General features: G+C 72.1%; 106 protein-coding genes and 6 tRNA genes (2 of these 112 only partly in view). 38 read left to right on the top strand and 74 right to left on the bottom strand.

Annotated elements, in window-relative coordinates; all coding sequences use genetic code 11:
* The 10 genes from K313_RS24125 to K313_RS0103955 all read right to left on the bottom strand — a co-directional run.
* A protein-coding gene (locus K313_RS24125) for an alpha/beta fold hydrolase (protein WP_205621804.1) crosses the window boundary here: on the bottom strand, positions 1–51 show its 5' portion. The gene continues 300 nt to the left of window position 1, outside the view; 51 of the gene's 351 nt are visible here — the first part of the coding sequence; the start codon lies at positions 49–51; its stop codon lies off the left edge, out of view.
* Positions 48–548 (bottom strand): alpha/beta fold hydrolase, encoded by a 501-nt coding sequence (locus tag K313_RS24120; RefSeq protein ID WP_205621803.1) that lies wholly within the window; start codon positions 546–548, stop codon positions 48–50. Before K313_RS24120 ends, K313_RS24125 begins: the two co-directional genes overlap by 4 nt.
* Before the next feature lie 189 nt (positions 549–737).
* Positions 738–812: transfer RNA gene (locus tag K313_RS0103990), tRNA-Val, on the bottom strand.
* A 37-nt stretch (positions 813–849) separates the two neighbouring features.
* Positions 850–922, bottom strand: a tRNA-Gly gene (locus tag K313_RS0103985).
* A 64-nt stretch (positions 923–986) separates the two neighbouring features.
* Positions 987–3,263, bottom strand: a complete 2,277-nt coding sequence (locus K313_RS0103980; protein ID WP_029210529.1) for a transglycosylase domain-containing protein — start codon at positions 3,261–3,263, stop codon at positions 987–989.
* 2 nt (positions 3,264–3,265) lie between these two features.
* Positions 3,266–4,921, bottom strand: a complete 1,656-nt coding sequence (locus K313_RS0103975; protein ID WP_029210528.1) for a hypothetical protein — start codon at positions 4,919–4,921, stop codon at positions 3,266–3,268.
* Positions 4,922–4,978: 57 nt separating this feature from the next.
* Positions 4,979–5,053: transfer RNA gene (locus tag K313_RS0103970), tRNA-Val, on the bottom strand.
* Between the two features lies 1 nt (position 5,054).
* A tRNA-Cys gene (locus tag K313_RS0103965) sits at positions 5,055–5,125 on the bottom strand.
* 58 nt (positions 5,126–5,183) lie between these two features.
* A tRNA-Gly gene (locus K313_RS0103960) sits at positions 5,184–5,256 on the bottom strand.
* A 50-nt stretch (positions 5,257–5,306) separates the two neighbouring features.
* Entirely contained in the window at positions 5,307–6,371 is a 1,065-nt protein-coding gene (locus K313_RS0103955) for a YihY/virulence factor BrkB family protein (protein WP_029210527.1), read from the bottom strand.
* Between the two features lie 181 nt (positions 6,372–6,552).
* On the opposite strand from K313_RS0103955, the gene glgX reads away from it, so the two are divergent.
* Positions 6,553–8,898 (top strand): glycogen debranching protein GlgX, encoded by a 2,346-nt coding sequence (gene glgX / locus K313_RS0103950; RefSeq protein WP_029210526.1) that lies wholly within the window; start codon positions 6,553–6,555, stop codon positions 8,896–8,898.
* A 100-nt stretch (positions 8,899–8,998) separates the two neighbouring features.
* Here glgX and K313_RS19950 read toward each other — a convergent pair whose 3' ends face one another.
* Together K313_RS19950 and K313_RS0103940 are read right to left on the bottom strand one after the other, a co-directional pair.
* Entirely contained in the window at positions 8,999–10,258 is a 1,260-nt protein-coding gene (locus K313_RS19950; RefSeq protein ID WP_029210525.1) for a PPK2 family polyphosphate kinase, read from the bottom strand.
* Positions 10,259–10,263: 5 nt separating this feature from the next.
* Positions 10,264–11,499, bottom strand: coding sequence for an alpha/beta hydrolase family protein (locus K313_RS0103940; protein ID WP_240483927.1), 1,236 nt, complete (start codon positions 11,497–11,499; stop codon positions 10,264–10,266).
* 94 nt (positions 11,500–11,593) lie between these two features.
* Between K313_RS0103940 and K313_RS0103935 the strand changes: the two genes are divergently transcribed.
* Together K313_RS0103935 and K313_RS0103930 are read left to right on the top strand one after the other, a co-directional pair.
* A complete protein-coding gene (locus tag K313_RS0103935; protein ID WP_029210523.1) occupies positions 11,594–12,655 on the top strand; it encodes an ATP-dependent DNA ligase in 1,062 nt (353 codons plus the stop codon).
* A 124-nt stretch (positions 12,656–12,779) separates the two neighbouring features.
* Positions 12,780–13,058 (top strand): hypothetical protein, encoded by a 279-nt coding sequence (locus K313_RS0103930; protein WP_029210522.1) that lies wholly within the window; start codon positions 12,780–12,782, stop codon positions 13,056–13,058.
* A gap of 36 nt (positions 13,059–13,094) precedes the next feature.
* Here the strand turns inward: K313_RS0103930 and ligD are convergent, their stop codons facing one another.
* The gene (gene ligD / locus K313_RS0103925; protein WP_029210521.1) at positions 13,095–14,129 is read right to left on the bottom strand and encodes a non-homologous end-joining DNA ligase; all 1,035 of its coding nucleotides are present in this window, start codon (positions 14,127–14,129) and stop codon (positions 13,095–13,097) included.
* Positions 14,130–14,191: 62 nt separating this feature from the next.
* On the opposite strand from ligD, the gene msrB reads away from it, so the two are divergent.
* Positions 14,192–14,602, top strand: coding sequence for a peptide-methionine (R)-S-oxide reductase MsrB (msrB, locus tag K313_RS0103920; RefSeq protein ID WP_029210520.1), 411 nt, complete (start codon positions 14,192–14,194; stop codon positions 14,600–14,602).
* A 130-nt stretch (positions 14,603–14,732) separates the two neighbouring features.
* On the opposite strand, the gene K313_RS0103915 is transcribed toward msrB, so the two are convergent.
* The 3 genes from K313_RS0103915 to hemQ all read right to left on the bottom strand — a co-directional run bounded on the left by K313_RS0103915 (position 14,733) and on the right by hemQ (position 16,717).
* Positions 14,733–15,104 carry a VOC family protein gene (locus tag K313_RS0103915; protein WP_029210519.1) on the bottom strand — a complete coding sequence of 124 codons (372 nt, stop codon included), beginning with the start codon at positions 15,102–15,104 and terminating at the stop codon, positions 14,733–14,735.
* A 46-nt stretch (positions 15,105–15,150) separates the two neighbouring features.
* A complete protein-coding gene (locus tag K313_RS22055; protein ID WP_029210518.1) occupies positions 15,151–15,834 on the bottom strand; it encodes a GOLPH3/VPS74 family protein in 684 nt (227 codons plus the stop codon).
* 154 nt (positions 15,835–15,988) lie between these two features.
* Complete coding sequence (hemQ, locus tag K313_RS0103905; protein WP_029210517.1) at positions 15,989–16,717, bottom strand: hydrogen peroxide-dependent heme synthase; 729 nt, start codon at positions 16,715–16,717, stop codon at positions 15,989–15,991.
* Between the two features lie 106 nt (positions 16,718–16,823).
* Here hemQ and K313_RS19940 point away from each other — a divergent pair, with 106 nt between their 5' ends.
* Positions 16,824–17,735: a DUF4349 domain-containing protein gene (locus K313_RS19940; RefSeq protein ID WP_169516815.1), complete on the top strand. Its 912-nt coding sequence runs from the start codon at positions 16,824–16,826 to the stop codon at positions 17,733–17,735.
* 20 nt (positions 17,736–17,755) lie between these two features.
* On the opposite strand, the gene K313_RS22050 is transcribed toward K313_RS19940, so the two are convergent.
* Positions 17,756–18,199, bottom strand: coding sequence for a hypothetical protein (locus K313_RS22050; RefSeq protein WP_156911126.1), 444 nt, complete (start codon positions 18,197–18,199; stop codon positions 17,756–17,758).
* Positions 18,200–18,263: 64 nt separating this feature from the next.
* Between K313_RS22050 and K313_RS0103890 the strand changes: the two genes are divergently transcribed.
* From K313_RS0103890 to K313_RS0103860, 7 genes are all read left to right on the top strand, one after another.
* The gene (locus K313_RS0103890; protein ID WP_029210514.1) at positions 18,264–18,827 is read left to right on the top strand and encodes a hypothetical protein; all 564 of its coding nucleotides are present in this window, start codon (positions 18,264–18,266) and stop codon (positions 18,825–18,827) included.
* Positions 18,827–19,114 carry a transcriptional regulator gene (locus K313_RS0103885; RefSeq protein ID WP_029210513.1) on the top strand — a complete coding sequence of 96 codons (288 nt, stop codon included), beginning with the start codon at positions 18,827–18,829 and terminating at the stop codon, positions 19,112–19,114. The genes K313_RS0103890 and K313_RS0103885 overlap by 1 nt, the downstream gene beginning before the upstream one ends.
* Positions 19,115–19,202: 88 nt before the next feature.
* Complete coding sequence (locus K313_RS0103880) at positions 19,203–20,126, top strand: SCO6745 family protein (RefSeq protein ID WP_029210512.1); 924 nt, start codon at positions 19,203–19,205, stop codon at positions 20,124–20,126.
* Positions 20,123–21,661, top strand: coding sequence for an AfsR/SARP family transcriptional regulator (locus tag K313_RS22045; protein WP_029210511.1), 1,539 nt, complete (start codon positions 20,123–20,125; stop codon positions 21,659–21,661). The genes K313_RS0103880 and K313_RS22045 overlap by 4 nt, the downstream gene beginning before the upstream one ends.
* Positions 21,565–22,293, top strand: coding sequence for a tetratricopeptide repeat protein (locus tag K313_RS0103870; RefSeq protein WP_029210510.1), 729 nt, complete (start codon positions 21,565–21,567; stop codon positions 22,291–22,293). The genes K313_RS22045 and K313_RS0103870 overlap by 97 nt, the downstream gene beginning before the upstream one ends.
* 8 nt (positions 22,294–22,301) lie before the next feature.
* Positions 22,302–23,177 carry an NAD(P)-dependent oxidoreductase gene (locus K313_RS0103865; RefSeq protein ID WP_029210509.1) on the top strand — a complete coding sequence of 292 codons (876 nt, stop codon included), beginning with the start codon at positions 22,302–22,304 and terminating at the stop codon, positions 23,175–23,177.
* A gap of 7 nt (positions 23,178–23,184) precedes the next feature.
* A complete protein-coding gene (locus K313_RS0103860) occupies positions 23,185–23,811 on the top strand; it encodes a maleylpyruvate isomerase N-terminal domain-containing protein (RefSeq protein WP_029210508.1) in 627 nt (208 codons plus the stop codon).
* Positions 23,812–23,907: 96 nt separating this feature from the next.
* On the opposite strand, the gene tpiA is transcribed toward K313_RS0103860, so the two are convergent.
* The 7 genes from tpiA to uvrC all read right to left on the bottom strand — a co-directional run bounded on the left by tpiA (position 23,908) and on the right by uvrC (position 32,537).
* Positions 23,908–24,696, bottom strand: a complete 789-nt coding sequence (tpiA, locus tag K313_RS0103855) for a triose-phosphate isomerase (RefSeq protein ID WP_029210507.1) — start codon at positions 24,694–24,696, stop codon at positions 23,908–23,910.
* A 102-nt stretch (positions 24,697–24,798) separates the two neighbouring features.
* On the bottom strand, positions 24,799–25,995 hold the full coding sequence (locus K313_RS0103850; RefSeq protein WP_019286029.1) for a phosphoglycerate kinase: 1,197 nt from the start codon (positions 25,993–25,995) through the stop codon (positions 24,799–24,801).
* Between the two features lie 13 nt (positions 25,996–26,008).
* Positions 26,009–27,010, bottom strand: coding sequence for a type I glyceraldehyde-3-phosphate dehydrogenase (gene gap / locus K313_RS0103845; RefSeq protein WP_029210506.1), 1,002 nt, complete (start codon positions 27,008–27,010; stop codon positions 26,009–26,011).
* 109 nt (positions 27,011–27,119) lie between these two features.
* Positions 27,120–28,100: a DNA-binding protein WhiA gene (whiA, locus tag K313_RS0103840; protein ID WP_029210505.1), complete on the bottom strand. Its 981-nt coding sequence runs from the start codon at positions 28,098–28,100 to the stop codon at positions 27,120–27,122.
* A gap of 79 nt (positions 28,101–28,179) precedes the next feature.
* Complete coding sequence (locus K313_RS0103835; protein ID WP_029210504.1) at positions 28,180–29,118, bottom strand: gluconeogenesis factor YvcK family protein; 939 nt, start codon at positions 29,116–29,118, stop codon at positions 28,180–28,182.
* A complete protein-coding gene (rapZ, locus tag K313_RS0103830; RefSeq protein WP_034251598.1) occupies positions 29,115–29,990 on the bottom strand; it encodes an RNase adapter RapZ in 876 nt (291 codons plus the stop codon). Before rapZ ends, K313_RS0103835 begins: the two co-directional genes overlap by 4 nt.
* A 486-nt stretch (positions 29,991–30,476) precedes the next feature.
* Complete coding sequence (gene uvrC, locus K313_RS0103825; RefSeq protein WP_029210503.1) at positions 30,477–32,537, bottom strand: excinuclease ABC subunit UvrC; 2,061 nt, start codon at positions 32,535–32,537, stop codon at positions 30,477–30,479.
* Between the two features lie 397 nt (positions 32,538–32,934).
* Here uvrC and K313_RS0103820 point away from each other — a divergent pair, with 397 nt between their 5' ends.
* The 5 genes from K313_RS0103820 to K313_RS0103800 all read left to right on the top strand — a co-directional run bounded on the left by K313_RS0103820 (position 32,935) and on the right by K313_RS0103800 (position 38,539).
* Entirely contained in the window at positions 32,935–34,164 is a 1,230-nt protein-coding gene (locus K313_RS0103820) for a branched-chain amino acid ABC transporter substrate-binding protein (RefSeq protein WP_029210502.1), read from the top strand.
* A 91-nt stretch (positions 34,165–34,255) separates the two neighbouring features.
* On the top strand, positions 34,256–35,203 hold the full coding sequence (locus K313_RS0103815; RefSeq protein WP_029210501.1) for a branched-chain amino acid ABC transporter permease: 948 nt from the start codon (positions 34,256–34,258) through the stop codon (positions 35,201–35,203).
* Positions 35,200–36,936 (top strand): branched-chain amino acid ABC transporter permease, encoded by a 1,737-nt coding sequence (locus K313_RS0103810; RefSeq protein WP_029210500.1) that lies wholly within the window; start codon positions 35,200–35,202, stop codon positions 36,934–36,936. Before K313_RS0103815 ends, K313_RS0103810 begins: the two co-directional genes overlap by 4 nt.
* Positions 36,933–37,826, top strand: a complete 894-nt coding sequence (locus K313_RS0103805) for an ABC transporter ATP-binding protein (RefSeq protein ID WP_029210499.1) — start codon at positions 36,933–36,935, stop codon at positions 37,824–37,826. Before K313_RS0103810 ends, K313_RS0103805 begins: the two co-directional genes overlap by 4 nt.
* Before the next feature lie 2 nt (positions 37,827–37,828).
* Positions 37,829–38,539 carry an ABC transporter ATP-binding protein gene (locus tag K313_RS0103800; RefSeq protein ID WP_240483928.1) on the top strand — a complete coding sequence of 237 codons (711 nt, stop codon included), beginning with the start codon at positions 37,829–37,831 and terminating at the stop codon, positions 38,537–38,539.
* An 82-nt stretch (positions 38,540–38,621) separates the two neighbouring features.
* Here K313_RS0103800 and K313_RS0103795 read toward each other — a convergent pair whose 3' ends face one another.
* A complete protein-coding gene (locus K313_RS0103795) occupies positions 38,622–39,095 on the bottom strand; it encodes a VOC family protein (RefSeq protein WP_029210497.1) in 474 nt (157 codons plus the stop codon).
* Positions 39,096–39,251: 156 nt separating this feature from the next.
* Between K313_RS0103795 and K313_RS0103790 the strand changes: the two genes are divergently transcribed.
* The 3 genes from K313_RS0103790 to K313_RS0103780 are packed head-to-tail and all read left to right on the top strand — an operon-like array spanning position 39,252 to position 40,699.
* A complete protein-coding gene (locus K313_RS0103790; protein ID WP_029210496.1) occupies positions 39,252–39,818 on the top strand; it encodes a dihydrofolate reductase family protein in 567 nt (188 codons plus the stop codon).
* Between the two features lie 3 nt (positions 39,819–39,821).
* Positions 39,822–40,217, top strand: coding sequence for an ArsR/SmtB family transcription factor (locus K313_RS0103785; RefSeq protein ID WP_029210495.1), 396 nt, complete (start codon positions 39,822–39,824; stop codon positions 40,215–40,217).
* A complete protein-coding gene (locus K313_RS0103780; RefSeq protein ID WP_029210494.1) occupies positions 40,214–40,699 on the top strand; it encodes an SRPBCC family protein in 486 nt (161 codons plus the stop codon). Before K313_RS0103785 ends, K313_RS0103780 begins: the two co-directional genes overlap by 4 nt.
* Before the next feature lie 6 nt (positions 40,700–40,705).
* On the opposite strand, the gene K313_RS19925 is transcribed toward K313_RS0103780, so the two are convergent.
* Both K313_RS19925 and uvrA read right to left on the bottom strand, forming a co-directional pair.
* Positions 40,706–43,024 (bottom strand): SCO7613 C-terminal domain-containing membrane protein, encoded by a 2,319-nt coding sequence (locus K313_RS19925; RefSeq protein WP_034251493.1) that lies wholly within the window; start codon positions 43,022–43,024, stop codon positions 40,706–40,708.
* Between the two features lie 88 nt (positions 43,025–43,112).
* Positions 43,113–46,265: an excinuclease ABC subunit UvrA gene (uvrA, locus tag K313_RS0103765; protein ID WP_051273985.1), complete on the bottom strand. Its 3,153-nt coding sequence runs from the start codon at positions 46,263–46,265 to the stop codon at positions 43,113–43,115.
* Between the two features lie 86 nt (positions 46,266–46,351).
* Between uvrA and K313_RS0103760 the strand changes: the two genes are divergently transcribed.
* The 4 genes from K313_RS0103760 to K313_RS0103745 all read left to right on the top strand — a co-directional run bounded on the left by K313_RS0103760 (position 46,352) and on the right by K313_RS0103745 (position 50,208).
* Complete coding sequence (locus K313_RS0103760; RefSeq protein WP_029210490.1) at positions 46,352–47,089, top strand: maleylpyruvate isomerase family mycothiol-dependent enzyme; 738 nt, start codon at positions 46,352–46,354, stop codon at positions 47,087–47,089.
* Positions 47,086–47,748, top strand: a complete 663-nt coding sequence (locus K313_RS0103755) for an MBL fold metallo-hydrolase (protein WP_029210489.1) — start codon at positions 47,086–47,088, stop codon at positions 47,746–47,748. Before K313_RS0103760 ends, K313_RS0103755 begins: the two co-directional genes overlap by 4 nt.
* 102 nt (positions 47,749–47,850) lie before the next feature.
* A complete protein-coding gene (gene tdh / locus K313_RS0103750; RefSeq protein ID WP_029210488.1) occupies positions 47,851–48,909 on the top strand; it encodes an L-threonine 3-dehydrogenase in 1,059 nt (352 codons plus the stop codon).
* 81 nt (positions 48,910–48,990) lie between these two features.
* Positions 48,991–50,208 (top strand): glycine C-acetyltransferase, encoded by a 1,218-nt coding sequence (locus K313_RS0103745; protein ID WP_029210487.1) that lies wholly within the window; start codon positions 48,991–48,993, stop codon positions 50,206–50,208.
* On the opposite strand, the gene K313_RS19920 is transcribed toward K313_RS0103745, so the two are convergent.
* Complete coding sequence (locus tag K313_RS19920) at positions 50,183–51,010, bottom strand: serine hydrolase (protein WP_019286054.1); 828 nt, start codon at positions 51,008–51,010, stop codon at positions 50,183–50,185. The genes K313_RS0103745 and K313_RS19920 overlap by 26 nt on opposite strands.
* Before the next feature lie 18 nt (positions 51,011–51,028).
* Here K313_RS19920 and K313_RS22040 point away from each other — a divergent pair, with 18 nt between their 5' ends.
* Positions 51,029–51,706: a C40 family peptidase gene (locus K313_RS22040; RefSeq protein WP_205621802.1), complete on the top strand. Its 678-nt coding sequence runs from the start codon at positions 51,029–51,031 to the stop codon at positions 51,704–51,706.
* On the top strand, positions 51,703–52,575 hold the full coding sequence (locus tag K313_RS0103730; protein ID WP_029210485.1) for an EamA family transporter: 873 nt from the start codon (positions 51,703–51,705) through the stop codon (positions 52,573–52,575). The genes K313_RS22040 and K313_RS0103730 overlap by 4 nt, the downstream gene beginning before the upstream one ends.
* 28 nt (positions 52,576–52,603) lie before the next feature.
* On the opposite strand, the gene K313_RS0103725 is transcribed toward K313_RS0103730, so the two are convergent.
* From K313_RS0103725 to uvrB, 3 genes are all read right to left on the bottom strand, one after another.
* On the bottom strand, positions 52,604–53,593 hold the full coding sequence (locus K313_RS0103725) for a TerC family protein (RefSeq protein WP_029210484.1): 990 nt from the start codon (positions 53,591–53,593) through the stop codon (positions 52,604–52,606).
* A 203-nt stretch (positions 53,594–53,796) separates the two neighbouring features.
* The gene (locus K313_RS0103720; RefSeq protein ID WP_276203023.1) at positions 53,797–54,120 is read right to left on the bottom strand and encodes an MmcQ/YjbR family DNA-binding protein; all 324 of its coding nucleotides are present in this window, start codon (positions 54,118–54,120) and stop codon (positions 53,797–53,799) included.
* Positions 54,121–54,217: 97 nt separating this feature from the next.
* Positions 54,218–56,329 carry an excinuclease ABC subunit UvrB gene (gene uvrB / locus K313_RS0103710; protein ID WP_029210482.1) on the bottom strand — a complete coding sequence of 704 codons (2,112 nt, stop codon included), beginning with the start codon at positions 56,327–56,329 and terminating at the stop codon, positions 54,218–54,220.
* Between the two features lie 123 nt (positions 56,330–56,452).
* Here uvrB and K313_RS0103705 point away from each other — a divergent pair, with 123 nt between their 5' ends.
* Together K313_RS0103705 and K313_RS0103700 are read left to right on the top strand one after the other, a co-directional pair.
* Positions 56,453–57,379: a siderophore-interacting protein gene (locus K313_RS0103705; RefSeq protein WP_029210481.1), complete on the top strand. Its 927-nt coding sequence runs from the start codon at positions 56,453–56,455 to the stop codon at positions 57,377–57,379.
* A gap of 148 nt (positions 57,380–57,527) precedes the next feature.
* The gene (locus K313_RS0103700) at positions 57,528–58,613 is read left to right on the top strand and encodes an acyltransferase family protein (protein WP_029210480.1); all 1,086 of its coding nucleotides are present in this window, start codon (positions 57,528–57,530) and stop codon (positions 58,611–58,613) included.
* A 36-nt stretch (positions 58,614–58,649) separates the two neighbouring features.
* On the opposite strand, the gene coaE is transcribed toward K313_RS0103700, so the two are convergent.
* Together coaE and rpsA are read right to left on the bottom strand one after the other, a co-directional pair.
* Positions 58,650–59,840 (bottom strand): dephospho-CoA kinase, encoded by a 1,191-nt coding sequence (gene coaE, locus K313_RS0103695; RefSeq protein WP_019286062.1) that lies wholly within the window; start codon positions 59,838–59,840, stop codon positions 58,650–58,652.
* A 214-nt stretch (positions 59,841–60,054) separates the two neighbouring features.
* The gene (gene rpsA, locus K313_RS0103690) at positions 60,055–61,569 is read right to left on the bottom strand and encodes a 30S ribosomal protein S1 (RefSeq protein ID WP_019286063.1); all 1,515 of its coding nucleotides are present in this window, start codon (positions 61,567–61,569) and stop codon (positions 60,055–60,057) included.
* A gap of 152 nt (positions 61,570–61,721) precedes the next feature.
* Here rpsA and K313_RS0103685 point away from each other — a divergent pair, with 152 nt between their 5' ends.
* Both K313_RS0103685 and K313_RS0103680 read left to right on the top strand, forming a co-directional pair.
* A complete protein-coding gene (locus K313_RS0103685; protein ID WP_029210479.1) occupies positions 61,722–62,624 on the top strand; it encodes a class I SAM-dependent methyltransferase in 903 nt (300 codons plus the stop codon).
* A gap of 61 nt (positions 62,625–62,685) precedes the next feature.
* Positions 62,686–64,386, top strand: a complete 1,701-nt coding sequence (locus K313_RS0103680) for a formate--tetrahydrofolate ligase (protein ID WP_019286065.1) — start codon at positions 62,686–62,688, stop codon at positions 64,384–64,386.
* A 42-nt stretch (positions 64,387–64,428) separates the two neighbouring features.
* Here K313_RS0103680 and mnhG read toward each other — a convergent pair whose 3' ends face one another.
* The 7 genes from mnhG to polA form a co-directional block, all read right to left on the bottom strand.
* Positions 64,429–64,761 carry a monovalent cation/H(+) antiporter subunit G gene (mnhG, locus tag K313_RS0103675; RefSeq protein WP_019286066.1) on the bottom strand — a complete coding sequence of 111 codons (333 nt, stop codon included), beginning with the start codon at positions 64,759–64,761 and terminating at the stop codon, positions 64,429–64,431.
* Entirely contained in the window at positions 64,758–65,126 is a 369-nt protein-coding gene (locus tag K313_RS19910; RefSeq protein WP_029210478.1) for an MrpF/PhaF family protein, read from the bottom strand. The genes mnhG and K313_RS19910 overlap by 4 nt, the downstream gene beginning before the upstream one ends.
* Positions 65,123–65,665: a Na+/H+ antiporter subunit E gene (locus tag K313_RS0103665; RefSeq protein ID WP_029210477.1), complete on the bottom strand. Its 543-nt coding sequence runs from the start codon at positions 65,663–65,665 to the stop codon at positions 65,123–65,125. The genes K313_RS19910 and K313_RS0103665 overlap by 4 nt, the downstream gene beginning before the upstream one ends.
* Positions 65,662–67,248, bottom strand: a complete 1,587-nt coding sequence (locus tag K313_RS0103660; RefSeq protein ID WP_019286069.1) for a Na+/H+ antiporter subunit D — start codon at positions 67,246–67,248, stop codon at positions 65,662–65,664. The genes K313_RS0103665 and K313_RS0103660 overlap by 4 nt, the downstream gene beginning before the upstream one ends.
* Entirely contained in the window at positions 67,245–67,715 is a 471-nt protein-coding gene (locus K313_RS0103655; RefSeq protein WP_019286070.1) for a Na(+)/H(+) antiporter subunit C, read from the bottom strand. Before K313_RS0103655 ends, K313_RS0103660 begins: the two co-directional genes overlap by 4 nt.
* Entirely contained in the window at positions 67,712–70,537 is a 2,826-nt protein-coding gene (locus tag K313_RS0103650; protein ID WP_029210476.1) for a Na+/H+ antiporter subunit A, read from the bottom strand. Before K313_RS0103650 ends, K313_RS0103655 begins: the two co-directional genes overlap by 4 nt.
* Positions 70,538–70,747: 210 nt before the next feature.
* Positions 70,748–73,447 carry a DNA polymerase I gene (gene polA, locus K313_RS0103645; RefSeq protein ID WP_019286073.1) on the bottom strand — a complete coding sequence of 900 codons (2,700 nt, stop codon included), beginning with the start codon at positions 73,445–73,447 and terminating at the stop codon, positions 70,748–70,750.
* 19 nt (positions 73,448–73,466) lie between these two features.
* Between polA and K313_RS0103640 the strand changes: the two genes are divergently transcribed.
* Positions 73,467–73,907, top strand: coding sequence for a hotdog fold thioesterase (locus K313_RS0103640; protein WP_019286074.1), 441 nt, complete (start codon positions 73,467–73,469; stop codon positions 73,905–73,907).
* 48 nt (positions 73,908–73,955) lie between these two features.
* Here K313_RS0103640 and K313_RS22035 read toward each other — a convergent pair whose 3' ends face one another.
* Complete coding sequence (locus K313_RS22035; RefSeq protein ID WP_019286075.1) at positions 73,956–74,552, bottom strand: GNAT family N-acetyltransferase; 597 nt, start codon at positions 74,550–74,552, stop codon at positions 73,956–73,958.
* A gap of 183 nt (positions 74,553–74,735) precedes the next feature.
* Here K313_RS22035 and K313_RS0103630 point away from each other — a divergent pair, with 183 nt between their 5' ends.
* On the top strand, positions 74,736–75,518 hold the full coding sequence (locus K313_RS0103630) for a DUF554 domain-containing protein (protein WP_019286076.1): 783 nt from the start codon (positions 74,736–74,738) through the stop codon (positions 75,516–75,518).
* A gap of 96 nt (positions 75,519–75,614) precedes the next feature.
* Here the strand turns inward: K313_RS0103630 and K313_RS0103625 are convergent, their stop codons facing one another.
* The 12 genes from K313_RS0103625 to K313_RS24115 form a co-directional block, all read right to left on the bottom strand.
* On the bottom strand, positions 75,615–76,208 hold the full coding sequence (locus K313_RS0103625; protein ID WP_019286077.1) for an ANTAR domain-containing response regulator: 594 nt from the start codon (positions 76,206–76,208) through the stop codon (positions 75,615–75,617).
* 76 nt (positions 76,209–76,284) lie between these two features.
* Positions 76,285–76,370, bottom strand: a tRNA-Leu gene (locus K313_RS0103620).
* A 64-nt stretch (positions 76,371–76,434) separates the two neighbouring features.
* Positions 76,435–77,889: a pyruvate kinase gene (gene pyk, locus K313_RS0103615; RefSeq protein WP_029210475.1), complete on the bottom strand. Its 1,455-nt coding sequence runs from the start codon at positions 77,887–77,889 to the stop codon at positions 76,435–76,437.
* A 159-nt stretch (positions 77,890–78,048) separates the two neighbouring features.
* Complete coding sequence (locus K313_RS0103610; RefSeq protein WP_029210474.1) at positions 78,049–79,509, bottom strand: glutamate synthase subunit beta; 1,461 nt, start codon at positions 79,507–79,509, stop codon at positions 78,049–78,051.
* On the bottom strand, positions 79,502–84,091 hold the full coding sequence (gene gltB, locus K313_RS0103605) for a glutamate synthase large subunit (protein ID WP_029210473.1): 4,590 nt from the start codon (positions 84,089–84,091) through the stop codon (positions 79,502–79,504). Before gltB ends, K313_RS0103610 begins: the two co-directional genes overlap by 8 nt.
* Positions 84,092–84,224: 133 nt before the next feature.
* Positions 84,225–85,094 carry a prolipoprotein diacylglyceryl transferase gene (gene lgt / locus K313_RS0103600; protein WP_034251485.1) on the bottom strand — a complete coding sequence of 290 codons (870 nt, stop codon included), beginning with the start codon at positions 85,092–85,094 and terminating at the stop codon, positions 84,225–84,227.
* Positions 85,095–85,096: 2 nt separating this feature from the next.
* Entirely contained in the window at positions 85,097–85,882 is a 786-nt protein-coding gene (locus K313_RS0103595; RefSeq protein ID WP_029210471.1) for a DsbA family protein, read from the bottom strand.
* A 16-nt stretch (positions 85,883–85,898) separates the two neighbouring features.
* Positions 85,899–86,363 carry a MauE/DoxX family redox-associated membrane protein gene (locus tag K313_RS0103590; RefSeq protein WP_029210470.1) on the bottom strand — a complete coding sequence of 155 codons (465 nt, stop codon included), beginning with the start codon at positions 86,361–86,363 and terminating at the stop codon, positions 85,899–85,901.
* 11 nt (positions 86,364–86,374) lie between these two features.
* The gene (trpA, locus tag K313_RS0103585; RefSeq protein WP_029210469.1) at positions 86,375–87,163 is read right to left on the bottom strand and encodes a tryptophan synthase subunit alpha; all 789 of its coding nucleotides are present in this window, start codon (positions 87,161–87,163) and stop codon (positions 86,375–86,377) included.
* A complete protein-coding gene (gene trpB, locus K313_RS0103580) occupies positions 87,160–88,503 on the bottom strand; it encodes a tryptophan synthase subunit beta (RefSeq protein ID WP_029210468.1) in 1,344 nt (447 codons plus the stop codon). Before trpB ends, trpA begins: the two co-directional genes overlap by 4 nt.
* Before the next feature lie 14 nt (positions 88,504–88,517).
* Entirely contained in the window at positions 88,518–89,330 is an 813-nt protein-coding gene (trpC, locus tag K313_RS0103575) for an indole-3-glycerol phosphate synthase TrpC (protein WP_029210467.1), read from the bottom strand.
* Positions 89,331–89,382: 52 nt separating this feature from the next.
* Positions 89,383–89,853, bottom strand: coding sequence for a DUF2752 domain-containing protein (locus tag K313_RS24115; protein WP_029210466.1), 471 nt, complete (start codon positions 89,851–89,853; stop codon positions 89,383–89,385).
* A 124-nt stretch (positions 89,854–89,977) separates the two neighbouring features.
* Here K313_RS24115 and K313_RS19900 point away from each other — a divergent pair, with 124 nt between their 5' ends.
* Complete coding sequence (locus K313_RS19900) at positions 89,978–90,511, top strand: DUF4190 domain-containing protein (protein WP_029210465.1); 534 nt, start codon at positions 89,978–89,980, stop codon at positions 90,509–90,511.
* A gap of 133 nt (positions 90,512–90,644) precedes the next feature.
* On the opposite strand, the gene K313_RS19895 is transcribed toward K313_RS19900, so the two are convergent.
* From K313_RS19895 to K313_RS0103540, 5 genes are read right to left on the bottom strand one after another with little or no spacing between them, the layout of a single operon-like run.
* Positions 90,645–90,920 (bottom strand): HGxxPAAW family protein, encoded by a 276-nt coding sequence (locus K313_RS19895; RefSeq protein ID WP_019286089.1) that lies wholly within the window; start codon positions 90,918–90,920, stop codon positions 90,645–90,647.
* A gap of 59 nt (positions 90,921–90,979) precedes the next feature.
* A complete protein-coding gene (locus K313_RS0103555; protein WP_084412428.1) occupies positions 90,980–91,630 on the bottom strand; it encodes a Trp biosynthesis-associated membrane protein in 651 nt (216 codons plus the stop codon).
* Positions 91,627–93,174 (bottom strand): anthranilate synthase component I, encoded by a 1,548-nt coding sequence (locus tag K313_RS0103550; RefSeq protein WP_029210463.1) that lies wholly within the window; start codon positions 93,172–93,174, stop codon positions 91,627–91,629. Before K313_RS0103550 ends, K313_RS0103555 begins: the two co-directional genes overlap by 4 nt.
* Complete coding sequence (hisI, locus tag K313_RS0103545) at positions 93,171–93,551, bottom strand: phosphoribosyl-AMP cyclohydrolase (RefSeq protein ID WP_029210462.1); 381 nt, start codon at positions 93,549–93,551, stop codon at positions 93,171–93,173. The genes K313_RS0103550 and hisI overlap by 4 nt, the downstream gene beginning before the upstream one ends.
* 18 nt (positions 93,552–93,569) lie before the next feature.
* Positions 93,570–94,025 carry an FBP domain-containing protein gene (locus tag K313_RS0103540; protein WP_029210461.1) on the bottom strand — a complete coding sequence of 152 codons (456 nt, stop codon included), beginning with the start codon at positions 94,023–94,025 and terminating at the stop codon, positions 93,570–93,572.
* 61 nt (positions 94,026–94,086) lie between these two features.
* On the opposite strand from K313_RS0103540, the gene K313_RS0103535 reads away from it, so the two are divergent.
* Positions 94,087–94,725, top strand: a complete 639-nt coding sequence (locus tag K313_RS0103535; protein WP_029210460.1) for a TIGR03085 family metal-binding protein — start codon at positions 94,087–94,089, stop codon at positions 94,723–94,725.
* A gap of 70 nt (positions 94,726–94,795) precedes the next feature.
* On the opposite strand, the gene hisF is transcribed toward K313_RS0103535, so the two are convergent.
* Positions 94,796–95,569 (bottom strand): imidazole glycerol phosphate synthase subunit HisF, encoded by a 774-nt coding sequence (gene hisF, locus K313_RS0103530; RefSeq protein ID WP_029210459.1) that lies wholly within the window; start codon positions 95,567–95,569, stop codon positions 94,796–94,798.
* Between the two features lie 83 nt (positions 95,570–95,652).
* Between hisF and K313_RS0103525 the strand changes: the two genes are divergently transcribed.
* The 3 genes from K313_RS0103525 to K313_RS0103515 are packed head-to-tail and all read left to right on the top strand — an operon-like array spanning position 95,653 to position 98,033.
* Positions 95,653–96,276 (top strand): nucleoside/nucleotide kinase family protein, encoded by a 624-nt coding sequence (locus K313_RS0103525; protein ID WP_029210458.1) that lies wholly within the window; start codon positions 95,653–95,655, stop codon positions 96,274–96,276.
* 4 nt (positions 96,277–96,280) lie between these two features.
* Entirely contained in the window at positions 96,281–96,859 is a 579-nt protein-coding gene (locus K313_RS0103520; protein WP_029210457.1) for a DUF5655 domain-containing protein, read from the top strand.
* A gap of 1 nt (position 96,860) precedes the next feature.
* Positions 96,861–98,033, top strand: a complete 1,173-nt coding sequence (locus tag K313_RS0103515) for an FUSC family protein (RefSeq protein ID WP_029210456.1) — start codon at positions 96,861–96,863, stop codon at positions 98,031–98,033.
* Between the two features lie 4 nt (positions 98,034–98,037).
* Here the strand turns inward: K313_RS0103515 and K313_RS0103510 are convergent, their stop codons facing one another.
* From K313_RS0103510 to K313_RS0103460, 11 genes are all read right to left on the bottom strand, one after another.
* Positions 98,038–99,492 (bottom strand): uracil-xanthine permease family protein, encoded by a 1,455-nt coding sequence (locus K313_RS0103510; RefSeq protein WP_019286099.1) that lies wholly within the window; start codon positions 99,490–99,492, stop codon positions 98,038–98,040.
* Between the two features lie 44 nt (positions 99,493–99,536).
* Positions 99,537–100,751: a mannose-6-phosphate isomerase, class I gene (manA, locus tag K313_RS0103505; protein WP_029210455.1), complete on the bottom strand. Its 1,215-nt coding sequence runs from the start codon at positions 100,749–100,751 to the stop codon at positions 99,537–99,539.
* A 49-nt stretch (positions 100,752–100,800) separates the two neighbouring features.
* Positions 100,801–101,286 carry a PH domain-containing protein gene (locus K313_RS0103500; RefSeq protein WP_029210454.1) on the bottom strand — a complete coding sequence of 162 codons (486 nt, stop codon included), beginning with the start codon at positions 101,284–101,286 and terminating at the stop codon, positions 100,801–100,803.
* Between the two features lie 7 nt (positions 101,287–101,293).
* Entirely contained in the window at positions 101,294–102,157 is an 864-nt protein-coding gene (gene hisG, locus K313_RS0103495; protein WP_019286102.1) for an ATP phosphoribosyltransferase, read from the bottom strand.
* A gap of 11 nt (positions 102,158–102,168) precedes the next feature.
* Positions 102,169–102,432 (bottom strand): phosphoribosyl-ATP diphosphatase, encoded by a 264-nt coding sequence (locus tag K313_RS0103490; protein ID WP_019286103.1) that lies wholly within the window; start codon positions 102,430–102,432, stop codon positions 102,169–102,171.
* A 258-nt stretch (positions 102,433–102,690) separates the two neighbouring features.
* A complete protein-coding gene (gene rpe / locus K313_RS0103485; RefSeq protein WP_029210453.1) occupies positions 102,691–103,347 on the bottom strand; it encodes a ribulose-phosphate 3-epimerase in 657 nt (218 codons plus the stop codon).
* A gap of 34 nt (positions 103,348–103,381) precedes the next feature.
* Positions 103,382–104,881: an RsmB/NOP family class I SAM-dependent RNA methyltransferase gene (locus K313_RS0103480; RefSeq protein ID WP_019286105.1), complete on the bottom strand. Its 1,500-nt coding sequence runs from the start codon at positions 104,879–104,881 to the stop codon at positions 103,382–103,384.
* Complete coding sequence (gene fmt, locus K313_RS0103475; RefSeq protein WP_029210452.1) at positions 104,878–105,804, bottom strand: methionyl-tRNA formyltransferase; 927 nt, start codon at positions 105,802–105,804, stop codon at positions 104,878–104,880. The genes K313_RS0103480 and fmt overlap by 4 nt, the downstream gene beginning before the upstream one ends.
* Positions 105,805–105,813: 9 nt before the next feature.
* Positions 105,814–106,362, bottom strand: a complete 549-nt coding sequence (def, locus tag K313_RS0103470; RefSeq protein WP_029210451.1) for a peptide deformylase — start codon at positions 106,360–106,362, stop codon at positions 105,814–105,816.
* 45 nt (positions 106,363–106,407) lie between these two features.
* Positions 106,408–107,037 (bottom strand): HAD-IA family hydrolase, encoded by a 630-nt coding sequence (locus K313_RS0103465; RefSeq protein ID WP_029210450.1) that lies wholly within the window; start codon positions 107,035–107,037, stop codon positions 106,408–106,410.
* Positions 107,038–107,087: 50 nt separating this feature from the next.
* On the bottom strand, positions 107,088–109,265 hold the full coding sequence (locus tag K313_RS0103460) for a primosomal protein N' (protein WP_205621801.1): 2,178 nt from the start codon (positions 109,263–109,265) through the stop codon (positions 107,088–107,090).
* 66 nt (positions 109,266–109,331) lie between these two features.
* On the opposite strand from K313_RS0103460, the gene K313_RS22030 reads away from it, so the two are divergent.
* A complete protein-coding gene (locus K313_RS22030) occupies positions 109,332–109,955 on the top strand; it encodes a GNAT family N-acetyltransferase (RefSeq protein ID WP_029210448.1) in 624 nt (207 codons plus the stop codon).
* 26 nt (positions 109,956–109,981) lie between these two features.
* Here the strand turns inward: K313_RS22030 and metK are convergent, their stop codons facing one another.
* The 4 genes in view from metK to gmk are tightly spaced (at most 40 nt apart) and all read right to left on the bottom strand, a layout consistent with a single transcriptional unit that may run on beyond the window.
* On the bottom strand, positions 109,982–111,184 hold the full coding sequence (gene metK, locus K313_RS0103450; RefSeq protein WP_019286112.1) for a methionine adenosyltransferase: 1,203 nt from the start codon (positions 111,182–111,184) through the stop codon (positions 109,982–109,984).
* 40 nt (positions 111,185–111,224) lie between these two features.
* Positions 111,225–112,577: a bifunctional phosphopantothenoylcysteine decarboxylase/phosphopantothenate synthase gene (locus K313_RS0103445; RefSeq protein WP_029210447.1), complete on the bottom strand. Its 1,353-nt coding sequence runs from the start codon at positions 112,575–112,577 to the stop codon at positions 111,225–111,227.
* An 8-nt stretch (positions 112,578–112,585) separates the two neighbouring features.
* Positions 112,586–112,849, bottom strand: a complete 264-nt coding sequence (rpoZ, locus tag K313_RS0103440; protein WP_019286114.1) for a DNA-directed RNA polymerase subunit omega — start codon at positions 112,847–112,849, stop codon at positions 112,586–112,588.
* Between the two features lie 2 nt (positions 112,850–112,851).
* Positions 112,852–113,430: the 3' portion of a guanylate kinase gene (gene gmk, locus K313_RS0103435; protein WP_029210446.1), read on the bottom strand. 12 nt of this gene lie beyond the right edge of the window; only the last 579 of its 591 coding nucleotides appear in the window; its start codon lies beyond the right edge, outside the window — the gene reads right to left on this strand; it ends in the stop codon at positions 112,852–112,854.

Raw genomic sequence — 113,430 nt, 5'->3', positions numbered from 1 at the left:
CGGACGGAACCACTCGTCCATGACGGCCGTGGGAACCGGTCGTTTGCTCATCCAGCCCCATCCGCCGGGGGCGCGGCGGAACCACCCGAAGCGCTGGAGCTGCATCGCCAGCCACAGCAGCGCGGGCACGCGGGCGCTGTCGGCGATGGCCTTGCCCGGCCGACCTGGGGGAAGTTGTCAAAGTCCTCGCAGGCCACCAGGGCTGCCGCGGCCACGCGCTCGTTGGGCCCGTCGGCCAGCAGGAACTGCGCCCCGCCCCAGTCGTTGAGGACGAGCGTCACGTCCGTGAGGTCCAGCGCCTCCAGCAGCTCCCCCACCAGAGCCGACACACCGCGGTGCGTCACCAGGTCCGCCCGCGCCATCGGACGGCGATGACTGCCCAGAGGCAGTGTCGGCGTGATGCACCGGACGTCCGGGGGCATCCTCGTGACCACGCCGTCCCAGAGGCTGCCCGACATGGTGACCCCGTGCAGGAGCACCAGGACCGGGCCGTCGCCGCCCGTGTCGGCATACTCGACCTGACCGGCCGACAGGCTCGCTGTGGGCATCGTGTCCTCCACGTACTGATCGACTGGCTCCTGCCGGGCACGGTGGATCAGGCGACCTCGCACCCACGTGGCTCCAGCCTGGCGCACCCAGCGCCGATGTCAACCATGGCCGCCCCCTCCTGCCCATCTCGACCCAGGACGCACGAAACCCCCTCGGCCGCATCGCTGCTGGCCAGAGGGGGTCTGATGTGGTGGGCGATACTGGGTTTGAACCAGTGACCTCTTCCGTGTCAAGGAAGCGCGCTACCGCTGCGCCAATCGCCCTAGGGCGAGGGGCGCGATCTCTCGCGCCCCTCGTCGGAGCGGACAACCGGGCTCGAACCGGCGACCTCAACCTTGGCAAGGTTGCGCTCTACCAACTGAGCTATGTCCGCCTGCACCACGCCGTGGTGCGCGTAGAAACGATAGCCGATGGGTGACGTGCGGCCCAAATCGAGGTTACGGGACGTCGGGCAGTCGAACGGTCAGGTCGGAGCCGGCGCTGAGGGTGATCGTGGCCTTGCCGGACAGACCCACCGCCGTGCCGGGCGCTGGGGTTTGCGCGGCCACGACATCCTTGGGGCGCAACGGATCTGGTCCCGCAGCCGTCGGGGCCAGCGTGACGTCGAAGCCCGAGTCCTGCAGCACGCGCACGGCCTGGTCGCGGCCGAGCCCCCGGACGTCGGGCATCACGGCGTGGGTGCCGGCCAGCTCGGCCGGCCCGACGGGCGCGAAGCCCTGGACGGGGAGCCCCTCGTGCATGGACCGCATGGCGTCCTGCCAGATCGGTCCGGCCGCCGTGGAGCCGAAGACGGAGCCGATCCGGCGGCCGTAGAGCCGCACGCTGTTGATGGGGTACTTCTGGCCTCCACGGGGATCCCCGACCCACACCGCGGTCGCGAGCTGGGGCGTGTAGCCGGCGAACCAGACGGACGCGTTGCCGTCCATGGTCCCGGTCTTGCCGGCGACCGGGCGCCCGATCGAGAGGCGCTTGCCGGTGCGGTAGGGATCGGGCCCGTCGACCGTCTCGGCGAGGCCGGCGGTGACGGCGTCGGCGATGCCGGGCCGGATCTCCTGGTGGCACTGCGGGTCGGGTGCCTTGCGCGGCTTGCCGTCCGCGCCGGTGATCGACACGATCCCGACCGGCTTGCAGACCTTGCCGTGCGCGGCGAAGGACGCATAGACCGAGGCCACCTGGATCGGTGAGGCGTCGTGGGTGCCCAGCGTCGTGGAGCCCTCGTCCGCCCCTATCTTGTCCGCGGGCAGCGTCATGCCGAGCCGGTTGGCCATCTGGACGACCTTGGGGACGCCGACCTTCTCCTCCAGCATGACGAACCACGTGTTGGACGAGCGCGCGAGCGCCTGTCCCGCCGTGAGCCGGCCCGCGTCGGCAGCCATCGAGTTGCGGTATCCCCCAGGCGGATAGCTGAGCTTCTCCGGGCGGTAGCGCGCCGGTGCGTCCTGGACGCCGTTGACGGGGAAGCCGCCCTCGAGCGCCGCGGCATACGTGACGGGCTTGAAGGTCGACCCCGGCTGGAAGGCCGTCAGCGCCGGGTAGATCTGGTTGGTGCGGCCCTGCCCGAGCCCGAACGAGCGGTTCTGGGCGAACGCCACGACGTGCCCGGTGCCCGGCTGCACGACCGCGACGCTGGCGGCGAACTGGTTGTCACGCCCGAGCGCCTCGTCGGCGGATCGCTGGGCCTGGTCCGCGAGCTTCGGCTGCAGGGCGGTCCGGATCGTCAGCCCGGAGTTCATGAACCGGCGGCGCTGCGCGGGGGTGGCGCCGAACGTCGTGTCCCGCTCGAGCGAGTCCCTCACCCACTGGCAGTAGAACGGGTAGCGGCTGGCCGTGCAGCCGTTGGCGGCCTCGGACGGCTTGAGCCCCAACGGTGCTCGCTGCGCCTGGGCCGCCTCCTGCGCCGTGATGACCCCCGTGTCGCGCATGCGCGCCAGCACGACGTTGCGCCGCTTCATCGCCTGGTCGGGGTGCACCATCGGGTTGTAGCCGTAGGGGTTCTGGACCAGCCCGGCGAGGAGCGCGGCCTGGGTGAGGGTCAGCCTGGACGCCGGGACGGAGAAGAAGTGCTGCGCGGCGGTGCCGATGCCGTAGGCCCCGTCGCCGTAGTAGGCGATGTTGAGGTAGCCCTGCAGGATGTCGTCCTTGCTCATGGACCGGTTGAGCGCGGCCGCGAGCTTGGCCTCCTGCGCCTTGCGCGTGATCGTCGTCTCGGTGGCCCGCGCCCGGTCCTGCGCCGTCTCGGCGTTGTTGAGCAGGACGTTCTTGACGTACTGCTGCGTCAGGGTCGACCCGCCCTGCCTCCCCCCGTCGCCGGCGTTGTTGACCAGAGCTCGCAGGGTGCCGCGCAGGTCGACACCACCGTGCTCGTAGAAGCGGTCGTCCTCGACCGCCACGACGGCACGACGGGCGATGGGGGCGATCTGCGCCAGCGGCAGCTCGACGCGGTTCTCGGAGTAGAACGTGGCGATGGTGCTGCCGTCCGCCGCGAGGATCGTGGACCGCTGCGGGACCGGCTCGATCGGCAGGGTGCTCGGCAGCGCGTCCCAGTAGTCCGCGACGCTGTTGGCCGCCGCCCCCGTCATCATCACGGCGGGCGCGACGGTGGCAGCGGTGGCGAGGCCGGAGGCCGTCGCGAGACCCACCAGCCAGGCCGTGAGGGTCCGTCGCCGCGGGGCGGGCTGCCGGCCGCCAGGCCGGTCGTCATACGGGATGGTCATCGTCAGGGCCTCGGGGTGGGACGGGGGTCGGGCGGCGGGGACGGTGACGTGGGCGACGCGGGCGGCGGGAGGTCGAGGACCGGGTCACGGGTCGGAGGGCAGCCGGGTGCCGTCGGCGACGGTTGCGCCGGATCGGTCCACGGAGGGGGCGTGACGGTCGCGCAGGCGGTGACCGCCGACGCGTATGCCGTTGCCAGATCCTGGCGGCGCCTGCTCTCCGCGTCGTAGGCGGCGAGGGCCTGCTGGTAACCCTCGAGCGCGAACCGGTAGGCCTCCTGCTGGGCCCGGATCGCGGCCCACGCACTCTCGACCTGCTGCGCCGCGACGGCGTAGTCGGTGTAGGCCTGCGCCTCGCCCTGGTAGCGCTGCCAGGCCTGCTCGTAGGCCTGCACCGCGGCGGGGTAGGCCGCGACGGCCGCCTGCATGGCGGTCACGGCCGCCTGCCGGCGCTGCTCCTGGGTGGCCGCTGCCGCCCGCTCGTCGTAGGTCGGGGCCGTCGTGCCCGTGAAAGCCCAGCCGCAGCCCGGCCCGCGCTCGTCCGGGGCCGGAGCGAGGTAGGACGTCTGGACCGGATAGGGCGTCGGCGGCTGCGGCTCCGTGGGGCTGACCACCGGGTCGGGAGCCCGCTCGGGCCAGTAGGGAGCCTGCGGCGGGGTCGGGGTGACCGCGGCGGGCAGAGGTGTGCCGGCGTGGGGCGAGACCAGGTCGGGCAGGGGCGAACCCTGCCCCGGCAGGTCCACCCCGCGCGCCACCTGCAGCCCCGTGAACGCGGTCCGCGCGATCAGCGGCGAGCGCGCGAAGTCGGCCGTCGTGGAGTCCTGGTCGACGCAGACCGGCGTCAGCAGCTGGGTCAGCCGCCGGTCCAGGTCGGCGGCCGCGTCCTCCGGCAGGGGCACGCCGGTGCCCGACACGGACACCACGACGTCCCCGCGGCGGAACATCACGGACTGCGTGTCCACCGCCCCCTTGGTCTGAGAAGCCCGCAGCGTCTGCACGCCGAGCCCGGAGGCCGCCGTGACTCGCGCCTCCCCCACGCACTGGCGGCGGGCGACGAGCAAGGCGTCGAGCGCCGGTGCACCGGCTCCAGGGCCGTATGCCGTGGCCGTCACCGTCACGCCGGACCCGAACCCACCCGGGCTGGGCGGACGAGCCCAGGTGCGCGAGCGGGACAGCACCGGCGACACGGGGGTGTCGCAGGTGGGCGAGACGGCCGGCGACACCGTGCCCGTCACCGGCGACGAGTCGACCAGACCCGCCGGCATCCCCGCCGGCACCGACTCGAGGAGCGTACGGAGGACGCCAGCCGCCGGAGCCGCCTCGGCCCGGGCCAGCGCGGCCCGCGTGGACGGGGGCGGTGGCGGCGCGGCGGTCGTGCGCTCGGGACGCTGGTTGGTGAACCGCAGCGAGGGATACATGGCGGTCAGCAGGAGCACCGCGCACACGCAGCCGACCAGCACTCCCAGCAGCGCGCGACCGGCATACACCCGGGCCTGTCGCTCCGGGTCCGCCGGGGACGCGCGCAACCACCGAGGCAGCCGGTCCGCACCGGCCGGCCGCGGGTGCTCGGGGCGCTCCGTGGGGTCCAGGGTGTCTCCGTCGCTCAGGTCGTGGTTCCAGGTCCCGTCACCGTACCAACGCGAGCCTGGACCCGGTCGCATCCCGGCCCGCACACGCCAGCAGGCCCCGGACCGAGTGGTCCGGGGCCTGCTGGAAGGTGGTGGGCGATACTGGGTTTGAACCAGTGACCTCTTCCGTGTCAAGGAAGCGCGCTACCGCTGCGCCAATCGCCCGAGGTGGAGACGGGATTTGAACCCGTGTACACGGCTTTGCAGGCCGTTGCCTCGCCTCTCGGCCACTCCACCGTGCCGATGCATCCGTCATGCTAACAAACGCATCACCGGAAGGTCCGAGGACCCCCAGAGCGGACAACCGGGCTCGAACCGGCGACCTCAACCTTGGCAAGGTTGCGCTCTACCAACTGAGCTATGTCCGCGTGCTGTGCCGTGCGGTCGCTGGATCTTGGTGAATCCGAAGCGTGCAACTTCACCCGCCGTGCGTGCTGACCGACACTAACCGATGCCGGCGCGGGACGTCCAATTCCTGAGCACCCCGCGCGTCGGCCACGAGACCGGCGATGACGGGCCCGAACGGCGAGGTCCGCGGGCGTGGCTCGCGGCGCACCTCGAGCTCGGTCCGCACCGCCTCGACCACCCGCGCGCGGGCGCTGGGACGGTCGGGGACGGGCCACAGGTGGCGGACGGCGGCGTTCATGGCGGCTCCGATCAGGACGGCGATGGCGAGGAAGTAGAGCCAGACGAGCAGGACGATGGGTGCGGACAAGGGGCCGTAGACGGACGTCCCACCGATGGACACGCCCAGCCAGGTCCGCACGACATAGGACACGACCACCCAGAGCACCACCGTGAGGGCGGCCCCCGGCAGGTCGCGGCGCCAGGGCGAGCGCCGTGGCGTGGCGACGTGGTAGAGCGAGGTCACCGCCCACAGGACGGCACCGGTCACGAGCGTCCAGTAGACGAGGCCGTCGAACGGCCCGGGCAGGACGCGCGACAGGACCAGGGGCCCCAGGAGGACCAGCGGCAGCACGACCGCACCGACGAGGACAGCGATCGAGTACATCGTGAAGGACAGGGTGCGGGTGCGGACGATGCCGCGAACCCCGCTCTGGCCGTACATGATCGAGATGGTGTCGATGAAGACGTTGAGCGCCCGCGACCCGGACCACAAGGACAGGACGAAGCCCAGCGACACCAGGTCGATCCGGCCTCCCCGCAGCACCTCGTCGATCGTGGGGACGATGACGGCTCCCACGCTCTCGTCGGTCAGGAACCGCTGCGCGTAGGCCGCGAGGCCGGCCACCACCTGGTCGACGGTGCCCTGCCCGACCCACGCTCCGACATACCCCAGTCCCCCGATCAGGCCGAGGACCAGAGGGGGTAGGGAGAGGAGGGCGAAGAAGCCCGCCTCGGAGGCGAGCCCGGTCACGCGGTAGCGCAGGCAGACCCGGACGGTCTCGCGCACGAGGCGCGCGACCGACATGCCACCGGGCACCTGCTGGAGCAGGTGCCGCAGGGCGGTCCGAGGGGTCATGTCGTGGACGCTACGACGGGTCCGGGGCTGGGACGGGTGGGACACGAGGGGCGCGTGGGGCCTGTTGTCGAGACGTGATGTCATCTCGCCGCAAGGGTCAATCCCCCGGGGGGTCTCCCGGACCGCGTAAAGTGGCGGGTTGATCGATCTCCATCCCCACTCCCACGAGGACGACCCCTTCATGGAAATCTGGCCCGGCAAGCCGTATCCCCTCGGCGCCACGTTCGACGGCAGCGGCGTGAACTTCGCTGTCTTCTCCGAGGTCGCCGAGCACGTCGAGCTCTGCCTCATCGACGACGAGGGCGCCGAGCAGCGCGTCTCGCTCACCGAGGTCGACGGTTACGTCTGGCACTGCTACATCCCGCAGATGCAGCCCGGGCAGCGCTACGGCTACCGCGTGCACGGCCCGTTCGACCCCGCCAAGGGCAACCGGTCCAACCCGGCCAAGCTGCTGCTCGACCCCTACGCCAAGGCGATCGACGGCCAGATCAGCAACGACGAGGCGCTGTTCTCCTACAAGTTCGACGACCCGTCGGCGTTCAACGACACCGACTCGCTCGGGCACACCATGCTGTCCGTCGTCATCAACCCCTACTTCGACTGGGGCCACGACCGTCCCCCGCGCCGGGAGTACCACGAGACGATCATCTACGAGGCCCACGTCAAGGGCCTGACGATGACCCACCCCGAGGTGCCCGAGGACATCCGAGGGACGTATGCCGCGATCGCGCACCCCGCCGTCATCGCGCACCTCAAGCAGCTGGGCATCACCGCGATCGAGCTGCTGCCGGTGCACCAGTTCATCCAGGACACGTCGCTGCAGGAGAAGGGGCTGCGCAACTACTGGGGCTACAACACCATCGGCTTCCTGGCCCCGCACAACGACTACTCCGCGTCGGGCACCCGCGGCCAGCAGGTCACGGAGTTCAAGTCGATGGTCAAGGCGCTGCACGAGGCGGACATCGAGGTCATCCTCGACGTGGTCTACAACCACACCGCCGAGGGCAACCACATGGGCCCCACGCTCGCCTTCCGCGGCCTGGACAACAACGCCTACTACCGCCTGGTCGGCGACGACCTCGCGAGCTACTACGACACGACCGGCACGGGCAACTCCCTGCTGATGCGCAACCCGCACGTGCTGCAGCTCATCATGGACTCGCTGCGCTACTGGGTCACCGAGATGCACGTCGACGGCTTCCGGTTCGACCTGGCGGCGACCCTGGCCCGCCAGTTCCACGAGGTCGACAAGCTGTCCGCGTTCTTCGACCTGATCCAGCAGGACCCGGTGGTGAGCCAGGTCAAGCTGATCGCCGAGCCGTGGGACGTGGGTGACGGCGGCTACCACGTCGGCAACTTCCCTCCCCTGTGGACCGAGTGGAACGGCAAGTACCGCGACACCGTCCGCGACTTCTGGCGCGGCGAGCCGGCCACGATCGGCGAGTTCGCCTCGCGCATCACGGGATCCAGCGACCTCTACGCCCACTCCGCGCGCAAGCCGATCGCGTCGATCAACTTCGTCATCGCCCACGACGGCTTCACGCTGCGCGACCTCGTGTCCTACAACGAGAAGCACAACGACGCCAACGGCGAGGGCAACAACGACGGCGAGAGCCACAACCGGTCCTGGAACTGCGGCGTCGAGGGTCCGACGGACGACCCCGAGGTCAACGCCCTGCGCGCCCAGCAGCAGCGCAACTTCCTCACCACGCTGCTCGTCAGCCAGGGCGTGCCGATGCTCGCGCACGGCGACGAGCTCGGTCGCAGCCAGGGCGGCAACAACAACGGCTACTGCCAGGACAACGAGATCTCCTGGATCGACTGGGACCTCGACGCGGACGACCTGGCGCTGCAGCAGTTCACGGCCCGGCTGACCGCCCTGCGCTCGTCCCACCCCGTGTTCCGTCGCCGCCGGTTCTTCGCCGGCGACGCCGCCCACGGCGGCATGTCCGACCTGGGTGACATCGCCTGGTTCACGGCCCACGGCACCCAGATGTCCGACCAGGACTGGGAGTCGGGCTACGCCAAGACGCTGAGCGTGTTCCTCAACGGACACGCCATCTCGGCCCCCGACCAGCGTGGCCGGATGGTCGTCGACGACGACTTCCTGCTGCTGTTCAACGCCCACCACGACGGCATCGACTTCACGATGCCGCCCGAGGACTACGGCACCGAGTGGACCGTCGTGCTCGACACCGCCGACCCGGAGCTGACCGAGCCCCGCGTCTGGGCGGCCCGCAGCGTCAACCGCGTCCCGGCCCGCTCGGTCGTGGTCCTGCGCTCGGACCAGCCGGCCGAGCAGGCCTCCCCCGGCCTGGCCTCGCCGCTCACGGCAAAGACCGGCGTCGGCATCGTCGGCCAGGTCGCGACCGATCCTGCCGCCCGCCCGGCTCCGACCGAGCCCGCCACCTCGAAGGCGGAGCCGCAGGCGCAGGAGCAGGCGGACGGCGCCACGGGTGACGACACGGACGGCTCGGGGGCCGACTCGTCCACGGGCACCAAGAAGGCCGGCAAGAAGAAGGCCTGACGCAGCTCGCACGAGAGAGCCCGCCTCGTCCTGGACGAGGCGGGCTCCTTCGTATGCCGAAGCGCCCGGCACCTGGCGTGGGCGCCGGGCGCGGCGCGCATCAGGTCTGGGCGAGGCGCTCCTGCTCGGTCGCGACGTCGAAGGTCGCCGCCGGCCACTCGAGGTCGAGACCCCGCAGGTGCTCGAGCAGGATCTGCTGGACCGCGAGGCGGGCGTACCACTTGCGGTCCGCCGGAACCACGTGCCAGGGAGCGCCCTTGGTGCTCGTCTTGGCCAGCACCGCCTGGTAGGCCTCCATGTAGTCGTCCCAGCGCGCGCGCTCGGCGATGTCGCCGGGGTTGTACTTGTAGTACTTGTCCGGCCGGTCGAGCCGCTCCCCCAGCCGCGCCTTCTGCTCGTCGGAGGAGATGTGCAGCATCACCTTGACGACGGTGATGCCGCGCGCCAGGGCGGCCCGCTCGAACGCGTTGATCTGGGCATAGCGCCGCATCCACTCCGAGCGCGGAATGAGCTCGTTGACCCGCACGACCAGCACGTCCTCGTACTGCGAGCGGTCGAACACCCCGAGCTGACCCGGGTCGGGCAGGGCCCGGTCGATGCGCCACAGGAAGTCGTGGGCGCGCTCCTCGGGCGTGGGCGCCTTGAACGCGGTGTACTTGACGCCGCCGGGGTCGGTGGCGCCCACCACGTGGCGCATGATGCCGCCCTTGCCGGAGGTGTCCATGCCCTGCACGAGCAGCAGGACCGACGGCCCGTCGCCGTCCTTGCCGTTGGCCCAGAGGCGCTCCTGCAGGTCGGACAGCTCGGTCTGACCCTCGACGAGGTCCATCGCAGCCGACTTCTTGTCGCCCTCGTAGCCCGGGGTCGCCCGGGTGTCGACGTCGGCCAGCACGAGTCCCCGCTCGGCGCGCAGGGTCTCGCTGAAGGTGAAGTCAGGGTCACCGAAGGCGAGCGACCCGGTGGTCGCCGCCGAGGAGGCACCGTCCAGCGCGGCCTCGCGCTTCGCGCCCTTGTCCTTCTTGTCCCTCGTACCCTTGGCCTTCTTGCCCTTGTCGTCGTCCTTGGACTTCTTCGACGCCTTGTCGTCCTTGGCCTTGTCGTCCTTGGCCTTGCCGTCCTTGGCCTTCTTGCCCTTGTCGTTCTTGGACTTCTTCGCCGTGTCCCTGGCGATCTCCTGCTCGGCCGTGCCCTGGTCCTTGTCCTTGCCCGTGCCCTTGGACGCCGTGCCGGGCTTGGCGTCGTCCGACGCTGCGTCCCCCGCGTCCGAGGTGGCGGCGGCGGTGCCGGTGCCCCGGACGAGGGTCTCGACGGCCTCGTCGGCCCGATCGGCGGCCTTCTTGCTCTTGGAGGTCTTTGCCATGCGGCCTATGGTTGCACCCTTTGCGCAGGTGGGGCGGCATCCTGGGTCACGAAGGCCTCGACGAGTCGCTCCCACCGCTGCTGGTCGACGTTCCACTCCTTGCAGTGCCGGGCGACCTGCCAGGTCTCGAGCTGGACGAGGTCGGGCCGCGCCGCCGCGAGGTCGATCGAGCGCTGGGCGGGCACGAACTCGTCGTCGAGCGAGTGGATCAGCAGGATCGGGTGCCGCAGCTCGTCGGCCCGCCGCACGAAGTCGGTCGCCGCCAGGTCGATCACCGACTCGATCCCCACGAGATGGCGGCCGGGCGGCACGCCGAGCAGCCGCATGCTGAGCGTGGTGAGCTGGCCGGGGACCCGCATCGCGCGCGCGTGGTGGTGCAGGACGTCCGGCCAGTCGACCACGGGCCCGTCCAGGACGACCTGCGAGATGCGGTCCCCGTGGGTGGAGTTGATGAGGGTCTGCAGCACGATCGCCCCGCCCATCGACCACCCCACGAGCACGACGTCGCGGGCGCCGTGCTCCAGGGCGTAGGCGACGGCGGCGTCCACGTCGCGCCACTCGGACAGCCCGAGGCCGTAGAGCCCGTCGTTGGAGGCGGGCGCCACCTGGTCGTTGCGGTAGGACGGGGTCAGGCAGGTAAGACCGGCGCGGTGCAGCGCGGCGACCCCGCGCACGGTCTCCTCGCGCCCCGCCCCACGGCCGTGCACCAGGACGGCCCACCGGGTGCAGTCGACGCGGCCGTCGGGCGGGGGCACCAACCAGGACGGCAGCGGACCGATCTCGCTGGGGACGTCCACGTCGAGGGTTGGCAGACCGAGCGCCTGCTCCGGCCCGAGCGCGTAGTAGTAGGAGTGGAACCGGGCCGGTCCGGTGCGCAGGCGCCCGAGGTCGACGCCGTGCAGCCGCCGGGTGATCGTGCCCTGCCCGGGGTGGTCGGCCAGGATCCGGCCGAACCTCACGTGCGACTGCCCGCCGTCGAGGAACAGGCCGTACTTGCCGGGCATCACCGTCTCGGCCGTGCGGCTCAGCGTGACGCTGCGGTCGTCGAAGGCCACCACCTCGGTGTCGTCGGGCCGTCGGCGCTCCGGCGTCACGACCTTCTTGGCGAGGTAGACCGCGGCGCTCAGCCACCCCGTCGCGGCTCCGGCCGCCACGACGCCGCCCGCCACGGCTGCCGCGACCGCCCGAGGGTGCGCGCGCAGCACCCCGGCGGGCCCCCCGGCCCTGTCGCGCGTGCTCACCCGTCCATCGTGACATCCGCGGGCGTGCGGGTGGGGCAGGTGGCGCGAGCGTGGCGCGGCATACGGCCCTCGGGCGAGGGACACAATGGGCCGTATGACGCTGCCGATCGCCACCCCGGTCTCCCCCATGCTGGCCAAGGCCGTCCCGACGGTCCCGGCCGCGGACTCCGTCCCGGGCGGGCTGTCCTACGAGCCCAAGTGGGACGGCTTCCGCTGCATCGTGATCCGCGACGGCGACGAGATCGAGCTGGCGAGCCGGGGGTCCAAGCCGCTGACGCGGTACTTCCCCGAGGTCGTCGAGCGCGTGCGCGAGCACCTCCCGGTGCGCTGCGTGGTCGACGCCGAGATCGTGGTGCGCGCGGGCGAGGCCGGCGCCGAGCATCTCGACTGGGACCTGCTCTCGCAGCGGATCCACCCGGCCGTCTCCCGCGTCACCAAGCTGTCGCAGGAGACGCCCGCCGAGCTGATCTGCTTCGACCTGCTGGCCGCCGACGACGAGGACCTCATGGGGCGGCCCTTCCGCGAGCGCCGCGCGGCCCTGGAGTCGCTGCTGGAGGACGTCTCACCCGCGTCCGGCATCCACCTGACCCGGGTCACGGACGACCCCGGGCTGGCGCGGACGTGGTTCGAGGACTTCGAGGGGGCGGGGCTGGACGGGGTGGTCGCCAAGCCGCTGGAGGGGACCTACGAGCAGGGGAAGCGCACCATGCTCAAGATCAAGCACAAGCGGACGGCCGAGGCGGTCGTCGTGGGCTACCGGGTGCACAAGAGCGGTCAGGGCGTCGGGTCGCTGCTGCTCGGGCTCGTGGACGAGGGCGGCCGGATCGTCAACGTCGGTGGCATCGCGGCGTTCACGGCCGCGCGACGCCTCGAGCTGGTCGACGAGCTCGAGCCGTACGTCCTGCGCGAGGAGGACGGCTCCGTGGTCGCCGCCGAGACGGACCGGTCGCGGTTCAGCTCGTCCAAGGACGTGTCCTACGTGCCGCTGCGACCGGAGCGCGTCGTGGAGGTGGCCTTCGACCAGCTCGAGAAGTCGCGCTTCCGGCACGCCGTGACCTTCCTGCGCTGGCGCCCCGACCGCGAGCCGATGTCGTGCACGTTGGCGCAGGTCAGCCGGGCGCCGAGCTATGACCTGGGGCGCGTCCTGGTCGAGTGACGCACGACAGCCAGTCAAGTTCTCGCGACCGAACGTCACCGGGTCACTCTGCATCCAGGTGAACCCCGTCCGCGTTCCCCGATAGTGGCCCCGACCTGCGGATATGCCGTGTGACAGTGACGTCATGACCTCGCCTGCCGCCACCTGGGCCAGCCGTGACCTCCCGGTGCTCCGCGCCGTGGAGCAGCTGGACCTGCTCGGCGGCCCCACCCACGAGATCTCCGCGGTCGTGGCTCGCACGGGTCTGCGTGGCGACGAGGTGCTCGCGGCGCTCGAGGCGCTCCAGACCCTGCGCGCCGTCCGGGTGGAGGTCCTCGACGGTCAGCGGACCCGCATCGGCCACGTCACCGCCATCGGCGCCGCGATGCTCGCGATGCAGGCCGACAACGACCTCGCCTGCTGACCCCTGCTGACCCCGTCCGCGTCCCGCGGCTGCTGCTCAGGCGTCGTCGACCTTGCGGGCCCGGGACGGCTGCACGCGGGGCGGCTCCCCCGGCATCTTGGGGTAGTCGGGCGGGAAGTTGAGCTCCCCCAGCCCGTGCTCCTCGACGTCGCGCTGCCACCACTGCAAGGCGGTGTCCACGCGTGCCCGGGCGTCGTCGAAGCCCGCCCACGCGTCGTCCTCGGAGGCCACGATCTCGGGCGTCGTCCGCACGGTGTAGTCGCCGGGGGCGATCTCGCCGAGGACGTCCCAGGCGATCGGCATACTGACGGGCGCACCCGCCAGGGGGCGCGGGCTGTAGGCGCCGGCCAGGGTGCGGTCGCGACAGGCCTGGTTGAAGTCGGCGAAGATCCGCTCGCCCCGCAGCTCCTTCCACCAGGCCGTGGTGACGAGGTCGGGGACCCGTCGCTCGAGCTCGCGGGCGATCGCGATGACCGCGTGCCGCACCTCGAGGAACTCGTGCGTCGGCTCGATCGGTGCGAACACGTGCAGCCCGCGGTTGCCGCTCGTCTTGACGAAGGGCGTCAGGCCCGCCTCGACCATCACCTCACGCAGCACGGTCGCCGCCTCGACGGCCTGAGCGAAGCCGGTGCCGGGCTGCGGGTCGAGGTCGATGCGCAGCTCGTCCGGGTCGTCGGTGTCCGCCGTGGTCACAGGCCAGGGGTGAAAGGTCACGGTGTTCATCTGCACGGCCCACACCGCGGTCGCGACCTCGTCGACGACGAGCTGCGGGTGCTGGCGGCCGGAGGGATAGGTGCACATGACGGTGCGGGCGAAGTCGGGGACGCCGCGGGGAGGGTTCTTGGAGTAGAACTCCTCGCCGGTGACGCCCTCGGGGAAGCGCTGCAGCGTCACCGGACGGTCCGCCAGCCTGGCCACCAGCCGGTCCCCCACGGCCACGACGTAGCGGGCCAGGTCCTCCTTGGTGATCCCATCGTCCGGCCACATCACCCGGTCCGGGCTCGAGACCCGCACCTGCCGCGTCTCGCCGTCCGGCCCCGGGACCTCGATCGAGATGGCCTTGCTCGCCACGACGTGCTCCTGTCGGCCCGGTTGAGCGGAATCTGCGGCGACCCCGCGCGGTTGGACCCAGTATGACCCAGCGCGAGTACCCCGTGACCAAGTCCGACGAGCAGTGGCGGGCCGAGCTGAGCCCGAGCGAGTATGCCGTCCTGCGCCAGGCCGGCACCGAGCGGCCCTTCGTCGGCGAGTACACCGACACGACCACCGAGGGCGTCTACAGCTGCCGCGCGTGCGGCGCCGAGCTGTTCACCCACACCGAGAAGTTCCCCTCGCACTGCGGGTGGCCGTCGTTCTACGCCCCCTCCGAGGCGGACAACGTCGAGCTGCACGAGGACCGCTCGCTCGGGATGACCCGCACCGAGGTGCTGTGCGCGCAGTGCGGCTCGCACCTGGGCCACGTCTTCGAGGGCGAGGGCTACCCCACCCCGACGGACCAGCGCTACTGCATCAACTCCGTGTCGATGCGCCTCGCCCCCCGCTGACCTACCTCAGGTAGTCACATCGACCTGGGTTCGCACGCCAGGTCGATGTGTCGAACCCAGGCGGATCTCGTGGTCGTGCCCGTATGCCGTCCCCGCCCGCCCCCCGACACCGACCGGGGCTCCTGCTCCGTCAGGAGTGGGCGACCTCGTGGCGCGGCTGGTAGATCAGGATCCCGTCCGCGCCGGGGACCTCGACCGTCGCGCCGATCCCCCACCCCATGTCCTGGGTGTCGCCCGTGAAGGTCGCTCCGCGCGCCTCCAGCTCGGCGCGCGTGGCGGCGACGTCGTCGCACATCAGCGCGATCTCGTGATGGGTACCGGTGGTCCAGGCCTGACCGTCCTGGTCCGACACCGTCGGGTGGACGCCCAGCTCCGAGGGTCCGGTCCAATAGATCGGCCACTCGTCGCCGCCGACGCTGGGCAGCTGCAGCACGTCGCGCAGGAACGCCCTGGTCGCGTCGGGGTCGTCGGAGTAGATGAGGGTGTGCACGGCGGTGATCATGCGGCGAGCCTAGCGATCGCCCGCCAGGCCCGTCGCGCCTCCGAGATCAGCTGGAGCCGCTCGTGGAGGAGACGGTCGCCACCGTGATCGCCGTGATCATCGCGGTGTTGGCGGACTGCACCGCCCGGGCGACGCCGTCCGCGCCGGGCCCCGCGGACTCCGCGACGGCCTTGATCCGTCGCTTGAGGTCACTCTTGTCCAGGCCGACCTCGTCAGGATCGAAGACCTTGGTGCCCAGCTCCAGGCCGTGGACCAGCCCGATCAGCGCGTGCCGCTCGACCGTCGGCGAGGCTCCGCGCAGGACCTCGACCAGCCCGCGGCGCAGCTCGGCCTCGCGGCTCGTGTCGACGATCGGGTAGCGCTGCGGCTTGAGGCCCAGCATCCCGCCCTCCTCGACGCGCACCACCCCGCGCCGCGCGAGGTAGTCGCCGACCTCACGCTCGAGCTTGCGGGCGGCGCCGGGGATCACCGAGGAGAGAGGCTTGCCGTCCTTGTCACCGAACCTGCGCAGACCCTCGTCGAGCAGGTCGTCCCCGGTCGGTCCGGCGTCGAGGACCCGCAGCTTCTTGCCGTCGTCGCTCACGCCGAGCCGTCCGGCCGCGACGAGGTCGGAGAGCAGTGCCCCGGCGAGGCCGTAGCCCGTCTGCTGCCCCATCGACTCGGGCTTGCCGTCGTCCTTGAGGACCAGCAGGAACAGTGAGGTCGTCGTGGTGGGCTGGTTCGTCGTCATACCCACGACGCTAGGCGGGCCGGCGGCGTGGGTCATCCCCCGTGAGGATGGTTCGGCCCCGCCATACCTCCTCCTGCGGTATGACGAGATCGACCCGCCTTCGACACATCCACCTGGGGTGCCAGCCCAGGCGGACGTGACGACCTGAGGTAGGTCAGGGCAGGTCGGCGACGAGCTGCTCGAGCTCCACGCGCGGGCCGGTGAAGAACGGCACCTCCTCGCGCGTGTGCCGACGGGCGGCAGCGCCGCGCAGGTGACGCATGAGGTCCACGATCCGGTGCAGGTCGTCGGCCTCGAAGGCCAGCAGCCACTCGTAGTCGCCGAGGGCGAAGCTGGCGACGGTGTTGGCGCGCACGTCCGGGTAGTCGCGGGCCATCTTGCCGTGCTCGACGAGCAGGTCGCGACGCTCCTCGTCGGCCAGGAGGTACCACTCGTAGGACCGCACGAAGGGGTAGACGCAGACGTAGGCGCGCGGGGTCTCGTCGGCCATGAACGCCGGGATGTGGCTCTTGTTGAACTCGGCCGGGCGGTGGATCGCGACGTTGGACCAGACCGGGTCGCACGCGCGGCCCAGTCCGGTCCGGCGGAACGCGTGGTAGGCGCGCTGCACGGCCTCGACCGACTCGCCGTGCCACCAGACCATGAAGTCGGCGTCCGCCCGCAGCCCCGCCACGTCGTAGATCCCGCGCACCGTCACCTGACCGGCCTCGGCCAGCCCGGCGAAGAACTGCTGCGCCTCGGCCAGCAGCGCCTCGCGCTCCGCCTCGTCACCCACGGAGTCGGTGACCTGGAAGACGGACCACATGGTGTAGCGGATCGAGTCGTTGATCGCGCGGACCTCGGCGGGGGACGGACGGCGGTGCTGCTGGGGCTTCAGACTCATGCCCGCATCATCCCATCCGGGACTGACAGCCCGGCACCGGGATCGTCACCCGACCGTGACCGCGCAGGTCGGAACGCTCTCGCCCGGCCGTCCGGTCTCACCTGGCATGAGGCGCAACGCAGCTCCCAGGCCGTATGCCGCACCCCTCGCTCTCGGGGTCGCCGCACTGATCGCGATGACCGCCTGCACCAGCGGGTCCGGGTCGTCCACCTCCGGAGCCGCACCGGGCGACCCCGGCCAGGAACAGCTCGCCTCCTCGGCGGCCACGCCCGGGGCCACCCCCACGGGCTCCGTCGCGGCCATGGCACCCGGGGCGTCGTCCGGAGCGCGGGCCGTCCAGAAGCGCGACGTCGTCCGGACCGGCACCCTTGAGGCCACCGTCACCGATCTCGGCGCGGCCGCGGCGCGGGTGCGGACGCTGGTGGCGTCCTACGACGGGGTCGTCGCCAACGAGGAGCTGCGCCGCTCCACCGGCCCCGGCTCCTCCTCCACCGACACGTTCACCCTGCGGGTGCCCGAGGCGAGGTTCGACGCGGCGGTCGAGGACCTCGCCAAGGTCGGCACCGTCACGGCGCGGACCGTCCGCGCCGAGGACGTCACGGGCCAGGTCGCCGACACGGCCGGGCGCGTCAAGACGATGCAGGCCAGCCTCGACCGCACCCGGGCCCTGATGGCCCGCGCGGCGTCGATCGAGGACATCACCCGGCTCGAGTCGGAGCTCACCCGTCGCGAGGCCGACCTGGAGGGGCTGCAGGCGCAGCTCGCGACGCTGCGGTCGCAGGCCGCCATGTCGACGATCACCCTGTCGCTGACCCAGCCCGCTGCCGAGGCCCGCGCCGCCGAGGACCGGTCCGGGTTCCAGGCCGGCTGGCACGCGGGGTGGCGCGCATTCCTCGGCCTGCTCACCGCCCTCGCAGCGCTGCTGGGCTTCAGCCTCCCGCTGGTCCTGCCGCTCGCCGTGGTGGTCGTGCCCCTCGTCCTGTGGTGGCGCCGGCGCAGGGCACGCCGACGCGGCTGAGCGAGCACCGGGGCGCCTCGTCACGGCCACCCACCGCCCTCGGGCGCCGGCGCGCTGGTCCACCGCGCGACCGCCTCGCGGCAGGCGGACCGGGAGCGCTGCGCGACCCAGTCGTCGTCGCTGCGGCGGGCGGCGCGGGCGGCGGACGTCACCGCCCGCACGACGTCGTACGTGCGCCCGGACAACCCCATCTCCTGGTAATCGAACCCCTGGTCGGGGGCCCGCCGGAGCTGCTGGCCCACCCAATAGGTGACCTGCCTCGAGCAGGCAGTCTCCAGGTCCTCGACGGCACCCCCGGCACCCCCAGCCCCTCCGGCGCCGGCGGTGGTGGCTGCGGAGGCGCTGATCGAGGTCGGCGTGGTCGACCGCTCCCCGCCCTGCGGCGTGGAGGAGCAGGCCACGAGACCCAGGGCAGCCGCCGAGGCCACGAGGGCGACGACGTCGAGCCGGGCGAGGTGCGGCATGTCTGCCATCCTGCTCCCCTCGAGCTGCTTGCCATAGTGGAAAGTTGAGCGCATACTTTCCAACATGGAAACCAACGCGGCTCGCCCCGACCCCGACGACATCCGATCCCTGCTCGCCAGTGCCGACGCGGCCCGCGACAACCTCACCGGCCGCCTGAGGATCCCCGCGGGAGTCTTTGCCGCTCTGGTCGCGGCCACCGCCGTGCAGGTCGGGAGCGCCGCCTGGGGCATCGCCCAGCAGACGGCCACGGGGATGGTGGTCGTCCTCGGCGGGCTCGTGGCCTTCGGCGCTGCCGGAGCTCTCCTGCTCCGACACTTCCGCCGGGTCAACGGCGTGCGGGTGGACGGGCTCGCCAACCAGGTCTTCCTCGGTTCGGGTTCTCCGTCGAGCCTCCTCTACCTCGCCGGGCTGGCCGGGGCGATCTGGGCGGCCTTCGCCTCGCAGTGGCTCCTGGTCGCGGCCCTCTCGCTCGTGGGCGGGGCCGGCTACGCCCTCGGGACCTGGCAGTGGTGGAACGCCTACCGGCAGGACCCGGTCGCCCGCGCCCGTGGCGCCTCGCCGCGGCTGCTCGCCGCCTACGCGCTGGCCCTCGCCCTGGGCATCGCGGCCCTGGTGGTGGTCGGCTGATGGCGACGCTCGACCCGCTGGTCCACGCCCCCGCGCGGCTCCAGCTGCTCACGACCCTCTCCACCGTCACCGAGGCCGAGTTCGCGACCCTGCGAGAGGTGCTGGGCGTGAGCGACTCGGTGCTGTCCAAGCACGTCGCCGCCCTCGCCGGCGCGGGCTACGTCCGCTCCCGCAAGGGCGTCCGCGCGGGCCGCCGCACGACCTGGGTGGCCCTGACCGACACCGGACGGGCAGCGCTGCTCGACCACGTCGCGGCGCTGCGCGAGCTGATCGACGTGGTCGGCTGAGCCGCCGACCACGTCAGCGGTCCGTCAGCGCCTCGGGGCACCCTGCGAGGCGGTGGGGACGACATACCGACGGCAGACCGGAGGACCCGTGGAGCACGACGAGCCGATGGGCGTGATCACGACCCGGTCCGAGATGGGGGCCGAGGGCCCGGTCCCGCCGCTGCGCACGCTGTGGCAGCTGCTCGAGACCTACCACTCCCTCGTCTACTACGCGCCGGAGCGCGCGGACCGCTACGCCCGGCTGGGCCTGGCGGGAGGGTGGATGGGCTACTTCGCGACCCGGTCGGCGGCCCTCGGCACCGTGCCCCCGAGCGTCGTCACTGCCTGCTTCTACGGGTTCGCCCATCGTCTGGTGGCCCGCGCGCTGCCCGACGCCTGGACGCGCACGACCCCGGCCGACGCGCTCGCGGCGAGGTATGACGTGGTGGACGCCGCCGCGACCCGTCTGCTGGGCCCCCACGGGCGCGATCCCCGGGTCGCCGCGGTCGCCGAGCTGCTGGTGCGCGGTGTCGGGTCAGCGGCTCCCCACGGCCGGCCGATGTTCGCCGCGCACGCCCACCTGCCGTGTCCTGACGCGCCTCACCTCGCGCTGTTCTGGGCGGCTACGGCGCTGCGCGAGCTCCGCGGCGACGCCCACGTCGTGGCGCTGCAGGCCACCGACCTGTCGCCCGCCGCCTCCAACGTCCTCATGACCGCCCTGCGGCTCACCCCCGGCGACCAGCGCACGCGTCGCGGGTGGACCGAGACGGAGTGGGCCGACGCGACGGACTCGCTGCGGGCGCGGGGCTGGCTCACGGCCGACGGGGACGTCACGCTCGAGGGTCGGCGTCGGCGCGCCCAGGTCGAGCTCGTCACCGACCGCCTCGTCGACCACGCATGGGCGGGGGTGGGCGAGGACGAGCTCGCCCTGCTGACCGACGTGCTGGGTGACCTGGTGCAGGCCGTCGTCGCGGGCGGCGGCGTGCCCCACCCGAACGGCATCGGTGTCCCCCGCGTGGGACGAGCGCCATGACCAGCGGCAGCCTTCCCCGGCCCGTCGTCGGGCTGCTCGGGCCGATCGTGGTCTTCCGCCACCCACCATCCGGAGCGGCCGAACCAGCCGGACCAGCCAGACCGCCCGGACCAGCCGGACCGCCCGAGCCGGCCGAGGTGCCCGCGCGCCTCGACCGGGTCGTCCTCGCGCACCTGGCGCTCGCCGAGGGGCGGGCCGTCACCATGGACGACCTCGTGGAGGCCCTCTGGGGCGAGCACCCACCCCGCCGAGCCCGTAATGCGGTGCAGGTCAAGGTCTCCCGCCTGCGCGGACGGCTCGGCGAGCACGGCCGCGCCCTCGTCCACGCGCAGGGGAGCTACCGCCTCGCCCTCGAGCGTCACCAGGTCGATGCCGGCGCCTTCTCGCTCCTGGTGCGGGAGGCCGAGGCCTGCTCCGCGGCGGGCGACCACCAGCGGGCTCGGTCCCTCCTGGTCCAGGCGACGCCGCTCTGGCGCGGCCCGCCGCTCGCCGAGCTCGACGAGCATCCCCGTCTGGTCGCCGCCCGGACCCGGCTCGACGAGGAGTGGCGCTGCGCCCACGAGCTGCTCGCCGCGTGCGCCCTGGCGATCGGGTCACCACCGCCCGACGTCATCGCGCGGCTGCGGGACCTCCTCGCCGAGGACCCGTTGCGTCCGCGGGCGCGCCTGCTGCTGATGCACGCCCTCGACCGGTCGGGCCGACGCGCCGAGGCCATCGCCGTCTACGACCACGGTCGACGTCTCCTGGCCGACCAGGCCGGGCTGGAGCCGGCGGTCGAGCTGCGCGCGGCCTTCGCAGCCCTCCTGGCCGAGGAGCGGGAGACCTCGCTCGGTCCGCGGCCGTATGCCGTGACCCGCGCCCCTCCGCACGGGGCGCTCGACACCGCACGGTGGCTGGCGCGGGAGGGTGAGACGCCGGCCGCCCTGCAGCTCGCGCTGCGCGGCTCCTGGTGGTGGTGGCTGGGAGGTCGTCGCTCCGCGGGTCGAGACCTGATGGCGGACCTGCTCTCGACGCCGACCGGGGTCCTCGACGAGCGGCAGGTCCTGAGCGCGTCGGCCTGGCTCGCGGTGTTCGACGCGGTGCAGGCCGATGCCGCGACGGCACTGGGGCGCGGGGAGCAGGCCCTGTACCGCGCGAGCGCGCTGGGCTGGTCGCAGCACGACGCCCTCGCCGCGCTCCTGCTCGCGGAGCGGTTGTTCCAGCGCGGCGAGCACGCGAGGGGCGACGGGCTGGTGCGGGCCGGACGAGCGTCCTTCGAGGCCGGTGACGACGCCTGGGGTCGCGCCCTCGCCGCGGTCGTCGAGACCAAGGCGCTGCTGCTGCGCGGCAGGTGCGGGCCGCTGCCGCTCAGGCAGGCCGGCTGGTCCGCGACTTCGAGGCGCTGGGCGACGAGGCAGGTCAGGTCCTCGCCCTCGATGTCGCTGGCTACTGCGCCGAGGTGGAGGGAGACCTGCGGTCCGCCGCCAGGACGCACGAGCGGGCCCTCGACCTCGCGCGGCGGGTGCAGGCCCCCGAGTGGGAGACCTCGCAGCTGACCCGCCTCGGCTCCGTCCTCGCCCTGACGGGTCGCGACGGGGCGCTGCCGATCCTCGAGTCCGCCGTCGCGCTGGCCGCTGCGACGGGCTCCGACGCCGGTCTGGCCCTGGCCCTGAACGGACTCGGCCTGGCGTCGACCCTGGCCGGTGACCCCGAGCGCGCGGCGGACGCGCACCGGCGCGCGCTCGCCTGGTACGAGACGCAGCGGTCCTTGGCCGGGGTCAGCTACACCTCGGGCCGGCTGGCCGGCTCCAGCCCCGACCCCGACGCGGCCCTGGCCCTCGCGACGGCGTCGGTCGCCCTCGCCGTCCGGACGGGTGACCCACGGGCGATCGCGCACGGCCTCGAGGCCCTCGCCCTCGTCGAGGAGGACCCGGTCCGGTCCGCGAGAGCCCTGGGTGGGGCGTGGGCGCTGCGGCGTCGGGCGGAGGCGCCCCTGCCCGCTCCGTTGCGAGAACCGCTCGTGCGGCGGCGGCACGAGCTGGACGACCTCCTCGGCGATGCCCTGCCTCGCGAGGTCCAGCAGGGCGCGCTGGGTGCGTTGCGTCGGTCGGCACCCGATCAGGACCCTGTCAGCGCCGAGGGTCACCGTCGGGACAGGCCGGTGCTCGGCCCCTTCCCACGGCCCTAGGCGGAGACATGACAGTCGGCTTCATCGGCCTGGGCAAGATGGGACTCCCCATGGCGCTCAACCTGGTTCGCGCGGGCACACCGCTCATCGTGTGGAACCGGTCGTCCTCGCCCTGCGCTCCCCTGCGCGAGCTGGGGGCCACGGTGGCGGCGACGCCGGCGGAGGTGTTCGGCCACGCGGAGATCGTCGTCGTCATGCTGGCGGACGGCCCGGCCATCGACCTCGTCCTGCAGCGCGGCACGGACCGCTTCGCGCCGATGGTGGCGGGACGGGTCCTCGTCCACATGGGGACGACGCCGGCTGACTACTCCCACGGGCTCCAGGCCGACGTGGTCGCCGCCGGAGGACGGTATGTCGAGGCACCCGTCTCGGGCTCACGGGGACCCGCGGCGGCCGGCGAGCTCGTCGGGATGCTCGCCGGGCCCGACGACGCGGTGGACCTGGTGGCGCCCCTGCTCGACCCGGTGTGCTCGATGGTCTTTCGCTGCGGTGCCGTCCCCGCGGCGACGCGGATGAAGCTGGCCGTCAACCTGTTCCTCGTGACGCAGGTCGTCGGTCTGGTCGAGGCCTACCACCTCGCCGAGCGGCTCCGCCTCGACCTGGCGGTCTTCAGGTCGGTGCTGGACGCCGGCCCCATGCCGAGCGCCGTGTCGCGGGCCAAGCTGCGCGTCCTCGTCGAGGGGGACTTCGTCCCGCAGGCCTCCGTCAGCGACGTCCACTACGTCAGCAGGCTCGTCGCCGGCGCCGCCGCCGGGGCCGACGTGTCCGCTCCGCTCATGGACGTTGCCCGCGACCTCTTCGGCGAGGCCGAGCAGCTCGGGCACGGCGACGAGGACATGGCAGCGGTCCTGCGGGCCCTCCAGGCCCGCACCCACGCGCGATGATGACGGCATGCAGGAGCTGCTGCGACGCCAGTGGACCGAGCTGCGCGCGTGGCTCGACCGGGGCGACGTGCGACGACACGGGTCCTCGCCGAGCATCCTGCCCGGGTGGACCGTCCGTGACCTCGTCGTTCATCTGGGGGTGGGCCTGGTCATGCTCGACGAGGTGCCGGCGGCTCCGCCCGGGACGGCCCCCCTCTCGGTGGGTGACTATGTCGCCGGATATCGCCCGGCGGCTCCCGTCATCGCCGCCGCGACCTCGAGCGTGGCCGCGACGATGAGCGACGAGCTCGAGGGCGTCGACCGGCTCGCGGCCCGAGCCTGGACCGCCACGTCCCGAATCGCGCCACCCGTCGTGCTGGGGCGTCGTGGCCCGCTGACCTGGGACGACTTCCTCCTGACCCGCCTCATCGAGCTGGTGGTGCACGGCGACGACCTGCACCGGTCGGTCGCCGACCCAGGCCCGTCCCCCGTGCTGGCGCAGGCGGCTTCGTCGGTGGCCGCTGCCCTGGCCGAGGCCTACGCCGTGCGGGCCACCACGAGCGCGGACGTGTCCGACCCCGACCGGCCCCTGCACTGGATCCGGCTCGCGACCGGGCGGCTCCCCTCGTCCGACCCCCTCCTGCCGCTCCTCTGACGGCGGCGCCCCCGGCTGCTCTCACTGACATGACGACCAGGCCCCGGGGCCGGTCACCGTCAGGCGACCGGCCCCGGGGCCTCGGCATACGTCGGGTCAGGCGTTGTGGGCCTGGTAGCGAGCGATCTTGGCGAACTCCTCGGGGTCGAGGGACGCGCCGCCGACGAGGGCGCCGTCGACGTCCTCCTTGGCCATGATCTGCGCGACGTTGCCGGACTTGACCGAGCCGCCGTAGAGGATGCGGACGCCGTCCGCGAGCTCGGCGGAGTAGAGTTCGGCGAGCTTGCCGCGGATCGCGCCGCAAACCTCCTGCGCGTCCTCGGGGGTCGCGACCTCGCCCGTGCCGATGGCCCAGATGGGCTCGTAGGCGATGACGATGCTCTTGGCCTGCTCCTCGGGCAGACCCGCGAGGTCGGCCTCGATCTGGGCGAGCACGTGCTCGACCTGACGGCCCTCCTTGCGGACGTCGAGGGCCTCGCCGCAGCACAGGATCGGGGTCAGGCCGTGCTTGTAGGCCGCCTTGACCTTGGCGTTGAGCAGCTCGTCGGTCTCGCCGTGCCCCTCGCGGCGCTCGCTGTGACCCACCGCGACATAGGTGCAGCCGAGCTTGGCCAGGAACGCGCCGGAGATGTCGCCGGTGTAGGCGCCGGAGTCGTGCTGCGACAGGTCCTGGGCGCCGTAGCGCAGGTCCAGCTTGTCGCCCTCGACCAGGGTCTGCACCGAGCGCAGGTCGGTGAACGGCGCGAGCACCGCGACCTCGACGGCGGCGTAGTCGTGCTTGGCGTCGCGCAGGGTCCAGTCGAGCTTCTGCACGAGGTGGGTGGCCTGCAGGTGGTCCTGGTTCATCTTCCAGTTGCCGGCCATGAGCGGCGTGCGGGATGCCATGTGGGTCTCCTTGGGAGTCAAGAGTGTTGGGTCGTATCACGAGAAGGCGGCCCCGCCACCCGGGTCGGGGTCACGGGGCCGCCTCGTGTCGTGCAGCCGGCGTCAGCCGAGGATGGAGATGCCCGGGAGGTCCTTGCCCTCGAGGTACTCCAGGCTCGCGCCGCCACCGGTGGAGATGTGGCCGAACTGGTCGTCGGAGAAGCCCAGCTGCCGCACGGCGGCAGCGGAGTCGCCACCGCCGACGACGGTCAGCGCGCCCTTGGCGGTCGCCTCGACCAGGGCCTGGGCCACCGCCTTGGTGCCGTCCGCGAACGGCGCCATCTCGAACGCACCCATCGGGCCGTTCCAGAACACCGTCTTCGCGTCGGCGACCTTGGAGGCGTAGAGCTCCGCGGACCTCGGACCGATGTCCAGGCCCATCTGGTCGGCCGGGATCTTGTCGGCGTCGACCGTCGTGACTTCGCCCTCGGCGCTGAACTCGGCGTTGCAGACGACGTCGACCGGCAGGACGATCTCGACGCCGGACGCCTCGGCCCGCTCGAGGTAGCCCTTGCAGGTCTCGACGTTGTCCTCGTCGAGCAGGCTCTTGCCCACCTCGTGGCCCTGGGCCTTGAGGAAGGTGAAGGCCATGCCGCCGCCGATGAGGAGGCGGTCGGCCTTGCCGAGGAGGTTGTCGATGACGGCGAGCTTGTCGGCGACCTTGGCCCCGCCGAGGACCACGGCATACGGCCGCTCGGGGTCCTCGGTCAGACGCTTGAGGACGTCCACCTCCGTCTTGACCAGGCCGCCCATGGCCGCCGGCAGGATCTGCGCGACGTCGTAGACGGAGGCCTGCTTGCGGTGCACGACGCCGAAGCCGTCGGACACGTAGGCGTCCGCGAGCGACGCGAGCTCCTTGGCGAAGGCCTGGCGCTCGGACTCGTCCTTGCTGGTCTCGCCCGGGTTGAACCGGAGGTTCTCCAGGAGGGCCACCTGGCCGTCCTGCAGCCCCTCGACCGTGGCCTTGGCCGACTCCCCCACCGTGTCGGTGGCGAAGGCGACGTCCTGGCCGAGCAGCTCACCCAGGCGGGCGACGACGGGCTTGAGCGAGTACTTGTCCTCCGGGGCACCCTTGGGGCGACCGAGGTGGGCGACCACGACGACGCGGGCACCCTGGTCGGTCAGCTCCGTGATGGTGGGCACGGAGGCCCGGACCCGGCCGTCGTCGGTGATGCGATCACCGTCGAGCGGCACGTTGAGGTCCGAGCGGACGAGGACTCGCTTGCCGCGCAGGTCACCCAGGTCGGCAATGGTCTTCATCTCGGGACTCCGATCAGAGCTTGGAGCCGACGAGGGCGGTCAGGTCGACGAGGCGGTTGGAGTAACCCCACTCGTTGTCGTACCAGCCGACGACCTTGACCTGGTTGCCGATGACCTTGGTCAGGCCCGCGTCGAAGACGCAGGAGGCCGGGTCGGTCTCGATGTCCTTGGAGACGATCGGGTCCTCGGTGTAGACGAGCTTGCCCTTCATGGCGCCCTCGGCGGCCTTCTTGATGATCTCGTTGACCTCCTCGACGGTGGTCTCGCGCGAGGCCTCGAAGGTGAGGTCGGTGGCGGAACCGGTCGGGGTCGGCACGCGCATGGCGTAGCCGTCCAGCTTGCCCTTGAGCTCGGGGAGCACGAGGGCGACGGCCTTGGCGGCACCGGTGGTGGTCGGGACCATGTTGAGGGCGGCGGCGCGGCTGCGGCGCAGGTCCTTGTGCGGGCCGTCCTGGAGGTTCTGGTCCTGGGTGTAGGCGTGGATGGTGGTCATCAGACCCTTGACGATGCCCAGGCCGTCGTTGAGCGCCTTGGCCATGGGGGCCAGGCAGTTCGTGGTGCACGAGGCGTTGGAGATGATCGTCTGGGAGCCGTCGTACTGGTCGTCGTTGACGCCCATGACGATGGTGATGTCCTCGTTCTTCGCCGGGGCGGAGATGATGACCTTCTTGGCGCCGGCGTCGATGTGCGCCTTGGCCTTGGTGGCGTCGGTGAAGAAGCCGGTGGACTCCACGACCACGTCGACCTCGTTGGCCTTCCACGGCAGGGCCGAGGGGTCCTTCTCGGCGAAGGCCAGGATCTTCTTGCCGTCCACCGTGATGGACTCGTCGTCGTAGGTGACCTCGCCGGGGAAGCGGCCGAGGATCGAGTCGTACTTGAGCAGGTGGGCCAGCGTCTTGTTGTCGGTGAGGTCGTTGACGGCGACCACCTCGATGTCGGCACCGGAAGCCACCACGGCGCGGAAGAAGTTGCGGCCGATGCGGCCGAAGCCATTGATCCCAACGCGAACAGTCACGTCTTGAGCCTTCCTAGAGGGTCTTCAACTTGGCGCTGCCCACCCTAGTCGGAAGTGCTGCCGGACGCGTGGTCGGGCCGTGACCGGTCCGAGATGTGGGCCGGTCAGCTCACAGGTCGAGCATGTCCGGGGTCAGGTTGGCCTCGGTGCCCGGCATGCCGAGATCCTGGGCCCGCTTGTCCGCCATCGCCAGCAGGCGCCGGATCCGGCCCGCGACGGCGTCCTTGGTCATCGGCGGCTGAGCGAGCTGCCCGAGCTCCTCGAGGCTGGCCTGCTTGTGCTCGAGGCGCAGCGTCCCCGCCTGGCGCAGGTGGTCGGGCACCTCCTCGCCGAGGATCTCCAGAGCTCGCTCGACCCGCGAGCCGGCGGCGACGGCGGCGCGCGCCGAGCGGCGCAGGTTGGCGTCGTCGAAGTTGGCCAGGCGGTTGGCCGTGGCGCGCACCTCGCGACGCATCCGCCGCTCCTCCCACGCCATCACCGCGTCGTGCGCGCCCATGCGCGTGAGGATCTGGCTGATCGCGTCGCCGTCGCGGATGACCACGCGGTCGATGCCTCGCACCTCGCGCGCCTTGGCCGCGATGGAGAAGCGCCGGGCCGCTCCCACGAGGGCGAGCGCGGCCTCGGGGCCGGGGCACGTGACCTCGAGCGCCGAGGACCGTCCGGGCTCGGTCAGCGAGCCGTGCGCGAGGAAGGCGCCGCGCCAGGCGGCGACCGCGTCGTCGGTGGCGCCCGAGACGACCTTGGGCGGGAGGCCGCGGACGGGACGGCCGCGGGGGTCGATCAGACCGGTCTGGCGAGCCAGCGCCTCGCCGTCCTGGGCGACACGCACGAGGTATCGGCTGCCCTTGCGCAGCCCGCCGGCGGACAGCACCCCGATCTCGCTGGTGTAGCCGTAGACATCGGCGATGTCCTTGACCAGGCGCCGCGCGACGGAGCCGGTGTCGAGCTCGGCCTCCACGACGATGCGTCCACCGACGATGTGCAGACCACCGCTGAACCGCAGGATGGCGGAGACCTCCGCCTTGCGGCACGAGGGCTTGGTGATTTGGAGCCGACTGAGCTCGTCCTTGACCATGGCCGTCATCGACATGAGTTCCATCCTGACAGTAGGCCGCACGTTGAGTGGGCGAATTCGGCACGTTTCGTACAAAGGTGACAGCGCAATGTAGTCAGCTCATGATGTCACGGTAGGCGGCGGCGAGCCGGAGCGAGTCGTGCTGGCCGGGGTTGCCCGCCGTCGCCACCTTGGCCACGACCAGCTCCGCGCCGAGCGTCGCGGCCGCGCGCCGCAGCGCCGGCTCGTCGACGACGACCGAGGGGTCGGCCAGCACGACGTCCAGCCGCATCCCCGGGGCGTGCGCCGCGAGGACCTCGAGGTGCCGCTCGGCGGTGAAGCCGGACGTCTCCGAGGTGTCCAGCTCGAGGTTGAGGTTGAGCAGCCGTCGCGCCCGGGTGCGGACCAGGGCCTCGCGCAGCTCCGGCACGAGCAGGTGCGGGATGACCGAGGTGAACCACGACCCGGGCCCCAGCACCACCCACTCCGCGTCGTCGATGGCCTGCACCGCCTCCGGACTGGCGGGAGGGTCCTGCGGGACCACCGCGATCGACGCGACCTGGCCCGGGGTCTTGGCGACCGAGGCCTGACCCCGCACCGTGCTGAGCGCATCGGGCTCCGCCGGGTCCAGCCCCCGGACGACCGCCTCGATGGTGAGTGGCACGGCGGCCATCGGCAGCACCCGTCCGCGGGCGCTGAGCAGCCGGCCGACCATGTCCAGACCACGCACGGTGTCGCCGTAGTGCTCCCACAGCGACAGGATCAGCAGGTTGCCGAGGCTGTGACCGCCGAGGGGCCCCTCCCCCGCGAACCGGTGCTGCAGCACCGCCGCCCACGTGGTGCCCCACTCGTCATCGTTGCAGAGCGCCGCCAGCGCCATACGGAGGTCACCGGGGGGAAGGACGTCGAACTCCTCGCGCAACCGGCCCGAGGAACCGCCGTCGTCGGCGACCGTCACGACCGCGGTGATCTGGTCGCTGACCAGGCGCAGGGCAGACAGGGTCGCCGCCAGGCCGTGGCCTCCCCCCAGCGCCACGACCCGGGGGCGACTCACTCGCGCCCCAGGTCTCGGTGGACGGTGATGGTGCCCACCTCGGGGCCGGACAGCTCGCGCGACAACCGCTCGGCGACCGCCACCGAACGGTGCTTGCCGCCCGTGCAGCCCACCGCCAGCGTGACATAACGGCGTCCCTCGCGGACGTAGCCGCTGATCATCGCGTCCATCATCGCCACGGCCCGCTCCACGAACTCGTCGGCGCCCAGCTGGTCGAAGACGAAGCCGGCCACCTCGGGGTCACGGCCGGTCTTGCTGCGCAGCTCGGGCACCCAGAAGGGGTTGGGCAGGAAGCGCATGTCGAGGACGATGTCGGCGTCCAGGGGTATGCCGTACTTGAACCCGAAGGACATGACCGCCACCCGCAGGCGCGGCCCTCGCTCGGAGTCGAAGATCTGGGCCATCTTGGCCGAGAACTGGTGGACGTTGAAGCCGCTCGTGTCGACGATCGTGTCGGACACCGAACGGATGTCGCCCAGCCGGCGCCGCTCCTCCTGGATCGCCTCCAGCAGTCCCCCGTCACCCTGCAGCGGGTGCGGACGGCGCACGCTCTCGAAGCGGCGCACGAGCGTCTCGTCGGTCGCGTCCAGGAAGACGACCCGCGGCTGCCAGCCCAGGTCGCGCAGCTCCTGCAGCGCCTCCGACAGCGACTCGAACATGTCCCTCGACCGGACGTCGACGACGGCCGCGACCCGCAGCACCTCCGGCTGCTTGTCCCGCAGCAAGGTCGCCATCGGCGCCAGCATCTGCGGCGGCAGGTTGTCCGTGACGTACCACCCCGTGTCCTGCAGCACGTTGGAGGCCGTCGACCGTCCAGCGCCGGACAGACCCGTCACCACGACGAACTCGTGGCGCCGCGACACGAGCGGCATGTCCGCGGTGTCAGGATCGCCGGACCGCCGGGAGGGTTCGCCCGGGCGGGCGTCGGACTCGCGCTGCTCGGTCGGCTCGACCACAGGTGGGCTCCTTGTCGGGTGGGCGGGTCGGCGTCAGTCTAGCCAGCGGAGACGTCCCGTCGACGCAGCGCGAGGGGCCTCGCTCGTCCCTCCCTCGTGTCCTCACGCCGTCGTCGTCACTCCAATCCCTTCGGAGCGACTCCTCGGCGCTCCTCTCCCGATCGGAGCGGCTCCTCGGCGCTCCGGGCCTCGTTCGTCCCTCGCTCGTGTCCTCACGCTCTCGTCGCCACTCCGGCCCCGCTCGTCCCTCGCTCGTGTCCTCACGCTCTCGTCGCCACTCCGGGCCTCGCTCGTCCCTCGCTCGGGTCCTCACGCTCTCGTCGTCACTCCATTCCCTCCGGAGCGACTCCTCGGCGCTCCGGGCCTCGCTCGTCCCTCGCTCGGGTCCTCACGCTCTCGTCGTCACTCCAGCACCTCACCGGTCGTGAGGTTCACTGCCGGCTCCGCCTGCTCCCCCGCCAGCCGGGCGTGCACCACCTGCGCCAGCGCCGGGCCGATGCCCTGCACCTCCTGCAGCTCCTCGGCGCTCGCCCCGCGCAGCCGCTTGACGGAGCCGAAGGTCCGCAGCAGGGCCTTCTTGCGGGCCTCGCCGAGCCCCGGTATGCCGTCCAGCGCGCTCGTCGTCATCGCCTTGGACCGCCGCTGCCGGTGGAAGGTGATCGCGAAGCGGTGGGCCTCGTCGCGCAGCCGCTGCAGGAGGTAGAGCCCCTCGCTCGACCGCGGCAGGATCACGGGGAAGTCCTGGTGCGGGACCCACACCTCCTCGAGCCGCTTGGCCAGCCCCACGAGGGCCACGTCGTCGATGCCGAGCTCGTCGAGGACCCGCTGCGCCGCGTTGACCTGAGGCAGGCCGCCGTCGACCACGACGAGCTGCGGGGCGTAGGCGAAGCGGCGGGGCTTGCCCGTCTCGGGGTCGATCCCCGCGGGCGTGTCGGGGAGCCCGGCCCCTGGGTCCCCGGCCGACTCCGCGGCGGTGCCACCCGCGGCGACCTCCCCCGCAACCTCTGCGGTGGTGCTCCCCTCGGTGAGCGTCTCGCCCTGCGCCTCCGCCTGCGCCAGGTGTCGGCGGAAGCGGCGCATGAGGACCTCGCGCATGGCGGCCGTGTCGTCGACGGTGGCGCCCGACGTCTCGTCCCCCCGCACGATGAACCGGCGGTACTCGCCCTTGCGCGGGAGCCCGTCCTCGAACACGACCATCGACGCCACGACGTTGGTGCCCTGCACGTGCGAGACGTCGTAGCACTCGATCCGCAGGGGGGCCTCGTCGAGCTCGAGGGCGTCCTGCAGCTCCTGCAGCGCCTGGCTGCGGGCCGTGAGGTCACCGGCGCGCGTGACCTTGTGGCGGGCGAGCGCCTGGTCGGCGTTGCGCCGCACCGTCTCCATGAGCTGACGCTTGTCGCCCCGCTGCGGCACGCGGACCTCGACCCGGGCCTGCCGCAGCTCGGTCAGCCACTGCTCGACGGCCTCGGCGTCCTCGGGCAGGACGGGGACGAGCACCTCGCGGGGGACGCCCTCGCTGCTCTCCCCGCCGTAGACCTGCTGCAGCAGCCGCTCCATGAGCAGCGGCAGGGACGCGACGTCCTCGGACTCGCGCTCCACCACCCAGCCGCGCTGGCCGCGGATGCGCCCGCCGCGGACGTAGAAGACCTGGACGGCGGCCTCGAGCTCGTCGTCGGACACCGCGAAGACGTCGGCGTCGGTCGCGTCGCCCAGCACCACCGCTGACTTCTCGAGGGCCTTGGTCATCGCCCCGAGGTTGTCGCGCAGCACGGCGGCGCGCTCGAACTCCAGGGCGGACGACGCGGCCTGCATCTCCCGCTCGACGCGGCGCACGAACCTGGTCGTGCTGCCGGCCATGAACTCGCAGAACTCCTCGGCGATCTCGCGGTGCTCCTGCGGGCTGACCCGGCCGACGCAGGGCGCCGAGCACTTGTCGATGTAGCCGAGCAGGCAGGGCCGTCCGACCTGCGCGGCCCGCTTGAAGACCCCCGAGCTGCACGTCCGCACGGGGAACACCTTGAGGAGCAGGTCGAGGGTCTCGCGGATCGCCCAGGCGTGGCCGTAGGGCCCGAAGTAGCGCGTGCCCTTGCGCTTGGCGCCGCGCATGACCTGGGCCCGGGGGAAGTCCTCGCCCATGGTGACCGCGAGGTAGGGATAGGACTTGTCGTCGCGGTACTTGACGTTGAACCGAGGGTCGAACTCCTTGATCCAGGAGTACTCCAGCTGCAGCGCCTCGACCTCGGTCTTGACGACGGTCCACTCGACCGAGGCCCCGGTCGTCACCATGCGTCGCGTCCGCGGGTGCAACGCACCGATGTCCTGGAAGTAGGAGCTCAGCCGCGACCGCAGGGACTTCGCCTTGCCGACATAGATGACCCGCCCCTCCTTGTCACGGAAGCGGTAGACGCCCGGGTCCACCGGGATCTCCCCCGGGCGGGGTCGGTAGGAGGAAGGATCAGCCACCCGACAACCCTATGTCGCAGCACCGACAGGCCCTCCACGACGACTCCACCACGACCTGCACGACACTGCCGGCGACGACAGCCGCCCGCGCCCGTCATCCGTTCGGCCCAAACGACCCGAGTGGCCTGCGGCTGCGCCCGGGTTTGCCGCAAGCGGTCGCTCTGCGGCGACGAACGGTCACCCGGGACCATGACCCGGCGCTAGCCGGGCGGCATACGGAGGCAAACACAGCCAAACGCACGGGGTGACGCGCCAAGTCACTGGTCACGGGGAGGTCACAGTCACGCTGCGGCTTCGACCGGACCCTGGTAGGACCTGCCCAGCCGCCCTATTGTCAGCCGCACTTGAAGCGGTCGTCGACGATGACGGCGGCTCCCCACACCCTCTGGGAGGAAACGTGCAGCAGCGATCCTGGATGACCCTCGGTGCCACAGCACTGGCGGCGTCCCTCGCACTGTCGGCCTGCGGCTCGCGCGAGGCATCCACGACCAACACCGGCTCCGCGGGCTCCGGCTCGGGCGCCACCAAGACCGCCAAGATCGGCGTCATCGCCCCCGTCTCGGGCGACCTGTCCGCGCTGGGCCTCGGCATCCAGCACTCGGTCGAGCTCGCGGCCAAGAAGGCCAACGACAGCAATGCCGTCCCCGGCTGGAAGTTCGAGGTCGTGACCAAGGACGACGAGGCCAAGCCCGACGTCGCCAAGAACGCCGCGACCGCGATCGCCGCCGACAAGGACGTCCTGGGGGTCGTGGGGACGCTCAACTCCTCGACCTCGCAGTCCGTCCAGCCGGTGCTCTCGACGGCCAAGATCGTCCAGATCTCGCCCGCCAACACCAACCCCTCGCTGACCCGCGGAGCCAAGTTCGCCGACTCCCCGCAGCGGATGTACCCCTCGTACTTCCGCACCTGCACCACCGACTCGGTCCAGGGCCCGTTCGCGGCCAAGTACCTCCTCGACCAGGGCATCAAGCAGGTCGCGACGATCCACGACAAGAAGACCTACGGCCAGGGCCTGGTCGAGGCCTTCACCGCGGAGTTCAAGAAGGGCGGCGGCACAGTCGTGGCCGCCGAGACGATCAACCCGGACGATTCCAACTACGGCCCGGTCATCTCCAAGATCAAGCCGTCGGCCCCCAAGGCCATCTACTACGGCGGTGAGTACCCGCAGGCCGGCCCGCTGTCGCAGCAGGCCAAGTCGGCCGGTCTCGCGGTCCCGGTGATGGGTGGCGACGGCATCTTCGCCGCCGACTTCATCAAGCTGGCCGGCGCCTCGGCCACGGGTGACCTCGCCACCTCGGTCGGCGCCCCGACCGACACCCTCGAGAAGGGCAAGACCTTCCTCGCGGACTACAAGACGGCCGGCTACAAGGAGCCCTCCGAGGCCTACGGCGCGTACTCCTACGACGCGGCGAACGCCATCATCGAGGGCGCCAAGACGGCCCTCAAGGACGCCACGTCGGTCGAGGACGCCCGCGCCAAGATGGCCGACGCGGTCGGCAAGGTCGCGATCGACGGCGTGACCGGCAAGGTCGAGTTCGACGAGTACGGCGACACCAAGACGCGCACCCTGACGGCGTACAAGGTCGAGGCCGGCAAGTGGGTCGCCGCCAAGACCGGCACCGCCTGATCGGGAGATCGCCTGACGAGCTCCATCGGAGGCGGGGAGGCCAACCCTCCCCGCCTCCAACCCCTGTCATCACTCGATCGAAGGTGCCCGCATGCATTTCCTGCAGTACCTGGTGGACGGAGTGACCCTCGGTTCCCTCTACGCCCTGATCGCCGTCGGCTACACCGTCGTCTACGGCATCGTCCAGCTCATCAACTTCGCGCACGGCGAGGTCTTCATGATCGGCGCGTTCGGCGCCATGTCGACCTACCTGCTGCTGTTCAAGGGCCAGACCTCGATCTGGATCCTGCCCGTCCTGATCATCGGCGCCATCCTCGCCTCGGTCCTGACGGCCGTCCTGATGGAGCGCGTGGCCTACCGGCCGCTGCGCAACGCACCCCGGCTCGCCCCGCTCATCACCGCCATCGGCATCTCGGTCCTCCTCCAGGAGGCCGTCCGCCTCTTCTACGACCGGCCCGGGCTCTTCGTCGACTGGAACCCGCTCGAGTTCCCCAGCGCCAAGTCCAAGATCTCGTTCCCGCAGATCGAGGGCGTGACCGGCGCGGCCTGGAGCCTCGGCGGCGTCAGCCTCGCCCGTCCCGCCCTGTTCACGATCGCGTCGCTGCTGGTGTCCGCGGCCTTCCTGTGGTGGTTCGTCAACCGCACCCGGACGGGCCGCGGCATGCAGGCCGTGTCCCAGGACCCTGACACGGCCCGCCTCATGGGCGTCGACGTCGACCGCATCATCGTCGTGTCCTTCGCGCTCGGCGCGGCCCTGGCGGCCATCGCCGGCGTCGCGCAGGGCCTGCAGGACGGCACCATCGGCTTCCGCATGGGCTTCCTCTACGGCCTCAAGGCGTTCACCGCCGCCGTGCTGGGAGGCATCGGCAACATCCAGGGCGCCGTCGTGGGTGGGATCGCCCTCGGCATCGTCGAGGCCTTCGCCACCAACCTGTTCCCCTCCGACTGGAAGGACGTGTGGGCCTTCGGGCTCCTCATCGTGTTCCTCGTCTTCCGCCCCCAGGGCATCATGGGCGCTCGGGTGGTGGACCGGGCATGAGCACCGTCACCTCTCCCTCGGGCGACGCCCGTATGTCGCGACGCGGGGCCGCCGCCACTCCGGCGGACCTCGAGCCCCGACTGACCCGTGCGTGGATCGTCGGCATCGTCGGGTCCCTCCTGCTGATCGCCAGCGCCTTCCTGCCCTGGACCTACGACGCGTCCCTGCTGGGCAACGTGACCCTCGTCGGCTACCCCGCGCCCGTGCAGCTGATGGCCGTCGCCCTCGGACTGCTCGCGCTCTTCATGACGCTGGTCCGCAAGGGGCCCCTGGCACGCCTGGGCCGGCGCCTCGGCTCGCCGTCGGGGCTGAAGCGCCTCGGCATCGGCGCCCTGGTGTTCATGCTGCTGGTGCTCGTCGGTGTCGCCACCTCCGACCCGGCCCTGATCGCCGCCGCCGACCCCGGCCTGTGGATCGGCGTGGTGGGTGCCGCCCTGATCGCCGCCGCCGGCTTCCTGCTGCCGGTGCACAAGGCTCGGGCCGAGCCGCACCAGCGCTTCGCCGGCTGGGTCGAGATCCTGATCATCGTGGCGCTCGTCGCGCTGGTGCTCTTCGGCGCCGCCTACGGCCTCGGCATCGAGGACGCCTGGGTGTTCGTGCTGTTCCTGACCTTCGTCTTCGCGGCCGGAGCGGGGCTGTCCGGCGGCGGGTTCTTCGACTGGCTGTCGGTCGTCGCGGCGCACCACAGCCGGGTCCTGCTCCTGGCGACCTTCATGGCGGCGTTCGCCTTCCCGTTCACGCAGGGCGGGTCCAACGCCAACATGTCCATCGCGACCCAGGTCATCATCTTCGCCGCCACGGCGATCGGCCTGAACATCGTGGTGGGTCTGGCCGGGCTGCTCGACCTGGGCTACATCGCCTTCCTCGGCGCCGGTGCCTACGTCGCGGCGATGCTGTCGGAGTCGACCTTCGCCACGATCGGGTGGCACCCGCCGTTCCTGGTCGTCGTCCTGATCGGCGCGTGCTTCTCGGCCGTCATGGGCCTGATCATCGGTGCGCCGACCCTGCGGGTGTCGGGTGACTACCTGGCCATCGTCACGCTGGCGTTCGGCGAGATCTTCCGCCTGGCGATGAACAACCTCGACGGCACCCACGGGCCCAACCTCACGCGCGGGCCCAACGGCATCCCCGCCATCCCCGACCTGGAGTTCTTCGGCTTCAACTTCGGGACCACGCACAACATCTTCGGCGTGGACATCCCACGGTTCGCCAACTACTACTTCTTGCTGCTGCTGCTGATCGGCCTGATCACCCTCGTGTTCAGCCGTCTCAACGACAGCCGCATCGGACGTGGGTGGATCGCGATCCGCGAGGACGAGAAGGCCGCCGAGGCCATGGGCGTCAACGTGTTCGGGCTCAAGCTGCTGGCCTTCGCCGGCGGCGCGTTCCTGGCCGGCCTCGCGGGCACGGTCAAGGCCCACCACGACCAGTCCGTCACCCCGGACCAGTACCAGTTCCTCGAGTCGGCCTTCCTGCTCGCCGCCGTCGTCCTCGGCGGCATGGGGACCATCGGCGGCGTCCTGCTCGGTGCCGTGGTGCTCAAGCTGCTGCCCGAGAAGCTCCGGTTCTTCAGCGAGTACCGCCTCCTGATGTTCGGGCTCCTGCTCGTGCTGATGATGCGCTTCCGGCCCGAGGGCCTGGTCGCCAACAAGCGTCGGCAGCTGGAGTTCCACGAGGAGGACGAAGAGCTGGCCGACGAGGTCCAGCACGTTCACGTGGAGAAGGTGTCATGAGCACGCGAGTCGACGAGCGCCCGGGCGACCAGCCCTCGGGCGCGCCCACCCCCGGCGGTGCCGTCCTGCTGGAGGCCCGCGGCGTCACCATGCGCTTCGGTGGCCTCACGGCCGTCAACCAGGTCGACATGGTCGTCCACGAGGGCGAGATCATGGGTCTCATCGGCCCCAACGGTGCCGGCAAGACGACCTTCTTCAACTGCCTGACCGGGCTCTACAAGCCCACCGAGGGCCGGGTCGCGCTGTCGGGCAAGGAGATTCCGCCGAAGCCCGGCCTGGTCGTCAAGGAGGGGATGGCCCGCACCTTCCAGAACATCCGCCTCTTCGGCAACATGACCGCCCTCGAGAACGTCATGGTGGGTCGGTTCTGCCGCACCTCGGCGGGCCCGTTCACCTCCATCGTGCGGGGCCCGAAGTACCGCCGCGAGGAGCGCGAGACCCGCGAGCGGGCCCAGGAGCTGCTGGAGTTCGTGGGACTGGGCGGCTCGGCCGAGCTGCTGGCCCGCAACCTGCCGTATGGCGACCAGCGCCGCCTCGAGATCGCCCGGGCCCTGGCCACGGACCCCAAGGTGGTGCTGCTCGACGAGCCGACGGCCGGCATGAACCCGCGCGAGACCGAGCAGGCGCAGCAGCTCATCTTCCGGATCCGTGACAACGGGATGGCGGTCGTGGTCATCGAGCACGACATGCGCTTCATCTTCACCCTCTGCGACCGGGTGCTCTGCCTGGTCCGCGGCGAGGCGCTGGTCGAGGGCGCGCCCTCGGTGGTCCAGTCCGACCCGCGGGTCATCGAGGCCTACATCGGGAGCCCGGACACGGACGAGTCCGACGCCGAGATCGACGCCGAGATCGGCAACGAGCTCCACGCCGACAAGGAGGAGGGCCGATGAGCATGCTCGAGGTCAAGGACCTGCGGGTCGCCTACGGCAAGATCGAGGCCGTCAAGGGCATCTCGTTCGACGTCGAGGAGGGTCAGGTCGTCTCGCTGATCGGCACCAACGGCGCCGGCAAGACGACCACGCTGCGGACCATCTCCGGGCTGCTGCGACCCGCCCGCGGCTCGATCTCCTTCGAGGGCAAGCGGATCGACGACGTCCCGGCGCACAAGATCGTCACGCTGGGCCTGGCCCAGTCGCCGGAGGGTCGCCGCATCTTCCCCCGCATGACGGTCGAGGAGAACCTCATGCTCGGCGCCTTCGCCCGCAGGGACGGCTCCCCCGCGGTCAAGCAGGACCTGGAGGCGGCCTTCGAGCTGTTCCCGATCCTGCGGGAGCGCCGCGCCCAGCCGGCCGGGACCTTCTCCGGCGGTGAGCAGCAGATGCTGGCGATGGGACGCGCGATGATGTCCCGCCCCCGCCTGATGCTGCTCGACGAGCCGTCGATGGGGCTGTCGCCGCTCATGATGAAGAAGATCATGTCGACGGTCCAGACCCTCAAGGCCCAGGGCACGACCATCCTGCTGGTCGAGCAGAACGCCAACGCAGCGCTCAAGATCTCCGACGTCGGCTACGTCCTCGAGGTCGGCAAGATCGTCCTGCGCGGCACCGGCCAGGAGCTCCTGACCTCCGACGAGGTGCGCAAGGCCTACCTCGGCGAGGAGTGACCGCTCCGTCGCCCTGACGGTGGGCCCTGACGGTGGGCTCCGACTCCGCATCGCCCGGGGTTCGGGGCCCACCGTCGTGCCGTCACCCCGCGGCCGCCGCCTCGAGCGCGGCCACGTCGAGGCGCACCATGGTCATCATGGCCGCGTTGACCCGCGACACCACCTGCGGGTCGGGCGAGGAGAACAGCTCGAAGAGCCGTCGCGGCACGACCTGCCAGCTGAACCCGAACCGGTCCTTCAGCCAGCCGCACTGCGACTCCTGCCCGCCCACGAGCAGCGCCTCCCAGACGCGATCGACCTCGGCCTGGTCCTCGCAGACGACCTGGAGGGAGACGCACTCGCTGAAGGGGAACTGAGGCCCGCCGTTGAGCCCGGCATACGGCCTGCCGTCGAGCTCGAACTCCACCACCATGACCGACCCCGGCTCCCCCTTGTCAACGTCCTGGGGATAGGGGATGTCGGTGAGGATGCGTGAGTTGGGGATGACGGACGTCCACAGCCGGGCGGCGTCCACCGCGTCGCCGTCGAACCAGAAGACCGGGGTGACTCCTTGCACGGCGGTGCCCCTCTCGTCGCGTGCCCGACCGTATGCCGGTGCGCCCTCCCCCAGTCTGGACCCGGGCCATCGCGCGCGGAACCCGCTCGACCCTTGCGGTACCGGTCCGGTCGGGCGTAACGTACAACCATTCTGTTGTATATCTGAGGAGAAGCCGTGCGCCCCATCATCGTCACCGCGTTCATGTCCCTCGACGGTGTCATGGAGGCCCCGGGTGGCGAGCCCGGTCACCGCAGCAGCGGCTGGACCTTCAAGGACATCGAGCTCGACCCCGCCGCCTACGAGCTCAAGGGGCGCGAGCAGGAGGAGGCCGGCGCCCTGCTCGTCGGTCGCACGAGCTACGAGGCGTTCGCCCCGGTGTGGCCGTCCATGACCGAGGAGTTCCCCGGCTACAACGTGATGCCGCGCTACGTCGTGTCCACGACGCTAGAGCAGGAGGACCCCCGCTGGCCCGCCACGATCCTGCGCTCGCTCGACGAGGTGGCCGCCCTCAAGGAGTCCGACGGCGGCCCGATCATCGTCCACGGCAGCGCGACCCTCGGGCACGGCCTCGCCGACGCCGGCCTGGTCGACCGCTACCACCTGCTGGTGTTCCCGGTCCTCCTCGGCGCGGGCAAGCGGCTGTTCAGCGACGCCGACAAGGACAAGCAGCCCCTCGAGGTCGTGGAGTCCCAGACCTATCGGAACGGGATCACCAAGATCGTCGCCGACGTCCGGCGCTGACCCGTGGCCCCCCTGACGCAGGCACCTGCGGGCGCGGCCTCCGCCGGCGCAGCCACGGACCGTGTCCTGCGCGCGCTGGCCGACAGCACCCGCCGCGACATCGTGAGCCGCACCCTCGCCGCTCCCTGCTCGGTCTCGGAGCTGGCCCGCGACTACCCCATGAGCTTCGCCGCCGTCCAGAAGCACGTGGCGACGCTGCAGTCGGCCGGCCTGGTCACCAAGACCCGGCGAGGGCGGGAGCAGCTCGTCAGCGCCGACGTGCAGACGCTCAGGACCGCCAGGGCGGCGCTGGAGGCGCTCGAGGAGACCTGGCGCGGCAGGATCGACCGGATGGGCGAGATCCTCGCCCAGGACGCACACGCTCAGCACGCCCCTCACGACAGCAAGGAGTCGTCATGACCGTCACCGACATCACCAAGGACCTGCAGGCGCGCACCATCACGGTGACCGCGTCCTTCGACGCGCCCGTCGACGCCGTGTGGGACCTGTATGCCGACCCCCGCAAGCTGGAGCGCTGGTGGGGCCCGCCGAGCCACCCCACGACCGTCACGGAGCACTCGCTCGTCCCTGGAGGGGCCGTGCGCTACGTCATGACCGGACCGGAGGGCGAGAAGCACCACGGCTACTGGTCGGTGCGCGAGGTGGAGCAACCGCAGCTCCTCGTCGTCGAGGACGGCTTCGCGGACGCCGAGGGCAACCCGTCCAGCGCTCTGCCGACCTCTTCGATGCGCATCGCGCTCGCGGAGGAGTCGGGGCGCACGACGCTGACGGCCGTGACGACCTTCGCCAGCCAGGAGGGCCTGCAGCAGGTCCTCGACATGGGGGTCGAGGAGGGCACGCGCCAGGCCATGGGCCAGATGGACGACGTGCTCGCGGGGTGACGGCGCTCACCGCAGCGCAGCGGCATAGGACCTCACCCTCCGCAGCTCGGCCAGACGGGCCTCCCAGGTCACGCCGAGCGCGACGAGGACCGCGCCACCGACGGCCAGCGGCAGCCACGGCGGCAGCAGGCTGACGACCGGTGCGCACAGGGCCAGGGCGAGAGCCCCCGCGGCCAGGGCGCCGACGTAGAGGTGGGCCGCCCTCCGGCGAGCAGCGCCGATCGCGGTGAGGGCCACGGCGGCCACGATGCCGACCAGCGCCCGCACGGACGTCGTGTTGTCCACCCCCATCATCGTCGTGGGCGCGAGAGCCACCACCAGGGCAGGGAGGGCCGGCATCGACGGGGTGCGGAGCGTGAGCGTCTGCGGGAGCGACCAGGCGCCGAGGCAGCACGCGGCGGCCAGCGTGTAGGCCTCCGGCGTCGTGACGTCGGCCCTCGCCAGCAGCAGCCAGCAGGCCACGAGCAGCTGACCGGTCGCCACCATGCCCAGGGCCCGCCGCCGCCGCACGACGGACCAGACGGCGCAGCCCACCGCGCCGACCAGCAGCACCGCCACCAGCTGCTCGGTGTCACCTCGGCTCAGGGCCAGCGCTGCTCCCCACCAGACGATGGCGGAGGGATCGGGGGCGGAGCGTCGGGCGTGGAGCGCTCCGCCCGCCACGACGACCGCCGCCACGACAGCGGCACCGACAGACGGGATCCATCCGGTGTCCCACCCTGTGTCCCACCCGGTGGCCCAGCCGCTCGCGGCGGCGCTGTGCGCGCACCAGGGCACGACGAGCGCCGCGAGGACCGGGGTCGCCGGGCGGAGCCCGACGAGGCGCGGCAGATCGACGCGCCCGCCACGGAACGCGCCGGAGACGACGACGATCACGGTCAGCGCCAGGGCCGACGCGGGCCAGGTCCAGACCAGCGAGCCCGGCTCGGGGACGGGACGCGCGGCCCGCCAGAGCCCGACCGCGAGACCCGGCGCGACGGCGCTCGCGGCGACGGTCAACCCCGGCGCCATCGCGAGCAGGGTGCGTCCGTCACCCGTCAGTCGCATCACGGCCGCCCCGGTCAGACCGACCGCCGCGACCACGGCCAGCGACGTCCAGGCACTCCCCGCGAGCGAGAGATGCCGTGCGGCGGACAGCCACCATCCGGCGAGCACGATGCCGGCCGCCACATCGAGGGCCAGACCGACCCTGGCCCAGCCGGGCACCGTGGACCGGCCGGGCACCATGGACCGGCCGGGCACCATGAACCGGCCGACCGGTGTGGCTCGGCCGGCCTCGGTGCGCGCACCCGCCAGCAGCACGAGCGCCAGCCAGGGCAGCGTCCATCCGACCAGCAGGGCGGCGCCGGTGACGCGCTCGGACCGCATCGCGTCGACGGCCTCCCCCATCGTGCCGAACGAGACCAGGACGAGGACGAGGATCGCGGCCCCGACGGTGGCCGGTGACCGCCGCAGGAGCACGGGTCGCCGCACCAGCGCGGCCACCACCACGGGGATGCCGACGACCGCCAGTGCTCCGAGCCACGGCGCGTGCCCGTGCACCTGCTCCGACAGCAGCAGCCCCAGGCCACCCAGCCCGAGCGCACCGGCCGCGTCGGCGCTGCGCCACTGGAACCCGTGCGTCAGACCCCGGCCCAGGACCCACCAGCCCACCAGGCACAGCGCGGCGAACCCGACAGCCAGGACGATCCGTGGCTCCGACGCCCGGGGTGCGGCGACGGCCACACCGATGAGGTGGAAGCCGGTGGCCAGCGCACCTGCGGTCTCGGCCGATCCGGGCAGCCCCCGGCGACGCAGGACACCCGCGGCCCCAGCTGCGCTCACCGCGAGCGCCAGCATGACGACCAGGCGGGCCTGCCACGGCAGGAGCATCCAGGTGACCAGGGCGAAGACGCTGCCTGCCCCCAGCAGGCACAGTGCCCCCACCAGCAGGAGGGTGCTGCGCACGGTGGTGTGACCGACGGGCTCCGAGCCCGGAGCGAGGTCGCCCTGCCTGGCGGGAGCTGCCTGGGCCAGGCCCGTGGGAGCCGTGTGCGCGGAAGCAGCCGCCTGAGCCGACGCGGTCGCCTGAGCCGAAACGGTCGCCTGACCCGACGTGGCCGCGTGGGCGGAGGGCGCCGCGGACCCGACGTGCTCGTCCGCGCAGAAGGCGGTCGGGTCGGCGATGAGGGCGCCTCGGGTGCGGTCCGCCTCCGTGAGGAGCCACGCGAGCCGGCCCACGGTCGGGTGGGTCAGCCGCAGGCGGCACCCGGGACACCGGGTGACGGAGGTGGGGAGGTCGGCGCTGCAGACGGGGCAGGACTGGGGGTCGAAGAACCTGGCCATGAAGCACATGCTGGCCAGGACCCGACGCCCCGCCCAGAGTATGCCTACCCAGGTGACCCCCAGCCTCGTACCGACGCGGCGCGGAGGATCAGGCGGAGCGCGGGGCTGCGGCCTTGCGCGGTGCTGTCGTCGTGGCGGCGGCCTTCTTGGCGGTTGCTTTGCCCCTGGTCGTGGAGGCCGCCTTGCCGGAGGTCGTTGACGCGGCCTTCTTCGCGGCGGCCTGGGCGGCCTTGGCTGCCTTCTTGGCCGCACCCTTGACCGGCCGCTCCACCGGCGCCGCCATGGAGACGTCGGACCGCTCGGTGGTCTTGGCCAGCACCGGCCCGAGGAAGCGACCGGTGTAGGAGCCCGGCACCTCGGCGACCTGCTCGGGCGTGCCGGTCGCGACGACCGTGCCACCACGGTTGCCGCCCTCGGGCCCCATGTCGACGATCCAGTCGGCGTTCTTGATGACGTCGAGGTTGTGCTCGATCACCAGGACCGTGTTGCCCTTGTCGACCAGCCCCTGCAGCACCAGCAGGAGCTTGCGGATGTCCTCGAAGTGCAGACCCGTGGTCGGCTCGTCGAGGACGTAAATGGTGCGGCCCGAGGAGCGCTTCTGCAGCTCCGCGGCCAGCTTGACGCGCTGCGCCTCGCCGCCCGACAGCGTGGTGGCCGGCTGCCCGAGGCGGACATAGCCGAGGCCCACCTCGACCAGGGTCTTGAGGTGGCGGGAGATCGCCGGCACGGCCTCGAAGAAGGTGGACGCCTCCTCGATGGGCATGTCCAGCACGTCGGCGATCGTCTTGCCCTTGTAGTGCACCTCGAGCGTCTCGCGGTTGTAGCGGGCGCCGTGGCACACCTCGCAGGGGACGTAGACGTCCGGGAGGAAGTTCATCTCGATCTTGATGGTGCCGTCGCCGTTGCAGTTGTCGCAGCGACCGCCCTTGACGTTGAACGAGAACCGTCCCGGCTGGTAGCCGCGGATCTTGGCCTCGGTGGTCTGCGCGAAGAGCTTGCGCATGTGGTCGAACACCCCGGTGTAGGTCGCCGGGTTGGAGCGCGGCGTGCGGCCGATCGGCGACTGGTCCACGTGGACGACCTTGTCGAGGTGCTCCAGACCCGTCACCGTGCGGTGCCGCCCGGGCACCTGACGGGCACCGTTGAGCTTGTTGGCGAGCACGGTGTAGAGGATGTCGTTGACCAGGGTCGACTTGCCCGAGCCGGACACGCCGGTCACCGCGACGAGGTTGCCCAGCGGGAAGGACACGTCCACGCCGTGCAGGTTGTGCTCCTTGGCGCCGACGACGGACACCTCGCGTCCCGGCTCCTGCGGGCGGCGGACGGCCGGCATGGGGATCTCGCGACGGCCCGACAGGTAGCGCCCGGTGAGGGACTCGTCGTTGGTGAGCAGGTCGGCCACCGACCCGCTGTGGACGACGTGCCCGCCGTGCTCGCCGGCGCCCGGGCCGATGTCGACGACCCAGTCCGCGGTGGCGATGGTGTCCTCGTCGTGCTCGACGACGATCAGCGTGTTGCCGAGGTCCCGCAACCGGGTCAGCGTCTCGATCAGCCGGTGGTTGTCCCGCTGGTGCAGGCCGATGGAGGGCTCGTCGAGGACGTAGAGCACACCCACCAGCCCGGACCCGATCTGCGTCGCGAGGCGGATCCGCTGCGCCTCGCCGCCGGACAGCGTGCCGGCCGGACGGTCCAGCGAGAGGTAGTCGAGGCCGACGTCGAGCAGGAAGCCGAGCCGCGCGTGGATCTCCTTGATCACCCGCTCGGCGATCTGCTGCTCGCGGGCCGTGAGCTCCACGTCGCGCAGGAAGGCCGCGCACTCGTCGATGGACAGGGCGCACACCTCGGCGATGGACCTGCCACCGAGGAGGATCGATAGGATCTCGGGCTTGAGGCGCGCCCCGTTGCAGGCCGGGCACGGGATCTCGCGCATGTAGCCCTCGTAGCGCTCGCGCGACCACTCGGACTCCGTCTCGGCGTGCCGCCGCCGCACGAAGGGCACCACGCCCTCGAAGCCGGTGGTGTAGGACCGGTCCCGGCCGTAGCGGTTGCGGTACTTGACGTGGACCTTGTAGTCCTGCCCGTGCAGCAGCGCCTCCTTGGCCCGCTCGGGCAGGGATCGCCAGGGCGCGTCCAGGCTGAACGACAGGTCCTTGGCCAGCGCGTCGATGACGCGCAGGAAGTAGTCCTGGGCCCCGGAGCCCTGGGCCCACGGGGCGATGGCGCCGTCGCGGATGCTCAGCTCGTCGTCGGGGATCAGCAGGTCCGGGTCCACCTCGAGCTCGGTGCCCAGCCCGGTGCACTTGGGGCAGGCGCCGAACGGTGAGTTGAACGAGAAGGACCGCGGCTCCACCTCGTCGATCGACAGGGGGTGGTTGTTGGGGCAGGCCATCTTCTCGGAGAACCGCCGCTGCTGCGGGAGGGCCTGGCCGTCGTCGTCGACGTCGCCGGCCTTGACGTCGACGAAGTCCACGATCAGGATCCCGCCCGTGAGCCGCAGCGCCGTCTCGACGGAGTCCGTGAGACGCCGCTTGCTGGTGCTGTCGTCACCCTTGGCGACGAGGCGGTCGACCACCACCTCGATGGTGTGCTTGCGCTGCTTCTCCAGCGTCGGCGGCTCGGTCAAGGACACGGTCTCGCCGTCCACCCGCGCGCGGGAGAAGCCCTTGGTCTGCAGCTCGGCGAACAGGTCCACGAACTCGCCCTTGCGGCCCTGGACCACCGGCGCGAGCACCTGGAAGCGCGTGCGCTCGGGCAGGGCGAGCAGCTGGTCGACGATCTGCTGCGGGCTCTGGCGGCCGACGGGCTCGCCGCACACGGGGCAGTGCGGGTGCCCGGCGCGGGCGAACAGCAGCCGGAGGTAGTCGTAGACCTCGGTGATGGTCCCCACCGTCGAGCGCGGGTTGCGGTTGGTCGACTTCTGGTCGATCGAGACCGCCGGGGACAGTCCCTCGATGAAGTCGACGTCGGGCTTGTCCATCTGGCCGAGGAACTGGCGGGCGTAGGCGGACAGGCTCTCGACGTAGCGACGCTGGCCCTCGGCGAAGATCGTGTCGAACGCCAGCGACGACTTGCCCGAGCCCGACAGCCCGGTGAAGACCACCAGGGAGTCGCGGGGCAGGTCGACCGAGACGTTGCGGAGGTTGTGCTCGCGCGCTCCACGGACGATCAGGCGGTCGTGGGCGCGGCGAGGGGCGACAGAAGCATCAGGCACGTCCGCAATGCTAGGTGCCACCACCGACATACCCCCTCCCTGACACCGCGGCACCTCGCCCCGGGCGATCGCGCGCTGGCAGGCACCTCTCCCCCGGCTCGTCTAGTCTTGTCCGTATGACGGACGCCCCGGCCCAGCAGCACGCCGCCGACCTCGCGCTGCTGCGGGTGGAGTCGGCGCGCCTCGTCGCCACCGTCGAGGCGCTGGGCGCGGACGGCATACGGCACCCGTCGCTGTGCGAGGGCTGGAGCCGGGCCCACGTGATCAGCCACGTCAGCCGCAACGCGCGGGCGATGCTCAACCTCGTGGCGACCGTCGAGGGCGACCCGACGCCGATGTACCCCTCGCGCGAGGAGCGGGACGCCGACATCGAGCGGGGCGCGGCGTCGTCGTACGACGACCTGCTCACCGAGCTGCGCGACACCTCCCAGCAGATCGTCGACGCCCTCGCGGCCATGCCCGAGGCCGCGCTGACCCAGACCGCCCAGGCCGGCAACGACCCCGCGGCCATGACCAGGCTGGCGGGTGCCGACCTCCCCGGTCACCGGCTCCGCGAGGTCGTGTGGCACCACGTCGACCTCGACGCGGGCCACACCTTCGCGGACGCCCCGCCCCAGGCCGTGCGGCGCTGGTTCGACGAGGCCGTCGCGGACCTGCGGGCCGACGCGCGCTGCCCGTCGATGACCTTGCGCACCGACGAGCGCGACGTCGTCGCCGTCGGTGACGGCCGCCCCACCGTCAGCGGGCCTCGGGCGGGCCTGCTCCTGTGGCTCGTCCGTGGACGACCCGACCAGATCGTTGCTCCCTCCCCCGACCAGCTCCCCGACCTCACACCCATGGAGGACCTTCCGTGACCTACACCGGCGACGTCGCCCCCGGCGGCCCCAGCGACGTGCGCGAGCTGCCGCACCTGACCATCCGCAAGGCCGCGGTGTCGTCCATGCACAACAACGTCTACCTGCTCACCGACCGGGCGACCGGCCGGCAGCTGCTGGTCGACGCCGCCGACGACGCCGGCCGGATCACCGCCCTGGTGGCCGAGGGCACGGGCCGGCTGGACCTGCTCGTCACGACCCACCAGCACTGGGACCACACGCGGGCGCTCAAGGACGTCGTGGAGGACACCGGCGTCGAGACCGCCGCCTCCGCGGCGGACGGCGCGGCGCTGCCGGTCCGCCCCGACCGCGAGCTCGCGCACGGTGACACGATCACCCTCGGCGAGAGCACCCTCAGGGTCATCGAGCTGCGCGGCCACACGCCCGGCGGGATCGCCCTCGCCTACGACGACCCCGAGGGCGACTCGCACCTGTTCACGGGCGACAGCCTGTTCCCCGGTGGCGTCGGCAACACCAAGAACCCCGGCCAGTCCTTCGACCAGCTCATCGACGACGTCGAGGCCCGCATCTTCGAGGAGTACGACGACGCGGACTGGGTCTATCCCGGCCACGGCGGCGACACCACCCTGGGCGCGGAGCGTCCCAACCTCGACGAGTGGCGCGCCCGCCGCTGGTGACGGCCGGCCGGCCCCACCCCGCGGTGGGACCTGCCCGGTCCAGCCGTTAGGTTTGGCGCCGTCCTCGGTGTTCGACGGAGAATCTCTCAAGGAAGTGTCCTCATGCGCGCGCTCGTCAAGCCCCACGCCGGTCCCGGTCTCGAGCTGAGAGAGGTCCCTGAGCCCCAGGTCGGTCCGGGCGAGGTCAAGATCCGGGTCCTGCGGGCCGGTCTGTGCGGCACGGACCTGCACCTCGAGCAGTGGGACGACTGGGCGGCGTCGATGGTCCGCCCACCCATGACCCTGGGGCACGAGTTCTACGGCGAGATCGTCGACATCGCCGACGACGTCGTGACGGCCCACGGGTCGGGCAACCTCCAGGTCGGCCAGCGCTGCTCGGTCGAGGGCCACGTCGTGTGCGGGATGTGCCGCAACTGCCGCGCCGGGCGGCGACACATGTGCCTCCACACCAGCAGCATCGGCGTCAACCGCGACGGTGCGTTCGCCGACCACGTGGTCGTCCCGGCCACCAACGTCTGGGTGCAGCCCGACGACATCGACCCCGAGCTGGGTGCGCTGTTCGACCCCTTCGGCAACGCCACGCACACGGCCCTGCAGTTCCCCATGGTCGGGGAGGACGTGGTCATCACCGGCGCCGGACCCATCGGGGTGATGGCCGCGGCGATCGCCCGGCACGCCGGCGCCCGCCACGTCGTGGTGACCGACCTCAGCGACTTCCGCCTCGGGCTGGCCTCCGGGGCCGGGGCGACGCGAGTGGTCAACGTCGGTCGCGAGTCCCTGAGCGACGTGCAGCGCGAGCTCGGCATGACCGAGGGCTTCGACCTCGGCATGGAGATGTCCGGCGCCCCCGCCGCGATGAAGGCCATGATCGACAACTGCAACTTCGGCGCCAAGATCTCGATGCTGGGCCTGCCCAAGGAGGGCTTCCCCGTCGACTGGGGCACCGTCATCACGCACATGCTCACGATCAAGGGCATCTACGGCCGCGAGATGTTCGAGACGTGGTACCACATGACCTTCATGCTGCAGACGAGCGCCGCCCTGCGCGACGCCGTGCGGTCGGTCATCACCCACCGCGTCGGGCTGGAGCAGTGGCCCGAGGCCTGGGCGGCGGCCCGCTCGGGCGAGTGCGGCAAGGTCGTCCTCGAGATCGCCGACTGACCCTCGCGCGCCGTCCGTCCCGGCCGGACCCGCCCCCGACCCGAGCTGCTGCCCGATCCCTCACGCACCCAAGGAGACCCGATGTACGGAACGACGAAGGACGAGCTCGCCACCACCCTGCAGGAGATCAAGGACGCGGGTCTGTGGAAGTCCGAGCGGCAGCTGACCAGCCCCCAGTCGGCGCACGTCACCACCAACCGCGCAGAGGCCCTCAACTTCTGCGCCAACAACTACCTGGGGCTGGCCGACCACCCCGAGGTGGAGCGGGCCGCCGCGGAGGCGTTGCGCGAGTGGGGCTTTGGGATGGCCAGCGTCCGGTTCATCTGCGGCACCCAGAGCCAGCACAAGGACCTGGAGGCCGCGCTGTCCGACTTCCTGGGGACGGAGGACACGATCCTCTACAGCTCGTGCTTCGACGCCAACGGCGGTGTGTTCGAGGTGCTCTTCGGCGCCGAGGACGCCATCATCAGCGACGAGCTCAACCACGCCTCCCTCATCGACGGCATCCGCCTGTCCAAGGCCCGTCGGTTCCGCTACAAGAACGCCGACATGGCCGACCTGCGCACCCAGCTGGAGACCGCCCGCGACCAGGATGCGCGGCGGGTCGTCGTCGTCACCGACGGCGTGTTCTCCATGGACGGCTACCTCGCCCCCCTGCGCGACATCTGCGACCTGGCCGAGGAGTTCGGGGCGATGGTCATGGTCGACGACTCGCACGCCGTCGGCTTCGTGGGCGACGGCGGTCGTGGCACCCCCGAGCACTTCGGCGTGATGGACCGGGTCGACATCTTGTCGGGCACCCTCGGCAAGGCCCTCGGCGGCGCCTCGGGCGGCTACATCAGCGCGCACCAGGAGATCGTCGACCTCCTGCGCCAGCGGTCGCGCCCCTACCTCTTCTCCAACGCCGTGGCGCCCTCGGTCGTGGCGGGGTCGCTCAAGGCCCTCGAGATCGCCCGCGACTCCGCCGAGCCCCGCAAGGTGCTGCAGCGCAACGCCGAGCTCTTCCGCCGGCTGATGACGGAGGCGGGCTTCGAGCTGCTGCCGGGCGAGCACGCCATCATCCCCGTGATGTTCCCCGGCGAGGACGGCGCCCGCGAGGCGGGCCAGGTGGCGGACGCCATGCTCAAGCGAGGTGTCTACGTCATCCCGTTCAGCTATCCGGTGGTGCCGCAGGGACGCGCCCGCATCCGGGTGCAGCTGTCGGCGGCGCACTCGGAGGACGACGTGCGCTCCTGCGTCGAGGCCTTCGTCGCGGCCCGCGAGGAGATCGGCGTCAGGCCGGCTGCTCCGCAGGGGTGAGCCAGCCGAGCACGGCCTCGCCGACGGCGGCCAGCGCCGGCAGCACGCTCACCGAGTAGTCCTGCCCGTAGCGCTCGTCGTACATCCCCGTGGCTGTCACCGCCACCGCGGCCCAGGCCCCACCGGCCTCGATCAGGGCGACGTCGTGGCGGACGCCCGGCAGGTCTCCGGGCTTGGACCCGCGCACCACCCCGTCGGGCAGCAGCGCGGTCACGCCGTAGGCGTGCTGCTGCTCCGACAGCAGGGCGAGCGCCAGCCGGGTCTGCTGCTCCCCGAGCGCCTCGCCGGATCGCAGGACCGCTAGCAGCCCCGCCTGATCGGTCGCCGTCGTCGTGTTGTCCCGGCCCTCCCTGGCCGATCCGTCGTCCATCAGGTCACGCCGGACGTGGGTGTGCCGGAGCCCGAGCTCCACACCGCACCGGGTGACCCGGTCGTGCCCCAGCAGCCGCAGCAGCAGGTTGGCCGCGTCGTTGTCGGACAGCGTCACCATGAGGCGCAGCAGCTCGACCACCGACAGCTCGGCCACCGACGGCAGGAGGCTGAGCGCCCCCGCCCCGCCTACGCGCGCCTCGGGGATCTCGAGGGTCTGGTCGAGGCTCAGCCGGCCCGCCTCGACCTCGCGCAGCGTCGCCACCAGCACGAGCACCTTGACCAGGCTGGCGGCCGGCACCTCGCGGTCGGAGTCCCAGCCGGCGACGACCCCCGCCGGGCCGACCACCTGGATGCTCAGCCTCCCGGGGGCGTGACGGACGATGTCCTTGAGGTCGCGCTGGAGGGTCTGGCTCGCGTCGATCGGCTGCATGCAGGCAGTATGACGCGGGTGACCGCACTCCACCTCGTCCGCACCGACGTGGCCGACGTCTGGACCCGTCCGCAGCAGGCCGACCTGGACGAGTACGCCGACCAGGCCGACCTGGACGAGCAGGACTCAGCCCGAGCCACCCAGGTCGTCCGTGCCGAGCCCGTCCTCGTGACGGGGCGGGACGCCGGCTGGGCTCACGTCGTGGCGCCCTGGCAGCCCAGCAGCCTCGACCCTCGTGGTTATCCCGGCTGGGTGCGGGTCGCCGACGTCGCGCCGGACCCGGTCCTGGTCCTGCCGCAGCCCCCGAGGCCCGCGATCCCCTGGAGCGGCGAGGCCCTCCTGGAGGAGGCCCGGGCGCACCTGGGCACGGCATACGTCTGGGGTGGGACCTCCCCCGGTGCGCTGGACTGCTCCGGCCTGGTCCACCTGGCCGCGCGCAGCCTCGGCGTCGTGGTCCCCCGCGACGCCCACGACCAGCAGGCCGTCACGACGCCCGTGGCCCTCGGGGCGGAGACTGCCGGTGACCTCTACTTCTTCGCGCGGGCGGACGAGCCGGCGCACCACGTCGGCCTGGTCGTGCGCCCCGGCGTCATGCTGCACGCACCTCAGCGCGGCGCCGTGGTCGTGGAGGAAGGGCTCGACGACGACCGCCGCGCGACCCTCACCGCCGTCGGACGCCTGGAGGCTGCCGTATGACGACCCCCACCCGCCGCAGCACTCCCCTGCTCCTCGTGCTCGCCGCCATCGTCTCCGTGCAGTTCGGCGGCGCCCTGGCCGCCCTGCTGGTGCCGGTGATCGGGCCCATCGCCACCGTGGCCCTGCGACTCGGCCTCGCCGTCCTGATCCTGCTGGTCGTCGCCCGCCCCCGGCTTCGTGGCCACAGCCGACGGGCCTGGTGGGCCGTCCTCGCGTTCGGCGTGAGCCTGGCGCTGATGAACTCCACCTTCTACGCCTCCCTCGAGCGCCTCCCCATCGGCGTCGCGGTCACCATCGAGTTCGTCGGTCCGCTGGCGCTGTCCGCGGCGCTGTCACGGCGCTGGACGGACTCGGTGGCCGTCCTGGCCGCGCTGGGTGGGGTGGCCCTGATCTCCGGTGCCCTCACCGTGCCGTGGGCGGAGCTGGACCACGTCGGGATCGCGTTCGCGGCGTCCGCCGGAGCGTTCTGGGCGGCCTACATCGTCTGCAGCCAACGGGTGGGCCGGCACTTCGAGCAGCTGGAGGGATTGACGCTCGCGATGGTCGTGGCCTCCGTGCTCGTCATCCCGGTCGGTGTCGCGACCGTGGACCTCTCGCGGGTGACGGCGACGATCGTCGCCGCCGGCGTCGGCATCGCCCTGCTGTCGAGCGTGATCCCCTACTCCTTCGAGCTGCTCGCGCTTCGTCACCTGGACGCCCGGGTGTTCGGGGTGCTCCTGTCGCTCGAGCCGGCCACCGCCGCGCTCGCCGGGTTCCTGGTGCTGCACCAGACCCTCGACGGCCTCCAGCTGGTGGGCATGACGCTCGTGGTCGTCGCGAGCGCGATCGTCATGGGCACGAGCAGGCCCCGGGCCGCCGACATCGGCTGACCCGGGGCCCGAGGAGCCCGTCGACCGGTCAGTGCTCGAGACCGGCCTTCTCGTCCTTCTTGGACTTCCACAGGCTCGCGACCGTCGTGACCCCGAGGATCAGCACGATCGCACCCAGGGAGACACCGATCGGGATCTCGGGGGCCCACTCGATGTGGTGGCCGCCGTTGATGAACGGGAGGGTGTTCTCGTGCATGGCGTGCAGGATCAGCTTGACGCCGATGAAGGCCAGCAGGACCGCCAGGCCGAGCCCGAGGTAGACGAGCCGCTTGAGCAGGCCACCGATGAGGAAGTAGAGCTGTCGCAGACCCATCAGCGCGAAGATGTTGGCCATCAGCACCAGGAAGGGCTCCTTGGTGAGGCCGAAGATCGCCGGGATCGAGTCGAGGGCGAACAGCAGGTCCGTGGTGCCCAGCGCGAGGATCACCAGGAACATCGGCGTGATGACCTTCTTGCCGTCGACGTGCGCGAACATCTTGGGGCCGTGCCACTCGGAGGTGGCGGGGAAGCGACGGGTCACCCACTTCGTGAAGGCGTTCTCCTCGTACTCGTCGTCGTCGCTCTCACCCTCGAAGGCCAGCTTGACGGCGGTGTAGATGAGGAAGGCACCGAAGAGGTAGAAGATCCAGGCGAACTGGTTGATGAGCGTGGCTCCGACGGCGATGAAGATGCCGCGCAGGACCAGCGCGATCATGATGCCGATCATCAGGGCGGTCTGCTGGAGCTTCTCCGGCACCGCGAACTTGCTCATGATGATCAGGAAGATGAAGAGGTTGTCGATCGAGAGGGAGTACTCGGTCAACCACCCGGCGAAGAACTGCAGGCCGTAGTCGGCGCCGGCGAAGGACCACACCCCGATGCCGAAGACGATCGCCGAGCCGACGAAGAAGGCCAGGTGGCGCAGGCACTCCTTCATGGTCGGCGTGTGCGGGTTGCGGGCCATGTGGATGACGTCGAAGACCAGGAAGAGGACGGTGACGCCGACGGAGGCGATCCAGACCCAGGTGGGGATGTTCACGGTTGGACGAGGCCTTTCGGTGGGGAGGGGGAGGCCGTTCGTCGGAGGTCTCTCCCGCCCGAGGCGGACCGGTGCCCCGGGCCCCTGGGACGACGTGTCCGCCCAGGTCCGTGCTGACGAGGCCACCGCGTTGGGGATACTCCCCTCCGTGGTCGATCGCGTGATTCTTTCACAGTCACGGGTGTTCCTCGCGCCGTGCCCGCTCAGGCCGGCCGTCTGCTCCTCGGCAGCGCGGACACCACGCGGTCGTAGGACTCGTCGATCGCTTCGCGGATCTCGTCCGCCGGGATCCCCGCGCCCACGCGCAGGACGTTCCACCCGTGACGGCCGATGTAGGCCGAGACCGAGGCGTCCTGCGGGTAGCGCCGCAGCCACTCGTCGGCCTCGTCGCGGTTGCGCCCCAGCTTGAGGCCGACGGCGTCGCCCGCGCCCAGGAAGGCGAAGATCTTGTCGCCGACCTTGGCCACGACGTCGCCCTCCCACGGCTCGTCACGCCAGGCGCCGGGCTTGGCGAGGCAGTAGCCGATCAGCCCCGCGCCATCGCCACCCTCTCCGACGTGCCCGGCTCCTCGTCCACGCCCTCGTCGCCCGCGTTGGCCTCGCGCCGCCGGGACTCGTCCCCGGTCACTTGGTGGCCTCCGTCATCTGGCGCAGCTCCTTCTTGAGGTCCCCGAGCTCGTCGCGCAACCGGGCCGCGAGCTCGAAGTGCAGCTCTGCGGCGGCCTGGTGCATCTGCTGGGTGATCTCCTGGATGAGCTCGGCGAGCTCGGCCGCGGGCATGGACTGGGCCTGCTGGAGCAGCGCGCCCTTGTCGCCGGCGGCAGCACCCGCGACGGCGCCGCGGCCCTTGCCCTTGGCCCGCGACTGACCGCGCCCGCTGCCGAGGAGCGCCTCGGTGTCGGCCTCCTCCTTGGCGATGAGGTCCGTGATGTCGGCGATCCGCTTGCGCAGCGGCTGGGGGTCGATGCCGTGCTCCCGGTTGTAGGCGACCTGCTTCTCGCGGCGACGGTTGGTCTCGCCGATCGCCTCCTCCATGGACGGGGTGATCGTGTCGGCGTACATGTGCACCTGCCCGGAGACGTTGCGGGCGGCACGACCGATCGTCTGGATCAGGGACCGGGCGGACCGCAGGAAGCCCTCCTTGTCGGCGTCCAGGATGCTGACGAGCGACACCTCGGGCAGGTCCAGGCCCTCGCGCAGCAGGTTGATGCCCACCAGGACGTCGTACTCCCCCATGCGCAGCTCGCGCAGCAGCTCGACGCGGCGCAGCGTGTCGACCTCGGAGTGGAGGTAGCGGACCCGCACGCCCTTCTCGAGGAGGTAGTCGGTCAGGTCCTCGGCCATCTTCTTGGTGAGGGTCGTGACGAGCACGCGCTCGTCCTTGGCCGTGCGCTCCCCGATCTCGTGCAGCAGGTCGTCGATCTGGCCCTTGGTGGGCTTGAGGACGATCTCGGGGTCGATCAGCCCGGTGGGGCGGATGATCTGCTCCACGGCGCCGTCGCCCTTGGCCAGCTCGTAGGGCCCCGGGGTCGCCGACAGGTAGACCGTCTGCCCGATCCGCTCGAGGAACTCCTCCCACTTGAGCGGCCGGTTGTCCATCGCGCTGGGCAGGCGGAAGCCGTGGTCGACGAGCTGGCGCTTGCGGGACATGTCGCCCTCGAACATCGCCCCGATCTGCGGCACGGTCACGTGCGACTCGTCGATCACGAGGAGGAAGTCCTCGGGGAAGTAGTCGAGGAGGGTGTTGGGCGCCGACCCCGGGGCGCGCCCGTCGATGTGCATCGAGTAGTTCTCGATGCCCGAGCAGGAGCCCACCTGGCGCATCATCTCGATGTCGTAGGTGGTGCGCATGCGCAGCCGCTGCGCCTCCAGGAGCTTGCCCTGCTGCTCGAAGGTCGCCAGCTGCGCCTCGAGCTCGCGCTCGATGCCGCCGATCGCCCGCTCCATGCGCTCCTCGCCGGCCACGTAGTGCGTCGCGGGGAAGACGTACATCTCCTCCTCCTCGCGCACGACCTCGCCGGTCAGGGGGTGCAGGGTGTAGAGCCGCTCGACCTCGTCGCCGAAGAACTCGATGCGGATGGCCAGCTCTTCGTACTGCGGGATGATCTCGACCGTGTCGCCCCGGACCCGGAAGGTCCCGCGGGTGAACGACAGGTCGTTGCGGGCGTACTGCATGGTCACGAAGCGGCGCAGCAGCTCGTCCCGCTCGATCTCCTGGCCGACCTTGAGGCGGACCATCCGGTCGACGTACTCCTGCGGGGTGCCGAGGCCGTAGATGCACGACACGGACGCGACCACGACCGTGTCCCGCCGCGTGAGCAGCGAGTTGGTGGCGCTGTGCCGGAGCCGCTCGACCTCGTCGTTGATCGACGAGTCCTTCTCGATGTAGGTGTCCGTCTGGGCGATGTACGCCTCGGGCTGGTAGTAGTCGTAGTAGCTGACGAAGTACTCGACCGCGTTGTCCGGCAGCAGCTCCCGGAACTCGTTGGCCAGCTGGGCCGCCAGGGTCTTGTTGGGCGCCATGACCAGGGTCGGTCGCTGCACCTGCTCGATGAGCCAGGCGGTCGTCGCGGACTTGCCGGTGCCGGTGGCGCCCAGCAGCACGACGTCCTGCTCCCCCGCGTTGATCCGCCGGGTCAGCTCGGCGATCGCCGTCGGCTGGTCGCCGGACGGGGAGAAGTCGGAGACCACGTGGAAGGGGGCCACGCTGCGCTGGAGGTCGGTCGTCGGTCGCATGCGACCCAGCCTAGGGCTCGGGTCCGACATACCCCCTCGCCGATGCGACCCGCGGCCCTCGCTCGACCCAGGCGGTCGCGCCGGGTTAGGCAAGCCTTGCCTACTCGGTGCTAGGGTCGCCCCGTGGCTGCCGACCTCTACCTGCCCCGCGACGTCGTGGTCGAGTCCGTCGAGGACCTCACCCCCTACCTGCGGCGGGTCGTGCTCACGGGACCCGACCTGGATCGCGTCCACCCGACCACGCTGGACCGCCGGATCAAGCTCGTCCTCCCCCGCGCCGAGGGGGACACGCTGCAGGACCTCCCGAGGGACGCGAGGTGGTACGACGCCTGGCGCGCGCTGCCCGACGACGCTCGACCTGCGGTGCGCACCTACACCGCCCGGGCCGTCCGCCCGCAGGACCGCGCCCTCGTCGTCGACCTGGTCCTCCACGACCACCCCGGGCCCGCCGGCCGCTGGGCCACGACGGCGCGACCAGGCGATCCCCTGGTGGCCGTGTGCCCCGTGGCGGGAGCCCCCGGCGCCGACCGCTGCGGCATCGCCTGGCACCCCGGCCGGGCGACGCAGGTCCTGCTCGCCGGCGACGAGACGGCGCTGCCCGCCATCGCCTCCATCCTCGAGAGCCTCGGTGACCACGTGACGGGCGAGGTGCTCCTGGAGGTGCCGAGCAGCGACAGCGACATCTCCACCAGCGACAGCACCGCCAGCAGTGACGGCGACCTCGCCCTGGACGCGCCCCCCGGCGTCACCGTCTCCGTCCTCCCCAGGGGCGCCCGCCCGCACGGGGAGGCGCTGGAGGAGGCGGTCCGGCATACGGCCTGGAGCCCGCTGGAGGAGTCCGAGGTGGCTCGGCGGGAGGCGCTCTCCACCGGCCCGGAGGAGATCCTGTGGGACGAGCCGCAGCACGTCAGCGCGGACCACTACGCCTGGCTCGCCGGGGAGAGCGGCCTCATCCGGCGGCTGCGCCGGCACCTGGTGGGCGAGCGAGGCTGGCCGCGGGACCGGGTCGCCTTCATGGGCTACTGGAGCCTGGGCCGCCCCGAGAGCTGAGGCGGCAGGACACGACAACCTGTCCCCGATTGTTCATCGCGACGCAACGGACGCGTTCGGATGCGGCAATGATCCCGGTTAGGGTGGTTTGGCATCCGAAGCCGCATGCCCCGTCCGCCCGACCCCGATCCGAAGGTTCCGACGACCCGTGCCTGCGACCTCCCTCCGTGCGACCCGGCTCACCCCGCGCACGTCCGCCCCCGCGACGCCCGCTGCGCCGCGCCCACGCGCCGACCTCTCGGTGCAGTCGCTGCGCGGCCTCGCGGTCATCCTCATGGTCGCCGGCCACGTCATCGGCGACGACGGGGGCCGCGGGCTCCAGGTCGCCGACGACTCGCTCTGGCGGTCCGCCTACCTGCTGCTCGACGACATCCGCATGCCGTTCTTCACGCTGCTGTCCGGTTACGTCTATGCCCTGCGACCGGTCCGCGGGACCGACGCGGTGCCCGGCTTCCTGCGCCGCAAGGTCGATCGCCTGCTCGTTCCTCTGCTGTTCGTCGGGCTCACCACCATGGCCGTGCAGGCCGCAGTCCCGGGCACCAACGAGAAGCCCGGCGCGGAGTCCTTCCTGCAGCTCGTGGTCTTCGGCTACCAGCACCTGTGGTTCCTGCTGGCGGCCATGGTGATCTTCAGCCTCACCGCCCTCCTCGACGCCCACGCGCCGCAGTGGACCGCGCGGTCCCACGCCTGCCTCGTCACCGGCGCCTTCGCCCTGGCACTGTTCGTCCAGGTCCCGGCCCAGGGCAACGTCTTCGCCCTCAACCAGGCCATCTGGCTGTGGCCCTTCTTCCTCGTCGGCGCGGGCCTGCAGCGCTTCGGCCTCAGGACGACGGCCCCGCGAGTCGGGGCGCTGGCCGCCGTGACCACCCTCCTGCTGGTCACGGGCGCGCTCGGCCTCGCCGAGGGTCTGCCCTCCGCCGTCGTGCGGCTGCACGGCCTGGCCACCGGGCTCTGCGCCCTGCTGCTCGTCTACCTCGTCCGCGGCCGGCTGCACGCCTCGACGCTCGCTCGCCTCGGGGCCTACAGCTATGGCATCTACCTGTGGCACGTCCTGGGGGCCGCGGGCAGCCGCATCGTGCTGACCAAGCTCGGGCTCACGTCGACGGCGCTGCTCTTCGTCCTCGGGATCGCCGTCGCCATCGCCGTCCCGGTCGTTGCTGAGCGCACGGTGGGGCGCACCCGCTGGGGCGGCTGGTTGGCGTTCGGACGACGCCCCCAGCCGGCCACCTCCTGAGCCTCCCAAGGAGCCTGCCGACCGTCCCGCTGCCGCTCAGGAGTGCCAGCCGGTCCGGCGGGCCCAGGACTGCATGCGCGGCCAGATGTGGTTGAACCACGGCTCCTTCGCCTCGGCATACTCCCTGGTCGTGGCGCAGGTGCCGGCCAGCCGTCGCTTCTCGGTCAGGTAGTCCGCGCGGGCGTCCGCGTCGGACCGTAGCCAGTCGCGGTAGAGCAGGGCGTACTGCCAACCCGCACCCTCCGTCTCGCGCACGTGGACGTGGACGATCCGGCCCGGGTCGCAGGACCCGTGGAAGCGCTTGACCCACAGCGAGGGGTCGGGCAGCTCGTCCTTGACGTTGTCCATCGTGTTGTCCTTGGACCGCGGGAAACCGAGGTCCTCGAGGATGCGGACGAACTCGGGGTCGTCGGCGTCGTGCAGGTCCGGCACGCCGATCTGCAGGTCGATGACGTCCTTGCCGGCCAGCCCGGGCACCGCGGTGGACCCGATGTGCTCGATCTCCGGGGCGCGGGTGCCCATCGCGGCACTGATCCTGGCGATGAGGCGGTCGGCCTGCTGGGGCCAGGTCTCGTCGTAGGCGACCAGGGTGGGGACGTCGGGCCGCCGGGCGCGCGTGCGGGTGCGCACGTTGTCGGCATACGGCCGCAACCGCTCGTGCCAGACCCGGTCCACCTCGGCCAACAGGTCGTCGGCCGTGCCGTTGTTGTCGATCAGCACGTCCGCGGCCGCGCGCCGCTGCTCGTCGGTCGCCTGGTGCTCCATGCGGGCCCGCGCGTCCTGCTCGCTGAGGCCGCGTCCCTCGAGCCGGCGGACCCGCGAGTCGTGGTCGGCCTCCACCACGACGACGAGGTGGTAGGCCGGTCCCATGTGCTTCTCGACCAGCAGGGGGACGTCGTGCACGACGATGGCGTCCTCCCCCGCCTCGGCCATGAGCTGCGCGGTCCGCCGCGCGATCAACGGGTGCGTGATGGCCTCGAGGTCTCGGCGGGACCGCTCGTCGGCGAAGACGATGCCACCGAGCGCCCCGCGGTCGAGCGCACCGTCGGGACCGACGACGCCGTCGCCGAACCTCTCCTGGACGGCCTGCAGACCCTCCGAGCCGGGAGCCACGACCTCACGCGCCAGCTGGTCGGCGTCCACGACCACCGCCCCCAGCTCGCCGAGACGACGCGACACGGTCGACTTGCCGGACCCGATGCCACCTGTCAGACCGATGCGAACCATGCACCGAGGCTACTCGCGCCGGGGCCCGGGCACCCGCCGGGGCCCTGACGACGCACCGGGCGACGCACCGGGCGCCGCACCAGGCGACGCACGGGGCGACGCACCGGGGGCCACCAGAGGCGCTCAACCCGGGCGGGCACGACGAGGCCCCGCCCACCGCAGGGGTGGACGGGGCTTTCGACGTGATCAGGCCGTGTGCGCCTGGTCAGTGGGCTCAGTTGGAGCCGGTGAGCTTCTCGCGGAGAGCGGCCAGCGCCTCGTCGGAGGCGAGGGTGCCCTCGTTGGACGAGGAGGAGGACGACGACGACGAGGAGGACGACGAGGACGTCGACACGCTCTCGGTGGCGCTGCCACCGGAGGAGTAGGACGTCGCGGCCTCCGGGTTGGCGGCTGCCTCGGCGTCGGCCTTGGCGGCCTCCTCGACCTGCGTCTTGTGGGCCTCCCACAGCGAGTGGGCCTCGGCGTACTGCTTCTCCCACTTCTCGCGCTGGGTCTCGAAGCCCTCGAGCCACTCGTTGGTCTCGGGGTCGAAGCCCTCGGGGTACTTGTAGTTCCCCTGCTCGTCGTACTCGGCGGCCATGCCGTACTGCGTCGGGTCGAAGTCGTCGGAGACGACGGACGCGTCGTTGGCCTGCTTGAGCGACAGCGAGATGCGGCGACGCTCGAGGTCGATGTCGATGACACGGACGAAGATGTCGTCGCCCACGTTGACGACCTGCTCCGGCAGCTCCACGTGGCGCTCGGCCAGCTCGGAGATGTGGACCAGACCCTCGATGCCCTCCTCGACGCGCACGAACGCACCGAACGGGACGAGCTTGGTGACCTTGCCCGGCACGACCTGGCCGATGGCGTGGGTGCGGGCGAAGTGCTGCCACGGGTCCTCCTGCGTCGCCTTCAGCGACAGGGAGACACGCTCGCGGTCCATGTCCACGTCGAGCACCTCGACGGTGACCTCCTGGCCCACCTCGACGACCTCGGACGGGTGGTCGATGTGCTTCCAGGACAGCTCGGAGACGTGGACGAGACCGTCGACGCCACCGAGGTCCACGAACGCACCGAAGTTGACGATCGAGGACACGACGCCGGACCGGACCTGGCCCTTGCCGAGCTCCTTGAGGAAGGTGGTGCGGACCTCGGACTGGGTCTGCTCCAGCCACGCGCGGCGCGACAGGACCACGTTGTTGCGGTTCTTGTCGAGCTCGATGATCTTGGCCTCGATCTCCTTGCCGACGTACGGCTGGAGGTCGCGCACACGACGCATCTCGACGAGGGAGGCGGGCAGGAAGCCGCGCAGACCGATGTCGAGGATGAGGCCGCCCTTGACGACCTCGATGACGGTGCCGGTGACGACGCCGTCCTCCTCCTTGACCTTCTCCACCGTGCCCCAGGCGCGCTCGTACTGGGCGCGCTTCTTGGACAGGATCAGACGACCCTCCTTATCCTCCTTCTGGAGGACCAGGGCCTCGACCTCGTCACCCACGGAAACGACCTCGGACGGGTCGACGTCGTGCTTGATGGAGAGCTCGCGGCTCGGGATGACACCCTCGGTCTTGTAACCGATGTCGAGCAGGACCTCGTCCCGGTCGACCTTGACGATGACACCGTCGACGATGTCTCCGTCGTTGAAGTACTTGATGGTCTCGTCGATCGCGGCGAGGAAGTCCTCCTCAGATCCGATGTCGTTGATCGCGACCTGAGGGGCGGTCTTTTCGACCGGGCTGGCAGTCATGTAGTAGGAACTCCGATGGTGGACAGGTTGAATAGGTGGGATCGTGCATGCCCGCCGTGGGGTCTCGCCGACCTCGTCGGGTCGAGTCCGCGCACGAACGTGCTCGTCCACCCTAACGGTCCTGTCACGCACGGGTCAAAGCAGGAGGCTGTATGACGACCGCCGAGCGCGGCTCCTTCGCCGCCGTCACGCGGCGCGGCACCGACCAGGCCGAGTCGGCGCGCGCCAACAAGGGCTGGTGGGACGCCGAGGCGGTGGACTACTACGCCGAGCACGGCGCGTTCCTGGGTGACGCCGACCTCGTCTGGGGTCCGGAGGGGCTGCGCGAGGAGACGGCTCGGATCCTGGCGCCGGCGGACCGCCTCCCCGGGCTCCGCGTCCTGGAGATCGGTGGTGGCGCCGCCCAGGGCGGACGGTGGCTGGCGGCCCAGGGGGCGGTGGTCGTCTCGACGGACCTGTCGACGGGGATGCTCGCGCAGGGACGCCGGATCGACGAGGGGCGGACGGACGGCATACGGGCGGGACAGCCGTCGGCCTCCCCTGCTCACCCGCTCCCCCAGCACCCCCAGCACCCCCGGCTCCCCCTGCTCGCCTGCGACGCGGCGGCCCTGCCGTTCGCGCAGGAGAGCTTCGACCTCGTGATGACCGCCTACGGCGCGGTGCCCTTCGTGGCCGACTCCGCCGCGGTGATGCGCGAGGCCGCCCGCGTCCTGCGCCCCGGCGGGCGGTTCGTCGTCTCCACCACCCACCCGATCCGCTGGGCCCTGCCCGACGTGCCGGGAGAGGCGGGCCTGACCGTCACGAGCTCCTACTTCGACCGCTCGCCGTACGTCGAGGAGGACGACCAGGGACGGGCGCTCTACGTCGAGCACCACCGCACCCTCGGCGATCGCGTCCGCGAGATCACCGCCGCGGGCCTGCGGCTCGTCGACCTCGTCGAGCCGGAGTGGCCCGAGGACCACGAGGAGACCTGGGGCGGGTGGAGCCCGCTGCGGGGAAGGCTCGTGCCGGGGACGGCGATCTACGTCTGCGAGCGTCCGCCCCGCACGGGGTGAGGACGGGAGGACGTCCGGCCCCACCGTCGGGACGCCGGAGGACGTCCGGCATACTCGCCTCGTGGATACAAAGCCGTTTCCCTCAGACATCGAGATCGCGCGATCCGCTGATCTCGCCCCCCTCCCCGAGGTCGCCGCCACCGTCGGCATCGACGAGAAGTACCTCATCCCCTACGGGCGGCACGTCGCCAAGGTCGAGCTCGAGGTCATCGACGAGCTGGCCGACCTCCCCGACGCCAGGTACGTCGTCGTCACCGCCATCACCCCGACCCCGCTGGGCGAGGGCAAGACGACGACCGCCGTCGGCCTGGCCCAGGGCCTGGCCCGCATCGGCCGCAAGCCCGTCCTCGCCCTGCGCCAGCCCTCGCTCGGGCCCGTCTTCGGCGTCAAGGGTGGCGCGGCGGGCGGTGGCTACAGCCAGATCGTCCCGATGGAGATGCTCAACCTGCACCTCACCGGCGACTTCCACGCGGTGACGGCGGCGCACAACCTGCTGGCGGCGATGGTGTCCAACCACCTGCACTTCGGCAACGAGCTCGGCCTCGACGACATCCAGTGGCGTCGGGTCATGGACATGAACGACCGCTCGCTGCGCAACATTATCGAGGGCTGCGGCGCCAAGACCGACGGCGTGACCCGTCAGGCGGGCTTCGACATCACCGCGGCGTCCGAGGTCATGGTCATCCTCGCCCTGGCCACCTCGCTGCGGGACCTGCGGGAGCGCCTCGGCCGCATCGTCGTCGGCTTCACCAAGGACAAGAAGCCCGTCACCGCCGAGCAGATCGGCTGCGCCGGCGCGATGTGCGTCCTGCTCAAGGACGCCCTGAAGCCCAACCTCATGCAGACGCTGGAGCACACGCCGGCGTTCATCCACGCCGGCCCGTTCGGCAACATCGCGATCGGCAACTCCTCGATCATCGCCGACCGCGTCGGCATCAAGGCCGGCGACATCCTGCTCACCGAGGCGGGCTTCGCGGCCGACATGGGCGCCGAGCGCTTCTTCAACGTCAAGTGCCGCGCGGCCGGGCTCACTCCCCAGGCGGCGGTCCTGGTCGCGACCGTGCGGGCGCTCAAGTCCCACTCCGGCCGCTTCGAGGTCAAGGCCGGCAAGCCGCTGCCCGAGGGGATGCTGCTCGAGAGCCCGCAGGACGTCGAGGCCGGGTGCGACAACCTGCGCAAGCACATCCAGATCATCCAGGACTTCGGCGTGCAGCCGGTGGTGGCCATCAACGCCTTCCCGACGGACCACCCGTCCGAGCACGAGGTGATCCGGCGCGTGGCCGAGGAGATGGGGGCGCGCTGCGCCGTGTCGACCCACGTCAAGGACGGTGGCGCCGGCGCCGAGGAGCTCGCCCGCACCGTGGTGGAGGCGTGCGACGACGAGGTGCACTTCACCCCGACCTACGACTTCGAGGACTCCCTCGAGGTCAAGATCCGCAAGGTCGCGACCAAGGTGTATGGCGCCAACGGGATCTCCCTGGAGCCGGCCGCGGCCAAGGCGCTGGCGATGTACACCGACCAGGGCTACGGCCACCTGCCCGTGCTCATCGCCAAGACCCAGATGTCTCTGTCCCACGACCCGGCCCTCAAGGGTGCGCCGCGCGGCTGGACCCTGCCGGTGCGCGAGGTCCGCCTGGCCGCGGGAGCCGGCTACGTCTATGCCATCTGCGGGTCGATGATGACGATGCCGGGCCTGTCGAGGTCGCCGGCCGCCATGCGCATCGACATCGACGAGGACGGCAACACGGTCGGGCTGTTCTGAGACGCTGACCCGGGGTCGGGCCAGCAGACGGGGGTCGATCGGCTACGGCCGGTCGACCCTCTCGTCGTCCCGGACGCCCGGCACCTGGCCGGTGCGGATCGCGGCGCGGCTGAGCAGGTGGGAGGACACGGGCGCGCTGGCCATCTGGAAGATCGCGACGAGCAGCAGCATGCCGATGTCGAGGGGCGAGTGCCGTCCGATGCCCACGCCGAGCAGCACCAGCAGGATCCCCAGGGTCTGCGGCTTGGTCGCCGCGTGCATGCGCGAGAGCAGGTCGGGGAAGCGGACGAGACCGATCGCGGCGCACAGGCACAGGAACGAGCCGAGGGCCAGGCAGACGAGCGCGGCGAGGTCGGCGACGGAGGTCCAGCTCATCGGTTGCCCCCGTCGTCGTCGACCACGCCCCGGTCCTCGTCGAAGCCGCTGACCTCGGTGGGCTCGGGCACGTCCGACCCGGGCTGCCCGGCCTGGCGCAGCCCCAGGTCCGAGTCCCCGGCGACGAAGCGCGACACCGCGACGGTCGCCACGAAGCCGACCAGCGACAGCGACACGAGGACGGGCAGCGTCGTCGAGTGGTCGCGCACGACCGCCTCCGCCCCCAGCGCGCAGATGATCACCGCCACGAGCACGTCGCTCGCGAGGGTGCGGTTGAGCACCGTCGGGCCGGTCACCATGCGCCACAGCACGAGCAGCGCCGCGGCCAGGAGCATGGCGACGATCGCCCAGACCAGCACGTTCATCGGTCGGCCTTCTCGTGCTCGTGGGTATGCCGCTCCGGCTGACCCGTGTCCTTGCCGAGGGCACGGCGCACCCGGTCCTCCAGCGCTGCGACCCGGAGACGCTCGGCCTGCAGGTCCGCGGGGTCGGTGCGGTCCAGGACGTGCATGGTGAGCACGCCCGTGGAGGGGTCGAGGTCGATCACGACCGTGCCGGGGACCAGCGACGTGAGCTCCGCGACGACGGTGCGCAGCAGGTCGTCCTCCACCGTGAGCTGCACCTCGATGACGGTGCCGGGGCCGATGGGCCGCGGCCGCACGGCGAGCCAGGCCACCGCGGCGCTGGCCGTGACCAGGTCCTTGAGGAAGGTGCCGAGCAGGACGAGTAGTCCCCAGGGGTGCACCCGGACGCCGGACATCACGTGCGGCAGGGGGAACAAGACCTGCACCACGAGGGCGACCAGGAGTCCCGCGAGGACATTGCCCCAGGAGAAGTTGCCCCACAGCAGGACCCAGACGACGGCGAGCCCGACGGTCGGGGTGAGGCGCACGCGGTTGCTCATCGAGGCACCCCCTGCAGCACGGCGGTCGTGTAGCCGGAGCGGTCGCCGAGCTGACCCGCTGCGGCGTCGGTGATCTCGTAGAGCGGCCCGGCCGCGACGGTGATGGCGACGCTCACCGCGACGAGCAGCGTGGTCGGCAGCACCGTGCCGAGAGCCAGGCGTCGCTCGGCGACGACCTGGGCCGCGTCGTCCCCGGTGACGACGAGCACGTCGTCGTCACCCCCGTCGTCGTCGGGGACGGCGGCACGGGGCGACCTCCAGAAGACACGGCCCCACACCCGGCTGATGGCGTACAGCGTGAGCAGGCTGGTGATCACGGACCCGGCGACGAGCAGGTAGGCGAGCCACGTGCCGGAGGCGACCCCGGCCTGGATGAGGCCGACCTTGCCGAGGAAGCCCGAGAACGGCGGGATGCCGGCGAGGTTCATCGCGGGGACGAAGAACAGCAGGGCCAGCCCGGGGGCGAGCCGCCCCAGGCCCCCGAGGTGGCTGAGCGAGGTGGACCCGCCGCGGGCCTCGATCAGGCCTGTGACCAGGAACAGCGCGGTCTGGATGGTGATGTGGTGGGCGGTGTAGAAGATCGCCGACGACAGCCCCGCCTCGTTGCCGACGGAGATGCCGAAGACGAGGTAGCCGATGTGCGACACCAGGGTGAAGGAGATCAGTCGCTTGATGTCGTCCTGGGCGACGGCGCCCAGGATGCCGACGAGCATGGTCAGCAGGCCGGCCCACATCAGCAGGGCGTCCAGCCGACCGTCGGGGAACAGCAGCGTCTGGGTGCGGATCATCGCGTAGACCCCCACCTTGGTCAGCAGTCCGGCGAACACGGCGGTGACGGGCGCGGGCGCGGTGGGATAGGAGTCGGGGAGCCAGCCCGACATGGGGAACACCGCGGCCTTGATGCAGAAGCCGAGGAGCAGCATGCCGTGCAGCAGGCCCTGCTGACCCGGCGGGAGGGCGTCCAGCCGACCGGCGAGCTCCGCGAGGTTGACCGTCCCCGTGGCGGCGTAGACGAGCGCGATCGCGACCAGGAACAGCAGCGACGACAGCAGGTTGACCACGACGTAGTTGGCGCCGGCCCGGACCCGGGAGGCGGTGCCACCCAGCGTGAGCAGCACGAAGCTCGCGAACAGCAGCATCTCGAAGCCGACGTAGAGGTGGAACAGGTCCCCCGACAGGAAGGTCGTCGAGACGCCGGCCGAGAGGACGAGCATGGTGGGGTGGAAGATCGGCAGGGGGGCTCCCCCGTCGTGCTCGCTGTCGTCCGAGGCGCGGCCCTGGCCGATGGAGTAGAGCATCACCGCCAGCGTCACGGTCGAGGACACGAGCAGCATCAGCCCGGACAGCCGGTCCACCACGAGGACGATGCCGTCGGCCGGCGACCAGCCTCCGGCGTGGACGACGAGGGTGCCGCGGGTGTGGGCCCCCCAGAGCAGGACGGCCGACACGATCACGGACGTGGTGAGGACGACGGTGCTCACGAGGCGCTGGATCGCCTGGCGTCCCGACGCCACGACCGTCAGCCCGGCACCGACGAGGGGGAGCACCACGGGCAGCGGCACGAGCAGACCTGGGTCGATCATCGGGCGCCTCCCTGGTCGTCGGTCGCCGTGTCGGCGAGGGCGTGCGGGTCGGTGGTGTCTGCGTAGTCGGTGTCGGGAACCTGGTCGGTGTCGGCCAGGTGACCGATCCGGGCGTCCTCGGGGTCGTCCTCGACGTTGTCGCTGGACGACAGCTGCCAGGACCGGTGCGCGAGCGCGAGGCAGTAGGCCGTCACCGCCAGCGTGATCACGATGGCGGTGAGCACCATGGCCTGCGGGAGGGGGTCGGAGATGCCGTCCGCGCCGACGACCACGCCCTCGGCGGAGGACTTGCTGACGATGGGTGCGCGGCCGGGCGCGCCGGAGGCGATCAGGAACACGACGTTGACGCCGTTGCCCATGAGCAGCACGCCGAGCAGGGCTCGCACGATGCTGCGCGCCATGACGAGGACCACGCCCGAGCCGAAGAGCACCCCGGCGAGGACCACCAGGGTCAGGTTGACGGTCATGCGTCCGACCTCTCGCTGATCTGCCGGTCCAGCGCGGCGCCCAGGGACCGGAGGATGTCGAGCATCAGACCGATCACGACGAGGTAGACCCCGAGGTCGAAGAAGACCGAGGACACGAGGTGCAGGTGCCCGACGAGGGGCAGCTCCACGTCCGCGTCCCAGCTCTGCAGGACGTCACCACCGACCAGCATGGAGACCAGGCCGAAGCCGGCGGACAGGAACAGCCCGGTCCCGAGCAGCGCACCCGGCATGAGTGGGAGGGCGGCCCGCAGCTCCACCCGGCCGCCGGCGAGATAGCGCACGGTGAGGGCCAGGCCGGCCACGAGCCCCGCCGCGAAGCCGCCCCCGGGGTTGTTGTGCCCGGCGAAGAGCAGGTAGAGGGACCACACCATGATGGCGGGGAAGATGAGGCGGGTGATGACGGCGAAGATCAGCGAGGGTTCCTCGGTGCGCTCCCCGGCGGGCACGGCCAGCCAGCTGGGGCGCTCCTCGCGCGTGCGGTTGCGCAGGCGCCGCGCCTCGTCGAGCCGCTTGCGGGTCGCCACGACCCGGTCGTGGCTGAGGTAGACGAGGCTGGCGACGCCGGTCGCGGCGACGAGCACCACGGCGATCTCGCCCATGGTGTCCCAGGCCCGGATGTCGACCAGGGCGACGTTGACGACGTTCTCGCCGCCGCCGAAGCTCGTGGCCCCGACCGGCCAGCCGGCGGACCCGGGCGGCGCGGTGCGTGCTCCGGCGGCGACGAGAGCTGCCCCGCTCACCAGCACGCCGGACACGACGCCGAGGGCGACGCGCAGGCTGCGGTTGGCACGCGAGGGGTTGTCGTTGAACTTGCCGCTGAGCCGCCGCAGGACGAGCACGAACACGACGATGGAGACGGTCTCGACGAGCACCTGGGTGAGGGCGAGGTCGGGGGCGCCGTGCAGCAGGAACAGCACGGCCAGCGCGTAGCCCGTGACCCCGACCAGGAACACGCCGCGCAGACGGCGGCGGGAGCGCACCGCCATCACGGCGGCCAGGCTGGCGACCAGCGCGACGCCGGCCTGGGCGGGGGTGTCCCACCAGCGGGTCTCGGGCGCCGAGCCGACCCCCAGGAGCCCGACCGCGGTCAGGCCGATGAAGACGACCAGGATCAGGCCGAGCGACAGCGGGAGCGAGCCTCGCTGCGCAACGCCCGTGACCTCGATGGAGCCGCGGTCGAGCGCGCGCATCACCCAGCGGTATGCCGAGACCGCCGCCGGTGGGTGAGGCAGCCGTCGCTGGACCGACTCGACCCGGCTGCGCACCGCCACCAGGGCCAGGCCGAAGGCTACCGTGAGGACACTCAGCCACAGGGCCGGCGTGAAGCCGTGCCAGAGCGCCAGGTGGATGGGGTGCGCTGAGGGCGGCCAGCTCTCGGCATACGGCTCGACGAGGTGCTGCGCGGCACCGAGGAAGGGGCTCGCGAGCACGCTCGTGAGCCCGAGGACCGCCGGGACCCACACGACGGGGCGGTGCAGGGAGTGGTAGGCCGTGTCCTCGCGCCCGGGCACGTCGCTCCACGCGCCGATCAGGAAGCGCGCGCTGTAGGCGAGGGTCAGCATGGAGCCGACGACGAGCACGACGAGCACGGGTCGGCTCCAGGCCTGGGCGCCGTGCCAGTAGGTCTCGTAGACGGCCTCCTTGCCGACGAAGCCGAGCGTCGGCGGGATGCCCGCCATGGACAGGGCGCAGGCGACCGACGCCGCGAAGACGACCGGCATGCGGTGGCGCAGTCCGCTCAGCTCACGGATGTCCCGGGTGCCCGTGGCGTGGTCGATGGCCCCGACGGAGAGGAACAGCCCGGCCTTGAACACGGCGTGCGCGACCAGCATGGCGAGGCCGGCCACGGCGGCCTCGGCGGACCCGGTCCCCACGAGCACCACGAGGAAGCCGAGCTGGGACACCGTGCCGTAGGCCAGGAGGAGCTTCAGGTCCACCTGGCGCAGGGCACGGTAGCCGCCGACGAGCATCGTCGTGCAGCCCAGGACGAGGACGACGGGGTGCCACGTGGCGGCGTCGGAGAAGCCCGGTGCGAGCCGCGCGACGAGGTAGATGCCGGCCTTGACCATGGCGGCGGCGTGCAGGTAGGCGCTGACGGGGGTCGGCGCGGCCATCGCCCCCGGGAGCCAGAAGTGGAAGGGCACGAGGGCGGACTTGGTGATCGCGCCGACGAGGAGGAGGGCCACGGCCACCGCCACCGTCGTGCCCGACGGCGGCTGCGCCAGGATCGACTCGAGGGAGTAGGTCCCCGCGGCCTGGCCCAGCATGACGATGCCGACCAGCATCGCCAGACCGCCCGCCGTGGTGACGACGAGGGCCTGGGTGGCGGCGTTGCGGCTGTCCTCGAGGTGGGACGAGTGACCTACCAGGAGGTACGAGAGGACGGTCGTGAGCTCCCAGAACAGGTAGAGCACGAGGAGGTTGTCGCTGAGGACCAGACCGGTCATCGCGCCCGCGAACGCCGTGAGGTGGGCGGCGAAGCGGTCCAGGCCGGGCTCGTCGGGCTCGAAGTAGCCCGCGCAGTAGACGAGGACGAGCGTGCCCACCACCCCGACGACCAGGCACATCAGCCACGCGAGAGCGTCCATCCGGAGCGTGACCGACAGCCCCAGGGAGGGCACCCACGTGACGTCCTCGCGGGGCGCCGTCCCGGACGTGGCTGCCGTCGTGCGCGCCAGCGCGAGTCCCGCGGTGGCGACCGACGGCAGGGAGAGGAGCCAGAACGCCCGGGGTCCCCAGAGCCGCACGAGCAACGGGGCACAGACGGCCGCGAGCACGTGCAGACCGACGAGGGCAAGCATCGAGCTCCTGAGATTCTGTGGGTGCCAGGCGGAGGCGGACCCACCCAGACGGGTCTGCGGGGGTCTGACGGCGGGGGACGCAGAGAACTCTACGAGAGTTCGCTGGACCGGAACTGGTTGCCCGCCCCTCGGTCGGTGCCGATCAGCGGGCCGTCAGAGCCCCCGTCAGTGCCAGCTCAGTGCCCTCTCAATGCCCGCTCAGTGCCCGCATCAGTGTTCAGCGTCCTGCCACGAACGTCCCACCCCGACGTGCACGTCCAGCGGCACGTCGAGCTCGGCCGCCCCACCCATCTCGCGACGCACCAGCGCCTCCACCGTGTCCCGCTCCCCCGGCGCGATCTCGAGCAGCAACTCGTCGTGCACCTGCAGGAGCATCCGGGAGCGCAGGTCCTCGGCGCGCAGCGCCCGGTCGACGCCGAGCATCGCGACCTTCATGATGTCGGCGGCCGAGCCCTGGATCGGGGCGTTGAGCGCCATCCGCTCGGCCATCTCGCGACGGTTGCGGTTGTCGCTCGTGAGGTCGGGCAGGTAGCGGCGGCGCCCGAGGATGGTCGCGGTGTAGCCGGTGGCGCGCGCCTCGGCGACCACCTCGCGCAGGTAGTCGCGGACCCCGCCGAACCGCTCGAAGTAGCCGTCCATCAGCCCCTGGGCCTCGGCGGTGGAGACGCGCAGCTGCTTGGACAGGCCGAACGCCGACAGCCCGTAGGCCAGGCCGTAGCTCATCGCCTTGACCTTGGACCGCATCGCGGACGTGACGTCCTCGGGCTCCACCTGGAAGACCCGGGACCCGACGAACCGGTGGAGGTCCTCTCCCGTGCGGAAGGCCTCGATGAGACCCGCGTCGCCGGACAGGTGCGCCATGATGCGCATCTCGATCTGGCTGTAGTCGGCCGACATCAGCGACTCGTAGGCGACCGGCTCGTCGCCGTGGCGGCCGTGCCCCACCACGAACACCGAGCGGATCCGGCGCCCCTCCTCGGTGCGGATGGGGACGTTCTGCAGGTTGGGCTCGGTGGAGCTGAGCCGCCCCGTGGCGGCCACCGTCTGCAGGTAGGTCGTGTGGATGCGCCCGTCCTCGGCGACGGACTTGCGCAGCCCCTCGATCGTCGACCGGAGCTTGGCCGCGTCGCGGTGGCGCAGCAGCGCCTCGAGGAAGGGGTGCTCGGTCTTGACGAACAGGTCCGCGAGCGCCTCGGCGTCGGTGGTGTAGCCCGTCTTGGTGCGCTTGGTCCGCGGCATGTCCAGCCGCTCGAACAGCACGACCTGCAGCTGCTTGGGCGAGCCGAGGTTGATGCTGTCGTCGTCGATGGCCGTGTGGGCGTCCGCCTGGGCCTGGGCCACCATGTCGGCGAAGTGCGACTCCAGCCGGGCGAGGCCCTCCTCGTCGACCGCGATGCCCACCCGCTCCATCTCCGCGAGGACCCCGAGCAGGGGCAGCTCCACGTCGGCGAGGAGGTCGCGCTGCCCCGTGGCGACGAGCTCGCGGTCGAGGACGGCGGACAGGTCGAGGACCGCGCGGGCCCGCACCATGGAGGCCTGGGCCTCGGCGTCCTGGTCCGCCGTGAAGTCGAGCATGCCCTGGCCGTCGCCCGCACCCTCGACCCGCAGCTCGCGCTGCAGGTGCCGCAGGGTGAGGTCGGCCAGGTCGTAGGACCGTTGGTCGGGCCGCACGAGGTAGGCCGCCAGAGCGGTGTCCAGCTGGACCCCGGCGAGGTCCGTGAAGCCGCGGGCCGCCAGGGCGTGGAGCTGGCCCTTGGCGTCGTGCAGGACCTTGGGCACCGACGCGTCGGCCAGCCAGGCGCCGAGGGCGCCCTCGGCGTCCGGGGTGAGCGACGCCACGTCGAGGTAGGCGCCGGCCCCGTCCTCCGCGGCGAGCGCCACCCCCTCGACGTCTCCGGTGCCGCGGGCCCACCGTCCGTCGACGACGAGACCCACGGTCCCCGACCGGCCGTGGCTCTGCAGCCACTCCGCGACCTCGGTGGTGTCCAGGACGGCCCCGTCGAGGTCGAAGCCCGACTCCGCCTCCGGCTCGGCGGACTCCACGGTGGCGAAGAGCCGGTCGCGCAGCACCCGGAACTCCAGGCCGTCGAACACCTGGTGGACCTCGTCGCGCTCCCAGTTGGCGCGCTGCAGGTCGTCGATGCCGAACGGCAGGTCGACGTCGTGCACCAGCTGGTTGAGCTGCCGGTTGCGCAGGACCTGGTCGAGGTGGGCGCGCAACGACTCCCCCGCCTTGCCCTTGATCTCACCGACGTGCTCGACGATCCCCGCGAGGTCGCCATACTGCGTGATCCACTTGGCCGCGGTCTTGGGCCCGACCCCCGGCACGCCCGGGAGGTTGTCGGAGGTCTCACCCACCAGGGCCGCCAGGTCGCTGTAGCGCTCGGGGGTCACGAGGTACTTGGCCTCGACGGCCGCGGGGTCCATCCGCCAGACCTCGGAGACGCCGCGCACGGGATAGAGCAGGGTGGTGCGCTCGTCGACGAGCTGGAAGGCGTCCCGGTCGCCCGAGCAGATCACCACCTCGTCGAGGCCGGCGGCGGCCGCCTGCGTCGTGAGGGTCGCGATGATGTCGTCGGCCTCGAAGCCCTCGACCTGCACGTGCGGGATGCGCATCGCGTCCAGCACCTCCTGGATCAGCGACACCTGGCCCTTGAACTCGTCCGGCGTCTTGGCGCGGCCCGCCTTGTAGTCCGCGTAGGCCTCGGTGCGGAAGGTCTGGCGGGACAGGTCGAAGGCGACGGCGACGTGCGTCGGCTCCTCGTCACGCAGCAGGTTGATCAGCATCGAGGTGAAGCCGTAGACGGCGTTGGTGGTCTGGCCCGTCGTCGTCGAGAAGTTCTCGGCCGGCAGGGCGAAGAACGCGCGGTAGGCCAGGGAGTGTCCGTCGAGGAGCAGAAGTCGCGTCACGCATGGCAGCCTAGGCCGTATGACCGACACACCGGCAACAGCGACCGAGTCCGACCAGCCCACCCCTCTGGACCAGCTCCGGGACGCGGGTCGCGGCACGCTGATCGAGCGGATGGCGATCGAGCTGACCGAGGCGTCGGCCGAGCGCTGCTGCGGCACGATGGACGTCGAGGGCAACACGCAGCCCTACGGCCTGCTCCACGGGGGTGCCTCGGTGGTCCTTGCCGAGACCCTCGGCAGCATCGCGGCCATGCTGGCCGCAGGACCGGGCCGGTATGCCGTGGGCGTCGACATCAACGCCACGCACCACCGGTCGGTGCGATCGGGAGCGGTCAACGGGGTCGCCACCGCGGTGCACGTCGGCCGGACGACGGCGTGCTACGACGTCGTGATCAGCGACGAGCAGGGGCGACGCGTCTGCACCTCGCGGATCACCTGCGCCCTGCGCGACGAGGCCTGAGCCGCGTCACGCCCACCTCGTCAGGGATCGCCCGTCAGGACGGATGCATCAGGACGCGCTGGCGCGGGGCTGGACGATCTCGAGCGGCTGGGTGAGGCCGGTCCGGGCCCGCAGCGAGCGGCGCCGGGCCAGGACCTTGTCGAAGGGGCGGCCCTCCTCGCCGCTCAGGCGCCGACGCAGGGCTGCCGGTGAGGTGATGCGCCGCGTGACGGTCGAGGCGAACCCCATGCGGGCGAAGAACCGGTTGAGGTCGCGCGACTGGCTGGGGACGTTGCACACGACGTGCGTGGCGCCGGTCTGCTCGGCCAGCAGCGCCGCCTTGGCGAGGAGCAGGTGGCCGACGCCGCGTCCCCGACGGGCCGGGGTGACGTAGAGGATCTCGACCGTGACGCAGGCCGAGTCCGTCAGCGCGCTGAGGGGATCGCTCGTGGCGACCATGAGCCCGACCAGGTCGTCGTCATGCTCCGCGACGAGGGTCGTGACCCCCGGGCGGCTGAGCACCTGCTCGAGGCGCTCCGCACCCACCTGGCGACCGGTGGCGTCGCCGGTCGGCGTTGCGTCGGCCAGGGCCTCGGTCCACAGACGGTGCACACCGGCCCAGTCCTCGGGCCCGACCAGCCGCGCGACGGTCCACGACCGTGCCATGAGAAACCTCCAGGGAATCGCCGGGACGAACAGGTGGCTCATGCCTCCCCCGAAGCACTCTCCACGGAGAATATGGCACGGCCCCTCGTGGTTTGGATAGCCGGGGTGGCCCCGATCGATTCTGCCGGGCCCAGAGGCCGGTCCGTCGCCCACCGCCTGCGACCGGACGCCTACTCTGCGCCTATGAACGCTGCCTTTCCCGGCCTCGGCACGGTCGTCAACGTCGTCGCCGTCGTCCTCGGAGCCACCCTCGGCATGATGATCGGCAACCGGCTGCCCGAGCGCACCCGGTCGATCGTGACGGACTGCCTCGGCCTCACGACGCTGCTGATGGCGCTGCTGTCGGCCTGGGAGGTCACCTCAGCCAGCCTGACCGACGCCGTGGGGTCTGGCGCCCCCATGCTCATCGTCCTCGGCTCGCTGCTGCTGGGCGCGATCCTGGGCTCGGCCTTGCACATCGAGCGGCGCCTGGAGGGCCTGGCCGGAGCGGTCCAGCGTCGCGTCCACCGCAGCACTCCGGCGGCGGACGGCGACGGCGCTCAGGCCCACGCGGAGCGCGAGCGGTTCATCGAGGGCTGGCTGACGGCGAGCCTGCTCTTCTGCGTCGGGCCGCTCACCATCCTGGGATCGCTCAACGACGGCCTCGGCCGGGGCATCGACCAGCTCGCCCTCAAGTCCGTCCTGGACGGCTTCGCCGCGCTGGCGTTCGCCTCGACCTTCGGGATCGGGGTGCTGCTGTCGGCCGTCTCCGTGGCGGTCGTGCAGGGCGCCCTGACGATCGTCGGCGTCCTGCTGGGCTCGGTCCTGCCGGAGGCCCACATCGCGGCGCTCACCGCCACGGGCGGCCTGCTGCTGGTCGCGATCGCGCTGCGGCTGCTGCGGATCCGGGAGATCCCCGTCGGGGACCTGCTCCCGGCCCTCGTGGTCGCCCCGCTGCTCACCCAGCTGGTGGTCGCGCTCCGCTGACCCGGCAGCCCGTCCCCTCCCCTAAGAACCACAAGATCGTGAGGGTTTGGTCCAAGAATCTTGGACCAGACCCTCACGATCTTTGAGGTCGTGGGGCTACTTCTTGGCCTTGTCGTCGCCCATGCCGGTGATAACCGCGTCGGCGACCTGCTTCATGCCCATGCGGCGGTCCATCGCGGTCTTCTGGATCCACCGGAAGGCGTCGGCCTCGCTGAGCTTGAGCTTGGCCATCAGCACGCCCTTTGCCCGGTCGACGGACTTGCGGGTCTCGAGCCGCTCGGACAGGTCGGCGATCTCGGACTCCAGCGCTTGGTACTCGGCCCAGCGCGAGACCGCGATGTCGATCGCCGGGGCGAGGTCCGCCGCGGTGAACGGCTTGACGATGTAGGCCATGACACCTGCGTCACGAGCGCGCTCCACGAGCTCGGTCTGGCTGAACGCCGTGAGCATCACGACCGGGCAGATCTTGGCGTTGCCGATCTGCTCCGCCGCCGAGATCCCGTCCAGGACAGGCATCTTGACGTCCATGATGACGATGTCCGGCTTGTGCTCGGCCGCGAGCTCCACGGCCTGCTCGCCGTTGCTGGCCTGGCCGACGATCTCGTGGCCCGCGTCGCGGAGCATCTCCACCAGGTCGAGTCGGATGAGGGCTTCGTCCTCGGCGACGAGGATGCGGCGGCCGGTCGTCATGGGGTGCTCAGTCACCCCGTCACTCTAGTCGTACGCAGGCGACCGGGGCGACCTGGGAGTCCCCGTCGACGAGGGCTGGTGCCGAGGGCGGGACTCGAACCCGCACGCCCTTGCGGGCGGAGCATTTTGAGTGCTCTGTGTCTGCCATTCCACCACCCCGGCGAGGTGCCCGCCCATGCTACCGGCCGAGGGTCGTCGGCCGGCACGGGCGGGCGGCGCCCCGCCGTCAGGCGGGCGTCTCGTCGAGGGTGCGGCCCATCCGGTGGTTGATGGAGTCGCCCATGCGGTGCACGCGCACGGAGTTGGTCGAGCCCTGGACGCCCGGCGGCGTGCCGGCGACGATGACGACGTAGTCGCCCTCCTCGACGCGGCCGGCGGCCAGCAGGGCCAGGTCGACCTGCATGACCATCTCGTCCGTGTGGCTCGCGTCGGGCACCAGGAACGTCTCGACGCCCCACGACAGCGACAGCCGCGACCGCGTCGCCTGCTCCGGGCTGAACGCCAGCACCGGGATGCTGCAGCGCAGGCGGGACAGCAGGCGCGCGGACTTGCCGGACTGGGTGAAGGTGACCAGGTAGCGCACGTCCAGGTGACGCGCGACGTCGACAGCGGCCTGCGTGACCGCGTCCCCCACGTGCCAGCGCGGCTCGGGCGTCGGGAGCACGCGGGACAGGCCGTGCTCCTCGGTCGACTCGATGATCCGGGCCATGGCCTGGACGGTCTCGATCGGCCACTTGCCGACCGAGGTCTCGCCGGACAGCATGATCGCGTCGGCGCCGTCGAGGACGGCGTTGGCGCAGTCGGAGGCCTCGGCGCGGGTCGGCCGGGAGTTCTCGATCATCGACTCGAGGACCTGGGTGGCGACGATGACGGGGCGGGCATACTTGCGGCACAGCTCGATCGCGCGCTTCTGCACGATCGGGACCTCCTCGAACGGCAGCTCCACGCCGAGGTCGCCGCGGGCGACCATGACGGCGTCGAAGCGCTGGACGATCTCCTCGAGGTTGTCGATCGCCTGGGGCTTCTCGATCTTGGCGATGACGGGGACGCGCCGGCCGACCTCGTCCATGATGCGGTGGACGTCGTCGACGTCGGCGGCGGAGCGCACGAAGGACAGGGCGACCATGTCGCAGCCCAGCCGCAGGGCGAAGCGCAGGTCGGCCTCGTCCTTGTCGGACAGGGCCGGGACGCTCACGGCGACGCCGGGCAGGTTGATGCCCTTGTTGTTGGAGACGAAGCCGCCCTCGACGACCTCGGTGACCACGTCGGTGTCGGTGACCTCGACGGCGCGCAGGCCGACCTTGCCGTCGTCGATCAGGAGGCGGTCCCCCACGGACACGTCGCCCGGGAGGCCCTTGTAGGTCGTGCCGACGCGGTCCTGGTCGCCCTGGACGTCGTCGGTCGTGATCGTGAACCGGTCACCCTTGGTCAGGAGGATGGGGCCGTTGGCGAACCGGCCGGTGCGGATCTTGGGGCCCTGCAGGTCGACCAGCGTGCCCACGGCGCGGCCGACCTCGTCGGACGCGGCCCGGACGTTGGCGTAGACCTGCTGGTGGTCCTCGTGCGACCCGTGGGAGAAGTTGAGGCGAGCCACGTCCATCCCGGCAGCAACCAGCTTGCGCATCTGCTCGATGGAGGATGTGGCCGGCCCGATGGTGCAGACGATCTTGGCTCGGCGCATGACCTCCATCCTAGTGCAGTGGCGTGCGCCACAGAGCCATCCCGCGGCGGGCGGCGAGGTGGCCGGCGCGGTCCGCGCAAGACCCCACGGACAGCCGTATGCCGCCCGCCCGGCGTGAACCGGGCGGGCGGCATACGGCTGTCCCTGTGGCGGAGGAGGTCAGACCACCAGGGGTCGGTCCGTGGGCTCGACCGGCCGCGGCAGGCGCGAGATCCCACCGGTGAGGTAGGCGTCGACGCCCTGCGCGGCGCTGCGTCCCTCGGCGATCGCCCAGACGATGAGCGACTGGCCGCGGCCCGCGTCGCCCGCCACGAAGACCCCGGGCACCGAGGTCATGAAGCTGGCGTCGCGACGGATGTTGGAACGCTCGTCCAGGGCCACGCCCAGCTGGTCGACGAGGCCCTCGCGCTGCGGGCCGAGGAAGCCCATCGCCAGCAGCACCAGCTGCGCGGGGATGACGCGCTCGCTGCCCTCGACCTCCTCGAACCGCCCGTCGCGCATCTCGACCTCGGTGATCCGCAGGCCCGCGACGTTGCCGTCGTCGTCGCCCACGAACTCCTTGGTGCTGACGGCGTAGACGCGGTCGCCGCCCTCCTCGTGCGCGCTGGCGACGCGGTAGAGCATGGGATAGGTCGGCCAGGGCTGGTTGGCGGGGCGCAGCTCGCCGGGACGGCCCATGATCTCCAGGCTGGTGACCGAGCGGGCGCCCTGGCGGATGGACGTGCCGAGGCAGTCGGCGCCGGTGTCACCGCCGCCGATGATGACGACGTCCTTGCCCTCCGCCGTGACCTGTCCCTGGACCTGCTGGCCGAGGGCCACGCGGTTGGCCGGGGGCAGGAAGTCCATGGCCTGGTGGATGCCGCCGAGCTCGCGCCCCGGGACCGGCAGGTCGCGCGGCACCGTCGACCCGATGGCCAGCACGACGGCGTCGAAGCGCTCGCGCAGCTGCTGGCCGGTCAGGTCCTCGCCGACCTTGACGCCGGAGCGGAAGACGGTGCCCTCCTGGGTCATCTGGTTGAGCCGCCGGTCGAGCACGGCCTTCTCCATCTTGAACTCGGGGATGCCGTAGCGCAGCAGGCCGCCGGGCTTGTCGGCGCGCTCGTAGACCGCGACGGTGTGGCCGGCGCGGGTCAGCTGCTGGGCCGCCGCGAGGCCGGCCGGGCCGGACCCGACGACCGCCACGCGCTTGCCCGACAGCCGCTCCGGCGGCTGCGGGTCGACGCGCTGGGCCTCGAAGGCCCGCTCGACGGTGGTGACCTCGATCTGCTTGATGGTCACCGGGTCCTGGTTGATGCCGAGGACGCAGGCCGTCTCGCAGGGGGCCGGGCACAGGCGGCCGGTGAACTCCGGGAAGTTGTTGGTCGCGTGCAGCCGGTCGATGGCGTCGCGCCAGTCACCGCGCCAGGCCTGGGTGTTCCACTCGGGGATGAGGTTGCCGAGCGGGCACCCGCTGTGGCAGAAGGGGATGCCGCAGTCCATGCAGCGGCCCGCCTGTCGCTGGAGCTGGTCCACGGGCTGCGCCTCGTAGACCTCCTTCCAGTCCTGGATGCGCACCGGCACCGGGCGCCGCTGGGGCAGCTCCCGCTGGCGGTTCTTCAAGAATCCACGAGGGTCAGCCACGAGAAGCCTCCATGATGCGGTCCCAGACCTCGTCGCCCTCGAGGTCCAGTCCTTCGGTCTCGGCCTGGGCACGGACGTCCAGCACGCGCTGGTAGTCGCGGGGCAGCACCAGGGTGAAGCGGGCGTAGGCCGCCTCGAGGTCCTCCAGCAGGGCCGCGGCCACCGTGGAGTCGGTCCAGCGCAGGTGGTCGCGGAGCAGGCCCTCGACCACCGGCTTGTCCAGGTCGCGCAGCGGCAGCACGTCGACGAGCTCGGTGTTGACCCGGTCGGTGCGCGCGTCGAGCAGGTAGGCGACGCCGCCGGACATGCCGGCCGCGAAGTTGCGGCCCGCCTCGCCGAGGATCATCGCCATGCCGCCGGTCATGTACTCGCAGCCGTGGTCGCCCACGCCCTCGACGACGGCGGTGATGCCGGAGTTGCGGACGCAGAAGCGCTCGCCCACCGTGCCGCGGAGGAAGACCTCGCCGGTCGTCCCGCCGTAGCCGATGACGTTGCCGGCGATGACGTTGTCCTCGGCGACCAGCGCGCTCTGCTCCCCCGGTCGCACGACCACGCGGCCGCCGGAGAGGCCCTTGCCGACGTAGTCGTTGGCGTCGCCGAAGAGCTGGAGGGTCACGCCGCCGGGGAGGAAGGCCCCGAGGGACTGCCCGGCCGAGCCGTGCAGCCGGACCGTGATCGTCCCGTCCGGCAGGCCGTGCGGGTTGGCCCGCGTGACCGCGTTGCCGAGCATGGTGCCGACCGTGCGGTTGACGTTGCGGACCTGCGCGTCGAAGGACACGGGCTCGCCGCCGTCGATCGCCGTGCGTGCCCGCTCGATCAGCTCGCTGTCGAGCGCGTGCTGCAGGCCGTGGTCCTGCTCGTGGGTCTGGTGGCGCGCGGCGCCGTCCAGCGGCACGGCCTCCGCGAGGACCGGCGACAGGTCGAGCCCGCTGGCCTTCCAGTGGTCGATCGCCTTGCGGGTGTTGATGACGCCCGTCTGGCCGATGGCCTCCTCGATCGTGCGGAAGCCCAGCTCGGCGAGCAGCTCGCGGACCTCCTGCGCGATGTACTCGAAGAAGGTCTCGACGAACTCGGGCTTGCCGGAGAACCGCGCCCGCAGCTCGGGGTTCTGCGTGGCGACGCCGACCGGGCAGGTGTCGAGGTGGCAGACGCGCATCATGATGCAGCCGGACACGACCAGCGGGGCGGTGGCGAAGCCGAACTCCTCGGCCCCCAGCAGCGCGGCCACGACGACGTCGCGCCCGGTCTTGAGCTGGCCGTCGGTCTGCACGACGATCCGGTCCCGCAGGCCGTTGAGCACCAGCGTCTGCTGGGTCTCGGCCAGGCCGATCTCCCACGGCGCACCGGCGTGCTTGAGCGACGTGAGCGGCGAGGCGCCCGTGCCGCCGTCGTGCCCGGAGACCAGCACCACGTCGGCGTGCGCCTTGGACACGCCCGCCGCGACCGTGCCGACGCCGATCTCGGAGACGAGCTTGACGTGGACGCGGGCCTGCGGGTTGGCGTTCTTGAGGTCGTGGATCAGCTGGGCCAGGTCCTCGATCGAGTAGATGTCGTGGTGCGGCGGGGGTGAGATCAGGCCGACGCCCGGGGTGGAGTGCCGGGTGCGGGCCACCCACGGGTAGACCTTGTGGCCGGGCAGCTGACCGCCCTCGCCGGGCTTGGCGCCCTGCGCCATCTTGATCTGGATGTCGTCGGACTCGGTGAGGTAGAGGCTGGTGACGCCGAACCGGCCGGACGCGACCTGCTTGATCGCGCTGCGCCGCTCGGGGTCCATCAGCCGGTCGACGTCCTCGCCGCCCTCGCCGGTGTTGGAGCGGGCGCCGAGGCGGTTCATCGCGATCGCCAGGGTCTCGTGCGCCTCCTTGGAGATCGAGCCGTAGCTCATCGCCCCGGTGGAGAACCGCTTGACGATCTCGCTGACCGGCTCGACCTCCTCGACGGGGATCGAGGGCCGGTCGGAGGCGAGGTCGAACAGCCCGCGCAGCGTCATCAGGCGCTGGGCCTGGTCGTCGACGCGCTGGGTGTACTGCTTGAAGATGTCGTAGCGCCGCTCGCGCGTCGAGTGCTGCAGGCGGAACACCGTCTCGGGGTCGAACAGGTGCGGCTCGCCCTCGCGGCGCCACTGGTACTCGCCACCGACGGGCAGGGTGCGGTGCGCCTGGCGGACGCCGTCGACGGGGTAGGCCGTGACATGGCGCGCGGCCACCTCGTCGGCCACGACGTCCAGCCCGATGCCGCCGAGCTGGCTGACCGTGCCGGTGAAGTAGGTGTCGACCAGCTCCTGGGACAGGCCGATGGCCTCGAAGACCTGCGCCCCTCGGTAGGACGCGACGGTCGAGATGCCCATCTTGGACATCACCTTGAGCACGCCCTTGCCGAGCGCCTTGATGAGGTTCTTGACGGCCTGCTCGGGGGTGACGCCCTCGATGATGCCCTGGCGCACCAGGACCTCGACGGACTCCATCGCGAGGTAGGGGTTGATCGCGGCGGCGCCGTAGCCCACGAGCAGCGCGACGTGGTGCACCTCGCGGACGTCCCCGGCCTCGACGACCAGACCCACCTCGGTGCGCAGCTTCTCGCGGATCAGGTGGTGGTGGACGGCCGACGTGAGCAGCAGGGACGGGATCGGTGCGTTCTCGCGGTCGGAGTCGCGGTCGGACAGTATGACGAACCGCGCGCCGCCACGGATCGCCGCCGTGACCTCGGCGAAGATCTCCTCGAGCCGCGCCCGCAGGCCCTCGGCGCCCTCGTCGACGCGGTAGAGGCCGCGGACGACGTGGGTGGCGTAGCCGGGCAGGTTGCCGTCGGCGTTGATGTGGACGATCTTGGCGAGCTCGTCGTTGTCGATCACGGGGAAGGACAGCTCGACCTGGCGGGCCTGGGTGGCGCTCGGCACCAGCGCGTTGCCCTCCGGACCGACGGACGTGCCGAGGGAGGTGACGAGCTCCTCGCGGATCGCGTCCAGCGGCGGGTTGGTGACCTGCGCGAACAGCTGCGTGAAGTAGTCGAACAGCATGCGCGGCCGGCTGGAGAGCATGGCGATGGGGGTGTCGGTGCCCATCGACCCGAGGGCCTCGGCTCCGTTGATCGCCATGGGGGTCAGCAGGATCCGCAGCTCCTCGAGGGTGTAGCCGAAGGTCTGCTGACGACGCGTGACCGAGGCCGCGGTGTGCACGATGTGCTCGCGCTCGGGCAGGTCGGACAGCTTGATGACGCCGGCCTCGAGCCACTCGGCATAGGGCTTCTCGGCGGCGAGCGTGGACTTGACCTCGTCGTCCTCGACGATCCGGCCGGCCTCGGTGTCGACGAGGAACATCCGGCCCGGCTGCAGGCGCCCGCGGCGGACCACGTGCTGCTCGTCCAGGGGCAGGACGCCGGACTCGGAGGCCAGGACGACCAGACCGTCGTCGGTGACCCAGTAGCGGCCCGGCCGCAGGCCGTTGCGGTCGAGCACCGCGCCGACCAGCGAGCCGTCGGTGAACGTCACGCAGGCGGGCCCGTCCCAGGGCTCCATGAACATCGAGTGGAACTCGTAGAAGGCCTTGCGGGCGGGGTCCATCTCGGCGTGGTTCTCCCACGCCTCGGGGATCATCATCAGCACCGCGTGCGGCAGCGACCGGCCACCGAGGTGCAGCAGCTCGAGGACCTCGTCGAAGGACGCGGAGTCCGACCCGTCCGGCGTGCAGATCGGGTAGAGGCGCTCGAGGTCGCCCGGGATGACGTCGCTGCGCAGCATCGACTCGCGCGTGCGCATCCAGTTGCGGTTGCCCTTGACGGTGTTGATCTCGCCGTTGTGGGCGATGTATCGGTAGGGGTGCGACTTGGGCCAGGACGGGAAGGTGTTGGTCGAGAACCGCGAGTGCACCAGGGCCAGCGACGTGGCGAACCGCTCGTCCGACAGGTCGGGGTAGAACTGCTCGAGCTGCGCGGTGGTGAGCATGCCCTTGTAGACCAGGGTGCGCGCGGACAGCGACGGCAGGTAGACGTGCGCCTCGTGCTCGGCGCGCTTGCGCAGGCAGAACGCCAGCCGGTCGAGCTCGAGGCCCTGGCGGCGACCGGTGATGTCGGAGACGAACAGCTGGGCGAAGTGGGGCATGCAGTCGCGGGCGACCTGACCGACGCAGCCGGGCTCGACCGGCACCTCGCGCCAGCCGAGGACCTTGAGGTTCTCCTCCGAGGCGATCTGCTCGATCGTGCGGACGGCCTCGGCCCGCTCGGCCTCGTCCTGGGGCAGGAAGGCCGTGCCCACGGCATACGTGCCGGCGGCGGGGAGCGGGAAGCCCGCGACACCGCGGAGGAACTCGTCGGGCACCTGGGTGAGGATGCCGGCGCCGTCGCCCACGAGCGGGTCGGCGCCGGTGGCGCCGCGGTGCTCCAGGTTGGTGAGGGCCAGCAGGGCCTGGTCGACGATGTCGTGACCGGCGGTGCCGCGCAGCGTGGCCACCATGGCGACCCCGCAGGCGTCGTGCTCGTTGTCCGAGCGGTAGAGACCCTGGTCCGCGGGCTGGGCGCCGAAGCGCGCGAACGTCGGGGGGACCTGGGTGCTTGGGGGGTTCGCGGACGTCGCAGACGACTGGGACATCAGGTGATCACCGTCCTCCGTGCTGGGCCGGACGGCGGGTGCCGTCAGGTCATGAGGCATCGCTGCGGGGACGGCGGTGGCCACGCAGAGACACGGGTGAAAGAGTGCCCCCCACCGGGGAGGGACTCGTTATTCATTCCGAAGTATGAGATTCCATCGGGTCGGCCGTCGAGACGCTCCGCGACTGTCGGCGAGCCAGGACGAACCAGGCCAGACCGAACGCGAAGACGAGGAGGCTGGTCCAGACGTTGAGCCGCAGCCCGAGCACGTGGTTGGCCTGGTCGACGCGCATCATCTCGATCCACACCCGGCCCAGCGTGTAGCCCATGACGTAGAGCGCGAACACCTGGCCGGGGCGCAGCCGGAACCGCCGGTCCGCCCACACGAGCAGCGCCGCCACCCCCAGGCACCACAGCGACTCGTAGAGGAACGTGGGGTGGTAGCTGCCGAGGACGACCGCCTGGCCCCCCGCGTCCCGCACGGCCTTCCCCGTCGTGGCGTCCCACTCGTGGATCTGCAGCGCCCAGGGCAGGTCGGTGGGTCCGCCATACAGCTCGTTGTTGAACCAGTTGCCCCACCGCCCGATGGCCTGGGCGATGATCAGGCCCGGGGCGAGGGCGTCCGCGAAGTCGAGGTAGGACACGCCGCTGCGACGACAACCGATCCACGCTCCGAGCGCGCCCAGGGCGACGGCGCCCCAGATGCCGAGGCCGCCGTTCCAGATCTTGAGGGCGTCGACGGGATTGCCGCCCTCGCCGAAGTAGGCCTGGGGCGAGGAGATCACGTGGTAGAGCCGCCCGCCGACGATGCCGAACGGCACGGCCCACATCGCCACGTCGATGACGCGCTCGGGGTCCCCGCCACGCGCCGCGAGACGCCGCTGCGTCAGCCACACCGCGACCAGGATCCCCGCGAGGATGCACAGGGCATAGGCCCGTAGGGGCACCGGCCCGAGGTACCAGACGCCCTGGGTGGGGCTGGGGATCTCGGTCGGGAGGAGCATCGTCACTTGGTCGCCGCGGCGACGGCCTGCTCGAGCTTGGCCGGATCCTGGGCAAAGGTCTGGAAGGGGATCTCCTTGCCGTTCAGGAGGTACTGCGGCGTGCCGGTGTTGCCCTTCTGCTGGCCGACCTGCTCCATCTTGGTCGCGAAGCCGATCATCTTCTTGTCCTGCACGCAGCTCTGGAACCCGTCGAGCGCGTCACCGGAGAGTCCCGCCTCCTGGGCGAGGTCGACCCGCAGCTGCTGGTCGGTGTAGCCCTTGCCCTCCTCGGGCTGATGCTTGAAGACCACGTCGTGGTAGGCCTTGAAGCTCCCGGCCGCGTCGGCGCAGCTCGCGGCCGCGGCGGAGCGCAGGGAGGAGTCCGGGTTGGGGACGGTGGGCATCGCGCGCTTGATGTTCTCGTCCAGGAAGCTGCGCAGGTGGTACTCGAGCTTGATCTTGCCCTCGTCCGACAGCTTCGTCACCGTCGGGCCGACGGCGTCCTCGACCTGCTTGCAGATCGGGCACTGGAAGTCCTCGTAGATCACGAGGGTGGGCGCTCCGGCCTTGGCCTTGCCGGGGTTGGCGACGATCCCGCCGCCGTCCGCGGTCGCGTTGGGGGGCGTCGAGGCGTTGGCGATCTTCTGCGCCACCTCGCTCTTGTGGGACTGCTGCGACCAGATCGCCCAGCCGACGGCGACCAGGACGAGCAGCGCGACGAGCGCGGCGGCCGCGACGACCTTGCCCTTGTTGTTCCTGGGGGCCGCGGCCTGGGCCTTGCGGCGCCGCTCCTCGTAGCTCGTGCTCATCGGTGGTGCTCCTCGATCAGTGTGTGGTCGGGGCTCCGAAGAGCCATCGGTCCATGCTCGCAGGGGTGCGTGGTCGGACGGCGAGCCACACGCCGCAGAGCAGCAGCCCGACGTCACGCACGACGTCCCACAGGTAGTTGGTGTCCTCGGGCGCCACGACGCCACCCCCGCCGAAGCAGCCGCAGTCGATGGAGATGCCACGCACCCACACGCTCACGATGCCGATCAGGAAGGCGACCATGAGCAGGGCCCCGGCGATCCCGGCGATCCGCGTGAACAGCCCGAGCACGAGCAACGCACCGATGGCGAGCTCCAGCACCGGCAGGACGTAGCCCACCAGGTTGGCCAGGTCGTAGGGCAGGATCTTGAACGCCCGCACCGCCTCGGCGGAGGACTCGAGGGAGCCGACCTTCAGGTAGCCCGACACGACGAGGACGACGCCCAGCACGAGGCGGGCCACGAGGCCCACCCACTCGCTCACGCCGCGGGTCCTCATCGGCCGCCCTCCCGGACGCCGGCCGCCAGCTCGCGGACGACGCCCTGCAGCTCCTCGACACCCTCGCCGAGAGCGCGGACGAGCGCCGACCCGACGATGACCCCGTCCGCGTAGGCCGCGACCTGAGCCGCCTGCTCGCGGGTGGAGACGCCGAGCCCCACGCACAGCGGGGTGTCGGTGACGGCGCGGGTGCGCTCGATCAGGTGGGCCGCCTCGGGCCCGACGGCCGCCCGCGCACCGGTGACGCCCATGAGGGCGGTGACGTAGACGAAGCCGCGGCAGGCGGCGGACGTGGACGCCAGGCGCTCGGTGGTGGACGAGGGGGCGACCAGGAAGATGCGGTCCAGGTCGTGCCGCTCCGCGGCGTCGATCCAGGCTCCGGCCTCGTCGGGGATCAGGTCGGGGGTGATCAGCCCGGAGCCGCCGTTCGCCGCGAGCTCGGCCGCGAACCGGTCGACGCCATACCGCAGCACGGGGTTGATGTAGGTCATGCACACCGCGGCGCCACCGGCGTCGGTGATGGCCCGGACCGCGCGGAACGCGTCGGCGAGCCGCACCCCACCCGCGAGGGCCTGCACGGCGGCGTCCTGGATGACCGGGCCGTCCATGACCGGGTCGCTGTAGGGGATGCCGACCTCGACGATGTCCACGCCTGCCTCGACCATGGCGACCATGGCCTCGATCGAGCGGTCGACGTCGGGGTAGCCCACGGGCAGGTAGCCCACGAGGGCGGCCCGGTGCTCGTCGCGGCAGCGCCGCAGGACGTCGGTGACGCGGGAGCTCACTGGCCCACTCCTTCGTTGTCGCCGACCGGCTCGGAGGCCTTGATCTCCTCGGCGCGGGCGAAGTCCTCGCCGTCCATCAGCCCGAACCAGCGGGCGGCGCTGTCGACGTCCTTGTCCCCGCGGCCGGACAGGCTGACGAGGATGACGGCGTCGGGCCCGAGCTCGCGCCCGAGCTTCATGGCGCCGGCGAGCGCGTGGCTGGACTCGATGGCCGGCAGGATGCCCTCGGTGCGGGTGAGCAGCCGGAAGGCCTCCATGGCCTCGTCGTCCGTGATCGGGTGGTACTCCGCACGACCGGACGCGTGCAGGGCCGCGTGCTCGGGTCCCACGCTGGGGTAGTCCAGGCCGGCCGAGACCGAGTGCGACTCGATGGTCTGCCCCTCGTCGTCCTGGAGCAGGTAGGTGAAGGCGCCGTGCAGCACGCCCGGGGTGCCGGTGGCGAACCGCGATGCGTGACGTCCGGACTCGACGCCCTCGCCGCCGCCCTCCAGGCCGACGAGCCGCACGTCGCGGTCGGGCACGAACGCGTGGAAGATGCCCATCGCGTTGGACCCACCGCCCACGCAGGCGCAGACCGCGTCGGGCAGCCGGCCCACGAGCTCGAGGACCTGCTCCCGGGCCTCCTCGCCGATGACCTTGTGGAAGTCGCGGACCATCTCCGGGAAGGGGTGCGGCCCGGTGACCGTCCCCAGGACGTAGTGGGTGGTGGCGACGTTGGCGACCCAGTCGCGGAAGGCCTCGTTGACCGCGTCCTTGAGCGTCCGGCTGCCGTGCGTCACGGGCACGACCGTGGCGCCGAGGAGGCGCATGCGGGCGACGTTGAGGGCCTGCCGCTCGGTGTCCCGCTCCCCCATGTAGACGACGCACTCAAGCCCCATGAGCGCTGCCGCGGTCGCGGTGGCCACGCCGTGCTGGCCCGCCCCCGTCTCGGCGATGACGCGCGTCTTGCCCATGCGCCGGGTCAGCAGCGCCTGGCCGAGCACGTTGTTGATCTTGTGGGAGCCGGTGTGGTTGAGGTCTTCGCGCTTGAGGATGACCCGCGCTCCCCCGCAGTGCTCGGCGAAGCGCGGCACCTCGGTGATGATGCTCGGGCGGCCCGTGTAGGTCCGCTGCAGCCGCTCGAGCTCGGTGAGGAACTCCGGGTCGCGGGCGGCCTTGAGGCGCTGCTCGTCGAGCTCCTCCAGCGCCGCGACCAGCGCCTCGGGGACGTAGCGGCCGCCGAAGTCGTCGAACCGGCCCACCGGGTCGCCCGGGCCGGCGTCGCTGGGAGACCGGTGCGGGCGGTGAGGCTCGCGCGGCTGGTCCGGCGCGGTGGTGGGGGTCTCGGTCGAGTCGTCCATGGGGGCTCCGGGGGTCAGTGGCGCAGGGCCGGGTGGGCGCCGGCGGCGATGAGCTCGGCGACGGCGTCCCGGGGGCTGCCCCCGGTGACGAGGGACTCCCCCACGAGCACGGCGTCGGCACCGGCGCGAGCGAGGTCCATGACGTCGTGAGGTCCGCGGACCCCCGACTCGGCGACGCGCACGACCGTGTCGGGCAGCAGCGCGGCGACGCGTCCGAAGGTGGAGCGGTCGACCTCGAGGGTCTTGAGGTTGCGGTTGTTGACGCCGACGACCCTGGCCCCGGCGTCCAGCGCCCGGCGGGCCTCGTCCTCGTCGTGCACCTCCACCAGGGCGGTCATGCCGAGGGACTCGGCGCGCTCCCGCATCGAGACCAGGACGGACTGCTCGAGCGCCGCCACGATCAGCAGGATGACGTCGGCGCCGTGCGCCCGCGCCTCCCACAGCTGGTAGGGCTCGACCATGAAGTCCTTGCGCAGCACCGGCACGTCCACGGCGGCCCGCACCGTGTCGAGGTCGGCCAGGCTGCCGCCGAACCTGCGCTGCTCGGTGAGGACGCTGATGACGCTGGCCCCGCCGGCCTCGTAGTCCGCCGCGAGCCCGCCCGGATCCGCGATGAGCGCGAGGGCCCCCTTGCTCGGGCTGGACCGCTTGACCTCGGCGATCACCCGGACCCCGGCGGTGCGGCCCAGGGCCAGCGCGGCTCGGGCGTCCTTGGCCGGCTCGACCTGGGAGGCGCGCTCCTTCAGCGCGTCCAGCGAGGTCTGCGCCTGGCGGCGCGCGAGATCCTCGCGGACGCCGCCGATGATGTCGTCGAGTACCGAAGCCACGGGCTCAGGCTAGCCACTCGCGGCGCGGTCACCCAATCCGTCCACGCGTCGACTAGGGCTGCCACCACGCCAGGGGCGCCCACCAGCGGGCGACGCCGAAGGCGCACCACAGCAGGAGCACCGCCGCGACCCAACGCCCGACGGGGGCCCCCTGGAGCCGTATGACGACCGGGTCGGCGGCCCCTCGCCGCCGGGCCCGCCACGCCACGACCGTCCACGCGATGGTGCCGGCCAGGAGGGCGAGGACCGCGAGGACGGTGGGGGCGTTGGAGGACAGCGCGGCGACGACGTCACCGTGGACGAGGTCGTGGACGGAGCGCAGCCCGCCGCACCAGGGGCACGGCAGCCCGGTCAGGGCGAGGAAGGGGCAACCGCCCCAGGACCCCGGCCGGTGCGGGTCGCGGACGGCGAGGGCACCGAGGGCCACCGCCTGGCCGGCCAGCAGCCCCAGCGGCAGGGCGAGCACGACCCGACCGCGCTCGGAGGACGAGCGTGCGGGCGCCGGGGCGGACGTCTGCGGCACACGGCCACGATACGGCCACGGCCGGCGGACACACGGCACACCTCCCCGGGGCGCGTCGAGCAGGCGGCTAGCGTGGCACCGTCGCCTTGACAGGCGCTTCTGTCACAGACGAGAGGGGAAATCCATGACCGACAACCCGCAGAACCCGCCGCCGCCGGCCGGAGAGCCGGAGCGTCCCGCCTCGGGCGGCGCCTACGGGAGCCAGCCCTACGGCAGCCAGCCCTACGGGAGCCAGCCGTCGCAGCCGGCCGGTGGAGGACAGCCGTATGACGGCGGCCAGCCGCCCTACGGCAACCAGCCCTACGGTCAGGGCTACGCCCCGCAGCCACAGGGCACGAACGTGCTCGGCATCATCGCCCTGATCCTCGGCATCCTGTCGATCCCGCTGGCGTGCTGCGGCGGCTGGCCGGGCCTGATCGCCGGCATCGTCGCCATCGTGCTCGGCGTGATGGGCAACAAGAAGGCCAAGCAGGGCCTCGTCGGCGGCAAGGGCCTGTCGATGGCCGGCCTGATCCTCGGCATCATCGGCACCCTCATGGGCATCGCGATGCTGGTCTTCACGCTGGTCTTCGCGGACGTCGCCGAGAAGTGCCAGCAGTACGACCAGGACCCGACCAAGATGCAGCAGTGCATCCAGGACGAGTTCAACAAGCGCTGATCCGATCGCCCCACCTCACGCTCCACCCAAAAGATCGTGAGTGTTTGGTCCAAGATTCTTGGACCAAACACTCACGATCTTTGTCGTTTGGGGATGCGGGGTGGCGCCGCGGTTCTACAGCGACGCCGAGGCGTCAGCGGTGGTGCGGGGAGTTGGTGAAGCTGTCCTTGGGCCCGCCGGCGCCGTAGCCCGCCTTGACGAGGACGCTGCCGAGCACCGGACCGGCCACGACGATCACGGCGCCGACGATGATCCAGAACCAGTTGGCGAAGACCACCGCGAGGGAGGTCACCACGGCCCCGAGGAGCATGACGCCCACGGTGGCCCAGGCCGCGATCGACTGGCCGTGCGTGTCGTGCGTGGCCTGCTCGTTGGCGGAGGGTGCGGCGTCGGGACGGTCTTCGATCATCGGTCTGGCTCCTGGTCGGGGCGTGAGGGTCGGGGAATCGCTGGCGCCATTGTGTCAGGTCAACGCGACCGGCGCGGCCCGGCGTCGTCGGTGTCGGTGTCGCCGTCGGTGTCGCCGTCGGTGTCGCCGTCGGCACCGTCGTCACCGGAGCCCTCGGTCTCCCCGCGGCTCACCTGGTCCCACAGGGACGCCCCACGCGCGGCCGCGGGTCGGGCGTCCTGCGCCACCGGCGCGTCGTAGCGGCGCGACAGGCCGTGGGTGCGGCCGGCCAGCCGCAACGCCGCGACGCCCGCGGCCGCGGGCAGCAGCGTCGCCGCCAGCGCCACCCAGGCGGCCCAGGTCGCCGAGGCGCTCACCCGCGGCGGCGACGTCCGTCCGGTGCGGGTCGCGAGGTCGGCGGCCAGCGGCGAGGCCGGGTCCGCGAGGAACCACCCGACGGCGACGGCGCAGCCGAGCGCCGCCAGCAGCAGGACGACGGCCGCGACGCGGCGCACCACCCGCCCGCCGGTGACGGCCACGATCGACGCGGCGGCGGCCGCGAGCGCCAGCGCCCCCGCGAGGGGGACCAGCGACGATCCGGTCGCGGTGACGGTCCGGCTCCCGACCAGGGCGTCCACGGAGCTGCCGGTGGCCCAGGGCTGGGTCGCCAGCCCGAACACGGTCCCGGCGCCCAGCAGGGCCGGGAGCACGACCACCCGGGCCGGGCTCACGGCGCCCGCAAGCCGGTCGCGGCGGCGACGGCCCGCAGGGCTGCCGCCGCCTTGTTGCGGGACTCCTGCAGCTCGAGCTCGGGCACCGAGTCCGCGACGATGCCGCCGCCGGCCTGCACGTGCGCGACCCCGTCGCGGATGAGGGCGGTGCGGATGGCGATCGCCATGTCGAGGTCCCCGTGGAAGTCGAGGTAGCCGACCACCCCCCCGTAGAGCCCGCGGCGGCTCGGCTCGAGCTCGTCGATGAGGCTGAGCGCGCGGGGCTTGGGTGCCCCTGACAGCGTGCCGGCGGGGAACGTGGCGGCCAGGACGTCATACGCGCTCCGCCCCTCCGAGAGGCGACCGACGACCGTGGACTCGATGTGCATGATATGGCTGTAGCGCCGGATCGTCATGAACTCGACGGTGTCGACCGTGCCGGCGTCGCAGACGCGCTGCAGGTCGTTGCGGGACAGGTCGACGAGCATCACGTGCTCGGAGCGTTCCTTGGGGTCGGCCAGCAGGTCCTTCTCGAGCTGCACGTCCTCCTCGGGGCCGGCGCCCCGCGGACGGGACCCGGCGATCGGGTGGGTGATGACGCGCCGCCCGGTCACCTTGACCAGGGCCTCCGGGCTGGACCCGACGATGTCATAGCTGCCGCCGTCGGGGTCGGGGCAGCGCAGGAGGTACATGTAGGGGCTGGGGTTGGAGGCGCGCAGGACGCGGTAGACGTCGAGGGCGTCGGCGGGGCACGGCACGCTGAACCGCTGCGACAGCACGACCTGGAAGACCTCGCCCGCGCGGATCGCCTCCTTGCCCTGCTCGACCATCGCGTGGAAGTCCTCAGGAGACATGTTGCTCGTCGCCCCCGGCGCAAGCGGCTCGACCACGGCGACCGTGCTCGGCGCCGGAGCAGCCAGCTCGCGCACCATCCGGTCGAGCCGCTCCACGGCGCCGGCGTGCGCCTCGTCCACCCGCTCGTCCGTGTCGTCCACGTTGATCGCGTTGGCCACGAGCAGGATCGAGCCGTCCGCGTGGTCCATCACGGCGAGGTCGGTGGCGAGCATCATGGCCAGCTCGGGCAGGTGCAGGACGTCCTCGGCGCCGTCGGGCACACGCTCCCACCGGCGGACCGCGTCATAGCCGACGAAGCCGACCATCCCGCCGGTGAGGGGCGGCAGGCCCGCGACGGGGTCGGTGCCGAGCACCTCCACGGTGTCGCGCAGGACCTCCACCGGGCTGCCCTCCGTGGGGATGCCCGCGGGCACGTCGCCGAGCCAGGTGGCCGCGCCCCCGCTCTCGGTCAGGGTGGCGAGGCTGGCCGCCCCCACGATCGAGTAGCGCGACCACACGCCGCCGTGCTCGGCCGACTCGAACAGGAAGGTGCCCGGCCGGTCCTGCGCGAGCTTGCGATAGACCGACAGCGGCGTCTCGGCGTCGGCGAGCAGGCGCCGCGCCACGGGGATCACCCGACGGCCGGCGGCCAGCTCGCGGAAGGTGTCGAGGGGCGGCCAGGTGACGCCGTAGCCCAGGTCGGGCACGGCCCCGGCGGTCCGGTCGCTCACGGTCGATTCCCTTCTGTCGCAGGCAGATCGGTGTAGAAGCAGGTGCGCTCGCCGGTGTGGCAGGCGGCGCCGACCTGGTCGACGCGCACCAGCAGGGCGTCTCCGTCGCAGTCGATCGCCACGCCCTTGACGAACTGGGCGTGACCGGAGGTGTCGCCCTTGCGCCAGTACTCCTGACGGCTGCGGCTCCAGAAGGTCACGCGCCCCTCGGCGAGCGTGCGACGCAGCGCCTCGTCGTCCATCCAGCCGATCATGAGCACGTCACCGGTGTCGTGCTGCTGCACCACCGCCGCGACCAGTCCGTGGTCGTCGCGCTTGAGGCGGCTCGCGATGCTCGGGTCCAGGGCGGGAGGCCGTATGGCGTCGTCGGGGGTCACCGGGTCATTGTGCCAAGGTCACCGGGGTGCCCGGTCACACCGTCTCGTCACCGGCGAGCACGTGCCCACCTCCATCGGCGTGGGCGCCCGCCGCACGTTGCGGGAGCACGTGAAGTCGGTGCAGATGAGGGTCCCCGCCTTGCTGCCCGCGCGTCCGGCCGGGCCGGCACGGCGCGCGACATACATGCTCACGTCGGTGGTCTCGGTGATGTCCTGGCACCAGGAGCACACCTTGCGGCGTCGGGGTGCCCCGGCGGCCTCGGCGGCCGGCCGCAGCATCACCGCGCGGGGCGATCCCTCGTCGTCCTCCAGCACGACATAGGCGAGCAGCGGCCGCTTGGGGTCCCGCCACCCCAGGACGTCCTGCGCCGGCCAGTCGATCACGTCCAGATCAGGCATCGCGGCCTGGGCGGCCTCGCGGCGGGAGGCGTTGACGAAGGCTGATCGGATCTCGGGCTCGGTGAGGGCACGCACTCCGCGAGTCCACCACATCCCAAGGCGCCGGAGCCACCGGTTACGGTGCCAGGATGGCCCCATGACCTCGCTCGCCACCGCCCAGCGCCAGGCCCTGTCCGACCTCTTCGACCGCGTCGGGCCGGACGCCCCCACCCTCAACGAGGGGTGGACGACCCGTGACCTCGCGGCCCACCTCGCGACCCGCGACCGTCGCCCCGACGCCGCGGCCGGGATCATGGTCCCGGCCCTCGCGGGCTACACGGCCAAGGTCCAGCGGACGTATGCCGCCCGCCCCTGGCCCGAGCTGGTCGATCTCGTGCGCTTCGGCCCCCCGGCCTACGCTCCCGCACGGATCCCCGCCGTCGACGAGCGGATGAACCTGTCGGAGTTCTACATCCACCACGAGGACGTCCTGCGCGCGCAGCAGCCCGTGGCCCACGTCCCGATGACCCCGGAGCTCGAGGCGGCCCTGTGGCGGATGGTCTCGACGATGGGGGGCCTGTCCCTGCTGCGGTGCAAGGTCGGCGTCACGGCCGTCGCTCCGGGTCACGGCGAGCAGGTGCTGCGCAAGCCCACCGCGGCGGGGTCGGTCACGCTGACCGGGCGTCCCGGCGACCTCCTGCTCTACCTGACCGGGCGGACCTCGGCGGCCGACGTGACGGTCGAGGGTTCCCCGGCGGCCGACCGCGTCTTCCGCACGACCTCCCTCGGCCTCTGACCTGCCTCAGGTAGTCACGTCCGCCTGGCTTCGCACGCCAGGCGGATGTGTCGAGGTCGGGTCGATCCGGTCAGCGCACCTCGTGGCCGGCGGCGCGCAACGCGTCCTTGACCTGGCCGATCGTCAGCTCGCCGTAGTGGAAGACGCTCGCCGCGAGCACCGCGTCCGCCCCGGCCTCGACCGCGGGCGCGAAGTGCTCGAGCGCGCCCGCGCCCCCCGACGCGATGAGCGGCACGGTGACCTCGCGCCGGACGAGGCGGATCAGCTCGAGGTCGAAGCCGTCCTTGGTGCCGTCGGCGTCCATGGAGTTGAGCAGGATCTCCCCCGCGCCGAGCCGCTCGGCCCGCGCGCACCACTCGACGGCGTCGATGCCCGTGCCGCGCTTGCCGCCGTGGGTCGTCACCTCGAAGCCCTCGACCAGCCGGCCCTGCTCGTCCCGGCGCCGCCGGACGTCCGCGGACAGCACCAGCACCTGGTTGCCGAACCGGTCGGCGATCTCGCTGATCACCTCGGGACGCGCGATCGCGGCGGTGTTGACGCCCACCTTGTCGGCGCCGGCCCGCAGCAGCCGGTCCACGTCCTCGGGGGTGCGTACCCCCCCGCCGACGGTCAGCGGGATGAACACCTGCTCGGCGCAGTGCCGCACCATCTCGTATGTCGTCTCCCGGTTGCCCGAGCTCGCGGTCACGTCGAGGAAGGTCAGCTCGTCGGCGCCCTGCGCGTCATAGGTGCGCGCCAGCTCGACGGGATCGCCCGCGTCCCGGAGGTTCTCGAAGTTGACGCCCTTGACGACGCGTCCGGCATCGACGTCCAGGCAGGGGATCACACGGGTGGCGACAGTCACCCGCAGATCCTAGCCACGCAGGCTCGACCGGTCCCCTCCCAGCCTGATCGCCGGACGATGCGCCGACGCCTAGGCTCGGCGCCATGCCCTCGTCCGCGACCTCCGCCAGCTCCGCCGCCGAGCTGGTCGGCATCGCCCGGCGGCGGCCCGCCCTGCCCTGCGGCACCCGGATCATCGCGATCGACGGGCCCAGCGGCTCCGGCAAGACGACCTTCGCGGCGGACGTCGAGGCGCACCTGACCGGGCTGACGGGGCTAGCGGGCAGCACCGGCGACGAGAGTCCGCACGCCCCGGCCGAGGTGGAGGTCCTGCACATGGACGACCTCTACCCCGGCTGGGACGGGCTGGCCGCCGCCGTGCCGTTGCTGTCCTCCCAGGTCGTCGAGCCGTTGGCCCACGGCCGGGACGCGTCCTACCGGCGCTACGACTGGGAGCGCGGCGTCTATGCCGAGCGTCACGAGATCCCGTGCACCGCACGGTGGCTCGTCGTCGAGGGCGTGGGGTGCGGGGCGGGCGTCATACGGCCTCGGCTGTCCGCCCTGGCCTGGCTGGAGGCCGACCGCGAGACCCGCATGCGTCGCGGGCTCGAGCGCGACGGCGAGGCCTACCGTCCCCACTGGGAGCGCTGGTCCCGTCAGGAGGGCGCCCACTTCGCCCGCGAGGCGACCCGAGATCACGCCGACCTCGTCCTGGATACGGGACAATGAGCGCGTGGGCAACGAACCGAAGGACATGGTGGACGCGGTCACCCGCTCGATGAAGGCCCGCACCGGGCGCACGGTCGAGGAGTGGGTGGCGCTGGTGCAGGCCGAGGGGCCGGACCCGCTGGACCAGAAGGCCGTCCGCGCCTGGCTGGGGGACGTGCACGGCCTGGCCCAGAACTCGCGGTGGACGGTGGGTTTCGCGGCGGCCGAGGCGGCCGGGTGGTCCATGCCCACCGTCGACCAGGTCACCGACGAGCTGTATGCCGGCAAGCGATCCCACCTGCGGCCCCTGCACGAGGCGGTCGTCGGGCTGGGCCGCGCGATGGGTGGGGACGCCGAGGTGCAGGGTCGCGCGACCTACATCCCCGTGGTGCGGACGACCCAGTTCCTCGCGGTGGCGCCCGGCCCGCGCAACACCCTCCGGGTCGGGCTGCGCTATCGCCAGGTCACGCCCGCCGACGACCGGCTCGAGCCGGCCAAGGGCTTCGCCCAGGCCACCCACTGGATCCACCTGCCGGCGGCCACGCCGATCGAGCAGGTCAGCACGCTGGAGCCGTTGGTGCTGGCCGCCTACGAGCAGAACTGACGTGGGCGCCACCCGTCACGTCCACTGGGGCGAGCGCGCCGCAGACCTGGGTCGCTCGTCCGCCCGGCTGTCCCGGCGCGGGGCGCTGCGCAGCGCCCGTCGCCTGCGCCAGCGGCTCTTCTTCATCGCCCAGTGCGCCCTCGCGGCGATGACCGCCTACTCCATCGCGCACTACGTCTTCGACGTGGGTGTGCCGCTGTTCGCGCCCGTCGCGGCGATCGTCGCGCTCGGGATGACCTACGGCCAGCGGCTGCGCCGGGCGCTGGAGATCACGGTGGGCGTCGCGGTGGGGGCGTTCATCGGGGAGTCCTTCGTGCACCTCTTCGGCATCGGGCCCTGGCAGATCCTGCTGATCGTCAGTGCCGGTATGACGATCGCCACCCTCCTCGGGGCGGGCACCCTCATGGCCAACCAGGCCGGCATCCAGGGCATGATCGTGGCCCTGCTGGCCGCCGCCCCCCAGGGCGCGTTCGGCCGCTGGTTCGAGGCGCTCGTCGGGGCGGTGGTCGCCCTGGTGTTCGCCTCCCTCGTGCCCAGCTCCTCCCTCGTCAAGCCGCGCAGCCAGGCGAGCAAGATCCTGGACGCGATCGGCGACCTGCTGCACGCGACCTCGTCCGCCCTGCGCGACGACGACCTCGAGGCCTGCGAGGAGGCCCTGACGGCCGCCCGGGCCACCGAGCGCGACCTGACGGCGCTGCGCGGCTTCTCCGCGGACAGCCTGGAGGTCATGCGGGTCACGCCCTTCCACCGGCGGCACCGACCCGCGGTGGAGGAGGTCGCCAACCTGATGGAGCCGATGGACCGGGCCATCCGCAACATGCGGGTGCTCATCCGCCGGGCCACCGTCGCGCTGCAGAACGCCGAGCACGTCCCGGACCGCTACACCGACGCCATCGACCGGCTCGCCGAGGTCGTCGACCACATCTCCGACGCCCTCAGCGCCGGCGAGCTGTCGGAGGACCTGGAGCCGGAGCTGCTCGAGATCGGGCGGCTGACGCGCGACCCCGACCCCGACGCGACCCTCTCGGCCGAGGTCATCCGCGCGCAGCTCCGCTCCATCGTGGTGGACCTGCTGCAGGTGCTGGGCCTGTCCTTCGACGCCGCCCAGCACGAGATCCGCCGCGTGCTGGAGACCGACCTGGGCAGGGACACTCCCCCGCCGACCACCGAGTAGCCGCTCAGCGCCGGTCGCGCTCGTCCCCGGCGAGCTCGCGGTAGTCCTCGTCGACGTACATGCCGGGGGCGTCCAGGACGATGTTGCTGCCGCCCGCGGTGTCGCGCAGGTGGCGCGGGGCCACCGCGTGCGCGAGGTGGTAGAGCCCGACGGTGACGATGGTGCCGAGCGCGATGCCCCCGAGGGTGAAGTCGTCCGTGAACCGCAGCGAGGTGTCCCCGATGCCGATGATGATGCCGGCGGCGACGGGGACCAGGTTGACGGGGTTGCCGAAGTCGACCCCGTTCTCCTTCCAGATCTTGGCGCCGAGCAGGCCGATCATGCCGTAGAGCACGACGCAGATGCCGCCGAGCACACCACCCGGGGTGGCCGAGATGATCGCCCCGAACTTCGGGGAGAAGCCGAACAGGATGGCCACGAGCGCGGCCACGACGTAGGCGGCGGTGGAGTAGACACGGGTGGCGGCCATGACGCCGATGTTCTCGGCATACGTGGTCGTGGGCCCGGCGCCCACCCCGGTGGCGAGGACCGAGCCCAGGCCGTCAGCCATGATCGCCTTGCCCATGTCCTTGTCGAGGGGGGTGCCGGTCATCTCGGCGACGGCCTTGACGTGGCCGGTGTTCTCGGCGATGAGGGCGATGACGACGGGCAGGGCGAGCAGGGCGTAGGCGAGCGAGAACTGCGGCAGGTGCCAGCCGACGGTGGTGCCGGACGTGGCGGGCGGGAAGCCGAACCACGGGGCCGCGCTGACCGCCGACCAGTCGAGGCGCAGGTGCTCCACGACACCGGTGGGGTTCTGCGCGGAGACGGCGCCCGGCTGGAAGCTCGTGATGGGTCCGGCCACGAGGTCGAGGACCCAGGACACGGCATACCCGATCACGAGGGCGAGGAAGATCGCGACCCGGGAGAGGAACCCGCGGACCCCGACGTTGAGCAGCACCACGACCAGCATGACCAGCAGCGCGACCCACTGGTCCTGCGGCCAGTAGGTGCGCGCGACCACCGGCGCGAGGTTGAACCCGATGAGCATGACGACCGCGCCGGTGACCACGGGGGGCAGCGTGCGGTGGATGGCGGTGGCGCCGGCGAGGTGGATGACGACACCCACGACGGCCAGGGCGACACCGCACCACAGCATCGCGCCGGACACGTGCGCCGGGGTCCCGCCCGCGGCGTAGATGGCGGTCGCGACCCCGACGAAGGACGCCGACGAGCCCAGGTAGCTCGGGACCCGGCCACGCACGATCGCCAGGAACAGCAGCGTCGCGACGCCGCTCATCATCACCGCGAGCTGGGGGTTGAGCCCCATGAGGATCGGGAAGACGAAGGTCGCGCCGAACATCGCGACGACGTGCTGGGCACCGAGCCCGATGGTCTTGCCCCAGCCGAGCCTCTCGTGCGGGGCCACCACGGCTCCCGGCTCCAGGACTCCCCCGTTGTGCAGCGTCCACAGCGCCATCAGGTCATGCTCCTCGCCGGCCGGAGCGTCCGGCCCGCGCCATCCTAGCGACCTGTGGTGCCGATCACGACGTCGCCACGACCGGTCAGGACCAGCCCCGAGTCCGTGGCCGGGGAGTAGCACGTGTCGCCCCGGCCGAGCACGACCTGGTCGCCCCCGCCGTCGGTCACCGTCACCTCGCCCTCGAGGCACAGCAGCAGCCGCGGAGCCCCGTCACCAGGCAGGTGCTGGGCCCCGGGACCAGCGTCGCTACCCCCGACCACGCAGCGCAGCAGGTCGAACTCCGGCGCCGGCGTCTCGAAGTGCGTGATCCCCGGCGCGACCTCGACCGCGCGGAGCGTCGGGACGATCACGGACGGGTCGAGCAGGCGCAGCAGCTCGTCCACGTCCACGTGCTTGGAGGTCAGCCCGGCCCGCACGACGTTGTCCGAGTTGGCGAGCAGCTCGACGCCCGTCCCCTGCAGGTAGCAGTGCAGGCCGCCGGCGGGCATGAACAGTCCCTCGCCGGGCTGGAGGACCACGTGCTGCAGCAGGAGCGAGGCGACCAGGCCGATGTCGCCGGGGTGCTGGCGCGCGATCCGCACCGCGGCGCGGAAGGCCGCGCGGTCCTCGTCCACGACGGCGGGGTCGTCCGCGAGCTCGCCGCAGCGCCACTCGACGTCGGCCAGCAGCTGGTCACGCTCGCGCATGGGCCAGTGGAGCAGGGTCGTGAGGGCCTGCGCCTGGGCCCCGCCCCCGCGCAGGGCCTCCACGACGGGGGCCAGCGCCGGGACCTGCAGGTGCTCGACGACCCGGGCCGCGTCCTCGGCGCTGCGGAACCCCGCGAGCGCCTCGAACTCGGTGAGCGCCAGCACCGCCTCCGGCTTGGGCCAGTCGTCTTTGTAGTTGCGGGCCGGATCGCGCAGCGGGATCGACGCCGCGTCCTCCCGGGCCCATCCCTCCTGCGCCTGGGTGCGGTCGGGGTGCACCTGGATCGACAGGGCCTTCTCGACGGCGAGGACCTTGAGCAGGAAGGGCAGGCGACCGTCGAACCGGCTCGCGCACCCGGCGCCGAGCTCCCCCTCGGGGTCCGTTGAGATGACCTTGTGGAGGGTGGTCAGGCCCTGCTCGCGCTCGAGCAGCGCGGGAGCGGCGGGGTGGGCCCCGATCCAGAGCTCCGCCTCGGGACCGGGCGACGGCGTCGGCCGACCCTGGAGGGTGGCGATGACGTAGCGGGAGCCCCAGTCGTAGGGCTGGACGACGGCTTCGAGACGATCCACCCGACAACTCTAACGACGTGGGAGCCCCTGGACGGCGGATTGGGGAAGGTCAGGCGTCCCAGGTCCGGGCGACGTCGTCGCGGTCGCCGCGGTGGGACTCCACCAGGGCCGCCAGGCGACCGGCCTCCGCCTGCGACCCGAGGCCGTCGGCCCGCTGGATGGCCATGACGGCGACGGTCTCGGTGTCGTCGAGCACGAGGGACACCCAGGGGTCGCCGTGCCCGAACCGCACCGACTCGATGCTGGTCCAGGGCAGGTGGCGGGTGGTCATGAGGTTGCGGACGGTCAGCCCGGACTCGTCCGGCAGGGCCCGGATGGCGGCGTAACGGGCGAGCACGAACGCGATCGCCACGCCGCACGCCACCAGCATGAGCCGGTCCACGACGCCGAACCCCCGCGCCCCGCCCGGGACCAGCGCCGCCAGGATGCAGAAGAGCAGGAGGCTCAGGACCCCCGCGGTGAGCGCCATCGCTCGGCCCCGTCGGGGCTGGAAGGGGTCGTAGGGCGCCGGCCCCGGACGGTCGAGGCTGCTCATCCGGCGGTCACAGCCGGCAGGCGGCGATGTCGGTGACCAGGATGCCGCGCGCCCCGATGCGATAGAGCTCGTCCATCACGGCGTTGGTCTGCTTGCGGGGCACCATCGAGCGCACGGCGACCCAGGACCGGTCGTGCAGCGGCGACACGGTCGGGGACTCCAGCCCGGGCGTGACCGCCACCGCGCGCTCCACGAGCTCGCTCGGGCAGTCGTAGTCCATCAGGACGTACTGGCGGGCCACGAGCACGCCGTGGAGCCGGCGGCGCAGGGTCTCCAGGGCCGGGTCGGGTTCCCCCTGGGTGGCGCCCCCGGCGTCCGAACGGCTGATCAGCACGGCCTCGCTGCGCAGGATGGGGTCGCCGAAGACCTCGAGGCCGGCGTTGCGCAGGGTCGTGCCCGTCTCGACCACGTCCGCGATCAGGTCGGCCACGCCGAGGGTCACCGCGGTCTCGACGGCCCCGTCGAGGTGGACGACCTCGGCCGTGATGCCGTGGGTGTCCAGGTGGGACCGGACCAGGCCGGAGTATGACGTCGCCACGCGCCGCCCGTCGATGTCGGCGACGGATCCCATGGAGCCCGCCGGCGCGGCGAACCGGAAGGTCGACCGGGCGAAGCCCAGGGCCATGACCTCGCGGGCGGTGCTGCCGGAGTCCAGCAGCAGGTCCCGACCCGTGATGCCGAGGTCGACGGTGCCGGCCCCGACGTAGACGGCGACGTCGCGGGGACGCAGGTAGAAGAACTCGACGCCGTTGTCGGCGTCGGTGAGGACGAGCTCCTTGGTGTCACGACGCTGGGCGTAGCCCGCTTCCTTCATCATCGTCGTGGCGGGCTCGGACAGCGACCCCTTGTTGGGGACGGCGACTCGCAGCATGGGGTCTCCGGTCAGAGGTGGGCGTAGACGTCGTCCAGGCTGATGCCCCGGGCGACCATGAGGACCTGGAGGTGGTAGAGCAGCTGGCTGATCTCCTCGGCGGCCCGCTCGTCACCCTCGTGCTCGGCCGCCATCCACACCTCGGCGGCCTCCTCGACGATCTTCTTGCCGATGAAGTGCACGCCCTTGTCGAGCTCGGCCACCGTGCCGGAGCCTTCCGGCCGGGTCACGGCCTTGTCGGTGAGCTCGGCGAACAGCTGGTCGAAGGTCTTCACGCCCTACAGCCTACGGCTCCCCGTGACGGCCGTATGACGTCGTCCGCGACGCGGAACCGCGTCCATCCGGGCCCCGGCGGGGGCGCTCCCCTCCCGGACGGCCTGGCGCGCCAGCGCCGGGACACGACGCAGGCACTCGAGCGCTGCGCGACTGCTCGACGGCACCGTGACCCCTCTCCCCCGAGAAGTACTAATGGGCACACATAGTACGACAAATCGAACAGAGAGTAACTAGGTGCGGGTACTCAGTCTGACTAGTCAGTCCTCGTGGGCCGCCACGAGACGCCGCAGGTCGTCGACCGCCGCCGCCGCGTCCTCGGCGCCGTAGACCGCGGACCCGGCCACGAAGACGTCGGCCCCCGCCTCGGCGCACTGCTCGATGGTCGTGGCGGACACCCCGCCGTCGACCTGGATCCAGACCTCGCCGCCGTGGCGGCTCACCGCCTCACGGACCTGGCGGACCTTGGGCATCTGGTCCGCCATGAAGGACTGGCCGCCGAACCCGGGCTCGACGGTCATCACGAGGATCATGTCGAGCTCGGGCACCAGGTCGGCGTATGGCGCGAACGCGGTGCCGGGCTTGAGCGCCATACCGGCCCGGCCACCCGCGGCGCGCAGGGCCCGGGCGAGCGCCCGCGGGTCGCGGGCCGCCTCGACGTGGAAGGTCGCCGACCCGGCCCCGGCCTCGATGTAGCCCGGCGCCCAGCGGTCGGGGTCGTCGATCATCAGGTGGCAGTCGAGCGGGATCGGGCTCACCCGCGCGAGCGCCTCGACGACGGGCAGGCCCAGCGTCAGGTTGGGCACGAAGTGGCCGTCCATGACGTCCACGTGAGCCCAGTCGGCGTTGCCGATGCGCTCGAGCTCGTGCTGCAGGTTGGCGAAGTCCGAGGACAGGATGCTGGGCGAGATCTGCACGGGCACAGCCTAGGCGAGCCGGCGACGCGCCCGGTCAGCGCTTGCGCAGCAGCGCGAGGAACATGCCGTCGGTCTCGTTGCGGTGCGGCCACAGCTGGGCGTGCGGGCCCTCCCCCGCGACCTCGAGCCCAGGCGCCACCTCCCGGAGGACGGCGTGGGCGTCAAGCACCTCCACGTCGTCCCGGCGACCGGCGACGTCCCGCACCACGAACGTGGTCTCGTTGACGTGCGGGCTGCAGGTCGCGTAGGCGATCACCCCGCCGGGGCGGGTGGCCTCGATGGCGGACGCGAGCAGCTCGCGCTGCAGCTCGGTGAGGGCCGCGAGGTCCGCGGTGGTGCGGCGCCACCGCGCCTCGGGACGCCGGCGCAGCGCGCCCAGCCCGGTGCAGGGGGCGTCGACCAGCACCCGGTCGTAGCGGCCCGGCTCGTCGACCCCGGTGTCCCGGCCGTCGCCCACGCGGACCTCCACGCCGGCGCCGGCGCCGATCGCGGCCCGCAGCCCCTGCCGGACGAGGTCGGCCCGGTGGGGGCTGACCTCGTTGGCCGTGAGGTAGGCGCGCCCGACGGACAGGGCGGCCAGCAGACCGGCCTTGCCGCCGGGGCCGGCGCACAGGTCCAGCCACTCCTCGGGGTAGTCGTCCGAGCTCTCGACGGGCACGGCCGCGAGCGCCAGCGCCAGCACCTGCGAGCCCTCGTCCTGCACGGCCGCGCGGCCGTCGCGGACGGGGGCGAGCCCGCCGGGGTCGCCGCTGCGCAGGACCGCGCCGACCGGCGAAACAGCGGCCGGCTCGGCGCCGAGGCGGACCAGGTCGGCGACCTCGACCAGCCCGGGGCGGGCCACGAGCATGACGTCGGCGGGGTCGTTGTCGGCCTCCAGCAGGGAGACCAGCTCCTGGTCGACGGTCTCGACCGTGGCGGCGCCGTGGGCGAGGAGCGCGGCCCGCAGGGCGCGGACGATCCACTCCGGGTGGGAGTGCTCCATGGCCAGCCGGTCCACGCCGGTCCCGGCGGGCAGCACCCGGTCCAGCCACTCCTGCCTGGAGCGCTCGCTCACCCGGCGCAGGACCGCGTTGACGAAGCCCGCGGCCCCGGCGCCGTTGACCTGGCGCGCGAGCCCCACCGTCTCGGCGACGGCCGCGTGGGCGGGGACGCGCATGCCGAGGACCTGGTGCGCCCCGAGGCGTAGGGTGTCGAGCACGGGCGGGTCGATCTTGTCGACGGAGCGGCCGGACGCATCGGCGATCACGGGGTCGTAGAGGCCCTGCCACCGCAGGGTCCCGTAGGTCAGCTCCGTGGCGAAGGCCGCGTCGCGACCCGCCATGCCGTGGCCGCGCAGGAGGCGGGGCAGCTCGAGGTTGGCGTAGCCGCCCTCGGCGACGCTGCGCAGCACGGTGTAGGCGGTGAGCCGCGCGGGGTCGCCACTGCGGGCGCGCTCGGAGGGTCGCTGGGCGCTCTTCTGCCGGGGACCGCGCCGGCCACCGGGGCGCGCGGGGCTCTCAGGACGGCCGGGGCGGCGCTCGTCGGGGGTGGTCACTGGCCCATCACGTCCTCGTCGTCGATCCGCACGCCGCGCGCCCAGTCGGCAGCGGCCATCTCTCGCTTGCCCTGCGGCCGCACGGTCGACAGCCGCACCGCCGTGGTGGCGGTGCCGACCACCACGTCCCGCTTGCCGGCCTCGACCTCGCCCGGCCCCAGGTCGGGACGGGAGTCGACCGTCACGGGGCCGAGGCCCAGGCGCTCGCCGCGGAAGGTCGTCCACGCCCCGGGTTCCGGGGTGCACCCCCGCACCTGTCGATCGATGGCGAATCCCGGTGCGGCCCAGTTGATCCGGGCGTCGTCGACGGTGAGCTTGGGGGCGTGGGACACCCCGCCGGGCCGCTGCGGCACGGCCTGGATCGCCTCGGCCTCGATCGCGTCGAGCGTCTCGACGAGCAGCCCGGAGCCGGCGACGGAGAGCCGCTCGAGCAGGTCCCCGGCCGTGTCGGTGGGTCGGACGGCCTCCGTCATCCGCCCGAGCACCGGGCCGGTGTCCAGCCCCTCCTCGAGCAGGAAGGTCGTCGCCCCGGTGATCTCGTCGCCCGCCATGACGGCGCGCTGCACGGGCGCTGCGCCCCGCCACGCCGGCAGCACCGAGAAGTGCAGGTTGACCCAGCCTCGTGGGGGGATGGCCAGGGCCGCCGGTGGGACGAGCCCGCCGTAGGCGACGACGGGGCAGCAGTCGGGGGCGATCTCGCGCAGGCGGTCGAGCGCCTCCGGGTCGCGCAGGCTCGTGGGCGTCAGCACCTCCAGCCCGGCCTCCTCGGCGCGCGTGCGCACCGGCGAGGGCACGAGCGTGCGGCCGCGGCCGGCGCGCGCGTCGGGGCGGGTGATGACGGCGACGACGTCGTGGGAGGACCCGAGCAGGGCCTCCAGGCTGGGCAGGGCGACGGCCGGGGTGCCGGCGAAGACGAGGCGCATGGGTGGCTCCTAGAGGCCGAAGGCCGAACCGGGCAGGTGGGGGTTGGCCTTGACGGTGGGTGCGGGGGCCCCGGACCACTGCGCCTCGCGGATCGCCCGCATGGCGAGCCGGCGCTGCTCGGGGTCGAGCCGGTCGATGAACAGCACCCCGTCCAGGTGGTCGGTCTCGTGCTGGACGCAGCGGGCCAGCAGCTCCGAGCCCTCCAGCCGGAGTGGCTCGCCGTGCATGTCCTGGCCGGTGGCGACGACCCGCAGCGCGCGACGCGTCGGGAAGGCGAGGCCCGGCAGCGACAGACAGCCCTCGTCCCCGTCCTGCATCTCCTCGGACAGGTCCAGGGACGGGTTGACCAGGTGCCCGAGGACGCCGTCGACGTAGTAGGTGAAGACGCGCAGCGAGACCCCCAGCTGGGGTGCCGCCAGGCCGGCGCCGGGCGCGTCGATCATGGTGTCCGTCAGGTCCTGGACGAGCCCGCGCAGCTCGGCGTCGAAGTCGGTCACGGGTGCGGCTGGGGTGCGAAGGACCGGGTCGCCGAACAGGCGGATGTCCATGACTGACACGTGCTGCGGTCCTTGTGGGGTGCGACGACGGCTGGCGGCCCCAGTCTACGCAGGTCGCAGCGGGGCCCCGCGGGCCACCAGGTCACGCCGGAGCTGCTCGGGCGTGGTGAACCGGACGGCGTCGAGCCCGCAGGCGGTCGCCGCCAGGACGTTGCGGGCGTTGTCGTCGGTGAAGCAGCACTCGGTCAGCGGGATCCCCATCCGCTGCTCGAGGATGCTGAAGATCGCCGGGTCGGGCTTGACCACACCCTCGGCGCCCGACACGACGATGTCGATGAAGCCCTGCAGGAAGGCGAAGCGCGGCCGGGCGTGCTGCTCGAACAGCTCGCTGGACCAGTTCGTGAGCCCGAAGAGCGGGACCTTGGCGTCGTACAGCTCGCGCAGGATCTGGACCGTGCCGTTGATCTGGTGGGTCAGCGACTTGTCGAAGTTGGCTGCGTACGAACGGATCTCGTCGGCGTATCCGGGGTGGTCCGCGATCGCCTGCTCCTCCGCCTCGGCGACGGGCACACCCCGGTCGAGCGTGAGGTTCCACTCGTGGAACCGGAAGTCGTCGGCCGCGAGGAAGGCACGGGCCCGCTCCTCCCCCACGCCGGCGGCGATGGCCGGCAGGGGGTCCCACGCGACGAGCACCTGCCCGAGGTCGAAGACCATCGCGCGTGTCTGCCTGCTCATCCCGTCTCGCCTTCACCTCGTGGTCGCCCGGACTGCCCCACCGTATGCCGCTAGACCACCCCGTCGCGCGGATCGACCACGACGTGCACGGTCTCGAGCTCCTTGCGGGCCGATCGGGTCGCGCGCATGGCCCGCAGGGCGTCGGCCAGCTCGAGGGCGTGCTCGTGGCTCGTGCGCAGGAGGATCCGCTGGCGTGGCGGGGCGTCGTCGGCCGTCACCCGTCGAGGACCTGCCGGTGGGGGCGGCGCCGGGAGCGGTCCGAGGCGCTCGACGGTGTCGGCGAGGCCCACGGCGGCCACCGCGTCGGCGAGGGCGTGCCGCTCCGCGTCGAGGCGGGCCATGACCACCGCGGGCGGCAGGGACAGCTCGCGGCGCTCGGCCAGCTCGCGGGCCGCCAGCCAGCCCGGGTCCCAGCGCACCAGCGCCTCGACGGGCGGGACGGACAGGTCGGTCGGGGCACCGCACAGGACCGCGACGGCGCCCGAGGACGCCGACCGGGCCAGGGCGGCGGCGCCGAGCCAGCGGCGGAGGGCCTCGAGGGAGGCGTCCAGGTCGGAGCGGTCGAGGCTGGCCCACGCGTCGAGCAGGAGGACCGCGGCATACCCCCCGTCGGCCACGGGCTCGGCCCCCGGGGTGGCGATGACCAGCGCCGGCCGGGACTCGACCCGGCCGACGACGTCGCCGGAGCCGGAGGTGATCACCGGCACCCCGGGGAAGGCGCGTCCGAGCTCCTCCGCGGTGCGTCGCGCCCCGACGACGGACGATCGCAGCCGGGTGCCCTCGCACTCGGGACACTCGTAGCGCGCCACGGTCTGGCCGCACCACCGGCACCGGGGCGGCGCGTCCCGCCCGCCGAGGCCCAGCGGCCCGTGGCACGCCGGGCAGCGGGCCGGTGCGCGACAGTCCTGGCAGGACAGGGACGGGGCGTAACCACGACGGGGCACCTGGACCAGCACCGGCCCGGAGTCGAGGGCCTTCTTGGCCGTCCGCCAGGCGAGCGACGGCAGGTGTGCGCTGGCGGCCGCTGCGTCACGCTCCTGCTCGTGCCCCTCACCGGCCAGCACCACGCGCGGGGCCGCGCGTCGCACCGTGGCGGGGTCGGCGGCGACGACCGGCATCGCGCCCGACTCGACCAGTCGCTGCACCTCGGCCGACCGACCGAAGCCGCCCGCGAGCGCCGCGGCCCCCTCGCGACGGGCCCGCGCCAGCAGCACGTCCCGCACGTGGGGGTAGGGGGCTCGGGGCTCGGCGAGCAGGTCGTCGCCGTCGTCCCACCACGCCACCAGGCCGAGGTCGTGGACGGGCGCGAACATTGCGGCGCGCGTGCCCACGACGCAGCGCACGTGCCCGCGCAGCACCTTGAGCCAGGCGGTGTAGCGCGCCTGGGGGCCCTGCGACGCGGTCAGTCGGACGTGCATCCCCTTGCCGAGCACCGCCGCCAGCGCCGCGTCCACGCGGTCGACGTCGCGGTGGTCGGGCACCACGACCAGCACCCCGCGACCGGACGACAGCGCGGTCGCCGCCGCGAGCGCCAGCAGCTGCGGCCAGTCGCGCTCCGCGTCCCCGCCGCAGGGCGTCGCCTGCCAGCACGCGTGCGGCGAGCGGCCCTCGGCGAGGTGCCGCAGGAAAGCCTCGCCCGCACGCAGCTCGCGCCACGGCCCGGGGTCGGGCAGCGGCGGCGGCTCGGCCGGCTCGCCGGAGAGGTTGCGCTCGGCGGTCGCGTGCCGAGGCGGGACGGCGAGGCGCAGGACGTCGGACACCGTCCCGGCACGGGCCCGCGCGACCTCGCGGCAGGTGTCCAGCACGGCCGGGGTCAGCACGGGCTCGGGGCTCACGACGCGTCGAAGCGGCGCGAGCCGACCCTGGTGCTCGGGCAGGCCCTTGCGGGCGATCACGAAGCCGTCGACGTCCTGGCCGGCGAACCGGACCCGGACCCGCGCGCCAGGCACGGCCGTCTCGGCCAGCTCGTCGGGCACGGTGTACTCGAAGGGACGGTCCAGGTGGGCGAGGGGCAGGTCGACCAGCACCTCGGCGACGGGATCGGCCGGACCGCCCGGGGCGACCGGCTCGGCCGCCGACGACACGGGCGACACGGGCGACGACGACGCTGCGCAGCCCGTCCGCGGCAGGGACCGGTCGCCGCGCACGCGGGCCCGGACGAGCGACAGCTGCTCCCCCGTGCTCGCCTCCGCGGTGCCCTGGGTCGGCGCCGGCTGCTCCTCGGTCATGGCCATGTTCTACCGCACGCCGCCGACATACCCGCACCTGGTCGTGTCCTGTCGCACACTGTCACGATGCAGCCCACGATCTGCGACCTGGAGCCCGCCCACCTCGCCGACGCCCGGCGGCTCCTGAGCCAGGCGTTCGCCGCCGACCCCTACCTGGTGGCGGCTCTGCCGGACCCCCGGCGCCGGGCGCGCGCCCTGCCGATGCTCTTCGGCGCCGTCCTCGACAACGCACGGCAGCACGGATCGGTCCGCGTGGCGCTCGACCCCGGCACCCACGAGCTGGCCGGCGTCGCCGCCTGGGCCTGGTGGCCGCACGTCGGGCTGGGCCTGCTCACCTCGGTGCGGCACGGCCTGGCCACCCTCCCCCTCGTCGTCGGGGTGCGGGACACCGCGCGTCTGGACCGGCTCAACCGCACCCACGAGGCCGCGCACCGCCGCCTCGCGCCCGCAAAGCACCGCTATCTCCACGCCATCGGCGTGGCCCCTGGCCACCAGGGGGCGGGGGTGGGGTCGGCCCTGCTCCTCGACGGTCTCGCCGACGCGGACGCCGCCGGTGTCCCGACCTATCTCGAGACGCACCGTGCCGAGAACGTGCGGCTCTACGAGCGGTACGGCTACGAGCTCGTGCAGGAGCTGCGGCCGGGCGACCTGCACGCGCGGTGCATGCTCCGCCCGGCCAGGCAGCCCTAGCCTGCCGTGGGCAGCCTCACGCGGCCCTAGCCGCGAACGGCGCGCTGCAGGTCCTCGACGCGGTTGGTCTGCTCCCAGGTGAAGCCGCGGTCGTCGCCGCCGGTCCGGCCGAAGTGGCCGTAGGCGGCGGTGCGGGCGTAGATCGGGCGGAGCAGGTCGAGGTCGTCGATGATCGCCGCGGGACGCAGGTCGAAGGTCGAGGTGATGGCCCGCTGGATCGCGTCGACAGGAGCGGTCTCGGTGCCGAACGTCTCGACGTACAGCCCGACGGGCTGCGCCTTGCCGATGGCGTAGGCGACCTGGATCTCGCACCGCTTGGCGAGGCCGGCGGCCACGACGTTCTTGGCCACCCAGCGGGTGGCGTAGGCGGCGGAACGGTCGACCTTCGAGGGGTCCTTGCCGGAGAACGCGCCGCCACCGTGTCGGGCCATGCCGCCGTAGGTGTCGACGATGATCTTGCGGCCGGTGAGCCCGGCGTCGCCCATGGGGCCGCCGATCTCGAACCGGCCGGTGGGGTTGACCAGCGTGCGGTAGCCCTCCACGTCGAGCCCGTCGGCGTGCTCGGCCAGCACGGGCTCGAAGACGTGCTTGACGATGTCGGGCTGGAGCAGGCCCTCCAGGGAGATGTCGGACGCGTGCTGCGTGGAGAGCACGACGGTGTCGACGCGGACGGCGCGGTCGCCGTCGTAGGCGATCGTCACCTGGGTCTTGCCGTCGGGCCGCAGGTAGGGCAGCGTCCCGTCCTTGCGGACCTCGGTGAGGCGCTCGGAGAGGCGGTGCGCCAGGTGGATCGGCAGCGGCATGAGGTCGGGCGTGTCGTCGCACGCGTAGCCGAACATCAGGCCCTGGTCGCCCGCGCCCTGCTTGTCGAGGGCGTCTACCCCGCCGGTGCGGGACTCGTAGGCCGTGTCGACGCCCTGGGCGATGTCGGGGCTCTGCTGCCCGATGGAGATCTCGACGCCGCAGGACTGCCCGTCGAAGCCCTTGGTGGAGCTGTCGTAGCCGATCCGCAGGACGGTGTCGCGCACGATGCGGGGGATGTCGACATACCCCTCGGTCGTCACCTCGCCGGCGACGTGGACGAGTCCGGTGGTGACCATGGTCTCGACCGCGACCCGGGAGCGAGGATCCTGGCGGAGCATCTCGTCGAGGATCGAGTCGGAGATCTGGTCGCAGATCTTGTCGGGGTGGCCCTCGGTCACGGACTCGGACGTGAACAGACGCGACACGTGTTGCTCCTCAGCGCATGGACGGCAGGTTGCCGGGAGTCTAGCGCCGCAGGTCGGCGGCGATGACGTCGAGGAGCGTGTGTGAGACGCGCGCCTTGGTCGTCGGCCCGGTCGTGACGGGCTCTCCACCGTCGCGCCGCAGGATCGTCACGGTGTTGTCGTCCTGGCCGAAGGTCACGCCGACCCCCACCTGGTTGACCACCAGCAGGTCGCAACCCTTGCGCCGCAGCTTGTCCTGCCCGAGCTCGAGCACGGTGTGCTCCGCGTCGCCGGTCTCGGCGGCGAAGCCGACGATGTAGGGCCGGTCGACCCCGCTGCGGGCCCGGTCGCGGACCAGCCCGGCCAGGATGTCGGGGTTGCGGACCAGCTCGATCACGGGGGCGGACTCGTCCGGGGCGTGGGCGGGATCCTCCTGGTGGGTCTTCTTGATCTTGGAGGTCGCGACCTCCCGTGGGCGGAAGTCGGCGACCGCGGCGGCCATGACGATGACGTCGGCGTCGTCGAGCAGGCCCGCCATCTCGTCCTGCAGCTCCAGGGCTGACTCGATCCTGCGGGTCTGGATCCGCGGGTGCTCCGGCGGCGGTATGTCGATCGCGCCCGCCACCAGGACGACCTCGGCACCGCGCGCGGCCGCCGCCTCGGCGATCGCGATGCCCTGCTTGCCGCTCGACCGGTTCCCGAGGAATCGGACGGGGTCCAGCGCCTCGCGCGTGCCGCCGGCGGTGACCACGACCCGCAAACCCTGCAGGTCCTGGTGATCTGCTGCGTCTCTGTCATCAGCCGTGCCCGCTAGGTCCGCGTCATCAGCCGGGCCCGCTGCCTCGACCGGCGAGCCCTCCAGCACCCGCTCGCAGGCCTCGTGGATGGCCTCGGGCTCGGGCAGCCGCCCGGGGCCGGTGTCCCGGCCGGTGAGGCGGCCGGACGCGGGGTCGATCACGTGGACGCCACGCGCCCGCAGCGTCGCGACGTTGGCGACGGTCGCCGGGTGCTGCCACATCTCGGTGTGCATCGCGGGGGCGAGCACCACGGGGCACCGGGCGGTGAGCAGGACATTGGTCAGCAGGTCGTCGGCGAGGCCGTGGGCGGCCTTGGCCAGCAGGTTGGCGGTGCAGGGGGCCACGACCACGAGGTCGGCCTGCTGGCCGAGCAGGACGTGCCGCACCTGCTCGACGTCGTCGAAGACCTCGGGGGTGACGGGCTTGCCGGACAGCGCCGACCAGGTCGGCTCCCCCACGAACCGCAGCGCCGCCCCGGTCGGCACGACGGTGACGTCGTCACCGGCCTCGGTGAAGCGGCGCAGCAGCGAGGCGGCCTTGTAGGCAGCGATGCCCCCGCCGACGCCGAGGACGACGCGACGGGGGCGGGCGCTGCTGCTGTCCTCGTGGACAGCCATGGCGTGGGTCAGCCCTCGGTGGGCTCGGAGGTCAGCAGACCGTCGTTGATCTCGCGCAGCGCGATCGACAGGGGCTTCTCGTGGACCTGCGTCTCGACGAGCGGCCCGACGTACTCCAGCAGGCCCTCGGAGAGCTGCGAGTAGTAGGCGTTGATCTGCCGGGCGCGCTTGGCCGAGTAGATGACCAGGGCGTACTTGGAGTCCGCAACCTGGAGCAGGTCGTCGATCGGCGGGTTGGTGATCCCGATGGGGGCAGCAACGGTGCCAGGCACAGTCAGTCTCGCTTCAGTCGATGGGTGGATCTCATCAATGATACGAGTTCCTCGGCCGCTCGGCGAACATCGTCGTTGACGACGGTGACGTCGAACTCCGCCTGGGCGGCGATCTCGGCCCGCGCGGTGGTCAGGCGGCGGGCCCGCTCGGCCTCGTCCTCGGTGCCCCGGCCGACCAGCCGGCGCACCAGCTCGTCCCAGCTCGGCGGGGCCAGGAAGACGAAGAGCGCCTCGGGCATGGACTCCCGCACCTGGCGCGCGCCTTGGAGGTCGATCTCGAGGAGCGCGGGACGCCCCTCCGCCAGCACCTCGTCGACGGGCCAGCGCGGCGTGCCGTAGAGGTTGGTGCCGTGGACGGTCGCCCACTCCAGGAACTCCCCCGCGTCGCGGCGGCGCTCGAACTCGGCACGGTCCAGGAAGTGGTAGTGCACCCCGTCCCGCTCGCCGGGCCTCGGCGCACGCGTGGTGGCGGAGACGGACAGCCAGACCTCGGGGTGGTGGTCGCGGACGTAGGCCGCCACCGTGCCCTTGCCGACCGCCGTGGGCCCGGCGAGGACCACCAGTCGGGGGCGGGGCGCAGC

The organism is Arsenicicoccus bolidensis DSM 15745 (genome assembly GCF_000426385.1).
Classification (GTDB): domain Bacteria; phylum Actinomycetota; class Actinomycetes; order Actinomycetales; family Dermatophilaceae; genus Arsenicicoccus; species Arsenicicoccus bolidensis.
Note: the sequence above shows the minus strand (reverse complement) of the source record. Positions and strands in the feature narration are given on the sequence as shown.

What these genes read in the sequence shown, in the direction of transcription:
- K313_RS22030 (WP_029210448.1), top strand. Translation starts at nt 109,332, where the DNA reads ATGCAGCCCACGATCTGCGACCTGGAGCCCGCCCACCTCGCCGACGCC.
- K313_RS0103935 (WP_029210523.1), top strand. Translation starts at nt 11,594, where the DNA reads ATGACGCTGCCGATCGCCACCCCGGTCTCCCCCATGCTGGCCAAGGCC.
- fmt (WP_029210452.1), bottom strand. Translation starts at nt 105,804, where the DNA reads ATGCGCCTCGTCTTCGCCGGCACCCCGGCCGTCGCCCTGCCCAGCCTG.
- K313_RS0103510 (WP_019286099.1), bottom strand. Translation starts at nt 99,492, where the DNA reads ATGGCGCTGTGGACGCTGCACAACGGGGGAGTCCTGGAGCCGGGAGCC.
- K313_RS0103865 (WP_029210509.1), top strand. Translation starts at nt 22,302, where the DNA reads ATGACAGTCGGCTTCATCGGCCTGGGCAAGATGGGACTCCCCATGGCG.
- K313_RS19950 (WP_029210525.1), bottom strand. Translation starts at nt 10,258, where the DNA reads ATGGCAAAGACCTCCAAGAGCAAGAAGGCCGCCGATCGGGCCGACGAG.
- K313_RS19925 (WP_034251493.1), bottom strand. Translation starts at nt 43,024, where the DNA reads ATGGCCAGGTTCTTCGACCCCCAGTCCTGCCCCGTCTGCAGCGCCGAC.
- mnhG (WP_019286066.1), bottom strand. Translation starts at nt 64,761, where the DNA reads ATGAGCTGGACCTCCGTCGCCGACCTCGCCGCGCTCGTCTGCCTGGCC.
- tdh (WP_029210488.1), top strand. Translation starts at nt 47,851, where the DNA reads ATGCGCGCGCTCGTCAAGCCCCACGCCGGTCCCGGTCTCGAGCTGAGA.
- K313_RS0103460 (WP_205621801.1), bottom strand. Translation starts at nt 109,265, where the DNA reads ATGACCGAGGAGCAGCCGGCGCCGACCCAGGGCACCGCGGAGGCGAGC.
- K313_RS0103640 (WP_019286074.1), top strand. Translation starts at nt 73,467, where the DNA reads ATGACCGACACACCGGCAACAGCGACCGAGTCCGACCAGCCCACCCCT.
- K313_RS0103955 (WP_029210527.1), bottom strand. Translation starts at nt 6,371, where the DNA reads ATGACCCCTCGGACCGCCCTGCGGCACCTGCTCCAGCAGGTGCCCGGT.
- K313_RS0103665 (WP_029210477.1), bottom strand. Translation starts at nt 65,665, where the DNA reads ATGAGCAACCGCGTGCGCCTCACCCCGACCGTCGGGCTCGCCGTCGTC.
- K313_RS0103655 (WP_019286070.1), bottom strand. Translation starts at nt 67,715, where the DNA reads ATGACCGTCAACCTGACCCTGGTGGTCCTCGCCGGGGTGCTCTTCGGC.
- K313_RS0103885 (WP_029210513.1), top strand. Translation starts at nt 18,827, where the DNA reads ATGGCGACGCTCGACCCGCTGGTCCACGCCCCCGCGCGGCTCCAGCTG.
- K313_RS0103760 (WP_029210490.1), top strand. Translation starts at nt 46,352, where the DNA reads ATGACGGACGCCCCGGCCCAGCAGCACGCCGCCGACCTCGCGCTGCTG.
- K313_RS24120 (WP_205621803.1), bottom strand. Translation starts at nt 548, where the DNA reads ATGCCCACAGCGAGCCTGTCGGCCGGTCAGGTCGAGTATGCCGACACG.
- K313_RS0103805 (WP_029210499.1), top strand. Translation starts at nt 36,933, where the DNA reads ATGAGCACGCGAGTCGACGAGCGCCCGGGCGACCAGCCCTCGGGCGCG.
- K313_RS19940 (WP_169516815.1), top strand. Translation starts at nt 16,824, where the DNA reads ATGAGGCGCAACGCAGCTCCCAGGCCGTATGCCGCACCCCTCGCTCTC.
- tpiA (WP_029210507.1), bottom strand. Translation starts at nt 24,696, where the DNA reads ATGGCATCCCGCACGCCGCTCATGGCCGGCAACTGGAAGATGAACCAG.
- K313_RS0103625 (WP_019286077.1), bottom strand. Translation starts at nt 76,208, where the DNA reads ATGACGACCGGCCGCCGCATCCTCGTCGCCGAGGACGAAGCCCTCATC.
- K313_RS0103465 (WP_029210450.1), bottom strand. Translation starts at nt 107,037, where the DNA reads ATGAGCAGGCAGACACGCGCGATGGTCTTCGACCTCGGGCAGGTGCTC.
- rapZ (WP_034251598.1), bottom strand. Translation starts at nt 29,990, where the DNA reads ATGCCGCTCGTGTCGCGGCGCCACGAGTTCGTCGTGGTGACGGGTCTG.
- K313_RS0103660 (WP_019286069.1), bottom strand. Translation starts at nt 67,248, where the DNA reads ATGATCGACCCAGGTCTGCTCGTGCCGCTGCCCGTGGTGCTCCCCCTC.
- K313_RS0103630 (WP_019286076.1), top strand. Translation starts at nt 74,736, where the DNA reads ATGAACGCTGCCTTTCCCGGCCTCGGCACGGTCGTCAACGTCGTCGCC.
- K313_RS0103445 (WP_029210447.1), bottom strand. Translation starts at nt 112,577, where the DNA reads ATGGCTGTCCACGAGGACAGCAGCAGCGCCCGCCCCCGTCGCGTCGTC.
- K313_RS0103730 (WP_029210485.1), top strand. Translation starts at nt 51,703, where the DNA reads ATGACGACCCCCACCCGCCGCAGCACTCCCCTGCTCCTCGTGCTCGCC.
- K313_RS19900 (WP_029210465.1), top strand. Translation starts at nt 89,978, where the DNA reads ATGACCGACAACCCGCAGAACCCGCCGCCGCCGGCCGGAGAGCCGGAG.
- K313_RS0103980 (WP_029210529.1), bottom strand. Translation starts at nt 3,263, where the DNA reads ATGACCATCCCGTATGACGACCGGCCTGGCGGCCGGCAGCCCGCCCCG.
- hemQ (WP_029210517.1), bottom strand. Translation starts at nt 16,717, where the DNA reads ATGAGTCTGAAGCCCCAGCAGCACCGCCGTCCGTCCCCCGCCGAGGTC.
- msrB (WP_029210520.1), top strand. Translation starts at nt 14,192, where the DNA reads ATGACCCAGCGCGAGTACCCCGTGACCAAGTCCGACGAGCAGTGGCGG.
- K313_RS19920 (WP_019286054.1), bottom strand. Translation starts at nt 51,010, where the DNA reads ATGCAGCCGATCGACGCGAGCCAGACCCTCCAGCGCGACCTCAAGGAC.
- rpsA (WP_019286063.1), bottom strand. Translation starts at nt 61,569, where the DNA reads ATGACTGCCAGCCCGGTCGAAAAGACCGCCCCTCAGGTCGCGATCAAC.
- lgt (WP_034251485.1), bottom strand. Translation starts at nt 85,094, where the DNA reads ATGCTCCTCCCGACCGAGATCCCCAGCCCCACCCAGGGCGTCTGGTAC.
- K313_RS0103800 (WP_240483928.1), top strand. Translation starts at nt 37,829, where the DNA reads ATGCTCGAGGTCAAGGACCTGCGGGTCGCCTACGGCAAGATCGAGGCC.
- K313_RS22045 (WP_029210511.1), top strand. Translation starts at nt 20,123, where the DNA reads ATGACCAGCGGCAGCCTTCCCCGGCCCGTCGTCGGGCTGCTCGGGCCG.
- glgX (WP_029210526.1), top strand. Translation starts at nt 6,553, where the DNA reads ATGGAAATCTGGCCCGGCAAGCCGTATCCCCTCGGCGCCACGTTCGAC.
- K313_RS0103860 (WP_029210508.1), top strand. Translation starts at nt 23,185, where the DNA reads ATGCAGGAGCTGCTGCGACGCCAGTGGACCGAGCTGCGCGCGTGGCTC.
- K313_RS0103535 (WP_029210460.1), top strand. Translation starts at nt 94,087, where the DNA reads ATGACCTCGCTCGCCACCGCCCAGCGCCAGGCCCTGTCCGACCTCTTC.
- K313_RS0103850 (WP_019286029.1), bottom strand. Translation starts at nt 25,995, where the DNA reads ATGAAGACCATTGCCGACCTGGGTGACCTGCGCGGCAAGCGAGTCCTC.
- K313_RS0103815 (WP_029210501.1), top strand. Translation starts at nt 34,256, where the DNA reads ATGCATTTCCTGCAGTACCTGGTGGACGGAGTGACCCTCGGTTCCCTC.
- K313_RS22055 (WP_029210518.1), bottom strand. Translation starts at nt 15,834, where the DNA reads ATGACGACGAACCAGCCCACCACGACGACCTCACTGTTCCTGCTGGTC.
- trpB (WP_029210468.1), bottom strand. Translation starts at nt 88,503, where the DNA reads ATGGACGACTCGACCGAGACCCCCACCACCGCGCCGGACCAGCCGCGC.
- K313_RS0103500 (WP_029210454.1), bottom strand. Translation starts at nt 101,286, where the DNA reads ATGAGCAGCCTCGACCGTCCGGGGCCGGCGCCCTACGACCCCTTCCAG.
- K313_RS0103930 (WP_029210522.1), top strand. Translation starts at nt 12,780, where the DNA reads ATGACCTCGCCTGCCGCCACCTGGGCCAGCCGTGACCTCCCGGTGCTC.
- K313_RS0103780 (WP_029210494.1), top strand. Translation starts at nt 40,214, where the DNA reads ATGACCGTCACCGACATCACCAAGGACCTGCAGGCGCGCACCATCACG.
- hisG (WP_019286102.1), bottom strand. Translation starts at nt 102,157, where the DNA reads ATGCTGCGAGTCGCCGTCCCCAACAAGGGGTCGCTGTCCGAGCCCGCC.
- K313_RS0103890 (WP_029210514.1), top strand. Translation starts at nt 18,264, where the DNA reads ATGGAAACCAACGCGGCTCGCCCCGACCCCGACGACATCCGATCCCTG.
- uvrB (WP_029210482.1), bottom strand. Translation starts at nt 56,329, where the DNA reads ATGCGACCGACGACCGACCTCCAGCGCAGCGTGGCCCCCTTCCACGTG.
- K313_RS19910 (WP_029210478.1), bottom strand. Translation starts at nt 65,126, where the DNA reads ATGAACGTGCTGGTCTGGGCGATCGTCGCCATGCTCCTGGCCGCGGCG.
- K313_RS0103525 (WP_029210458.1), top strand. Translation starts at nt 95,653, where the DNA reads ATGCCCTCGTCCGCGACCTCCGCCAGCTCCGCCGCCGAGCTGGTCGGC.
- K313_RS0103595 (WP_029210471.1), bottom strand. Translation starts at nt 85,882, where the DNA reads ATGAGCACGAGCTACGAGGAGCGGCGCCGCAAGGCCCAGGCCGCGGCC.
- gltB (WP_029210473.1), bottom strand. Translation starts at nt 84,091, where the DNA reads ATGTCCCAGTCGTCTGCGACGTCCGCGAACCCCCCAAGCACCCAGGTC.
- uvrA (WP_051273985.1), bottom strand. Translation starts at nt 46,265, where the DNA reads ATGTCGGTGGTGGCACCTAGCATTGCGGACGTGCCTGATGCTTCTGTC.
- K313_RS0103685 (WP_029210479.1), top strand. Translation starts at nt 61,722, where the DNA reads ATGACGACCGCCGAGCGCGGCTCCTTCGCCGCCGTCACGCGGCGCGGC.
- coaE (WP_019286062.1), bottom strand. Translation starts at nt 59,840, where the DNA reads ATGGTTCGCATCGGTCTGACAGGTGGCATCGGGTCCGGCAAGTCGACC.
- K313_RS0103810 (WP_029210500.1), top strand. Translation starts at nt 35,200, where the DNA reads ATGAGCACCGTCACCTCTCCCTCGGGCGACGCCCGTATGTCGCGACGC.
- pyk (WP_029210475.1), bottom strand. Translation starts at nt 77,889, where the DNA reads ATGCGCCGAGCCAAGATCGTCTGCACCATCGGGCCGGCCACATCCTCC.
- K313_RS22035 (WP_019286075.1), bottom strand. Translation starts at nt 74,552, where the DNA reads ATGGCACGGTCGTGGACCGTCGCGCGGCTGGTCGGGCCCGAGGACTGG.
- K313_RS22050 (WP_156911126.1), bottom strand. Translation starts at nt 18,199, where the DNA reads ATGCCGCACCTCGCCCGGCTCGACGTCGTCGCCCTCGTGGCCTCGGCG.
- K313_RS0103975 (WP_029210528.1), bottom strand. Translation starts at nt 4,921, where the DNA reads ATGCGACCGGGTCCAGGCTCGCGTTGGTACGGTGACGGGACCTGGAAC.
- K313_RS0103915 (WP_029210519.1), bottom strand. Translation starts at nt 15,104, where the DNA reads ATGATCACCGCCGTGCACACCCTCATCTACTCCGACGACCCCGACGCG.
- K313_RS0103650 (WP_029210476.1), bottom strand. Translation starts at nt 70,537, where the DNA reads ATGCTTGCCCTCGTCGGTCTGCACGTGCTCGCGGCCGTCTGTGCCCCG.
- whiA (WP_029210505.1), bottom strand. Translation starts at nt 28,100, where the DNA reads ATGTCGATGACGGCCATGGTCAAGGACGAGCTCAGTCGGCTCCAAATC.
- K313_RS0103745 (WP_029210487.1), top strand. Translation starts at nt 48,991, where the DNA reads ATGTACGGAACGACGAAGGACGAGCTCGCCACCACCCTGCAGGAGATC.
- K313_RS19895 (WP_019286089.1), bottom strand. Translation starts at nt 90,920, where the DNA reads ATGATCGAAGACCGTCCCGACGCCGCACCCTCCGCCAACGAGCAGGCC.